The 115,343-nt window shown below is 70.1% G+C and carries 98 protein-coding genes and 1 tRNA gene (2 of these 99 running past the window's edge); 39 read left to right on the top strand and 60 right to left on the bottom strand.

What is annotated here, in order from left to right:
- Positions 1–208, top strand: the 3' end of a protein-coding gene (locus tag AC3DEV_RS06995; RefSeq protein ID WP_163375753.1) for a nitroreductase family deazaflavin-dependent oxidoreductase. Its footprint begins 272 nt before the window's first position; 208 of the gene's 480 nt are visible here — the last part of the coding sequence; its start codon lies beyond the left edge, outside the window; its stop codon occupies positions 206–208.
- A gap of 62 nt (positions 209–270) precedes the next feature.
- Here the strand turns inward: AC3DEV_RS06995 and AC3DEV_RS06990 are convergent, their stop codons facing one another.
- A complete protein-coding gene (locus tag AC3DEV_RS06990) occupies positions 271–765 on the bottom strand; it encodes a MaoC family dehydratase (protein WP_488371662.1) in 495 nt (164 codons plus the stop codon).
- Positions 766–817: 52 nt separating this feature from the next.
- Here AC3DEV_RS06990 and AC3DEV_RS06985 point away from each other — a divergent pair, with 52 nt between their 5' ends.
- Positions 818–1,585: a thioesterase family protein gene (locus AC3DEV_RS06985; RefSeq protein WP_069388886.1), complete on the top strand. Its 768-nt coding sequence runs from the start codon at positions 818–820 to the stop codon at positions 1,583–1,585.
- On the opposite strand, the gene AC3DEV_RS06980 is transcribed toward AC3DEV_RS06985, so the two are convergent.
- The 3 genes from AC3DEV_RS06980 to AC3DEV_RS06970 form a co-directional block, all read right to left on the bottom strand.
- Positions 1,569–2,048, bottom strand: a complete 480-nt coding sequence (locus tag AC3DEV_RS06980) for a GNAT family N-acetyltransferase (RefSeq protein WP_396443820.1) — start codon at positions 2,046–2,048, stop codon at positions 1,569–1,571. The genes AC3DEV_RS06985 and AC3DEV_RS06980 overlap by 17 nt on opposite strands.
- Positions 2,049–2,598: 550 nt before the next feature.
- Entirely contained in the window at positions 2,599–2,952 is a 354-nt protein-coding gene (locus AC3DEV_RS06975) for a cupin domain-containing protein (RefSeq protein WP_067717414.1), read from the bottom strand.
- A 56-nt stretch (positions 2,953–3,008) separates the two neighbouring features.
- Positions 3,009–4,439, bottom strand: a complete 1,431-nt coding sequence (locus tag AC3DEV_RS06970) for an L-lactate permease (RefSeq protein ID WP_488371661.1) — start codon at positions 4,437–4,439, stop codon at positions 3,009–3,011.
- Positions 4,440–4,594: 155 nt separating this feature from the next.
- On the opposite strand from AC3DEV_RS06970, the gene AC3DEV_RS06965 reads away from it, so the two are divergent.
- Positions 4,595–5,338, top strand: coding sequence for an MBL fold metallo-hydrolase (locus AC3DEV_RS06965; RefSeq protein WP_069388883.1), 744 nt, complete (start codon positions 4,595–4,597; stop codon positions 5,336–5,338).
- A gap of 59 nt (positions 5,339–5,397) precedes the next feature.
- Here AC3DEV_RS06965 and AC3DEV_RS06960 read toward each other — a convergent pair whose 3' ends face one another.
- Positions 5,398–5,901, bottom strand: coding sequence for a DUF309 domain-containing protein (locus AC3DEV_RS06960; RefSeq protein ID WP_082923965.1), 504 nt, complete (start codon positions 5,899–5,901; stop codon positions 5,398–5,400).
- A 107-nt stretch (positions 5,902–6,008) separates the two neighbouring features.
- Between AC3DEV_RS06960 and AC3DEV_RS06955 the strand changes: the two genes are divergently transcribed.
- Positions 6,009–6,791, top strand: coding sequence for an alpha/beta fold hydrolase (locus AC3DEV_RS06955; RefSeq protein ID WP_067717374.1), 783 nt, complete (start codon positions 6,009–6,011; stop codon positions 6,789–6,791).
- A 298-nt stretch (positions 6,792–7,089) separates the two neighbouring features.
- Entirely contained in the window at positions 7,090–7,524 is a 435-nt protein-coding gene (locus tag AC3DEV_RS06950; protein ID WP_069388882.1) for an SRPBCC family protein, read from the top strand.
- 494 nt (positions 7,525–8,018) lie between these two features.
- Here AC3DEV_RS06950 and AC3DEV_RS06945 read toward each other — a convergent pair whose 3' ends face one another.
- Together AC3DEV_RS06945 and AC3DEV_RS06940 are read right to left on the bottom strand one after the other, a co-directional pair.
- Complete coding sequence (locus AC3DEV_RS06945) at positions 8,019–9,509, bottom strand: amidase (protein ID WP_488371660.1); 1,491 nt, start codon at positions 9,507–9,509, stop codon at positions 8,019–8,021.
- Between the two features lie 24 nt (positions 9,510–9,533).
- Complete coding sequence (locus AC3DEV_RS06940; RefSeq protein WP_096905505.1) at positions 9,534–10,010, bottom strand: DoxX family protein; 477 nt, start codon at positions 10,008–10,010, stop codon at positions 9,534–9,536.
- A 60-nt stretch (positions 10,011–10,070) separates the two neighbouring features.
- Here AC3DEV_RS06940 and AC3DEV_RS06935 point away from each other — a divergent pair, with 60 nt between their 5' ends.
- Positions 10,071–10,517, top strand: coding sequence for a MarR family winged helix-turn-helix transcriptional regulator (locus tag AC3DEV_RS06935; protein ID WP_067714523.1), 447 nt, complete (start codon positions 10,071–10,073; stop codon positions 10,515–10,517).
- Positions 10,518–10,519: 2 nt separating this feature from the next.
- On the opposite strand, the gene AC3DEV_RS06930 is transcribed toward AC3DEV_RS06935, so the two are convergent.
- The 6 genes from AC3DEV_RS06930 to AC3DEV_RS06905 form a co-directional block, all read right to left on the bottom strand.
- On the bottom strand, positions 10,520–11,146 hold the full coding sequence (locus tag AC3DEV_RS06930) for a GyrI-like domain-containing protein (RefSeq protein ID WP_472982797.1): 627 nt from the start codon (positions 11,144–11,146) through the stop codon (positions 10,520–10,522).
- A gap of 9 nt (positions 11,147–11,155) precedes the next feature.
- Positions 11,156–11,746, bottom strand: a complete 591-nt coding sequence (locus tag AC3DEV_RS06925; protein ID WP_488371659.1) for a pyridoxamine 5'-phosphate oxidase family protein — start codon at positions 11,744–11,746, stop codon at positions 11,156–11,158.
- Positions 11,747–11,949: 203 nt separating this feature from the next.
- Complete coding sequence (locus AC3DEV_RS06920) at positions 11,950–12,393, bottom strand: PaaI family thioesterase (protein WP_488371658.1); 444 nt, start codon at positions 12,391–12,393, stop codon at positions 11,950–11,952.
- Positions 12,390–14,777 carry an ATP-binding cassette domain-containing protein gene (locus AC3DEV_RS06915; RefSeq protein ID WP_472982795.1) on the bottom strand — a complete coding sequence of 796 codons (2,388 nt, stop codon included), beginning with the start codon at positions 14,775–14,777 and terminating at the stop codon, positions 12,390–12,392. The genes AC3DEV_RS06920 and AC3DEV_RS06915 overlap by 4 nt, the downstream gene beginning before the upstream one ends.
- Before the next feature lie 67 nt (positions 14,778–14,844).
- Positions 14,845–16,557 carry an alpha/beta hydrolase gene (locus AC3DEV_RS06910; RefSeq protein ID WP_488371657.1) on the bottom strand — a complete coding sequence of 571 codons (1,713 nt, stop codon included), beginning with the start codon at positions 16,555–16,557 and terminating at the stop codon, positions 14,845–14,847.
- Between the two features lie 32 nt (positions 16,558–16,589).
- On the bottom strand, positions 16,590–16,946 hold the full coding sequence (locus AC3DEV_RS06905; protein ID WP_472982793.1) for a hypothetical protein: 357 nt from the start codon (positions 16,944–16,946) through the stop codon (positions 16,590–16,592).
- Between the two features lie 157 nt (positions 16,947–17,103).
- Between AC3DEV_RS06905 and AC3DEV_RS06900 the strand changes: the two genes are divergently transcribed.
- Positions 17,104–17,448, top strand: coding sequence for an RNA polymerase-binding protein RbpA (locus AC3DEV_RS06900; protein WP_159148527.1), 345 nt, complete (start codon positions 17,104–17,106; stop codon positions 17,446–17,448).
- Positions 17,449–17,566: 118 nt separating this feature from the next.
- Here AC3DEV_RS06900 and AC3DEV_RS06895 read toward each other — a convergent pair whose 3' ends face one another.
- From AC3DEV_RS06895 to AC3DEV_RS06885, 3 genes are read right to left on the bottom strand one after another with little or no spacing between them, the layout of a single operon-like run.
- Entirely contained in the window at positions 17,567–18,346 is a 780-nt protein-coding gene (locus AC3DEV_RS06895; RefSeq protein WP_159148528.1) for a polyprenol monophosphomannose synthase, read from the bottom strand.
- The gene (gene lnt, locus AC3DEV_RS06890; protein ID WP_488371656.1) at positions 18,347–19,942 is read right to left on the bottom strand and encodes an apolipoprotein N-acyltransferase; all 1,596 of its coding nucleotides are present in this window, start codon (positions 19,940–19,942) and stop codon (positions 18,347–18,349) included.
- Positions 19,942–20,847, bottom strand: a complete 906-nt coding sequence (locus tag AC3DEV_RS06885; RefSeq protein ID WP_067714495.1) for an amidohydrolase — start codon at positions 20,845–20,847, stop codon at positions 19,942–19,944. Before AC3DEV_RS06885 ends, lnt begins: the two co-directional genes overlap by 1 nt.
- 69 nt (positions 20,848–20,916) lie before the next feature.
- Between AC3DEV_RS06885 and AC3DEV_RS06880 the strand changes: the two genes are divergently transcribed.
- Complete coding sequence (locus AC3DEV_RS06880) at positions 20,917–21,849, top strand: precorrin-3B synthase (protein ID WP_396467193.1); 933 nt, start codon at positions 20,917–20,919, stop codon at positions 21,847–21,849.
- 24 nt (positions 21,850–21,873) lie between these two features.
- On the opposite strand, the gene AC3DEV_RS06875 is transcribed toward AC3DEV_RS06880, so the two are convergent.
- Both AC3DEV_RS06875 and dprE2 read right to left on the bottom strand, forming a co-directional pair.
- The gene (locus tag AC3DEV_RS06875) at positions 21,874–23,103 is read right to left on the bottom strand and encodes a cobalt-precorrin-6A reductase (protein WP_488371655.1); all 1,230 of its coding nucleotides are present in this window, start codon (positions 23,101–23,103) and stop codon (positions 21,874–21,876) included.
- Positions 23,100–23,879, bottom strand: a complete 780-nt coding sequence (gene dprE2, locus AC3DEV_RS06870) for a decaprenylphospho-beta-D-erythro-pentofuranosid-2-ulose 2-reductase (protein WP_256819263.1) — start codon at positions 23,877–23,879, stop codon at positions 23,100–23,102. Before dprE2 ends, AC3DEV_RS06875 begins: the two co-directional genes overlap by 4 nt.
- A 77-nt stretch (positions 23,880–23,956) precedes the next feature.
- Between dprE2 and AC3DEV_RS06865 the strand changes: the two genes are divergently transcribed.
- Entirely contained in the window at positions 23,957–24,364 is a 408-nt protein-coding gene (locus AC3DEV_RS06865) for a pyridoxamine 5'-phosphate oxidase family protein (protein ID WP_488371654.1), read from the top strand.
- Positions 24,365–24,691: 327 nt separating this feature from the next.
- Here AC3DEV_RS06865 and AC3DEV_RS06860 read toward each other — a convergent pair whose 3' ends face one another.
- Positions 24,692–25,798 (bottom strand): M24 family metallopeptidase, encoded by a 1,107-nt coding sequence (locus tag AC3DEV_RS06860; protein WP_488371653.1) that lies wholly within the window; start codon positions 25,796–25,798, stop codon positions 24,692–24,694.
- 93 nt (positions 25,799–25,891) lie between these two features.
- Between AC3DEV_RS06860 and AC3DEV_RS06855 the strand changes: the two genes are divergently transcribed.
- Positions 25,892–26,821, top strand: coding sequence for a 5'-3' exonuclease (locus tag AC3DEV_RS06855; protein ID WP_488371652.1), 930 nt, complete (start codon positions 25,892–25,894; stop codon positions 26,819–26,821).
- A 51-nt stretch (positions 26,822–26,872) separates the two neighbouring features.
- On the opposite strand, the gene AC3DEV_RS06850 is transcribed toward AC3DEV_RS06855, so the two are convergent.
- The 10 genes from AC3DEV_RS06850 to AC3DEV_RS06805 form a co-directional block, all read right to left on the bottom strand.
- Positions 26,873–29,533 carry a DEAD/DEAH box helicase gene (locus tag AC3DEV_RS06850; RefSeq protein WP_488371651.1) on the bottom strand — a complete coding sequence of 887 codons (2,661 nt, stop codon included), beginning with the start codon at positions 29,531–29,533 and terminating at the stop codon, positions 26,873–26,875.
- Positions 29,517–30,578, bottom strand: a complete 1,062-nt coding sequence (gene tatC, locus AC3DEV_RS06845; protein ID WP_488371650.1) for a twin-arginine translocase subunit TatC — start codon at positions 30,576–30,578, stop codon at positions 29,517–29,519. The genes AC3DEV_RS06850 and tatC overlap by 17 nt, the downstream gene beginning before the upstream one ends.
- Before the next feature lie 12 nt (positions 30,579–30,590).
- Positions 30,591–30,989 (bottom strand): Sec-independent protein translocase subunit TatA, encoded by a 399-nt coding sequence (tatA, locus tag AC3DEV_RS06840; protein ID WP_487940447.1) that lies wholly within the window; start codon positions 30,987–30,989, stop codon positions 30,591–30,593.
- A gap of 108 nt (positions 30,990–31,097) precedes the next feature.
- Positions 31,098–32,066 (bottom strand): helix-turn-helix transcriptional regulator, encoded by a 969-nt coding sequence (locus tag AC3DEV_RS06835; protein WP_488371649.1) that lies wholly within the window; start codon positions 32,064–32,066, stop codon positions 31,098–31,100.
- On the bottom strand, positions 32,063–33,031 hold the full coding sequence (locus AC3DEV_RS06830; protein ID WP_185950537.1) for a helix-turn-helix transcriptional regulator: 969 nt from the start codon (positions 33,029–33,031) through the stop codon (positions 32,063–32,065). The genes AC3DEV_RS06835 and AC3DEV_RS06830 overlap by 4 nt, the downstream gene beginning before the upstream one ends.
- An 11-nt stretch (positions 33,032–33,042) precedes the next feature.
- Positions 33,043–34,449: a Pup--protein ligase gene (gene pafA, locus AC3DEV_RS06825; protein WP_488371648.1), complete on the bottom strand. Its 1,407-nt coding sequence runs from the start codon at positions 34,447–34,449 to the stop codon at positions 33,043–33,045.
- A 6-nt stretch (positions 34,450–34,455) separates the two neighbouring features.
- The gene (locus AC3DEV_RS06820; RefSeq protein WP_488371647.1) at positions 34,456–34,632 is read right to left on the bottom strand and encodes a ubiquitin-like protein Pup; all 177 of its coding nucleotides are present in this window, start codon (positions 34,630–34,632) and stop codon (positions 34,456–34,458) included.
- A 60-nt stretch (positions 34,633–34,692) separates the two neighbouring features.
- On the bottom strand, positions 34,693–36,210 hold the full coding sequence (gene dop, locus AC3DEV_RS06815; RefSeq protein ID WP_488371646.1) for a depupylase/deamidase Dop: 1,518 nt from the start codon (positions 36,208–36,210) through the stop codon (positions 34,693–34,695).
- The gene (arc, locus tag AC3DEV_RS06810) at positions 36,207–37,907 is read right to left on the bottom strand and encodes a proteasome ATPase (protein WP_488371645.1); all 1,701 of its coding nucleotides are present in this window, start codon (positions 37,905–37,907) and stop codon (positions 36,207–36,209) included. Before arc ends, dop begins: the two co-directional genes overlap by 4 nt.
- A 97-nt stretch (positions 37,908–38,004) precedes the next feature.
- On the bottom strand, positions 38,005–38,844 hold the full coding sequence (locus AC3DEV_RS06805) for a tRNA (adenine-N1)-methyltransferase (protein ID WP_069390069.1): 840 nt from the start codon (positions 38,842–38,844) through the stop codon (positions 38,005–38,007).
- A gap of 59 nt (positions 38,845–38,903) precedes the next feature.
- Between AC3DEV_RS06805 and AC3DEV_RS06800 the strand changes: the two genes are divergently transcribed.
- Positions 38,904–39,815 carry a RecB family exonuclease gene (locus tag AC3DEV_RS06800; RefSeq protein ID WP_488371644.1) on the top strand — a complete coding sequence of 304 codons (912 nt, stop codon included), beginning with the start codon at positions 38,904–38,906 and terminating at the stop codon, positions 39,813–39,815.
- The gene (locus tag AC3DEV_RS06795) at positions 39,815–40,582 is read left to right on the top strand and encodes a thioesterase family protein (protein WP_435890816.1); all 768 of its coding nucleotides are present in this window, start codon (positions 39,815–39,817) and stop codon (positions 40,580–40,582) included. The genes AC3DEV_RS06800 and AC3DEV_RS06795 overlap by 1 nt, the downstream gene beginning before the upstream one ends.
- A 101-nt stretch (positions 40,583–40,683) precedes the next feature.
- On the opposite strand, the gene hisG is transcribed toward AC3DEV_RS06795, so the two are convergent.
- From hisG to metH, 6 genes are all read right to left on the bottom strand, one after another.
- Positions 40,684–41,535, bottom strand: coding sequence for an ATP phosphoribosyltransferase (gene hisG / locus AC3DEV_RS06790; RefSeq protein ID WP_067714440.1), 852 nt, complete (start codon positions 41,533–41,535; stop codon positions 40,684–40,686).
- 49 nt (positions 41,536–41,584) lie between these two features.
- Positions 41,585–41,848: a phosphoribosyl-ATP diphosphatase gene (locus AC3DEV_RS06785; RefSeq protein WP_120283215.1), complete on the bottom strand. Its 264-nt coding sequence runs from the start codon at positions 41,846–41,848 to the stop codon at positions 41,585–41,587.
- Entirely contained in the window at positions 41,845–42,561 is a 717-nt protein-coding gene (locus tag AC3DEV_RS06780) for an HAD family hydrolase (RefSeq protein ID WP_488371643.1), read from the bottom strand. The genes AC3DEV_RS06785 and AC3DEV_RS06780 overlap by 4 nt, the downstream gene beginning before the upstream one ends.
- A 74-nt stretch (positions 42,562–42,635) precedes the next feature.
- Positions 42,636–43,160 (bottom strand): hypothetical protein, encoded by a 525-nt coding sequence (locus AC3DEV_RS06775; RefSeq protein ID WP_472981449.1) that lies wholly within the window; start codon positions 43,158–43,160, stop codon positions 42,636–42,638.
- Positions 43,161–43,245: 85 nt separating this feature from the next.
- The gene (locus AC3DEV_RS06770) at positions 43,246–45,132 is read right to left on the bottom strand and encodes a heavy metal translocating P-type ATPase (protein ID WP_488371642.1); all 1,887 of its coding nucleotides are present in this window, start codon (positions 45,130–45,132) and stop codon (positions 43,246–43,248) included.
- Between the two features lie 185 nt (positions 45,133–45,317).
- Positions 45,318–48,878 (bottom strand): methionine synthase, encoded by a 3,561-nt coding sequence (gene metH, locus AC3DEV_RS06765; RefSeq protein ID WP_488371641.1) that lies wholly within the window; start codon positions 48,876–48,878, stop codon positions 45,318–45,320.
- Between the two features lie 49 nt (positions 48,879–48,927).
- Here metH and AC3DEV_RS06760 point away from each other — a divergent pair, with 49 nt between their 5' ends.
- Positions 48,928–49,854: a PAC2 family protein gene (locus tag AC3DEV_RS06760; protein ID WP_067714429.1), complete on the top strand. Its 927-nt coding sequence runs from the start codon at positions 48,928–48,930 to the stop codon at positions 49,852–49,854.
- Between the two features lie 80 nt (positions 49,855–49,934).
- On the opposite strand, the gene mshC is transcribed toward AC3DEV_RS06760, so the two are convergent.
- The 5 genes from mshC to AC3DEV_RS06735 are packed head-to-tail and all read right to left on the bottom strand — an operon-like array spanning position 49,935 to position 54,227.
- Positions 49,935–51,188, bottom strand: a complete 1,254-nt coding sequence (mshC, locus tag AC3DEV_RS06755) for a cysteine--1-D-myo-inosityl 2-amino-2-deoxy-alpha-D-glucopyranoside ligase (RefSeq protein ID WP_488371640.1) — start codon at positions 51,186–51,188, stop codon at positions 49,935–49,937.
- A 25-nt stretch (positions 51,189–51,213) separates the two neighbouring features.
- Entirely contained in the window at positions 51,214–51,996 is a 783-nt protein-coding gene (locus tag AC3DEV_RS06750) for an SCO1664 family protein (RefSeq protein ID WP_096905478.1), read from the bottom strand.
- Positions 51,993–52,580 carry a DUF3090 domain-containing protein gene (locus AC3DEV_RS06745; RefSeq protein ID WP_120283225.1) on the bottom strand — a complete coding sequence of 196 codons (588 nt, stop codon included), beginning with the start codon at positions 52,578–52,580 and terminating at the stop codon, positions 51,993–51,995. Before AC3DEV_RS06745 ends, AC3DEV_RS06750 begins: the two co-directional genes overlap by 4 nt.
- Before the next feature lie 40 nt (positions 52,581–52,620).
- Positions 52,621–53,325 carry a histidine phosphatase family protein gene (locus tag AC3DEV_RS06740; RefSeq protein ID WP_488371639.1) on the bottom strand — a complete coding sequence of 235 codons (705 nt, stop codon included), beginning with the start codon at positions 53,323–53,325 and terminating at the stop codon, positions 52,621–52,623.
- A 56-nt stretch (positions 53,326–53,381) separates the two neighbouring features.
- A complete protein-coding gene (locus AC3DEV_RS06735) occupies positions 53,382–54,227 on the bottom strand; it encodes an undecaprenyl-diphosphate phosphatase (RefSeq protein ID WP_194307203.1) in 846 nt (281 codons plus the stop codon).
- Between the two features lie 206 nt (positions 54,228–54,433).
- Between AC3DEV_RS06735 and AC3DEV_RS06730 the strand changes: the two genes are divergently transcribed.
- Positions 54,434–55,435 (top strand): YncE family protein, encoded by a 1,002-nt coding sequence (locus AC3DEV_RS06730; protein WP_488371638.1) that lies wholly within the window; start codon positions 54,434–54,436, stop codon positions 55,433–55,435.
- A 49-nt stretch (positions 55,436–55,484) separates the two neighbouring features.
- Positions 55,485–56,552: a quinone-dependent dihydroorotate dehydrogenase gene (locus AC3DEV_RS06725; protein WP_488371637.1), complete on the top strand. Its 1,068-nt coding sequence runs from the start codon at positions 55,485–55,487 to the stop codon at positions 56,550–56,552.
- Positions 56,553–56,565: 13 nt separating this feature from the next.
- Here the strand turns inward: AC3DEV_RS06725 and AC3DEV_RS06720 are convergent, their stop codons facing one another.
- A complete protein-coding gene (locus AC3DEV_RS06720; RefSeq protein WP_488371636.1) occupies positions 56,566–57,108 on the bottom strand; it encodes a YbhB/YbcL family Raf kinase inhibitor-like protein in 543 nt (180 codons plus the stop codon).
- A 201-nt stretch (positions 57,109–57,309) separates the two neighbouring features.
- On the opposite strand from AC3DEV_RS06720, the gene AC3DEV_RS06715 reads away from it, so the two are divergent.
- The 6 genes from AC3DEV_RS06715 to AC3DEV_RS06690 all read left to right on the top strand — a co-directional run bounded on the left by AC3DEV_RS06715 (position 57,310) and on the right by AC3DEV_RS06690 (position 61,583).
- Positions 57,310–57,395, top strand: a tRNA-Leu gene (locus AC3DEV_RS06715).
- A gap of 90 nt (positions 57,396–57,485) precedes the next feature.
- On the top strand, positions 57,486–57,854 hold the full coding sequence (locus tag AC3DEV_RS06710; protein WP_475395502.1) for a TfoX/Sxy family protein: 369 nt from the start codon (positions 57,486–57,488) through the stop codon (positions 57,852–57,854).
- The gene (locus AC3DEV_RS06705; RefSeq protein WP_488371635.1) at positions 57,851–58,504 is read left to right on the top strand and encodes a hypothetical protein; all 654 of its coding nucleotides are present in this window, start codon (positions 57,851–57,853) and stop codon (positions 58,502–58,504) included. Before AC3DEV_RS06710 ends, AC3DEV_RS06705 begins: the two co-directional genes overlap by 4 nt.
- Before the next feature lie 42 nt (positions 58,505–58,546).
- Positions 58,547–60,046: an SDR family NAD(P)-dependent oxidoreductase gene (locus tag AC3DEV_RS06700; RefSeq protein WP_488371697.1), complete on the top strand. Its 1,500-nt coding sequence runs from the start codon at positions 58,547–58,549 to the stop codon at positions 60,044–60,046.
- On the top strand, positions 60,040–60,567 hold the full coding sequence (locus AC3DEV_RS06695; protein ID WP_488371634.1) for a mycothiol transferase: 528 nt from the start codon (positions 60,040–60,042) through the stop codon (positions 60,565–60,567). Before AC3DEV_RS06700 ends, AC3DEV_RS06695 begins: the two co-directional genes overlap by 7 nt.
- Positions 60,564–61,583, top strand: coding sequence for a nucleoside hydrolase (locus tag AC3DEV_RS06690; RefSeq protein ID WP_488371633.1), 1,020 nt, complete (start codon positions 60,564–60,566; stop codon positions 61,581–61,583). The genes AC3DEV_RS06695 and AC3DEV_RS06690 overlap by 4 nt, the downstream gene beginning before the upstream one ends.
- On the opposite strand, the gene AC3DEV_RS06685 is transcribed toward AC3DEV_RS06690, so the two are convergent.
- Complete coding sequence (locus tag AC3DEV_RS06685) at positions 61,580–62,626, bottom strand: NAD(P)/FAD-dependent oxidoreductase (protein WP_488371632.1); 1,047 nt, start codon at positions 62,624–62,626, stop codon at positions 61,580–61,582. The genes AC3DEV_RS06690 and AC3DEV_RS06685 overlap by 4 nt on opposite strands.
- 208 nt (positions 62,627–62,834) lie before the next feature.
- Between AC3DEV_RS06685 and AC3DEV_RS06680 the strand changes: the two genes are divergently transcribed.
- The 5 genes from AC3DEV_RS06680 to AC3DEV_RS06660 all read left to right on the top strand — a co-directional run bounded on the left by AC3DEV_RS06680 (position 62,835) and on the right by AC3DEV_RS06660 (position 67,503).
- Entirely contained in the window at positions 62,835–64,259 is a 1,425-nt protein-coding gene (locus tag AC3DEV_RS06680; protein ID WP_475395500.1) for an acyltransferase family protein, read from the top strand.
- A gap of 74 nt (positions 64,260–64,333) precedes the next feature.
- A complete protein-coding gene (locus tag AC3DEV_RS06675; protein ID WP_067714393.1) occupies positions 64,334–64,531 on the top strand; it encodes a hypothetical protein in 198 nt (65 codons plus the stop codon).
- A 351-nt stretch (positions 64,532–64,882) separates the two neighbouring features.
- Positions 64,883–65,248: a YciI family protein gene (locus tag AC3DEV_RS06670; protein ID WP_069390476.1), complete on the top strand. Its 366-nt coding sequence runs from the start codon at positions 64,883–64,885 to the stop codon at positions 65,246–65,248.
- A gap of 106 nt (positions 65,249–65,354) precedes the next feature.
- Positions 65,355–66,593, top strand: coding sequence for an RNA polymerase sigma factor (locus AC3DEV_RS06665; RefSeq protein WP_488371696.1), 1,239 nt, complete (start codon positions 65,355–65,357; stop codon positions 66,591–66,593).
- Between the two features lie 118 nt (positions 66,594–66,711).
- A complete protein-coding gene (locus AC3DEV_RS06660; RefSeq protein ID WP_488371631.1) occupies positions 66,712–67,503 on the top strand; it encodes a class I SAM-dependent methyltransferase in 792 nt (263 codons plus the stop codon).
- A gap of 158 nt (positions 67,504–67,661) precedes the next feature.
- Here AC3DEV_RS06660 and meaB read toward each other — a convergent pair whose 3' ends face one another.
- The 3 genes from meaB to AC3DEV_RS06645 all read right to left on the bottom strand — a co-directional run bounded on the left by meaB (position 67,662) and on the right by AC3DEV_RS06645 (position 72,908).
- Positions 67,662–68,669 carry a methylmalonyl Co-A mutase-associated GTPase MeaB gene (gene meaB, locus AC3DEV_RS06655; RefSeq protein WP_488371630.1) on the bottom strand — a complete coding sequence of 336 codons (1,008 nt, stop codon included), beginning with the start codon at positions 68,667–68,669 and terminating at the stop codon, positions 67,662–67,664.
- A 92-nt stretch (positions 68,670–68,761) separates the two neighbouring features.
- Positions 68,762–71,068, bottom strand: a complete 2,307-nt coding sequence (gene scpA / locus AC3DEV_RS06650; protein WP_472981435.1) for a methylmalonyl-CoA mutase — start codon at positions 71,066–71,068, stop codon at positions 68,762–68,764.
- Between the two features lies 1 nt (position 71,069).
- Positions 71,070–72,908 carry a methylmalonyl-CoA mutase family protein gene (locus AC3DEV_RS06645; RefSeq protein ID WP_488371629.1) on the bottom strand — a complete coding sequence of 613 codons (1,839 nt, stop codon included), beginning with the start codon at positions 72,906–72,908 and terminating at the stop codon, positions 71,070–71,072.
- Positions 72,909–73,046: 138 nt separating this feature from the next.
- On the opposite strand from AC3DEV_RS06645, the gene AC3DEV_RS06640 reads away from it, so the two are divergent.
- Positions 73,047–73,682 carry a TVP38/TMEM64 family protein gene (locus AC3DEV_RS06640; RefSeq protein WP_227022273.1) on the top strand — a complete coding sequence of 212 codons (636 nt, stop codon included), beginning with the start codon at positions 73,047–73,049 and terminating at the stop codon, positions 73,680–73,682.
- On the opposite strand, the gene AC3DEV_RS06635 is transcribed toward AC3DEV_RS06640, so the two are convergent.
- Complete coding sequence (locus tag AC3DEV_RS06635) at positions 73,666–74,478, bottom strand: DUF3097 domain-containing protein (protein WP_488371695.1); 813 nt, start codon at positions 74,476–74,478, stop codon at positions 73,666–73,668. The genes AC3DEV_RS06640 and AC3DEV_RS06635 overlap by 17 nt on opposite strands.
- A gap of 76 nt (positions 74,479–74,554) precedes the next feature.
- Here AC3DEV_RS06635 and AC3DEV_RS06630 point away from each other — a divergent pair, with 76 nt between their 5' ends.
- A complete protein-coding gene (locus AC3DEV_RS06630) occupies positions 74,555–75,367 on the top strand; it encodes a hypothetical protein (RefSeq protein WP_119191692.1) in 813 nt (270 codons plus the stop codon).
- A gap of 35 nt (positions 75,368–75,402) precedes the next feature.
- Here AC3DEV_RS06630 and AC3DEV_RS06625 read toward each other — a convergent pair whose 3' ends face one another.
- The 8 genes from AC3DEV_RS06625 to AC3DEV_RS06590 form a co-directional block, all read right to left on the bottom strand.
- Positions 75,403–76,530 carry a ferrochelatase gene (locus tag AC3DEV_RS06625; RefSeq protein ID WP_132063335.1) on the bottom strand — a complete coding sequence of 376 codons (1,128 nt, stop codon included), beginning with the start codon at positions 76,528–76,530 and terminating at the stop codon, positions 75,403–75,405.
- 1 nt (position 76,531) lies between these two features.
- Positions 76,532–77,374 (bottom strand): NADH-dependent enoyl-ACP reductase InhA, encoded by an 843-nt coding sequence (inhA, locus tag AC3DEV_RS06620; RefSeq protein WP_120283249.1) that lies wholly within the window; start codon positions 77,372–77,374, stop codon positions 76,532–76,534.
- Between the two features lies 1 nt (position 77,375).
- Complete coding sequence (gene fabG1 / locus AC3DEV_RS06615) at positions 77,376–78,107, bottom strand: 3-oxoacyl-ACP reductase FabG1 (RefSeq protein WP_154827434.1); 732 nt, start codon at positions 78,105–78,107, stop codon at positions 77,376–77,378.
- A gap of 66 nt (positions 78,108–78,173) precedes the next feature.
- On the bottom strand, positions 78,174–79,154 hold the full coding sequence (locus tag AC3DEV_RS06610) for a VWA domain-containing protein (RefSeq protein WP_259821881.1): 981 nt from the start codon (positions 79,152–79,154) through the stop codon (positions 78,174–78,176).
- Positions 79,151–80,134 (bottom strand): DUF58 domain-containing protein, encoded by a 984-nt coding sequence (locus tag AC3DEV_RS06605; protein ID WP_256819321.1) that lies wholly within the window; start codon positions 80,132–80,134, stop codon positions 79,151–79,153. The genes AC3DEV_RS06610 and AC3DEV_RS06605 overlap by 4 nt, the downstream gene beginning before the upstream one ends.
- The gene (locus tag AC3DEV_RS06600; RefSeq protein ID WP_067714538.1) at positions 80,131–81,144 is read right to left on the bottom strand and encodes an AAA family ATPase; all 1,014 of its coding nucleotides are present in this window, start codon (positions 81,142–81,144) and stop codon (positions 80,131–80,133) included. The genes AC3DEV_RS06605 and AC3DEV_RS06600 overlap by 4 nt, the downstream gene beginning before the upstream one ends.
- 137 nt (positions 81,145–81,281) lie before the next feature.
- On the bottom strand, positions 81,282–82,829 hold the full coding sequence (locus AC3DEV_RS06595; RefSeq protein WP_488371628.1) for an NlpC/P60 family protein: 1,548 nt from the start codon (positions 82,827–82,829) through the stop codon (positions 81,282–81,284).
- A 284-nt stretch (positions 82,830–83,113) separates the two neighbouring features.
- Positions 83,114–83,653 carry an Rv1476 family membrane protein gene (locus AC3DEV_RS06590; RefSeq protein WP_067714361.1) on the bottom strand — a complete coding sequence of 180 codons (540 nt, stop codon included), beginning with the start codon at positions 83,651–83,653 and terminating at the stop codon, positions 83,114–83,116.
- 245 nt (positions 83,654–83,898) lie between these two features.
- Between AC3DEV_RS06590 and AC3DEV_RS06585 the strand changes: the two genes are divergently transcribed.
- The 5 genes from AC3DEV_RS06585 (at position 83,899) to AC3DEV_RS06565 (ending at position 91,443) form a co-directional block, all read left to right on the top strand.
- On the top strand, positions 83,899–86,712 hold the full coding sequence (locus tag AC3DEV_RS06585) for an aconitate hydratase (protein WP_067714358.1): 2,814 nt from the start codon (positions 83,899–83,901) through the stop codon (positions 86,710–86,712).
- 92 nt (positions 86,713–86,804) lie between these two features.
- Positions 86,805–87,374 carry a TetR/AcrR family transcriptional regulator gene (locus AC3DEV_RS06580; RefSeq protein WP_067714355.1) on the top strand — a complete coding sequence of 190 codons (570 nt, stop codon included), beginning with the start codon at positions 86,805–86,807 and terminating at the stop codon, positions 87,372–87,374.
- A 46-nt stretch (positions 87,375–87,420) separates the two neighbouring features.
- On the top strand, positions 87,421–88,263 hold the full coding sequence (locus tag AC3DEV_RS06575) for an aldo/keto reductase (protein ID WP_119191694.1): 843 nt from the start codon (positions 87,421–87,423) through the stop codon (positions 88,261–88,263).
- A 166-nt stretch (positions 88,264–88,429) separates the two neighbouring features.
- Positions 88,430–89,836, top strand: coding sequence for an MFS transporter (locus AC3DEV_RS06570; RefSeq protein WP_488371627.1), 1,407 nt, complete (start codon positions 88,430–88,432; stop codon positions 89,834–89,836).
- Positions 89,833–91,443, top strand: coding sequence for a pyridoxal phosphate-dependent decarboxylase family protein (locus AC3DEV_RS06565; RefSeq protein WP_488371626.1), 1,611 nt, complete (start codon positions 89,833–89,835; stop codon positions 91,441–91,443). The genes AC3DEV_RS06570 and AC3DEV_RS06565 overlap by 4 nt, the downstream gene beginning before the upstream one ends.
- 1 nt (position 91,444) lies before the next feature.
- Here the strand turns inward: AC3DEV_RS06565 and AC3DEV_RS06560 are convergent, their stop codons facing one another.
- From AC3DEV_RS06560 to AC3DEV_RS06550, 3 genes are all read right to left on the bottom strand, one after another.
- Positions 91,445–92,074, bottom strand: a complete 630-nt coding sequence (locus tag AC3DEV_RS06560; protein ID WP_488371625.1) for an HNH endonuclease — start codon at positions 92,072–92,074, stop codon at positions 91,445–91,447.
- Positions 92,075–92,185: 111 nt separating this feature from the next.
- Complete coding sequence (locus AC3DEV_RS06555) at positions 92,186–92,533, bottom strand: hypothetical protein (RefSeq protein WP_067714532.1); 348 nt, start codon at positions 92,531–92,533, stop codon at positions 92,186–92,188.
- A gap of 113 nt (positions 92,534–92,646) precedes the next feature.
- Positions 92,647–93,087: a universal stress protein gene (locus AC3DEV_RS06550; protein WP_488371624.1), complete on the bottom strand. Its 441-nt coding sequence runs from the start codon at positions 93,085–93,087 to the stop codon at positions 92,647–92,649.
- A 225-nt stretch (positions 93,088–93,312) separates the two neighbouring features.
- Here AC3DEV_RS06550 and AC3DEV_RS06545 point away from each other — a divergent pair, with 225 nt between their 5' ends.
- Positions 93,313–97,362, top strand: coding sequence for a protein kinase domain-containing protein (locus AC3DEV_RS06545; protein ID WP_488371623.1), 4,050 nt, complete (start codon positions 93,313–93,315; stop codon positions 97,360–97,362).
- 8 nt (positions 97,363–97,370) lie between these two features.
- Here the strand turns inward: AC3DEV_RS06545 and AC3DEV_RS06540 are convergent, their stop codons facing one another.
- Positions 97,371–98,036, bottom strand: a complete 666-nt coding sequence (locus AC3DEV_RS06540; RefSeq protein ID WP_488371622.1) for a hypothetical protein — start codon at positions 98,034–98,036, stop codon at positions 97,371–97,373.
- Between the two features lie 101 nt (positions 98,037–98,137).
- On the opposite strand from AC3DEV_RS06540, the gene pglX reads away from it, so the two are divergent.
- From pglX to AC3DEV_RS06515, 5 genes are read left to right on the top strand one after another with little or no spacing between them, the layout of a single operon-like run.
- A complete protein-coding gene (gene pglX, locus AC3DEV_RS06535) occupies positions 98,138–101,818 on the top strand; it encodes a BREX-2 system adenine-specific DNA-methyltransferase PglX (RefSeq protein ID WP_488371621.1) in 3,681 nt (1,226 codons plus the stop codon).
- Between the two features lie 5 nt (positions 101,819–101,823).
- A complete protein-coding gene (locus AC3DEV_RS06530) occupies positions 101,824–105,678 on the top strand; it encodes a DUF6079 family protein (RefSeq protein WP_488371620.1) in 3,855 nt (1,284 codons plus the stop codon).
- Positions 105,675–108,584 carry a BREX-2 system phosphatase PglZ gene (gene pglZ, locus AC3DEV_RS06525; RefSeq protein WP_488371619.1) on the top strand — a complete coding sequence of 970 codons (2,910 nt, stop codon included), beginning with the start codon at positions 105,675–105,677 and terminating at the stop codon, positions 108,582–108,584. The genes AC3DEV_RS06530 and pglZ overlap by 4 nt, the downstream gene beginning before the upstream one ends.
- A complete protein-coding gene (gene brxD, locus AC3DEV_RS06520) occupies positions 108,585–109,889 on the top strand; it encodes a BREX system ATP-binding protein BrxD (RefSeq protein ID WP_488371618.1) in 1,305 nt (434 codons plus the stop codon). It begins immediately after the preceding gene.
- Positions 109,890–112,004 (top strand): DEAD/DEAH box helicase, encoded by a 2,115-nt coding sequence (locus AC3DEV_RS06515; RefSeq protein ID WP_488371617.1) that lies wholly within the window; start codon positions 109,890–109,892, stop codon positions 112,002–112,004. It begins immediately after the preceding gene.
- Positions 112,005–112,018: 14 nt separating this feature from the next.
- Here the strand turns inward: AC3DEV_RS06515 and AC3DEV_RS06510 are convergent, their stop codons facing one another.
- Positions 112,019–113,827: a DUF262 domain-containing protein gene (locus AC3DEV_RS06510; RefSeq protein ID WP_488371616.1), complete on the bottom strand. Its 1,809-nt coding sequence runs from the start codon at positions 113,825–113,827 to the stop codon at positions 112,019–112,021.
- 55 nt (positions 113,828–113,882) lie between these two features.
- Positions 113,883–115,343, bottom strand: partial view of an ABC-F family ATP-binding cassette domain-containing protein gene (locus AC3DEV_RS06505; protein WP_256819338.1) — the 3' portion only. It continues 171 nt past the right edge of the window; the window shows 1,461 of its 1,632 coding nt (coding positions 172–1,632); its start codon lies off the right edge, out of view — the gene reads right to left on this strand; the stop codon is at positions 113,883–113,885.

The raw sequence follows: 115,343 nt of genomic DNA, 5'->3' as shown, positions 1-115,343 counted from the left end.
CTGGGTCCACAATCTCCGGGCCGCCGCCGAGGGCGAGGTCGAGATCTCGGTCTACGGCGCGAGGCTGGTCGTCGACGTCCGCGAACTGACCGGTGACGACCGGGACTCGGCATGGTCGGCGGCGGCCCGTGTCTGGCCGAACTACGAGATCTACGCTCGGCGCACCAGCCGCGAACTACCCGTCTTCCACCTCACCCCCCGTCTGTAGCCGCGGGGGCGGCCCCGGGTGGGGCCGGGGTCTGTAGTCACGTCCGCGCCGGGCGGCCCGGGTCATCCGCGACGGGCGACCATGTTCATCGCGGTGGCGGTGAGGATCGGATCCCCGTCCTGGTTGACCAGCGTGACATCGGTGGTGAGCACGCCGCGGTCCGGCTTGGTCCTGGACGGTCGGACCTCGGTGGTCTCGCAGAGCAGGGTCAGACGGTCGCCCGGCCGCAGCGGGCGCACCCACCTCAGTTCGTCGATGCCGGGGGAGGCCAGGCTCGCCACGCTGGTCAGGTAGTTGTCCGCGAACAGGCGCATCATCAGTGCGGCGGTCTGCCACCCGCTGGCGATGAGTCCGCCGAACGGGCCGGTGGCGGCCGCCTCGGGATCGGTGTGGATGCTCTGCGGGTCGTACCGACGCGCGAACTCGAGGATCTCCTCGGTGTCGACCGATTCCTCACCGAACCGGTACCTCGCCCCCTCGGTGTAGTCCTCGAGGTACCTGTCGTCGATCGGGGCGGTGAACTCGTCGAACGTCTCGTCCTGCATCGTCTCTCCCACGTCGGTGTGTACGCTTTTTAGTTAATCACCACTCACCGACTGGAGGACGGAGATGGCGTACTTCGATCGCCTCGGGCCGGACAGATTCCGCCCGACCGAGCACGTGAGCGGAGCCTGGGACGAGTCGACCCAGCACATCGGACCCGCACTCGGTCTGCTCGTCCACGCCGTCGAGCTCGACCTGGCCGCTCGTCGCGACGATCCCATGGTGGTGTCCCGCCTGTCCTTCGAACTGCTCGGTGTGGTGCCGATGGACGTCATGGACATCCGGGTGGAGGTCGTCCGACCGGGGCGCACCATCGAGTTGGTCGAGGCCACCTGTGGGCACGGCGCGCGCACCGGGATCCGTCTCCGGGCGTGGCTGCAGCAACCCCGTGACACCCGGGCGGTCGCCGGGGACGGATTCGATCCGATCCCGCCGCCCGGGCGGATGGAGCCGTGGGACCCCACCGCGATCTGGCGCGGGGGATACCTCGCGTCGGCCGAGGTCCGGCGGATCAGTGATGGCCCCGGCCGTGCGCGGTACTGGGTGCGCACCGGCGTCCCACTCCTGGCCGGCGAGGTCGTCAGCACACTGGCGCGGATGGCCGGGCTGTTCGACATCGCCAACGGGCTGGCGATCCGGGCCGACCCCGACGACGTCCACTTTCCGAACATCGACCTCACCGCGCACCTCACCCGCCCGCCGGCAGGCGAGTGGCTGGGGTTCGACACCCGTGTGACGTTCGGGCCGGGCGGACTGGGGCTGACGTCCAGCGTGATCCACGATGAGGCCGGACCGTTGGGGACCGTCGCCCAGTCGCTCACAGTCCGTCCGTGAGCTGTCGGAGATAGCACCGCATGCCGGAGCCGGTGTCGGGGTCGCGGTCGGAGAACCCGTGCCGTTCGTAGAACCGACGGGCACCGGCGTCGTCGGTGTCCACGTTGATGAGTATCTCCTCGCTGCCGCGGGACCGCACCTCGTCGACGGCGCGGGCCAGCAGTGCGGTCCCCACCCCGTTCCCGCGGAGGTCATGACGGACGTAGAGTTCCTCGAGCTGTGCCAGCGGACCGTCCCACAGGGGGGTGGGGCGCAGGGTGAGGAACGCGAACCCGATGTCCGCCGTGTTCTCGCCGCCGATATCCGAGCCGACTCGAGCGAGGACCGCCAGGACGTCGTCCCGGCGCAGCAGGTACTCGAATCGGGCGGCGGCGGTGGGGCCGTCCGGGGTCTGTGCGCCGAATTCGGTGTTGAAGTCGAACAGCAGGCGCCCCAGTGACTCCGCGTCCGCGGGCGTGGCCATGCGGATCTCCGCCGGTTCGGCAGGACGCGCCGGGGCCTGCGCAGTGTCCTCTACAGATGGTGCGGCCGTGTCGAGTAACTGGCGCAGGCGGTCGAGATCCTCGGCCACGGCGGCGGCGTCCTTCTCGAACTCGTGGTCGTCGCCGTCGGTCCCGCGCAGGGTGAACACCACCTCGCTCCCGTGCGGGTGGGGGAGGACCCGCAGCGGGTTGAGGGTGACCGTCCCGTCGGGGAGTGTGACCTCGTGGTCCAGGACACCGAACGCGTTGGTGGGCGCGAACCGGACGCGGACCTCGCCCATGGGGGAGTTGACGACGAGAATGTCGCCGTCGGATCGCACCTCACCCGCCGCGAGTCCGGCCGCCCACGACGGCAGGTGGGCGGGGTCGGCGGCGAGGGCGTAGACCTCGTCGGGGGAGCGGCGGATGACCACGCCCAAGTGCCGGGTGCGCATGGGACGAGTATCCGCCGCGTCCGCCGTCCGCGCCAGGGTGCAGCAGAGGCAAAGTGGTCAGACTGTGGCGCGGGTGGTCGGGATGTGGCGCGGGTGGTCAGGGAGTGGCGGGTTCGTCGTAGCTGCCCTGGCCGGCGATGCTGGTGACCGTCGTCAGGAGGAAGACGGAATCGGCGAGCGCGGTGACGGCGTGGCGGTGGTGGGTGAGTGTGTGCAGTTCGCCAGCGGCGATGTCGGTGTCCCCCTCGCCCGTGACGCGGACGGCGCCCTGGAGGAGGTAGAGGCTCGCGGCCGGGGGAGAGTTGTGCTCCTCGAGTTCGGTGCCCTCCGTCAGCGCGAGCAGGGACTGCCGGAGCGGCCCCTCGCGAACGAGGATCTCGGCGTGGCGTCCGTGTGCGGACTCCTTCGCGCGGGCGAGGATGCGGTCGGCGGTCTCGGTCACATGGTTCATGGTGGAACTCACTGCCTCTCGGTGTGAACTGCCTCTTGGGTCGCGTGGTCCGCACCCTACGCCAGGACGGCGACCGCCGCGCAGAGCATGATCGTGGCGGCCACGACGGCGGTGGCCAGCGTCCGGGTGGCGGCGCCGGGGAGCCGGGTGTGTCCGGCCATGACCACGCCGACGGCCAGGGCGACGCGCGGGGGCGAGACGATGATGGCGAACGACCCGCCGACGTTCTGGCCGGCGAGAGTGACGAGGCTGTCGGCTCCCAGCCCGGTCGCGGCGCCGGAGGTGGCGGAGGAGAACATGGCCGCCGCGCCGGTGTTGGTGCCGGTGAGGTAGCCGCCCAGCGCCCCGATGGCCGGGATGCCGGCCAGTGACGCAGGTCCGAACCCGGACGCGAGATCGGCGAGGTGGGCGGCCATCCCGGCGGCGGCCATGACGACGCCGATGGACATGAACACGATGGCGTTGCCCGCTACGGGGACCCACGTCGCCAGCGCCGTCCGGACCAGGTTTGTCACGGGCGGGCCCGGTGTGGTGTAGACGCGGAGCGCGACGAGGGCCGCGACGTTCACCCAGAGGGCGGGGGAGGTGAGCCATCCCGTCCCGGCCGGGGCGCCGGCGAGGGCGAGCACGGCGCTGGCGCCGAGGATCCCCGCGAGCAGGACCGCGAACGGGATGAGTGCGCGCCCGAGCTCGGCGGTGACCGCGGGGAGAACGCCGTGCCGGGCGCGCCCGACCCCCAGGAGGAGGGCGATCACGGCGGTCGAGGCGAGGATGCCCGACGGGGGGACGCCGACCGCCGCGTTGGCCGCGACGAGGGCGGCCCACTGGGTCACGACGACGGCGGCGCCGAGAACCACCTGGCGCGCGGAGGGCCGGGTGGAGACGACGACGAGGACGGTCGTCATGCTCACGAGGAGGACCGGCAGGGTCAGGAGAGCCGACCAGTATCCGAGTTCCGCGACGTCCTGACCGCCGAGCTCCGCGGCCACGAGGGTGCCGGGGCCGAGGGAGCCCCACGGGACCAGGACCAACCCGAGCAACCCCGTGACGACGGCCTTCACCGGCGACAGTCCCATCCGGACGAGAAGCGGGGCGGTGATCACCACGCCGAGTCCGAAGCCGGTGACCGACTCCATGAACGGGGTCAACCCGAAGACCAGCAGCAGGATCGCGGGCACCCGGTCGTCGCCGGAGCCGACTCGTTCGAGCCATCCGGCGATGTGATCCCTGCTCCCGGTCGCCGACAGGGCGGTGGCCAACAGGACGCCGCCGAGGAGGATGAGAGCGACCTCGAGGACCGTCGGCCCGAGTTGCGCCAGTGAGGCGAGGACCTCGTCGTCGTCGGGCCGGAAAACGGTGATCGCACCGACGAGCGCGGCCACCAGGCCGGCGCTTCCCGCCAGGAGAGAGGGGGAGCGGAGCGCCAACAGGGCCAGGACCACCACGACCGGCGCGACGGCGGCGCCGGTCTGCACGAGAGCGCTCACTGCACCCAACCTACCCAGGTGGCCCGGGGCCAGCGGTTGCGAGAGCGCCGGACGGCGAGCAGCCTCGTCACACAACTGCGGGCGCAACCGCGGGCGGGTGAGACGTCGACGCGATCCGCGGTCGACCGCCCGAGACACCGACGGAGAGGAGCACCGTGGACGCCACCGAAGTCGCCGACCGGGTCCACCGCCTGGCGCATGCCCACGTCAACTGTTATCTCGTGGAGGACGATGACGGGGTGACCCTCGTCGACGCCGGCCTGCCGAGCATGTGGGACCTCATGACCGAGACACTCCGTCGGCTGGGCCGTGGTCCCGCCGACGTGCGGGCTCTCGTACTCACCCACGGGCACTTCGACCACGTCGGCTTCGCACGGCGCGCCCGGGTCGAGCTGGAGGTGCCGGTGCTGGTGCACCCCGCGGACGGACACCTGGCCGCGCACCCCTACAGCTACACACCCCAGCGCAACCGCTTCCTGTACCCGTTCACCCATCCCCGGTCGCTTCCCGTGCTCGGAAGGATGGCCATGGCCGGCGCTCTCACGATCAAGGGGGTCGAGGACACCGAGGAGCTACCGGTGGGTCCCGCTCTCGACGTCCCGGGTCGTCCCGTGGCGATGTTCGCCCCCGGGCACACCGGAGGACACTGCATCCTGCACCTACCCGACCGGGACACGGTCATCAGCGGGGACGCCCTGGTCACCCTGGACCCGTACACCGGCGCCACGGGACCGCAGATCGTCGCCTCGGCGGCCACGGCCGACACCGCCCGCGCGATGGAGTCTCTCGGCCCGGTCGCCGCCACCGGGGCCTCGACCGTCCTGCCCGGCCACGGGGACCCCTGGACCCACGGAGTCGACGCCGCGGTCGGACACGCCCGCGCCGTCGGCGAACACTGATCAGAGCGCATCACCGCACGAGAGCAGGGAGACCCGAGGGGAGGAGTGTCTGGCGGAGGTCAGGGGAGAGCTGACGGGACGAGAAGCCGCGGCGTCAGCTGATCCGGAGAGGGTTCGTCGCCCCGCTCGACGGTGGCGATGAGTGCGTCAGCGTGGGAGATCAACCCTGTCGCATCGATCCCGTGAGGCGCGGGGCCGCCGCCGTGGCCGATACGTTCGGCGGCACGGGCGAGCAGCGACAATGCCCCCTTGGTGTTGCCGCGCTGGATGTGCGTGATGCCGACGGCCAACTGGGCCAGGCCCTGCCAGAGCATGCGCTCGTCATCGGGACTGGTCTTCCAGGCACCCTCGAGAACTTCGTGTGCATTGAACGCGAGGCCGCGGTCCAGCAGTTCCTGTGCCCATTCCAGCGATCGGGCGGGGGGCAGATCGAGATCCTCGGGAATGCGCTCGACACCGACGCTGCCGATCGGCAACGGCCGACCGAGTTCATCGCGTGGGCGCGAATTGCGCGCGCGGCCGTCTTCGTCGCGATCGCGGTCCATGCCGGGTGGGGTGCGCATGGCGCCATCGTCCCATCAGTTGACGACGGCCGGCCACCTCGGACCCGGGCCCTGATCGTGACACGTCACGCGCGCCCTTTCATCCGCGCGCTCCGTAGGCTTGTCCCATGACGTTGCATCATGTTCGACGCGGGCAAGGTAGCCCTCTACTTCTCGTGCACGGACTCGGCGCGGGGTGGCGATCGTGGGAACCCATCATCGACGATCTGGCAGCGCGTCGCGAGGTCATCGCGGTCGACCTGCCGGGTTTCGGCGAGTCCCCACCGCTGGAGGGTGAGGTGTCCATAGCGGCGCTGGCTGACGCCGTCGCCCGGTTCATCGAAGAGTCGGGTCTGGACGGGGTGTCCACGGCCGGACAGTCGATGGGTGGGCGGATCGTTCTCGAGCTGGCCCGGCGCGGCGTCGGTGGCGACACCGTGGCGCTGGACCCCGGCGGGTTCTGGAGTGATCGCGAGCTGGCGATCTTCAGCGCCACACTGCGGCCGTCGATCGCCCTGGTCAGCGCTGTGCGCGGAGCGCTCCCGGCACTCCTGGGCAATCCGGTGAGTCGGACCGCCCTGCTGGCGCAACTGTCTGCGCGGCCATGGGCGCTGTCGGCACAGACCGTGCTGCCCGACGTGGCCGGGCTGGCAGACGCACCGGCGACGGGCCCGGCGATGGACGCGCTCACGAAGGGCCCCACACAGCAGGGTGCCCCCGCGGGCACGGTCCCGGGACGGGTCACCATCGGGTGGGGGCGTCGCGATCTGGTGACACTCCCGGCCCAGGCCCGGCGAGCCGCCGGCGCGTTCCCCGACGCGACACTGCACTGGTTCGATCGGTGCGGCCACTTCCCGCAATGGGACGCGCCCCGGGAAGCGACTCGGCTCATCCTGGACCGGACCAGCTGACCCGGCGCATCCGCGGTAGTGGTGTGGTGACCACCATGGGCGGTTGCGCCCGCACGAAGCTCTGCAACCATGGGCTGATGATCCGTCACACGCGCGACCGGGGGAGACCGCCATCGCAGTGGTGGAGTAACCCACCGCGAGGCGAGGGCGGAGAAGCCCGGGAGCCGTACAGCCGGGCCGAACGATGAAACACCTCGCGTCCGCCACTGCACTGAGTTCGGCTGCACTGAGTTCCGCTGCACTGAGTTCCGCTGCGCTGAGTTCGATGCTGAGAATGCGAAGTACCTTCCGCCGAGGGATGTGGACGACCGAACTGCGGATGCACGTGGATGCGGAGACGGTGTGGTCAGTGATCACCGACGTGCAGAGCTGGCCGCGATGGGGGCCCACCGTCTCGGACGCCCGGGTCGACGGTGACTCCGGCCTGACAGCCGGCTCGCGAGGGACGGTCACGACCGCGGTGGGGCTGTCCCTGCCCTTCGAGATCACCGAGTTCGTGGAGGGGCGGCTCTGGGCGTGGAAGGTGGCTGGAGTGAGCGCTACCCGGCACGAGGTGATCGAGGTACCGGGTGGTTGTGTCCTCAGCTTCGGTGCTCCGGTCTGGGCGGCGGGATACCTGCCGGTGCTTGCCATCGCGCTGCCGCGCATCGAACGGATCTCAGTCGAACGAGCGCACCTTGGGGGGTCGGCGTCGGAGGGGGCGTGGATCGCGGACCAGGACGGTGGCATGTGACCATCGCGCGGATGGGGATGGGACAGCCGGATTCTGACTTTACATAATGTAGATTATCGGCACTTTGAAAGTGGCTGGTCCGGCGAGAACTCGTCGGGGTCCGCCACCATCCGCCGTGCACACTGCTACGAATGATCACTGAGGCGACACCGTGTCGCTCGGTAGAGAAAGGTGCGACATCATGCGCGGATCAGTCGAGAACGCTTTCATGCTCATCCACAACCCTCTGGTGGATCTCTACCAGTGGCTCCTGAGTGTCCTCCCGGCGGACATGGCCTGAGTTCTACAACGGCCTGAATTCCCCGGCGGCGATCCGTCGCCGTCGTTCGTTGCGAGGCCCCGGGTCGTGGACATCGTCGGTTTGCCGTCCGAAGTCACCCCGGGGTCTCGCGGCATCTATCCACTGCCGCCTCCGTGGGGTCCCGCCCAGTCGGCCCCGATTCGACACAGTGACGTTTCGGGGGTGGGTGCCCCGACGCTGTGCGCCTGCGGGGTCATCGGCCCAGAGCCGCCGGCTGTCTGTCAGTCCACGGCAGTGCCTGCTCCAGCTGGCCGGCCAGACGCAGCAGCATCGACTCGCCCCCGAGTCCTGCGGTGAAGTGCACCCCCATGGGCACGCCCTCCGGCGTCCAGTGCAGTGGGAGCGACAGCGCCGGCCGGCCGGTCAGGTTGGCCAGCTGGGTGTACGGCACCCAGCTCAGGTTGGCGTCGATGAGCGACTCCACGAATCCCGAGTGCCGCAGGAGCGGAGCTGTGCGCGTCGCGAGCAAAGCGGTCGCTGCGCGACGCGCCAGCGGCGGGGTGTCCAGGGCGCCGATGTGCGGCGGGAGATCTGCGAGCGTCGGCGTCATGAGCAGGTCGTAGCCCTCGAAGAAGGTGGTGAGTTCGCCGACGTACTGATCCCGCCGCATCACGGCATCCAGGTAGTCCACGCTGCTCTGCGCCCGGCCGAGTGCCGCCACGATGCGCGTGTCCGTCTCGAAGTCCCGATCGGCGCACCCCGTCCGGCGTTTGGTGTCCTCGACCGACCACGCGAGGTAGGCGAACCAGCTGGTGAGGAAATCGCGGGCCAATGCCAGGTCGTCGACGGGCTGCGACTCGAGGATGTCGACGCGGTGGCCGAGGTCCTCGAGCGCTCTGGCGGCGGTCTCGACAGCGGCGAGAGCCTGAGGGTGGGGTGACGAGTTGATCGAGGACGCGGTACACACGCCGATCCGCAGACGTCCGGGGTCCGCCCCCACCTGGGACCGGAACGACTCCGACGGGGTGGCCGGTACGTACGGCCCGCCCGGCTCCCCTCCCATCAGGACGTCCAGCATCGCAGCCGAGTCGCGAACCGACCGCGAGATGACGCCATTGGTGGCCGCGCCGTGCATCGCCTCGCCGCGCGCGGGCCCCATCGGGACCAGTCCGCGGCCGGGTTTGAGGCCGACGAGCCCGCAGCACGCGGCCGGGATGCGGATCGAACCGCCGCCGTCGCTCGCCCCGGCGACCGGGACGATGCCGGCCGCGACCGCGGCGGCGGACCCGCCTGAGGAGCCCCCGGGGCTGCGGCTGGTGTCCCATGGGTTCCTGGCGGGGCCGAACAGTTCGGGCTCCGTGATTCCCTTGGCCCCGAACTCCGGGGTGTTGGTCTTGCCGAAGACCACCAGGCCAGCGTCCAACCACCGCCGGACCACGGTCGCGTGCTCGGTGGCCGGTACGTCGGCCAGTGGACGCGACCCGCCACTGGTGGGTGTTCCTCGGAAGTCCTGACCGAGATCCTTGAGAAGGAACGGCACCCCGGCGAACGGGCCCGACAGCTCCTCTGTCGCCCGGGCGCGAGCCGGCCCGTCCAGCCGGCGCACGATCGCGTTGAGCCGCGGGTTGACACCGTCGGCGCGCTGGATCGACGCGTCGAGCAGATCGCCCGGGGTGACCTCGCCTCCCCGTACGAGGGCGGCGAGACCGAGGGCATCGTGACTACGGAACTCGTCAAAGCGCATGGGGCCGGAGTCTACGCAGCGCGATCAGCGATTGTTCCGGTTCCGCCAGGCGCGCCATGCGCCCGTGGACCACAGGGCCCATGCGACGAGGACGGGCTGGAAGAACAACCGCACGAGGCGTGCGCGGTCACTGTCGAGCCCGAACGCGTCCGTGCCCGTCACGTACTGAGAGATGTTGCCGGGGAAGATCGCGACGAAGAACGCCGCTGTCACGCCGCCCACCGCCGGCCGGTATCGCGCCGGTGCGAGGATGAGCGCCGCGCCGAGTCCGAGTTCCACCACGCCGGAGGCGACGACCACGAAGTCCGGGTCGAGTGGGACCCACGTCGGGACCTGTGCCTGGAACTCCTCGCGCATGGTGGTCAGGTGCCCGGTCCCCGCCCCGAGAAGGGCGGCGCCGAGGGCCCATCGTCCGAGATGTCGGACCACCTCCCCCGCACTGCGGCGGCGCACCGGTGTGCGGGATCGCGAGTTCTTCAGGGGCCGGTCGAGTTTGTCCATGGGGGTAGTGTTGCGCACAACTTAATTGAGCGCAACCTAAAAATGGGCGATACTCGTGTGATGGATCCCGATCTCCGACTGGAAGAGCAAGTCTGCTTCGCCCTCTACGCGGCCTCCCGCGCCTCGACGTCGGCCTACCGCCACGCCCTGGCGTCGGTCGGTCTCACCTATCCGCAGTACCTCGCCCTGCTCGTGTTGTGGGAGGAGGACGGGCTGACGGTCCGCCAGTTGGGCGACCGACTACTCCTCGACTCGGGCACCCTCTCCCCTCTGCTCGCACGGTTGGAGCATGCCGGACTCGTCGAGCGGTCCCGCTCCGTCGGCGACGGGAGGAGTGTCCACGTGCACCTCACCGAGGCCGGCGGGCGGCTGCGCGCCGAAGCCGAGACGATCCAGTGTTCCCTGCTGGACAGGGTGGACATGCCGCAGGAGGACCTCGTCCAGCTGCGGACCCTGGCCCAGCGACTCGTGACCTCGCTCGAAGGAGCCGATCGCGGCGATCAGTAGCGTCAGCCGATGGTGATCGGCTGACGCAGGATCGTCTTGAGTCTGGCGGGATCGGACCTGCGGGGGTCCGAGAGGTAGATCTCGTGGTGGTGGCCCGACGGGGTCGCCCCGTGTGAGGGAATGATCTCCTCGTGCATCCGCGCGATGATCGGGCCCTCGTCGTCGTAGGGGCCCACGTGCAGCGTCTGCACCGCCGACCCCTCGGCATACCCGTCGAACCGCACCCGCTCGCGGGCGTCCGGCACCGTCGTCGTCACCTTCTCCATGGCGGCGGACAGGATGTCCGGGGTGACCCAGTCCGGCTGCCAGATCATCATCGTCCAACTCCAGGCGGACTTGTCGCGGGCCGTGAACACCCGCGGGTCGTCGGCGTACCAGAGGCCCTCGAGCGGGCCCACCGTGTGGACCCGTCCCAGCACGGTCCGGGCCGCCGCGCGCACGGCGTAGGACGTGGCGTACAGCGCCTCGACGGCGGCCCCGTACTCGGGCGCGGTATTGGGATCTCCCCGCCCGTCGACCATGAGGAAGGTCATCGCTGGGACCTCGACCAGGTCGAATCGGCCGGCCTTGCCGTCGTAGAGGTCCCTGCGCTCGCGTTTGATGTCGTAGTTGGGTGGGTCGCCGACCATGGCAGCAGGCTACGCCGATCCGCCCTGGAGTTCCTCGATCCGGCGTTTGTACACCGCGGTCAACTCGTCGATGTACCGGCGATTCCACCGCGGGGTGATGTGCTTACTGCAGTTGGCGTCAGCGGCCACGACGTCCACCACGATCGCGCGTTCCACGCGGCCGGAGTACTGCTTCTCCCACATGGCCCGGAGCCGGTCGATCAGCTGGGGGTCGGCGTCCGGCTCGATCGTCCGCGCGTGACCGAAGACCTTCAACCGCCGGCGGGTCGGGTAGTCGACGAAGAGCAGGCAGACGCGTCCGTCGTGATCCACGTTGCCCGTGGAGACGTACTGGTGGTTGCCCGGGAACTCGGCCCAGGCGAGGGTCGTGTCGTCGACGACGTGCACGAATCCCGCCGGGCCGCCGCGGTGCTGCGTGTACGGCCAGCCCGACTCGGTGACGGTCGAGAGGGAGAAGTGGTCGGCGCTCCGGATCAGTGCGACATCGGTGCCCTCGAGGGCGAAGTCGCCGGTGTCGACGGGGAGGGTGACCCCCACGGCGTCCTGCCGGGCCCGCACCGCCGATCCGTACGCGATTCCCGGGTAGTGGTTGACTGCCATGGTCGTCACTGTAGGTTGCGGTGCGGCACGACAGGTTGCAGGGCATGAGCTGGGCGGAGATCGGCATGGTGCTCGGTGTCAGCAAACAGGCGCTGCACAGGAGATTCGGACGGACCGCCTGACCGGGCATGATGCCGACCATCCCGGTGGCATGCGTCTCGGTGACGAGGGCACACGCAGGGCAGCGCAGGTCCGCTGAGTACTCAGCGTCCGGGCGTGGCGACGGTGTCCGGCCTGGGCACGTTCTGCAGCCGGAGCTGGCCCCGCGCGAGCACGGCTCCACCCTCGGCCTGACTGATCACCACATCCCACAGCTGCTGACTGCGGCCCTGGAACAGGGCGTGCGCGGTGACCTCGACCCGCCCGCCGGTGGACGGTCGGAGGAAATCGGTGCCGTTGTGCACGCCGACCGCGATCTGGTCCCGTTCGGCGACCGCGAACCCCGCCCCCGCGCCACCGGCGGACTCCACGATGCTCGCGTAGACGCCACCGTGGACCGTCCCCCACGCCGTGACGTGCTCCTCCCCCAGCACCGCGTGCCCTTTCAGCGATGTGGGGGTCACCTCATCGACGACGAGTCCGGAAGCGCGGACGAAGACGCTGGCGTCGGGAGAGCTGGCATCGGGGAACCCGCCGGAGTCGATCATGGGGTCTTTCTACCCGCTACCGTTTCCGGCTGGGTCGCCGCAGCCACATACCTCGCCAGGTGCTCGCCGGTGAGAGTGGAGGCACCGGCGACGAGTTCGGCCGGCGTGCCCTCGAACACGATCCGGCCACCGTCGTGACCGGCGCCGGGGCCGAGGTCGATGATCCAGTCCGCGTGAGCCATCACGGCTTGGTGGTGCTCGATCACGATCACCGACTTCCCGGCATCGACCAGCCGATCGAGCATCGCCAGGAGGGTCGCGACGTCGGCCAGGTGCAGGCCCGTGGTCGGCTCGTCCAGCACGTAGACCTCGGCCTTGTCGGCCATCTGGGCGGCCAGCTTGAGGCGTTGGCGCTCGCCACCCGACAGCGTGGTCAGCGGCTGGCCGAGCCGGATGTAGCCCAGACCGACGTCGCGGAGCCGGGCGAGGATCTTGTGCGCGGCGGGGATCCGCGCCTCTCCCCCGGCGAAGAACTCCTCGGCCTGTGCGACGGACATCCCCAGCACCTCGCCGATGTTCCGGCCGCCGAACCGGTACTCGAGCACCTCGGCCTGGAAGCGCCTGCCCTCGCAGTCGTCGCACGTCGTGGCGACGCCGGCCATCATCGCCAGGTCGCTGTAGATCACGCCCGCGCCCTTGCAGGTGGGACACGCGCCCTCGGAGTTCGGGCTGAACAGCGCCGGCTTGACGCCGTTGGCCTTGGCGAACGCCTTTCTGATGGGCTCGAGGAGCCCCGTGTATGTGGCCGGATTACTGCGCCGCGACCCGCGGATGGCGGCCTGGTCGATCGCCACCACCCCGTCGCGAGGCGACACCGAGCCGTGGATGAGCGAACTCTTGCCCGATCCGGCCACGCCGGTCACCACGCACAGGACCCCGAGTGGGATGTCCACATCCACGCCTCGCACGTTGTGGGCTGTCGCGCCACGCACCTCGATCCGCCCGGTGGCCGCCCGCACGCTGTCCTTCAGTGCGGCGCGGTCGTCGAGATGCCGGCCGGTGACCGTGTCGCTCGCGCGGAGCCCGCCGACCGATCCCTCGAAGCAGATCTGACCGCCCTCGGAGCCGGCCCCGGGCCCGAGGTCGACGACGTGGTCGGCGATCGCGATGGTCTCCGGCTTGTGCTCGACCACCAGGACCGTGTTGCCCTTGTCGCGCAGCCGCAGGAGCAGCCCGTTCATGCGTTGGATGTCGTGGGGGTGCAGGCCGATCGACGGTTCGTCGAAGACGTAGGTGACGTCGGTCAGCGCGGAACCGAGGTGGCGGATCATCTTCACCCGCTGTGCCTCGCCGCCCGACAGGGTGCCCGCGGGGCGGTCGAGGGACAGATACCCAAGTCCGATCTCGACGAACGAATCGAGCGTGTGCTGCAACGAGTCCAGCAGCGGCGCGACCGACGGCTCCTCGAGGCCGCGCAGCCACTCCGCCAGGTCGGTGATCTGCATGGCCGAGACGTCGGCGATGTTCCTGTCCCCGATGCGGGACGACCGGGCCCCCTCGTTGAGCCGGGTGCCGTCACATTCGGGGCACGTGGTGAACACCACGGCCCGCTCGACGAACGAGCGGATGTGCGGTTGCATCGCCTCGACGTCCTTGGACAGCATCGACTTCTGGATCTTGGGGATCAGGCCCTCGAAGGTGACGTTGATGCCGTCGGCCTTGACCTTGACCGGCTCCTTACGCAGCAGGTCGTGCATCTCCCGATCGGTGAACTCCCCCACCGGTTTGTCCATGTCGAAGAACCCGGAGCCGGAGTAGATGCGGCCGTACCAGCCGTCCATCGAGTATCCGGGGACGGTGATCGCGCCCTCGGACAGGGACTTGGAGCGGTCCACCAGCGCGTCGACGTCGAAATCGGACACCGATCCGCGACCCTCGCAGCGGACGCACATCCCGCCGGTGATGGAGAACTCGGCCTTCTGCCGGGTGCCGTCGGCCTTCTTCAGCGTCCCCACCCCGGACGCCGACGCGACGTTGAAGGAGTACGCCTTGGGACCGCCGATCCTCGGCTGCGCGAGACGGCTGAACAGGATCCGAAGCATCGCCCCGGTGTCGGTGGCTGTGCCGACCGTGGAGCGGGGGTCGGAGCCCATCCGCTCCTGGTCGACGACGATCGCGGTGGTCAGCCCCTCCAGGACGTCGACGTCCGGCCGAGCCAGGGTGGGCATGAAGCCCTGGAGGAACGCGCTGTAGGTCTCGTTGATCATCCGCTGCGACTCCGCCGCGATGGTTGAGAACACCAGCGAACTCTTGCCGGAACCCGAGACCCCCGTGAACGCCGTCAGCCGCCGCTTGGGCAGATCCACGTCGATCGACCGGAGGTTGTTCTCCCGCGCCCCGAGGACGCGGATGGTGTCGTGCGTGTCTGCCGTGTGGGCGCTCATCCCGGGTCTCCTCACCCTGCTCGTTCAGCGGCAACGTTAGACCGCGGGCCCGCGGCGGGAAAGGGCGTCAACCGCGGTCCTGCTGCTCCATCGCGGTGGCGTGCAGTCGGGCGAACCGCTGGAACTCGTCGTCGTCCCATCCCTCGCGTCCCGTGGCGGCCGCCCATCCGTCGAGGATCTGATGGTCGTACAGGTGGCCGTAGCCCTGCGACCCGCCGATCGCGTTGCCGAGATCGGCGGTCACCTGGAAGAGGGTCAGAACGGGCATGTAGAACATGCCGGGGTGTCGGCCCTTGCCCGGCGGCTCGGCCAGCCACGCGGGGCGGTCGAACAGCAGATCCGGGGTCCACCACACCACCGGATCCGTCGCGTGCTGGACGTACAGGACGTGCGGCGGGATCCACGGGGTGTCGTCGCCACGGAACTCCGCGGGATCCTCCGAGAACCTCACCAGCAGGCCGTCCGCGTACACCGGTTCGGTGACGGGGGTGCCGGGGTCGCGCCGCTGTACGAGCGCGTGCCAGATCCGGTTGGAATTGGGCGGGCCGATCCACAGCACCCCGTCCACCGTCGCCCGGATATCGCGGATTCCCGAGAACGCCGCCTCCCCTGCCTGGGTCCCCAGACTCTCGCCGTAGACGTACAGTTCCGGCTGCGGCCGCCCGGGTGGGAGCGAGTCGCGCCAGGTCACCACCGCCTCGATCAGTGACCGGCCCGCAGCCTCGGCCTTCTCGCGGTCGGCGAGGAACGAGATCCAGCTGGGCAGGTAGGAGTACTGGGTGCCGACGATCGCCACGTCCCCGCCGGCGAGCAGTTCGATGGCCTGGGCGGCGTGGGGGTTGATCCACCCGGTACCGGTGGTCGGGGCGATCACCACGGACTCGCGCTCCCACGCCCGGGTCCGGTCCAACTCCTCCACCACCAGCGCTGAACGTTCGTCGTCGGTCGGTGCGGACTCCAGCCCGGCGTACGCTCGGATCGGCTCGGGTGCGTCCTCGCCCAGCAGCTGACCCAGGCGCTGCCCGTCGAGGCCGCCGCTCACGAACCGTCGGCCCTGCAGGCCCAGGTCCTCGAAGTCCACGACGGACCCCGGGGAGCCGGATCGCTCCGGCGCCGTCGGCGGTCGCGCGCCGGGGAGGTCCTCGTTGTTCTGCCCGCTGAAGATCCGGTTGGCGCCGTCGAAGAACAGGCGCGGCACCACGCCCTGCACCACGCCGACCGCGAGGACGGCCACCACCACGACGCCCGCGAGCCGGGCGGAGTACTCCCCCACGCCGAACCTGTGGGCCACCACGCGGGCGAGCCACCGGTATCCCGCCCGGATGCCACGGGCTGCGATGAGGAGACCCAGGAAGATGGCCAGGGCGACCCACGGGATCTTCATGTAGTCGGCCCAGGGCGGGCGGGGCGAGCGCACCAGATCCGAGACCTGGTCCTGCCAGCGGATCGCCGTGGCGGTGGCCGTGACGAGGTAGACGACCAGGAGGTACGGGGCGGCCAGACGGGCGAAGGTCAGGAGACGGTCACCGAACGCGAGGAGGTCGGGGCGGAGTGTGATGCGGGGCGCCACGACCCGCCGCCAGACGGTCCGCAGCGCCACACCGACCCCGTATCCCACCAGCATCGACACGCCGGTGACGAGCCCCTGGTAATACCAGGCCCGCGGCAGCAGGGACGGCATGAGCGAGACCCACGCCGCCAGCGCGGCCACGATGAGGCCGGTGACCGAGGGGCGCCACCGTTCCCACCACGTCCGGAGCGCGGCGACGGGCGTGGTCACCGCTGTCGCTCGGCCGGTCCCGCCGTCCGTGCTCACCGCAGGCGCTCGGCCCGTCTCGCCGCCGCCACCAGGTCCTCGGACATGCGGGCCAGCTCGGCGGGATCCTCGCCCTCGGCGATCGCGGTCCGCAGATCCTCGCAGGCGCAGCGCAGCTGGAACATGCGGTCCATCAGGTCGGTCGATTCGGCCTCCGTGAGTACGACCGTGCCCTCGGGCAGGTCCTGCATCCGAAGCGACCGGCGCTGCTCGTAGGCCCGCTGCCGGCAGGACCTCCGGCAGTAGCGGCGCCGGCGGCCCGTCCCGCCCTCGTCCACGGGACGGCCGCACCACGCGCACGAGTTCTCGCCCCTCCGGGGCGCGGTCGGCTCGGGCCGGGCGTCGGGTTCCACGGGTGTGAGGTTACCCAGCGCCGCCCCCGGGGTGGCCCGTGGCGTCGGGACGTGGGAACATTTGGGGGTTCCCCTGGCGTTGACACAAGCAGGAACCACGCAGCGTCGTGTCGATCCGCATGAATTGACGCAGACGAACACGGCAGAAGGAGTTCGCATGGCAGATCGAGTCCTCAGGGGCAGCCGCCTCGGTGCGGTGAGCTACGAGACCGACCGGGACACCGACCTCGCGCCGCGCCGCATGGCGCGGTACCAGACCCCTAACGGCGAGGTCTACGAGGTCCCGTTCGCCGATGACGCCGAGATCCCCGGCGCCTGGATGTGCAAGAACGGCCAGGAGGGTCAGCTCATCGACGGCCCCGCGGCCGAGGTCAAGAAGGGCAAGCCGCCGCGTACCCACTGGGACATGCTGCTCGAGCGTCGCTCCCTGGACGAGCTCGAGGAGCTGCTCAAGGAGCGGATGGACCTGCTCAAGAAGCGGCGCCGCGCCGGTGCGCGGTAGGTAGTACCGAGCGGCCACCGGATATCGCCCGGTGGCACCGGAACGCCCCGGCCCCCCAGGGCCGGGGCGTTCTCCTGTGTCCGGGGTCGGTGTGCGGCCGGAGCCGGCGCGCACCGGGTCAGCGGCCGACGAGGCCCTTGAGCTGGCGTCGACGCTTCTCCCAGCCCCAGCGGGCCACGTTGACCGCGGCCTCGCGGAAGATCGACTCGCTCATCTTGGACTGACCGACGGTGCGCTCGGTGAAGGTGATGGGCACCTCCGTGACCCGGCGCCCGTTGTTCAGCAGACGCCACGTCATGTCGATCTGGAAGCAGTAGCCCTTGGACTCGATGGCGTCGAGGTCCAGCTCGGCCAGGGCGTCGGCCCGGTAGGCGCGGTAGCCGGCGGTGATGTCCTTGATGCCCACGCCCAGCATGACCCGGGAGTAGACGTTGCCGCCGCGGGAGATGACGTGGCGCTGCCACGGCCAGTTGACCACCGCGCCGCCGGGGACGTAGCGGGAGCCGATCGCCAGGTCGGCGCCGCCGTCGACGGCGGCGAGCATCGCGGGGAGCCGCTCGGGCGGGTGGCTGCCGTCGGCGTCCATTTCCACGAGCACGGTGTATCCGCGCTCGAGACCCCAGCGGAACCCGGCGATGTACGCGGCCCCGAGCCCCTGCTTGCCCTCGCGGTGCATCACGGTGATGCGCCCGCGCGGGTCCTCGGTGGCGAGCCGGTCGGCCACCTCGCCGGTGCCGTCGGGGCTGTTGTCGTCGGCGATGAGGACCGACACCTCGGGGGCCGCGGCCAGCAACCGCTCCACAACGCCGGGCAGGTTGTCCCGCTCGTCGTAGGTCGGGATGATCACCAGGGTGCGCGCGGACGGCGCGTGTTCGCCCGGCGTCGTCGGATCGGTCACTTACTTCTCCTCGGTTCGGGTCGCGGGTCGTTGCCGGGTGCGGACCAGCGCCCATGCCAGTGCGACGAGCCCGATGAGGCAGCTCACCGCCTGCGGGATGCCACCCAGTCGGGTTGCCATCGTACCGGCCCCGCCCACCTCGACCTGCGCCGCCAGCACCGCGGGCTCGAAGATGCCGCTCTCGGCGCGGACGTCGCCGTCGGGGCCGATGACGGCGCTGACCCCGCTGGTCGCGGCGATCAGCACGGGCACGTCGTGCTCCACGGCCCGCAGCCGGGACATCGCGAGTTGTTGGTACGTCATGGGTGAGCGGCCGAAGGTGGCATTGTTGGTGGGGACGGTGAGGATCTGCGCGCCGCGGGAGACGGGCTCGCGGGCGGCGGCGTCGAAGGCGACCTCGAAGCAGATGGCCACGCCCAGGTCCACCCCGCCCGCGGTGACGACGTGGTCGCCGTCGCCGGGGATGAAGTGACCGGCGGTCCGGGCGATCGGGAACAGCGCCTCGAGCGGTTCACGCAGCGGGAGCCACTCGCCGAACGGTTGGATGTACTTCTTGTCGTGGCGGTCGACCACCGGGCCCTCGGCGGGGTCGGAGGAACGGCCGTCCCACACGAGGTAGGAGTTGTGGGCTTCGCGGCCCTCGCCGGTGGGCAGGACGGTGCCCACGAGGATCAGTGCGTCCAGGCGTCGGGACAGGGCGGTGATCTGGGCGGCGGCGAGGCGGTCGGCCAGCGGCGAGATGTCGGAGGCGTTCTCCGGCCACAGCACGAGATCCGGCGGGGCCTCGGTGCCGGCCTCGACATCGTCGGCGTACTCGGCGGTGACGCGCAGGTGGTTCTCGAGCACCGCGCGGCGTTGGGCGTTGAAGTCCAGGCCGAGGCGCGGGACGTTGCCCTGGATCACGGCGACCTCGACGGTGTCGGTGGGCTCGCCGCCGGTCGGGGCGAGGGCCGCGACGGCGACCAGGCCCGCGGTCACCAGGAGCACCGTGAGCAGGCCGGTGGCGGCGCGGACGGGTCGGTCACGGCGCGCGAGGAGCAGGACGGCGACGCCGATCGCCGCCCCCACCGACGCCACCGCGAACCCGACCAGCGGGGTGCCGCCCAGTGACGCCAGCGGCAGCAGCGGCCCGTCGGCCTGGCCGAACGCCAGCCGTCCCCACGGGAAGCCGCCCCAGGGCCAGGACGAGCGGACCCACTCCCACAGCGACCACCAGCCGGCCACCCCGAGCACGGCGCCGACCGCACGCGGGCCGAGGTGCGCGCCAGGGTCCAGGCCGGCCCGCAGGATGACCGCGGCGCCGGCGCCGAACGCGGCGAGGTACAGCGCCTCGACCAGCGAGAGGCCCCACGAGGCGTAGGCGCCCACGTACAGGCCCACCCACGGCACCAGGAGCAGGAAGAAGACCAGGCCGGAGGTGAACCCGAGGAGCGCGCCGGTGCGCGCCCGGATCGTGGTGTCGCCGGACGGGGACAGGACGACGACGAGGAGGGCAATCGCGAGAAGCGCCGTCCACCACAGACCCACCGGGGGGAACGAGGCCGCCAGCAGCGCCCCGGAGGCAGCGGCGAAGGCCAGCCTGGTGAGCAGGGGCATCAGGTCGCGGGGCCGGCGGGCAGGCCGTCCACGACGAGCGCGCGCAGAACGGGGTCGGGTCCGGTGAGATCCGGCATCGGAGGAACTCCGGAGCGCGGGTCCGTGGACCACCGCTGGACGGCGTCGTCCGCGGCGACCACGGCCAGCTCCCCGGTCCGCCACCTCGCGAAGGTGGCCGCCGTGCCCGGGGTGAGGGTGCCCGCCGTGCCGTCGCGCGCGCCGGCCGCCCGGTGTGCGCCCCGGGTGGTCGCGGTGAACGCCGCCCGCGGGGACAGGCCTCGGCCGCCCTCGACGGAGGTCAGGGCCCGAAGGGCGTCCCACGGCCGGACCTCGTCGCCGGCCCGGGTGGATGCGGCCAGCGCCACGCCGGAGGCGGCGATGCGCACGAGATCGGTGCCCGTCAGGTCATCGACGAGCGGGCGCAACAGGGTCACCGTTCCCACGGCGGCCAGGGCGGCGAGCGTGTCGCCGTCCGCGTTCCCGGCCCCGGTCCCGCCGACGAGGACCGGGATGCACCGGGCGACCGCCGGCCCGCCGAGTTCGGTGGCGAGGCGGGTGAGTTCGGTCGCGAGGCGCGCCGGGTCGACGGTGTCGTCGAGCACCACCCGCTCCCCCGCACGCACCCGCTCCTCGACCTCGTCGAGCCCGTGTGCGCCCGGCAGACCGGCGGGCACCACGCCGCCGGCGGCCGCGACCGCCGGGTCCAGGCCCTCGGGGAGGCACTCGACGAACGCCGGGGCCACCCAGTCCCCCTCCAGATCGACCTGCTCGGCACCCGGGAACAGGGCGGGGCCCGGGGCATCCGAGCCGGCCCACACGATGAGCCCGTTCTCGTGTGCCAGGGCGGTTGCGTCTCGTGAGGCGGGCGTGAGCACGCGGCCCCCGGTAGCCAGGAAAGCGGTCATGCGGGCGATTATCCCCGAGCACCGACCGGCGGCCCGGCCGCCCACCCCCCGCGCCTACGCTGGGTGCTCATGAACGACTCCCACCACGCGGCCGGGTCGTCCCGAACCGGGGACACCCTGCGCTTCCCCGGCGGCCGGCTGCGCCCCGAGCACTGGACCGCCCTGGCGGCGCTCGCCGCCGGACACCGCGGCGGCATCCAGCTCACGGCCAGGGGCGGGGCCCGGATCGTGGGCGCGGACCGCGATCCGGTCGAGCTCGCGGTGCGGGACCTCGAGGCCGCGGGCCTGCCCGAGGCTCTCGCCCACCCCAGGGGACGCGACATCATCGCCTCGCCCCTGGCCGGCCGGCTCGGCGGGCATCACGACGTCGGCGACCTGCCGACGGGGCTCGGGGCCGCGCTGCTCGCCCGCGACGCGGCTGACGCCCTGCACGGGCAGGTGCTGTTCGGGATCGACGACGGGTCGGGCGACGTCCTGGCGCACTCCCCCGACCTGGCGGTGGAGGTGGACGGGTCCGACGGCGGCGCGCGGGTCCACGTCGCCGGTCGCCCCGTCCCGCTCCGGGTCGCGGTGGCCGACGCCGCCACCGTGCTGGTCGACGCGGCCGTGGAGCTCACCGGTTCGGCGGGACCGACGCGGGTGCCCGGGTCCGGCGACCTGCACCAGCTCGTCGTCGACGCCCTGGGATCCCACCCCCGGACCATCCCCGCTCCCGTCGCACCGACGAACCCTCCTGCTACGGATGTAGAAGTGCCGAGGGTGGGCTGGATCGACACCGCCGATGGGCTGGTGAGCCTGCTCGCCGTGGTGCCCGACGGCGTCGTTCCCGCCCGACTCGCCGAATTCCTCGGCGCGGTGGAGCGTCCGACCACCGTCTCGGCCGACCCGGTCATCGGCCTGCACGAACTCACCGAACCTATGGCGGAGCAGGTGGTGCGGGTGCTGGCACCGATGGGGATGATCTTCGACGCCGAATCGCCCTGGGTGACGGCTCTCCCGTGAGGTCGGTTCTGTGGTGAGGTCGGTTCAGCGCGCGCCGAACCGCTCGACCAGCCAGCGGGCGGCGTCCTCGACGGAGTGCACGGTCTCCGGGGCCCGAGGGGCCTGCGGGGTCTCGGGCCGGTCCACCATCACCACCGGTATGCGCAGGTCGCGGGCGGCGGCGAGCTTGGCCTCGGAGGTGGCTCCGCCGCTGTTGCGGGTGACCAGCACGTCGATCCGGTGGCGGGACATCAGGGTCCGCTCGGACTCCACGCCGAAGGGGCCCCGGTCCAACACCAGCAGGTAGCGGTGCGGCAGCGCCCCGGGGGGCGGCTCGGAGCACCGGATGAGATACGACCCCCGGGTGTCCCCGGCGAACGCGGACGCGCCCTGCTTGCCGACCGTGAGCATCGGCCGGCGGAAACGCTCCCGCACCACGTGGGCCGCGGTCTGCATGTCCGGGACGCGGATCCACTCGTCGCCCGCCTGCTCGGTCCACGGCGGGCGGTGCAGGCGGAGCAGCGGGGTGGCCGTCTCGCGCGCGGCGTGGACCGCGGACTCCGAGATCTGGTCGGCGAACGGGTCGGTCGCGTCGATGACGGCGCTGACGCCGTTCTCGCGCATCCAGTGCGTTAATCCCTCCGCACCTCCGAAGCCACCGATCCGCACCTCCCCACGGGGGAGTCTCGGCCGCGTGACCTTGCCCGCCAGCGAGGTGACGACGTCCAGCCCGGCGGTGACCATGAGATCGGCGAGTCGGCGGGCCTCGCCCGTGCCCCCCAGCACCAGGATCAGGCCGGGTGAGCCTCCCGGCATCGCGGTCGCGGGCGGGACGACGGGCTGAGACCGCGGTGGCTCCGGGGCGGGCGCGGGCCGCGCGTCCCGGAGGGCCTCGACAGGGGCGCCGGAACGAATGCCGGGCACGAGCTCCCAGCTGATCCCCTCGGCGTCGAGGGCGCCGGTGTGGGCCGGCAGCTCGGGGTGGTCCGTGGGATCGCCCGGATAGAGCCGGACGACCCGGTCGCCGCGGTCGACGGCCTCACGCATCCTCGCGGCGGCGTCCGTCGGCGACAGCTGGGAGGCGTCGATGACCAGGGCCGTCGACGGGCACAGTCCTAGCGCCCCCGGACCGACCGGACCCGGCTCCGCCAGAACGGTGCCGCTCATGGCGATGAGTCGGGAGGCGCGGACGGTGAGGAGATCGACGGGGCCGGGACCGGTGCCGACGAGGTGTACGGCGGCCGGGTCGGCGCCCGACCGGGGTGGAGCGCTCACCGCGGCATCCGCCTCCAGATCGGCTGCGGGACGAGCCGTGCGACGGCGAACATCACGCGCAGCTGCCACGGGATCCACACCACACCCGCCGTGCGCGACTCCACCCGGTCGACCACCGCGTCCGCCACCTGGTCCGGCGTGGACGAGAACGGTGCGGGGTCCATGCCCTCGGTCATCCGGCCGATCACGAAGCCCGGACGCGGGATCACCAGCGTGACGCCCGTGCCGTGTAGGGCGTCGGCCATGCCGGAGGCGAACCCGTCGAGTCCCGCCTTGGCCGAGCCGTACACGTAGTTGGCGCGCCTGACCCGCTGCCCGGCGACCGAGGAGAACGCCACGAGAACCCCGCGGCGACGGGGCTTCATCCGCTCGGCGAGGACCGTGAGAAGCGCGGCCTGCGCCACGAAGTCGGTGTGCAGGATGCGGGCCGCGGCCCGGGAATCGCGCTCGGCCACCTCCTGGTCGCCCAGGATGCCGAACGCCAGGACGGCGATGTCGATCTCCCCGACCCGGGTCTCGATGTCCGCCACGATCGCTGCGTGCGAGTCGAGGTCGTCGGCGTCGAAGTCCACGAGCTCCACCGCTACGGCGCCCGCGGTCCGGAGTGGGGCCGCGAGCGCGGAGACGTCGCCACCGGGGCGGCTCGCGAGGACGACGGTGCGGCCGGGCGCGAGGCGGTGGGCGACGGCCAGACCGATCTCGCTGCGGCCACCGAAGACCACCACGACCTCACCGCCGGACTCGGACCGGGACGACGGGGTTGCGGATGTGGGCATGGGGCCAGTGTCCCACGTACCGCGTCGCGCCCCGCGTCGGCTCACTGCGGTCGGCCCACTGTGGCAGGCTCGGCGTCATGGCCCACTCGATGGCAGAACTCTCCGACGAGGCACACCGGTTCCTGTCCGAATACCACCTCGGCAGCCTGACCACACTCCGGCGCGACGGTTCGCCCCACGTGGTCGCCGTGGGCTTCACGATCGACGTGGAGGGCGGGTTGGCGCGCGTCATCACCCGGCGGGGATCGCAGAAGGCGGCCAACGCCCGGCGTGGCGGCCGCGCGGCGGTCTCGCACGTCGACCGCGGACGGTGGCTCACCTTCGAGGGCGCCATCCGCCTCCTCGAGGATCCCGACTCGGTCCGCGAGGGCGAGCGCCGCTACGCAATGCGGTACCGCGAGCCGAGTCCGAACCCCGAGCGGGTGGTGTTGGCGCTCGAGGTGGATCGCGTCCTGGGCTCCAAGCAGATGTTCACCGGCGACTGACACCGCGGCCGGGCGCTCGGCGGGTGCGCGCTGGGTGCGCGCCGGGTGCGCGCCGGGTGTGCGCCGGGTCGCGGCCTGCCGGACGGAATCAGACGAATCCCCCGGGTCCGCCTGCTCGGTCATAGCCGCCCGCCGCCATGGCGTCTCGCGTGAGCCGAGGCGCAGGCCGGACGACGTGCCCGGGGGCGGCTGTGGCGGACGCGTACAGGGGCGGGAGCGAGGCGCCAGGGGCGGGAGCGAGGCGCCAGGGGCGGGAGCGAGGCGCCAGGGGCGGGAGCGAGGCGCCAGGGGCGGGAGCGGATTCGGGCAGGCTGGCGTCCGCCGACTCTAGAGGACGCGCAGGCCGCGCTCGCCGTCGTTGAGGTCGCGGCGGCCATCGGCGGTGACGGCCACGATGTCCTCCAGCCGAGCGCCCCACGACCCCGCCGTGTAGACGCCGGGCTCGACCGAGAAGGTCATCCCCTCCGCCAGCACGGTGTCGGCTCCGGGTGCGACGAACGGCGGCTCGTGCAGTCCCAGACCGATCCCGTGCCCGGTGCGGTGGATGAACAACTCCCCGAGCCCGGCCGCGGCGAGGTGCTCGCGTGCGGCGGCATCGACCTCGCCGATAGCGATCCCCGGTCGGACGGACTCGCGCGCCAGGCGCTGCGCCTCCTCCAGCACCGCGTAGGCCTCGGCGACCTCGGCGGTGGGCTGCCCCATCGAGTAGGTCCGGGTGCAGTCGGAGTGATAGCCGCTGGGCAACGGCCCGCCGATGTCTACCACCACGATGTCCCCGGTCTCGACCACCCGGTCGGACACCCCGTGGTGCGGGTCGGCGCCGTTGGGCCCCGAGCCGACGATCACGAACTCGGCGTGCGTGAGCCCCTCGGACTCGATGGCGGCGGTGATGAGCTCGCCGACCTGCGCCTCGGTCCGGCCCACCTGGAGGAAGTCGCCCATCCGGGCATGTACTGCATCGATGCGACGGGCGGCCTCGGCGAGCTCGCCCACCTCGTCCGCGGTCTTCACGGCACGGACGTGGTCGATCACCTCCGAGGCGAGGACCACCTCGCCGTCGACCCCGTCCTGGAGCGGAACCAGGTGCAGGGCCGGCAGGGCGGTGGACACCGCCACCCGCCCGGCGACCGACCCGGTGACGAGTGCGATGGCGTCGGTCCCGTCCGACCACGGGTGGATCATCGCCCCCACACGGTCGGCGGCGCGCCGGGTGACGTCGGTGAGTTCGAGCGACGGCAGCACCAGCAGCGGCTCTGCGCCGTCCACGGGTACGACCAGCGCGGTGAGCCGCTCGTGCGAGTCCATGCGCTCACCGGTGAGGTAGGACATGTCCTCGCCGGAGTACACGACCACGTGGTCGATCCCGAGGTCCCGCGCGCGATCGCGGACGGCTGCCAGACGGTGCGAGTGGACCTGCGTGGTGGGGCTGTTCATGTCCTCCACAGTAGGCCGGGGCCGCAGTGGGCCGGAGCCGACTAGCCTGACGGCAGGTACTCACTCCCGACCCGACGACATCAAGGAGGCGCGGTGTCCCAGGGCCCGCTCATGGTTCTCGACAGCGCCGGCTTGTGGTTCCGCGCGTTCCACTCCGTGCCGGAGAAGATCACCGGCCCGGACGGCTTCCCCGCCAACGCCGTGCGCGGCTTCTGCGACATGGTGGCCGTGCTCGTGGACGAGTACTCCCCGACCGGCCTGGTGGCCGGCCTCGACCGCGCGTGGCGTCCGGACTGGCGGGTGGGGTTGTTGCCCTCGTACAAGGCGCACCGCGTGGGTGACGACGGCGAGGAGGACGCCCCCGCGTCACTGGGCCCGCAGGTCGAGTCGATCCGCGGAATCCTCGGGGCGGCGGGCGTCGCCCAGGCGTGGGCGGAGGACGCGGAGGCCGACGACGTGCTGGCCGCGCTGGCCTCCCGGGATCGCGAGGTGCTGGTCGTGACGGGCGACCGTGACCTGTTCCAGCTGGCATCGGCGACCACCACGGTGGTCTACGTGGGGGCAGGGATGAAGAATCGTCAGGCGTACACCCCGGAGGTCGTGGCGCAGCGCTTCGATCTGCCCGCCGGTGACGACGCCCGCGTGTACGCGGACTACGCGGTGCTGGTCGGCGACGCGTCGGACGGGTTGCCCGGCGTGGCGGGGGTCGGTGCGAAGACCGCCGCGACCCTGCTGCGCGAGTACGGCGACCTCGACGGCATCGTCGCCGCCGCCGGCGATCCGGGGTCGGCGCTCACCGCCCGCCAGCGCAAGGCGATCACCGAGGGTGCCGACTACCTCGCTGCCGCGCGCGGGGTCGTCCGCCTGGGCGGCCGCGCGTTCGACGTACGGTTCGAGGGCGACGTCGACGGACGCCGTGGCGCCGTGGATTCCGACCGCATCGAGGCGCTGGGCGAATCGACCGGGCAGGCCCGCGCGATCGGCCGGCTCGTCGAGGCGACCGAGGGGCTCGACGCGGTCTGAGCCGGGCAGGCGCCCGTCGCCCCGTTCCCGTCGCCGCTCGCCCGCGTCGGCTCAGGCCATGTGGTCGAGCACCACACCGCGGCGCAGTGACCCCACGGCGGACCGGGCGGTGCGGGCGAGCTCCGGTTCGGCGACCTGACCGACCTGGGCGAGGACGTCCACCACGAGGCGGGCGGAGCGGACGAAGTCGCCGGCGGTGAGTTCGACGCCCTCCTGCCACGAGGCGGCGAGGATCGAGGCCAGCGCCCCGCCGGAGACCCAGTGGTGCATCACGGGCGCGAGGCCGGCGTCCAGGTCCGGGGTGGTGGGCAGGCGGTGCGCGCGTTCGATCTCGGCGACGTCACCGGCCACCCGCTCCGTCTCGGCGAGGGCGGCGCGCAGGGTGTCGTCGGAGGGTTCGCGGACCGCGGAGTCCGTCCGCGGGTGGGCCACGACCGTGGTGACGACCGCCGCGAGGCCGGCGGCATCGAGCCCGCGCCACACTCCCCGCCGCAGACATTCGGCGACGAACAGGTCCTGCTCGGTGTGTACCCCGGCCAGGAGCCGCCCGGCGTCGGTGGCACGGAGTACGCCGTCAACCTTTTCGAGATAACCGAGGTGCCGGAGCAGGTCGACGATGCGGCGGAAGCGGCGGGCCAGCGAATCGGCGTCGGCGTCGACCTCGGCGGTGAGCGCGGCCACGTCGGCGTCGGCGTGGGCCCAGCGCTCGTGGAGGCGGGCGAGCTTGTCCATCCGGGGGTCCTCGTGCAGCGGGTGCTGCCGGAGTGCCCGGCGCGCCGCGGCGATCCGCGGGTCCTTGCGGACCGGCTTACCGCCGGCGTTCTTCATCCGACCCTTCGCCTTGCCCCGCAGGTGCTCCATCCGCTGGACCAGAGCCCGCTTGGCGCGCCCGTCGAGCTTGCGGCGGCCCTTGGGCAGGTCGACCCGACCCACGGGGATCGGGGGCGAGGCGAAGTCGTTCTGGCGTAACCAGCCGGTCCACCCGGTGTCGGTGAGACAGAGCAGCGCGGGGTCGGACTGGATGTCGGTCCGGACCTGCAGCACGGTCGCCACCATGCCGAATCGTTTGCGGCCCACGGTGATCACGGAGCCGGCGGTCTGCTTGAGCATGGCCGCGCGCACGGACGCCAGCCGGTCGTCCCGGTTCGACTTCTCGGCCTTGCGTTCGAGACGGCTGAGCTCGGCGCGCAACCCCATGTACTCGTCGAGGTCCTCGTTTCCCCCGGCCTCCTCGAGCGACGCCCGCATGCGGTCGCGCTCATCGGACCGGCGCTCGATGGCGCGGGACCGGGACACCAGGGTGCGGTCGGTCTGGAACTGGGCGAACGACCGGCCGATCAGGATGGTGGCCTCCTCGACGCCGAGCTGCTCGACGAGGTTGACCGCCATCGAATAGTCGGGAGCGAAGGCACTGTGCAATGGGAACCGCGGGGTGTCGACGAGCGCGGACAGGGCGTCCAGGTCGAGGTCCGGCTGGTCGAGCACGACTGCCGTGCCCTTGGTGTCGATGCCCCGTCTGCCGGCCCGGCCCGTGATCTGTGAGTACTCCGCGGAGGTGAGCATCGCGTGGGTGTCGCCGTTGAACTTGGTCGTCTTCTCCAGCACCACCGCGCGAGCCGGCATGTGGATGCCCAGCGCCAGGGTCTCGGTCGCGAACACGACCTTGATCAGCCCTGCGGAGAACAGCTCCTCCACGATGGTGCGGAAGAGCGGGAGCATCCCGGCGTGATGGGCGGCGAGCCCGTTGACCAGCCCGGCGCGGAACGAGGTGAAATCGAGGGCGTCGAGGTCGTGTTGTGGGACCTCGGCGCAGGCGGCGTCCACGTGTGAGGCGATACGCCGGGCCTCCTCCCCGGTGGTGAGCCGGAGGCGGGCGCGACGCATCTGGGCGACCGCGCCGTCGCACCCCGCCCGGGAGAACACGAAGTAGATGGCCGGCAGGAGTCGCTCGTCGTCGAGCTTCTCGATGACGTCCTGGCGTCTGGCCCACTGCGTTCGGGGCCGGGCCACGACCCGCTCGTCGTGGTAGCCGCTCCGGGACCGTCTGCGCTGGTCGGCAGCGGCCCGGATGGGGATGAGATCGCCATCGGTGTAGAGCATGTGGGCCAGCGGCACGGGACGGTGCTCGGACAGCACCACCGCGGTGTCGCCACGGATCTCGGTGATCCAGTCGCCCAGCTCGTCGGTGTTGCTCAGGGTGGCGGACAGCCCGACCAGGCGGACGGCCGGATCGAGGGTGAGGATGATCTCCTCCCACACGACGCCCCTCGAGCGGTCCCCGAGGTAGTGGATCTCGTCCATCACCACGCTGTCCAGGTCGTGGAGCGCCGACGAGCCGCTGTAGATCATGTTCCGCAGGACCTCGGTGGTCATCACCACGATGGGCGCGTCCGCGTCGATCGAGTGGTCGCCGGTGAGCAGCCCCACGTTCTCGGGGCCGAAGCGCGTGCGGAACTGCCGGAACTTCTGGTTGCTCAGCGCCTTGATCGGGGTGGTGTAGAAGCAGCGCCCTCCCCCGGCGAGCGCCCGGTGGGCCGCGTATTCGCCGACGAGGGTCTTGCCGGACCCGGTGGGCGCCGAGACGAGCAGGTTGCGCCCGGCGTCCAGGGCGGAGAACGCCTCCAGTTGGAAGGGGTCAGGCGAGAACCCCTCCCCGGTGAGGAAGTCCTCGAGCAGGTGATCGGCCTGGGGACGGTCAGGTGATGTCGTCATAGAGTGAGCCGCCACCGGCCGGGGCCTGGAGCGGTCGGGTGTCGCCGGGCGTTCGGGTGCCGGCGTCCGGGGTCGGGGTGGTCAGAGGGGCGGGCCGCTCGAGGGGGCCGGATCCGCCGAGGTCGTCGGCGGGGCCGAGGGGCGAGGCGGATTCGTCGTCGACCTCGAGCCAGTCGGCGCGGGACTTGTTCTTGCGCTTGTCATGCAGGCGGGCGAACTGGATCGCGCCCTCGACGAGGATGGTCACCGCCAGCGCGAGGGCGAGCATCGAGAACGGGTCCTGGCCGGGCGAGGCCACGGCCGCGAAGACGAAGATGCCCATGATGATCCCGCGGCGCGACTTGGCGAGAACCTCGTAGCTCACGACCCCGGCGACGTTGAGCATCGCGATCAGGAGCGGGATCTCGAAGCTCACGCCGAAGATGAGGATGAGCTGGATGAGGAACGTGAAGTACTGCGTGCCGGACAACGCGGTGGTCTGGACGTTGTCGCCGATCGAGAGCAGGAACTCCAACGCGTGGACGATCACGACGTAGGCGAGCACCGCGCCGCCGATGAACAGCACCGCGGCCAGGATGGTGAACACGACCCCGTAGCGCTTCTCGTTCTTGTGCAGGCCGGGCGTGATGAACGCCCACAGCTGGTACAGCCAGACCGGGCTGGCCAACACGATGCCGGCGGTGGCGGACACCTTGAGCCGGAGCATGAACTGCTCGAACGGTCCGGTGGCGAGCAGGCGACACTCGTCGCCGTTGTCACCGAGCTGCAGGCGCGCCCCCGGGGGGATGTCGCAGTAGGGGCCGGTGAGGATCCCGCCCAACGACGGGATGCCGAAGAAGCCGCTGCCGTACCACCAGAATCCGAAGCCCAACGTCACGATGATCGCCGCCATCGCGATGAGCACGCGGTTGCGGAGCTCGTAGATGTGCTCGATCAACGGCATGGTGCCGTCCGGGTTGCGGGGCCTGCGGCGGCGTCTGGTCAGCAGGCGACCGGCGCCACCCTTGCGGGTGGCGCCGGTGTCCGCGGTGTCGGTCTGCGTCATGGAGGGGTCGGCCTACTGCCCCTGCTGACCCTGACCGCCGTGGTATGGGGCGGTGGGGTCGGTGTACTGCTGCTGCCCCTGTGGCTGGTACGGCTGCTGGGGTGCCTGCGGGTAACCCTGCCCCTGGGCATTCGGCTGCCCCTGCGGCTGGTACTGCTGCGGCTGGGGCTGGGCGGACTGCTGTGCCTGCGGCTGCGCGTACTGGGCGGCGTTCGGCTGCGCCTGGGTGAGAGCCTGCGGCGCGGGGTCCTCGACCGGCTTGTCGTCGTTCTGCATCTCCTTGATCTCGGACTTGAAGATGCGCATCGACCGTCCGAGGCCGCGGGCGGCGTCCGGGAGCTTCTTCGAACCGAACAGCAGGAGCACCACCGCGAGGACGATGAGCCAGTGCCAGATGCTCAACGCACCCATGTCAACCTCCGTTTGTCTGACAACGTGCCCATGCTAGCGCACCCACACCGGGCGGCGTCACCCGAGCGCTCCCCGAAACCGGCTGCTACCTGGTTATTTACCGAGAATTCACGATTCCGTCACGGAGGTCTCCCCCGGCTCCGCCGAGTAGGCCTCCAGCCCCTCGCCGGCGCGGCGCGCCACCTCGGCGGACAGTTCGGGATCGGCGGCCCGCACGACGTCCGCGTGACCGAGCAGGAAGCGCTGGAGCCACGCCCGGTCGTGGTAGGCGATCTCCACGTCCAGGTCGCCGTCCGGGCGGCGGACCACGCTGTGGAATCGGAACTCGTCGAGGAACCAGGCCGCGGCGGCGGGGACACGGGCGGACTCCAGGCGGACGTCGCCCTCGCCGTCGTCCTGGGGTCGGGGTCCCAGCGCGCGGCGCGGCCCCACCTCCTCGACCCCGCTCATCCGGTCGGTGCGGAACGTCCGCCACTGCCCGGACTCACGGTCCACCCCGTGGACGTAGGAATGGCCGTCGGCGACGGACAGGCGTGCGGGGTCCACGACCCGGGTGGTGGAGGTGTCGGAGCTGGCCGAGTGGTAGACGAAGCGCAGCGCCCGACCGTCGTGGACGGCCGTGCGCACGACGTCCGCGTCCGAGTCGGCCGTCTCGCGTCGGGCGTCGAGCCCCCCGGCGTGCACGTCGGCGCCGGTGGCGGTCCGGAGCGTCGACAGCAGGTCGCGCAGCGCGCCCTGGTCGATCACCTCCGGCTGGTCGAGGAACACCGCCAGGCCGGTCTCGAGCGTGACCGCCTCCGCGGCGGTCAGGCGGACCGGGCGGTCGATCCCGGCGGTGAAGGTCACCTCGACGAGATCGGCGTCGTCGAGGTCCTCGGAGGAGAAGGCGAGGTCGATCAGGTCGCCGGGTCCGTACCCGGGCAAGCCGCAGGACCACAGTTGCCACAGGGCGGCCCGGAGTTGCTTCTCGGTCAACCCGAGGTCGCGGGCCGCGTCGGCCACGGGGACGGCGCCCCGGGTGTGGAAGTACGGGACCACGCTGAGCAACGTGGCCAGCGGGACGGCGCGGGCGCTCATCGGGCGGCCTCCTCGGCGGCGGTGAGGATCGTCACGACCCGGACGCGGAGCTCGGCCGGGCGCAGGGCTACGGCGTCGGCACCCTGGGCGGCCACGAGCGCGGACAGTTCACCGAGCGGCGCGGCGACCTCGAGGTCGACCCCGTCCCTGCCGAATCGCCGGGCGGGGCTCTGGGACCGGGCCATGGCGCGCAGCTCGGCGGCTCTGCCGTCGGCGGCCCAGACCGTGGCCTCCACCAGGGGGTTGAGCCGGGAGACGGCGCCGTCCAGCAACGCGAGGACCTGCTCGGTCGGCGGGACGGGGACGGTCCGGGCGGCGCGCCCGAGCCTGACGTCCGAGATGCGGACGAGCCGGAACGTCCGGGGTTCGCCACGGTCGAGATCGTGACCGACGAGGTACCAGTGGCCGTGGCGGGATCCGGTCCACCAGGGCTCGACCCGCCGGGAGGTGGGTTCGGCGGCGCCCGCGGGGGTGTGCGAGAACGTGACCGAGGATCCCTCGGCGATCGCCTCGGCGACCAGGGCGGCGGTCGCCAGCTCGGCCGGGTCGGTCACGGACACGGTCGCGCCGGCGTCGTGCGCGGGCTCGATCCCCGCGGCGGTGAGTTTGGCCAGCGCCCCGTCGGCACGCGCGGCCCGCTCCCCCTCGCGCCACACCTCGGCCGCGACGGCGAGCACGCCGGCCTGCTGGGGCGTGAGGGTGATGTCGGGCAGCTCGTACCCGTGGGCGGGGATGCGGTACCCGGCCGGCGATCCGGGGGCCAGCGAGGCGCCCTGTTCGAGCGGGACCCCGGCGTCGCGTAGCTCCCGCTTGTCCCGTTCGAACATCCGCAGGTAGGCGGCGTCGTTCTCGGCGTCGTCGTACCCCTGGACCATCCTGCGGATCTCCCCCGCCGACAAGAACGCGTTGGTCGACCTCAGACAGATCACGAGGTTGACCAGACGTTGGGACTTCGAGGTGGGCACGCCTGGAGACGCTATCGTCCGAGCGCGGCGACGAGTTCGTCGACACGCGGGTCCTCGTGGGCGAACGGGTCCGTCAGCGCGACGGTGGGCAGGGTGCCGTCGGAGACCTTGAGGTGTACCCAGTCCACGGTGAAGTCGCGCTCGGCGTCCCGGGCGGCCGTGATGAACCTGCCACGCAGCGCGGCGCGGGTGGTCTCGGGCGCGACGGTGCGGGCCCGCTCCACCTCGGCGTCGTCCACGACGCGGGAGACGAGCCCGCGGCGTTCGAGGACCGAGTGGAGCCCGCGTCCGGGCCGCACGTCGTGGTAGGTCAGGTCGATCTGGGACAGCCTCGGGTGGTCGAGGTCGGCGCCGGTCTTCGCCTGCACCTGCCGGATGAGCCGCAGTTTGGCGGCCCAGTCGATGTCGGCGGCGATCGACTCGTGGTCCCCGGACTCGACGGCGTCGAGGACCCGCTCCCACAGGGCCACGCACCGCTCGATGTCGGGGCGGTCGTCGCGCTCCCAGCCGCCGCTCCCGAGGTAACGCTGGACCGCGGCGAGGAACTCCCGCTGGATCTCCAGCGCCGTCATGGTGGTGCCGTCGGTCATCGCGACGGGCCGCGTGCCGGTGAGGTCGCGGCTGATCTCCCGGATCGCCCTCACCGGGTGCGCAACCGCCATCGGGCGCAGCTCGACGCCCGCCTCGAGCATCTCCAGCACGAGCCGGGTGCTGGCGATCTTGAGCAGCGTGGTGGTCTCGATCATGTTGGAGTCGCCCACGATCACGTGCATGCGCCGGAACCGGGTCGAGTCGGCGTGCGGCTCGTCTCGGGTGTTGATGAGCGGTCGCGACCGGGTGGTGGCGGACGAGACGCCGTCCCACATGTGTTCGGCGCGCTGGGAGAAGCAGAACGTGGGCTCCTCCGTCTCGCCGAGCCCCACGCCCGCCGGGGTGCCGGGCAGGATCTTGCCGGCGCCGCAGAGGAGCTGCCGGCTCACGAGGAACGGCAACAGTGTGGTGGCGATGCTGCGGACCTGGGTGGCACGGTCGAGCAGGTAGTTCTCGTGGCACCCGTAGGAGTTGCCCACCGAGTCGGTGTTGTTCTTGAACAGGTAGACCTTGACGTCGATCCCCTCGGCGGCGAGTGCCTGCTCGGCCTGCAGGGCGAGGTCGTCGACGATCCGCTCCCCCGCCCTGTCGTGCGCGACGAGCTGGCGCAGGCCGTCGCATTCGGCGGTCGCGTACTCGGGGTGGGAGCCCACGTCGAGGTAGAGGCGGGAGCCGTTCTCCAGGAAGACGTTGGAGCTGCGCCACCGCTGCACGACGGGCCGGAAGAAGTAGCGGGCGATCTCGTCGGCGCCGAGGGACCGCGCGCCGTCACCGCCGACGCTGGTGATCCCGAACTCCGTCTCGATCCCGACGATGCGACGGATCATGGCGGTCTACTGCCCGCCCTTCTGGACGTAGGACTTCACGAACTCCTCGGCGTTGGTCTCGAGGATGTCGTCGATCTCGTCGAGCAGCGAGTCGGCGGAGGTGGTGTCGGCGGCCTTGGCGATCTGGCCGGCCTCGTCGTCGCCCTCGCCGGGGCCGCTGGCGTTCTTCTGGATCTGGGACATGGACTGCTCCTTAGCGGTGGGAGGTTTGGTGGTCGAGGGTGGTGGTGTGGGTCGGTGCGGTCACCACGGTGACGGTCCGTCGGTGGTGAGGAAGTCCGGGTGCGCCTCGCAGTACTCCCGGGTCCCGGTGTACGGGTCGGTGAGGTCGACGTGGCGCTGGTGGCCGCGTGAGTCGACGACGACGACGAGGTCCCATCCGGCGGAGTGGATGCTGTCGCCGAGTTCCGCGAGGAAGCGTCCCCTGGCCCAGGCCCGCGTCCGGGCGGGCGGGGTCGTGACGGCGGCCTCGACCTCGTCTGGGGTGGTCAGTCGGAGCATCGCGCCCTTCGCCACCAGACGGTTGTAGAGGCCGCGTTCCGGATCGATGTCGTGGTACTGGAAGTCGATGAGCGCGAGCCGCGCGTGGTCCCAGTCCAGCGCGTCGCGGGCGCGGAATCCCTCGAGCAGACGCAGCTTGGCGGGCCAGTCCAGGCGGTCGGCGCACGACATGGGATTCTGCTCGAGGGCCTCGAGGATCTCCCGCCATTCGGCGAGGACCTCGGTGGCCCAGTCCGGTCGGCCGGCTCCGTCGCCGACGAGGTCGGCGACCCGGTCCAGGATCTCGCGTTGGAGACCGATCCCGGTCAGTGCGCGGCCGTCGGGCAGCGGCACCGTGGCGGTCAGCGACGTGTCGTGACTGATGACGTGCACCGCCTCCACGGGGTCGACGGGCAGGAGATCGGAGAAGTCCACGCCCTCCTCGATGGCGTCCAGGACCAGGCACGTGGTGCCGATCTTGAGGTACGTCGCCAGTTCGGACATGTTCGCGTCGCCGATGATCACGTGCAGTCGGCGCCACGTCTCGTCGGACGCGTGCGGCTCGTCGCGGGTGTTGATGATCCCGCGACGCAGGGTCGTCTCGAGCCCGGTGAGCACCTCGATGTAGTCGGCGCGCTGGGAGAGCTGGAAGCCGGCCGTCTCGCCGGACTGCCCGATCCCCACGCGTCCGGCGCCGCAGAACACCTGCCGGGACAGCAGGTGCGGTGCCAGGCTCAGGGTCAGGGCGTCGAAGTCGACGTCGCGGCGGACGAGGTAGTTTTCGTGCGCGCCGTACGAGGCGCCCTTGCCGTCGACGTTGTTCTTGTACAGCTTGAGTTCGGCGTTGCCCTCGGTCGCCGAGGACTCGACCCCGGCGCGGTGCATGACGAGCTCGCCGGCCTTGTCCCAGATCACCGCGTCGCGCGGGGAGTCGACCTCCGGCGCGGAGTACTCGGGGTGCGCGTGGTCGACGTAGAAGCGCGCGCCGTTGGTCAGCACCCGGTTGGTCACCCCGAACTCGCTGGGGTCGTAGGCGCGCACGGCTCCCAGGTCGAAACCGCGGGCGTCGCGCAGGGGCGATTCCGACTCGTAGTCCCAGCGGGTCTCGTCGGCGCCGCCGGCGGACTCCCCGGGGTCGGTGTAGGCCTTGATCACCTGGGTGGAGGTGACCACCGAGCTGAGCAGGGGCTGCCCGACCGCGACGATGCCGAACTCGATCTCGGTGCCGATGATCCGGCCTCGCCCGACCTCACCCGACGCGCTCTGAACGGGAGGGGTCACTGGTCCACGCCCTTGTTGGGGATGGAGACGTCGACGACGCGTTCACCGCGGACTCCGGTCAGCCGCGCCCATTCCTGCGGGTTGGAGGTGTTGGGCAGGTCCGCGCTCTCGGCGAACTCGGCGTCGACAGCGTCGAGGAAGTCGTCTGTGGTCAGGCCCCGCCCGGTGCCGTGGACGATGTCCTTGATCGCCAGCTTCTTGGCCCGGTCCACGATGTTGCGCAGCATCGCCCCGGAGGTGAGGTCGGCCAGGTACAGGGAGGATCGGCGGCCCGAGGCGTACACCAGGTGCACGTAGGTGGTGGACGCGTCGCGCGTGTAGAGCCTGTCGACGATCCGGTCGATGAGGTCCGCCACGTGCGTGTGCTCGTCCGCGTCCCCGACCTCCTCCGGGTCGAAGCGCAGGTCGGGGGTGATGTATTTCGCCAGGATGTCGGTCGCGGCGTCGCGGTCGGGCCGGTCGATGCGGATCTTCAGGTCGAGCCGGCCGGGGCGCAGGATGGCCGGGTCGATCATGTCCTCGCGGTTGGAGGCGCCGATCACGATGACGTTGCGCAGGTCCTCCACGCCGTCGATCTCCGCGAGCAGCTGGGGCACGATCGTGGTCTCCATGTCCGAGGAGACACCGGAACCGCGGGTGCGGAAGATCGAGTCCATCTCGTCGAAGAACACGATGACCGGGTTGCCCTCGGTCGCCTTCTCACGCGCCCGCTCGAAGATGGAGCGGATGTGCCGCTCGGTCTCGCCGACGTACTTGTTGAGCAGTTCCGGGCCCTTGATGGACAGGAAGTACGAGTTGGGATAGCGACCGTCGGAGACGTCGTCGCCCCGGGAGACCGCCGACGCGCGGGCCAACGAGTGCGCGACGGCCTTGGCGATGAGGGTCTTGCCGCAGCCGGGGGGCCCGTAGAGCAGGACGCCCTTGGGTGGGGCCAGGTGGAACTCGCGGTAGAGGTCGTGGTGGATGAAGGGCAGCTCGATGGCGTCGCGGATCTGCTCGATCTGCGGTCCGAGTCCACCGATGTCGGAGTACTCCACCATCGGGATCTCCTCGAGCAGGAGCTCGTCGACCTCGGCCTTGGGCACGACCTCGTACGCCACGCCCGCCTTGGGGTCGACCAGCACCGCGTCGCCCGGACGGACCGGGGCGGGGTGCTCGGCGGTCCGACCGCCGCGCAGCGCGGTGGCCAGCACGACGATGTGCTCCTCGTCGTTGCCCATCACGACGCGGGCGCGGACGCCGTCGGCGAGTACGTCACGGAACACGGCGGTGACGCCCGTGACGGGCAGCTCCCCGGAGACCTCGAGCACGGTCATGGCCTCGTTGAGACGCACCGTCGTACCGGCGGTCAGCTCGGCAGCGTCCACCCCCGGGGCGATCGCGAGGCGCATCCGCCTACCCGCGGCCATGACCTCCACGGAGTCCGGGCCGGATGGTCGGGCCAGGACCACGCCGTAGGTGCTGGGCGGGGTGCCGAGTCGTTCGACCTCACCCTTGAGCGCCTCGAGCTGGTCGCGCGAGTCCTTGAGCAGGTCCGCGAGCCGGACGTTGCGGGCGCCGAGGGCGTCGATCCTGATCGCCTTCTCGCGGTCCGAGCGGGCCCCCTCGTCCACGGCCTTCCGCAGCCGTGCGAGCTCGGCCCGGTCGATGGCGACCCGGTCCTGCCCGTCGCCGGCCGGGGATCGTCCCTCGGTCACGCGATCACCTGCCCTCCTGGTCGTCGACGAGTCACCTCGTCGTCGTCCCCTCCACCCTATCGGCGGACGCGGGCGCAGGTCCCTGCGAGTCCGCCGGTCAGCCCTTTCCGCTGCGCCGCTTGGGCTTGAGGGTGGTCACGCCCTCGGCGAGCCGGCGGGCGGTCACGAGGAACGCCGTGTGGCCCTGCATGCGGTGCTCCGGACGCACGGCCAGGCCGACCACGTGCCAGCCGCGGTTGATCGACTCCCACGCCCGGGGCTCGGTCCAGCACTGCTGACGCCGCAGGGCCTCCACGACGTCCGACAGCTGGGTCGTGGTGGCCACGTAGGCGACCAGCACCCCGCCGGGCACCAACACGTCGCTCACCGTGGGCAGGCACTCCCAGGGCGCGAGCATGTCCAGCACCACGCGGTCGACCTGGCCCCCCAGCGCCTCCACGGAGGTCTCGGCCAGGTCCGCGACGCGCAGGTCCCAGTTCTCGGGGTGCTCGCCGTAGAACGTGCGGACGTTGCGCTCGGCGTGCTCGGCGTGGTCCTCACGGATCTCGTAGGAGAACACCCGCCCCTCGGGGCCCACGGCCCGGAGCAGTGAGCAGGTCAGCGCGCCGGAACCGGCACCGGCCTCCAACACCCGGGCGCCGGGGAACACGTCACCCTCGTGCACGATCTGCGCGGCGTCCTTGGGGTAGATCACCTGGGCGCCGCGCGGCATGGACAGCACGTAGTCGGTGAGGAGCGGCCGGAGCGCGAGGTAGTGGGAGTCCTTGGTCGAGGTGACGATCGACCCCTCCGGCGCACCGATCAGGTCGTCGTGGCGGACGGCCCCGTGGTGGGTGAAGAACTCGGCGCCCTCGACGAGGACGACCGTGTACTTGCGCCCCTTGGTGTCGGTGAGTTGGACGCGGTCGCCCACGACGAACGGACCGGATCGCTGCACGGGACCTCCAGGGGGGACATACGGGCCGGTTGTCCGACCGGTTGTCTACCCTGCCAGGTGTGACGGATCCCCTGGAAATCGGTGGCATCCCGGCAGCGGGCGACGTACCCCTGCCGGAACGCAAGCCCCTCGCCCTGTCGGCATCGCGTGCGGCGGACTTCCGGCAGTGCCCGCTGCTGTACCGCCTGCGCACCATCGACCGGATCCCGGAGCCCAAGACCCGCGCCCAGGTGACGGGCACCGTCGTCCACTCGGTGCTCGAGGAGCTCTACGGCCTCGAGCAGGCCGACCGGGCGCCGCAGCGCGCCGCGGAGCTTGTCCCCGCCGCCGTCGAGCACTTCTACGCGGCGGAGGACGGGGCCGACGTGGTGCCTGTCGCCGAACGCCCCGGGTTCGAGGCCGAGGTCGCGGGCCTGGTCTCGGCCCTCTACGGCGTCGAGGACCCGCAGCGCTTCTCCCCCGCCTCGTGCGAGCAGTACCTGCTCACGGCCACTCAGTCGGGCACCCCGCTCCACGGCTACCTCGACCGGGTCGACGTGGCGCCGACCGGCGAGGTCAGGGTCGTCGACTACAAGACGGGCAAACCCCCGAACCCGCGGTACCAGCACCAGGCGATGTTCCAGATGCGCTTCTACGCCCTGATGTACCACCGCGTCCACGGGGTGCTCCCCGCGCAGCTCAAACTCATCTACCTCAAGAACGGCAGCTGGCTCACCCTCACCCCGGATCATGCATCCCTCGGCGAGACCGAGGCGTCCCTCGACTCGCTCTGGTCGGAGATCGAGCGGGCCGGGGAGACGGGGGACTTCCGCCCCCGTACGTCCCGCCTGTGCGACTGGTGCAATCATCAGGCGCTGTGTCCGGCGTACGGCGGTACCCCGCCGGAGTACCCGGGGTGGCCCGGGACGCGGGTGGTACCAGCCGGGACGGACAGTCTGCTGTCAGGTCAGGGAGAACCGAGGAGAACATGATGACGGAGGCCTACTTCGAGCCGCTGGGTACCGACGACGGCTGGGAGGTCTTCCGAGCGACGCCGCACACCGTGAGCGCCTGGGGCCCCGACCTGCAACACGGGGCCCCGCCCTCTGCCCTCCTCACCCGGGCCATGGATCGGCTGGACCCGTCCGAGGAGACGCGGATCGCGCGGGTGGCGGTCGACCTGCTGGGTCCGGTGCCCCTGGGCGAGTTGCGGACGCGGGCGCGCGTGACCCGACCTGGCCGGCGGATCCAGCTGGTCGAGTCCGAGCTCGAGGCGCGGGGACGGATCGTCGCCCGGGCGAGTGCGTGGCGGATGCTCGTCAGCGACACCGCGGAGGTCGAGCAGACGCTGGATCAGCCCCGCGAGTTGCCGGGAGCTGATCACAACAGTGAGTTCTTCAACCGCTGGACCAGCGGTTACATCGACTCTCTCGAGATCCGGGGTGCCGAGGACGGCACGGTGTGGGCGCGGCCCACCCTGCCGCTGGTGGCAGGTGAGGAGACGACCCCCGCCGAACACGTGATGTGCGTGGCGGACATCGCCAACGGTGTCGGAGCGGTCCTCGAGCCCCACGAGTGGCGATTCCTCAACACCGACGTGGTCACGCACCTGCACCGCCGGCCCGTCGGGCAGTGGATCGGGGTGACAGCGCGGGCCTCGATCGGTCCCGACGGGGTGGGCGCGACCACCGGAACGCTCTTCGACGAGGTCGGCGCGATCGGACACACCCTGCAGGCATTGCTGATTGAGCGGGTCTGATCGGGCGCGGTCCCTGCCCAGGGATCCGCTACTCCGACTTCGGATCCGCTACCCCTTTGCGGATAGCGGATTCGAAGGGAGGGTAGCGGATCTTCTGGGTGTCAGCCCATTCGGCAGGAGCGGATGTCGGTCGCGATGACCGACTTCGCGCCGGACGCGGCGAGTTCGTCCATGATCGAATTGACCCGCTTGCGCGGCACCATCGACCGGACGGCGATCCACGCCGGGTCCGCCATCGGCGAGACCGTGGGCGACTCGATCCCCGGCGTGATCGCCGAGACCTCGTCGAGCAGATCCTTGGGGCAGTTGTAGTCGAGCATCATGTACTGCTGGGCGAACACCACGCCCTGCAGGCGCGCCCTGAGCTGTGCCATCGCCGCGGACACCTCGGCGTCCGCCCGGGAGATCAGCACGCCCGAGGAGTCGCACAGGATGTCGCCGAACGCCTCCAGGCCGTGGACCTTGAGCGTCCGTCCGGACCCCACGACGTCGGCGATGCAGTCGGCCACTCCCAGTTGGATCGAGATCTCCACGGCGCCGTCGAGGCGGATGACCTCCGCCTCGACCCCCCGCTGCTGGAGGTCCCGACGGACGATATTGGGGTACGAAGTCGCGATCCGCGCGCCGGCGAGCCGGTCGGTGGACCATCCCGCCCCGGCGGGACCGGCGTAACGGAAGGTGGAGTGGCCGAAGCCCAGATCGAGGAGCTCATCGACCTCGGCCATGGAATCCGCGGCCAGATCCCGGCCGGTGATGCCCATCTCGAGGCGGCCGGAGCCCACATAGACGGCGATGTCCTTGGGGCGCAGGAAGAAGAACTCGACGTCGTTGTCCGGGTCGATCAGCGTGAGGTCCTTGCTCCCCTCGTGCCGACGGCGGTACCCCGCCTCGGCGAGCATCTCGGAGGCGGACTCGGACAGGGCGCCCTTGTTGGGCAGTGCGACGCGCAGCATGACGGGGGCTCCGGGATCTGTGAGCGTGAGGGTGGACGCGGGGCGGGGTCTAGAGATGTCGGTAGACGTCCTCGAGGCCGAGTCCGCGCCTGAGCATCATGACCTGGGTCCAGTACAGGAGCTGGGAGATCTCCTCCGCCAGTTCCTCGTCGGACTGGTACTCGGCGGCGATCCACACCTCACCGGCTTCTTCGATGACCTTCTTGCCCAGATGATGCACACCCTTGTCGAACGCGGCGACGGTGCCGGACCCCTCGGGGCGCGCGGTGATGCGCTCGGACAGCTCGGTGAACAGCGAGTCGAAGGTCTTCACACGCTCGATTGTCCCACAGCCGCACGCACGGGTGTGCCGGAGGTGAGGGCGTGGAGTCCGGCGGTGTCGACCCCCTCCAGGGTCGCGTGGGTGTGGGCCCCGGCCACATCGGGCTGGCCGTCGGTCGACGGGATGTAGAGAACCCTGCATCCGGCAGTGACCGCAGCCGTGGCGCCGGTGACGGAGTCCTCCACCGCGACCGCCGTACCCGGATTCACCCCGAGCCGCTCACACGCGAGTAGATACGGGTCCGGAGCGGGCTTGCCGTCGGCGACCATGCACCCGGTGACCACCACGTCGAAGCGGGAGCGATCGATGAACTCCAGGGGCACGACCGCGACATCGGCGGTGGTGTTGGTGACCAACGCGACCGGGGTCCCCGTCGAGGCGATGTCGGCGAGAAGATCCTCGGCGCCCGGCCGCCACTTCATATCGGTACGCATCAGCTCGGTGACACGGGAATTGAGACGGTGGGCGAGACGGTCGAACTCCTCGCCCTCGATCCGGCGCCCCGTGTACTCGCCGAGGATCTCGAAGAAGCCGTGGAGGGAATTGCCGAGGGTCCGCTCGCGGGTCCTCTCGTCCAGGGGGCGTCCCAGGTGTTCGGCGAGCTCGTACACCGCGATGTCCCACAGACGTTCGGTATCGACGAGGGTGCCGTCCATGTCGAGACACACGGCGTCCGGAACACGATCAGAAAAATTGCTGGTCACGGCCTACTGTCTACCGGAGCCAGGTGAACCGGGGGTGGCGAGAGGGACCTCCCGGTGATGCGCCCGGGGCTCCCTCAGCAGTCTCGTGGGGGAACGATGAACCGTTCGGTGTGGGTGGCGGAGGCGAACGGGGCGACCGAGCCCGGTGCGAACGTGGGGAGAGCGGACTTACTGGCGGTGATGGTGACCGCCACCGTCCCACGTCCGGTGTGGGTGGCGCCGATGCCTACCTCCGGGCCGGTCGACCGGACCGTCTGCGTCCCCCGGGCGTCGGTGTCGATGTTGTGCCAGGAGACCGTCGCCGAGTTGAACGGGAACATCACGGCCGAGAAGTCGAAGGACCCGATCGGTTGGTCGAGGTCCCGGGCGTTGGCCGCGATCGCCTGGTGGAAGTTCCCGTCGTCGCCCCGCAGGCAGCTACCGAGGACCCCGAACCGGATGGTGTGGTCACCGCCGAGGGGATAGGGCAGACGGACGTCCCACGCGGGCGACTCGCGCCAGACCTGGGCGCCCGCCACCGGCGCAGTCGCCACGGCTGCTCCCCCGGCGAGCAGGGCTGCGGTGCACGTCAAGATGGCTGAGCGTCTGATGATCGCCATGTCCGGCTCCTTTGTCCCCATACGTCGGACGGGGTGCGCTGGTGAATCTGCCCTTATGTAGTCATCGCCAGATGTCGCAAGGGTGTTACCGACGGGCTTCGAGGAGTTGGTCCGCGGCGCGATTGGTCCGCTCTCCGAAGTCGCTGAGTGTGCGCGGAGCCATCACGACGCGCGCCGAGTTGAGGATCGCCAGCACGTCGATGACCTCCTGCGCGATCGCCCCCGCGAGAGGGCTCAGCAGCCCGAACACGGCGAGGAGCATCCCGATCACGGAGGCGGCCATCCCACCCACCGCCGATTGCAGGGCGATCCGACGCATGCGCGCTCCGATATGGAGCAGGTCGTCGAGGCGCTCCAGTGAGGAGTCCAGCACCACGGCGTCGGCCGCCTCGGAGGTGACGTCGGAGCTGGCGCCGAAGGCCACCCCGGCGGTCGCGGCCGTCATCGCCGGGGCGTCATTGATGCCGTCGCCGAGAAACAATGTCGGCCCGGCCGCCGTGCGTTCCCGGACGATGGCGAGCTTTCCTTCGGGGCTGACCCCGCCGTACACCTCTCCGATCCCCACCCGGTCCGCCAGACGGCGGACCTCGGCCTCACGGTCACCCGAGATGATCATCATGTGCTTGACGCCGTGCGAGCGCGGCAGATGTGCGATGAAGTCGCCTGCGGTCGCCCGCGGTTCGTCCCGGAACCGGAGGGTGGCGGCGTACCGGTCGTCCAGGAGGACGATCGATTCCAGACCGGCCTCCGTCCCCGGGAGGAGGTCGACGGCGTCGGGGTCGACCGCGGCGAGTCCACGACGGTTGGTCAGGCGAAGGCTGTGGCCGCCCACCTCACCGACCAGTCCGGCGCCGGGTTTCTCGGCGACCGAGCTGAGTGGTGGTATGGCGAGACCTCGTTCGGTGGCGGCGTCGACGACAGCTCGGGCGAGAGGATGACGGGAGTAGACCTCGACCGCCGCTGCGGTCGCCAGCACGCCATCCGGATCGGTGCCCGGTCGAGGAATGATCTCGGTCAGGACGGGGCGACCGTAGGTCAGTGTGCCCGTCTTGTCGAACATCATCGTCTCGATCCGGCTGACGTTCTCGAGCATTGCCGGGTTCCGGATGATGATCCCACGCTTGGCGGACAGCGAGATGGCGCCGATGATGGCGACCGGTACGCCGATGAGCAGTGGACACGGGGTCGCGACGACCACTACGGCGAGGAAGCGGGTCGGGTCGCCCGAGATGGCCCAGCCGAGGACGCCGAGGGCAAGTGCGACCAGCGTGTACCAGGCGCCGAGACGGTCGGCCAGGCGACGCATCGGGGGCCGGTGTTCCTCCGCCTCCCGCAGGACGCCGACGATCTGCGCGTACCGGGAGTCTGCCGCCCGGCGTTCGGCCCGGACGGTCAACGCCACCTCGCCGTTGACGGCCCCGGAGAGCACCTGGGAGCCGGGTGACTTCGGCACGACGTACGGTTCGCCGGTCAGGAACGACTCGTCCATGGCGCCGTCGCCACCCACGACCTCGCCGTCGACGGGGCACAGTTCATGAGGCAGGACGAGGAGGAGGTCATCCACGCGGACCTCCTCGGCGCGGATGTCGTCCACGCCCGCGGCCGTAGAGTCCCCGCGGAGTCGATGCGCGATCGTGGGACTGCGCCGCGCGAGGGCGTCGAGGGTGGCCGATGCCCTCCGCGACGCCGCGGCCTCGAGCGCCTCGCCGCCGGACAGCATGAGGACGACGATCGCGGCGACCAGCCACTCGTCGAGAGCGACCGCCGTGATGATCGAGATGGCGGCGAGCATGTCCGCCCCACCCGCGCTCCTCACCGCCGAGCGCAGTACCTCGAGGATGAGTGGGACCCCGCCGACCACGACCACCGCGACCAGGGGCGCCCGGATCGACCACTCGACCGTCGTGGAGACGCCGGGACCGGTGACCGCGCGCGACACGAGGTGGATCGCGATGGCCAGGACGGTGGCCATCGCGAGTACCCCCTGGCGAGAGCCGACGAAGGTGCGGAGTGGCCCGTCCGCCCGGCCCCGCGTCGATGCCGACGCGGGGCTGGTGGATTCACCGCCAGATCGGTGCCCGATGGTGTGCATGACTTCATCATCCGCCGTCGGGTATGTCCTCTACCAGCAAGGACAGGCTGTCCTGCGTGCCCGCCTCAGACGTTGAAGTACTTGGCCTCCGGGTGGTACAGCACGAACGCGTCGGTCGACTGCTCGGGATGCAGCTGCAGTTCCTCGGAGAGTTCGACGCCGATGCGCTCGGGCTCGAGCAGATCGACGACCACCTTGCGGGACTCCAGGTCGGGGCAGGCGCCGTAGCCGAAGCTGTACCGGGCACCCCGGTACTTGAGGTTGAAGTACTCCTCGATGCTGTCCGGGTCCTCGTCGGAGACCGTGCCCTCGGGCAGGCGGAGTTCGTCGCGGACCCGTCGGTGCCAGAACTCGGCGAGGGCCTCGGTGAGCTGCACGGACAGGCCGTGTACCTCGAGGTAGTCCCGGTAGTTGTCCGCGGCGAACAGCTCGTTGGCGAAGTTCGCGATGGGCGTGCCCATGGTGACCAGCTGGAACGGCAGCACGTCCACCACTCCCTCGGCCTCGCAGCGCTCCTTGGAGGCCAGGAAGTCGGGGATGGCCAGGAAGCGCGGTCGCTGCTGGCGCGGGAACGCGATCTTGTGGAGCACCTCGGCGTCGGGGCGCGGCTCGGCGAGCACCCAGATCTCCTCGCCCACCGAGTAGGCCGGGAAGTAGCCGTACACCACGGCCGAGTGGGACAGGATGTTCTCGGTGGTCAACCGGTCGATCCACGAACGCAGGCGGGGCCTGCCCTCGGTGGCCACGAGCTCCTCGTAGTCCGGCCCGTCGCCGCTGCGGGTGCCCCGCAGGCCCCACTGGCCGAAGAACAGGGCACGCTCGTCCAGGTGACCGGCGTAGTCCGCCACCGGGATCCCCTTGGCGATCCGGGTCCCCCAGAACGGAGGGGTCGCGATCGGCTGGTCGGCCGCGACGTCCGACCGCTCGGGGACCACGACAGGCTCGGCCTCGGCGGCGCGCTTGGCGGCGATCCGCTCACTGCGAGCGCGGCGCTCGCGGCGTTCTTCGGCCTTGGCCGCGGACTCCGACGACTGCGACATCGGGACCCCGGTCCGTTTGGACGTCATCACCTCGTCCATGAGCCGCAGGCCCTCGAACGCGTCCCGCGCGTAGAACACCTCACCCTGGTACATCCCGGCGAGATCGACCTCGACGTAGGACCGGGTCAGCGCGGCACCGCCGAGTAGGACCGGGAACTCCCCGGCGATCCCCTCCGAGTTGAGCTCGGCGAGGTTGTCCTTCATCACGACGGTCGACTTCACGAGCAGGCCGGACATGCCGATCACGTCGGCCTTGTGCTCGCGGGCCGCGGAGATGATCTCCGAGATCGGCTGCTTGATGCCGATGTTGACCACGTCGTAGCCGTTGTTGGACAGGATGATGTCCACGAGGTTCTTGCCGATGTCGTGCACGTCGCCCTTGACCGTGGCGAGGACGATGCGGCCCTTGCCGTCCTCGTCGCTGGCCTCCATGTGGGGCTCCAGGTGGGCGACCGCGGCCTTCATGGTCTCCGCCGACTGCAGGACGAACGGCAGCTGCATCTGACCGGACCCGAAGAGCTCACCCACGGTCTTCATCCCACCGAGCAGGTGGGTGTTGATGATCTCCAGAGGGGGGATCTCCGCCATCGCGGCGTCGAGGTCCGCCTCGAGTCCCTTGCGCTCGCCGTCGACGATCCTGGCCGACAGCCGCTCCATGAGCGGCATCGCGGCGAGCTCGGCCGCGCGCGCGTCCTTGGCGCCGGCCGCGGACACGCCCTCGAACAGCTCCATGAACACCTGGAGGGGGTCATATCCCTCACCGCGACGGTCGTAGACCAGGTCGAGGGCGACCTCCCGCTGGCGCTCGTCGATCTTGCTCATGGGCAGGATCTTGGAACTGTGCGCGATCGCGGTGTCCAGACCCGCCTGGATGCACTCGTGCAGGAACACCGAGTTGAGCACCTGGCGGGCGGCCGGGTTGAGGCCGAACGAGATGTTCGACAAGCCGAGCGTGGTGTGGATCTTCGGGTGTGACCCGGTGAGTCGGCGGATGGCCTCGATGGTCTCGATGCCGTCGCGGCGGACCTCCTCCTGGCCGGTCGAGATGGGGAAGGTCAGACAGTCGATGATGATGTCCTCCTCCGCCACCCCCCAGTTACCGGTGAGGTCGGCGATGAGCCGCTCGGCGATCTCGACCTTGCGATCCGCGGTCCGGGCCTGGCCCTCCTCGTCGATGGTCAGTCCGACCACAGCCGCGCCGTGGCGGGAGACCAGCTGCATGATCCGCTGGAAACGGGACTCCGGCCCGTCGCCGTCCTCGTAGTTGACCGAGTTGACCGCGCAGCGGCCACCCAGCTTCTCCAGACCGGCCTCGATGACACCGGGCTCGGTCGAGTCGAGCATGATCGGCAGCGTCGAGGAGGTCGCGAGCCGGCCGGCCAACTCCTTCATGTCGTCGGAGCCGTCCCGGCCGACGTAGTCCACGCAGAGGTCGACCATCTGCGCACCGTCGCGCATCTGCTCCTTGGCGATGTCCATGCAGGTGTCCCAGTCGCCGGCGAGCATGGCCTCGCGGAACCGCTTGGAACCGTTGGCGTTGGTGCGCTCGCCGATCATGAGGATGCCGGCGTCGGCGCGCAGGGGGGTCGAGCTGTACAGCGAGGCGACCGCGTTGACGGGCTCCACCCGACGCTCGGCCTTCTCGCGGCCCAGGACCTCGTCGCGCAGGCGGGTGATGTGCTCGGGGGTCGTTCCGCAGCACCCGCCCACCATCGACAGGCCGAACTCGGAGACGAAATCGGCCACCTGCGGCGCGAACGCGTCGGCGCCCAGGGGGTAGACGGCGCCGTGCTCACCGAGCTCCGGCAGTCCCGCGTTGGGCATGACCGACACGGGGATTCCGGCGTGCCGGGACAGGAACCGCAAATGCTCGATCATCTCGGCCGGACCCGTGGCGCAGTTGAGGCCGATCATGTCGATGCCCAGCGGCTCCAACGCGGTCAGGGCCGCGCCGATGTCCGAGCCGAGCAGCATGGTGCCCGTGGTCTCGATGGTGACGTGGGAGATGATCGGCAGCCGCCTGCCGGCGGCGGCCATCCCGTCCTGGCACCCGAGCACCGCGGCCTTGACCTGGAGCAGGTCCTGGCTCGTCTCGATGAGGTAGGCGTCCGCGCCACCGCGTGCCAGCCCCTCGGCGGCCTGGGCGTACGCGTCCCGCATCTCCGCGAAGGTGGTCTGCCCCAGGGAGGGCAGCTTGGTGCCCGGCCCGAGGGAACCCAGCACCATCCGGGGGGTCCCGTCCTCGGACGGACCCATCTCGTCGGCGACCTTGCGGGCGATCGCCGCGCCCTTCTCCGCGAGCTCACCGATCCGGTCGACGATGTCGTAGTCGCCCAGGTTGGACAGGTTGCAGCCGAAGGTGTTGGTCTCCACCAGATCGGCGCCAGCGGTGAAGAACGCCCGGTGGATGTCCTCCACGACGTCCGGACGAGTGGCGTTGAGGATCTCGTTGCAGCCCTCCAGGCCCAGGAAGTCCGCGTCCACGTCGAGGTCGACGGCCTGCAACATCGTGCCCATCGCCCCGTCACCGATCAGTACTCGCCGACGGGCGGCATCCAATAAGGGCGAATCGAAATCGACAGACATGGCCCCAGTGTATGGGTGGGGAACAACCGGACGAACGTAGGCTGTACTAATGACTGTCCAATGGAGTCCCGACGGGCATCTCGATCTGGAGAGCCCGGTGATGATCGTGGCCTTCGAGGGCTGGAACGACGCTGCGGACGTGGCGACCGGCACCATCGAACACCTCGCCCTGAACTGGGAGGCCCGCCAGATCGCCGAGGTCGGCGGTGACGAGTTCTTCGACTACCTGGACCAGCGGCCCGTCGTCCGGATCTCGGGTGGGGTGTCCCGCTCGGTGGAGTGGCCCCGAGTGGTGGTGTCGGCGTGTCGACCGGACGGGTTCGCCGCGGACGTGTTGCTGGTGCGGGGGCCCGAGCCGGCCCTGAAGTGGCGCCGGTTCGCCTCGGAGTTCGTCGACCTGGTCGACACCCTCGGGGTGTCCCAGGTGATCCTGCTGGGGGCCTACCTCGCCGACGTGCCGCACACCCGTCCGGTCCCGCTCACCGGCGCGGCGTTCAGCCGCCAGCGGATGGCGACGATGGGTGTCGAACCGTCGGACTACGAGGGGCCCACCGGGATGTCCGGGGTGCTCCAGCAACTGCTCACCGAGGCGGGGGTGCCCACGCTGAGTGTGTTCGCGGGGGTCCCCCACTACGTGGCCTCGCCGCCGAACCCTCGGGGCACCGAGGCGATGTTGTCCTGGATCGCGGAGAACCTGGGCATGGCGGTACCGATGGACGCGCTGCGCGTGCAGGCGCGGACGTGGGCCGACCGTGTCGACGCCGCCGCGGGCGAGGATGAGGACCTCCGCGATTACATCCAGTCCCTCGAGGACCGGATGGACGAGGACTCCGGAGTGACCCCGGGGGTCGACCCGGAGCCCGACCGCGGCCGCGCGTCGGGTGGGGAGGCGATGCCACTGGTCGACGGCGACGCGATCGCCGCCGAGTTCGAGCGCTTCCTGCGGGGCGAGCGGGACGAGCCCGACGCCGGGTGACCCGCGGCCGGTCGGGACGCGGCACCCGCGTCCCGCAGGCAGGCGGCCCCGCCGGTCAGCAGGTCAGCTGGCCCGGCCGGTCAGGCGGCGGTCGACGGGATGCCGAGAAGAGCGTCCAGGGCGGTCGCGACCGCGACACCGGCGACCGGGTCCGCCTCGTCACCGCCCAGCGTCGCCTCCGCCCACGCGTCGATCACGGCCAACGCCCCCGGTGTGTCCAGGTCGTCCGCGAGGCGCTCGCGCAGAGCCGTGATCGCGGCCGCCGAGTCCGCACCGGCGCCGCGGGCAACTGCCCGGTTCCACGTGTCGTACCGGAGACGGGCGGCCTCGAGGAGTTCCCCGGACCAGGACCGGTCCACGCGGTAGTGCCCGGCGAACAGGCCGAGCCTGATGAGCGCCGGGTCGACGCCCTCCTCCCGCAGCGCCTGCACGCGCACCAGGTTGCCGAGCGACTTGCTCATCTTCACGCCGTCGAGCCCGATCATCGCGGCGTGGACGTAGAAACGGGCGAAGGGCGCCTCCCCCGTGGCCGCCTCGGCGTGGGCGGCGGAGAACTCGTGGTGGGGGAAGGCCAGGTCGCTGCCGCCACCCTGGATGTCGAACTCCATCCCCAGTCGGTTGCGGGCGATCGCCGAGCACTCGATGTGCCACCCGGGTCGGCCCGCCCCCCAGGGGGAGGGCCACGCCGGCTCGCCGGGACGATTGACGCGCCACAGCAACGCATCCAGCGGGTGTTCCTTGCCGGTTCGGTCGGGGTCGCCACCGCGCTCGGCGAAGGCGGCGGCCATCTCGTCGTCGTCGTAGCCCGACTCGTACCCGAACTCCTCGGTCGCGCGGTGGCGGTAGTAGACGTCGGAGTAGCCGTCGACGGCGGGGTCGATGCAGTAGGCGTGACCACGCTCGAGGAGCTCGGCCACCATCTCCACGACCTCGTCGATGGTCTCGGTGGCCGCGACGTAGTCACGCGGCGGGAGGACCCGGAGCGCTTCCATGTCCTCGCGGAACCTGTCGGTCTCGCGGTCCCCCAGCTCCTGCCAGTCGACGCCGTCACGCTCGGCCCGCTCGAACAGCGGGTCGTCGACATCGGTGGTGTTCTGGACGTAGTGGACCTTGTGCCCGGCGTCGAGCAGCTGACGGTAGACGAGGTCGAACGTGAGATAGGTGGCCGCGTGACCGAGATGGGTGGTGTCGTACGGGGTGATCCCGCAGACGTACATGCGTGCGACGGGCCCCGGCGCCACCTCGCGGGCCTCCCCGCCGGCCGTGTCGAACAACCTCAGGGGGACGCCGTCGCCGGGGACCGAGGGGACGACAGGCGTGGACCACGAGTGCATGCGGCCGAGTCTAGAGACCACGCGGTCAGAAGAGCGGCCAGGGTAAGGGGTAGCCGGGGCCGGGAACGGGGAACACCCGGGTCGCGAGGAGGGTGTCGACGCGCTCGGTGAGAGCCTCGACCTCGGCGGAGGAGAGCAGGTCGGACAGGGCCGCGCCGAGTGCGCCGCCCTCTGCCAGGTCGCGCCGGAGACGCTCCAACCCCGCCACGTCGTCGGCGGTGAGGGGTTGACCCGCCCACCCCCACAGGACGGTGCGCACCTTGGGCTCGGTGTGGAAGGACAGGCCGTGGTCGATCGCCCAGACGACCCCCGCGGCGTCGACGAGGACGTGTCCGCCCTTCCGGTCGGCGTTGTTGACCACGTGGTCGAACACCGCGATACGGCGCAGCCGGTCGTCGGTGCCGTGTGCCACCACCACGTCCTCTCCCCGCGCGCCCTCCCCCCGCAGCACGACCGCCCGGCCGCCCGGGACGGCGTCGGCGGGGTGGACGTCGATCGGGTCGTGCCCGGAGCGTTGCTCGCGATCGATCTCCTCGATCCAGCGCTGGGCCATCCCCGGACCGCCCGGGCCGTGCGCGGCCACGGTCTGTGGCACGAGGTCCCAGCCCAACGCCTCGGAGACCGCGTGTGCGGCGATCTCCCGCGCGGCCAGACTGCCGTCGGGGAAGTCCATCAGCGGCCGCTCCCCCGCCGACGGCTTGTAGACCCAGCTGTCCCCGTGGGCGTCCACACAGTGGTAGACCGCGTTGCTGCCGGACGGGATCCGGTACAGCACGGTGAGTTCGGGGCTGACCGGGCGGTCGGTCACGGGTCGATGAGGTCGGTGAGCGCCTCACCGGACCGCGGGAGGTAACCGTTGAGGCGGACGCACAGGTGGCCGGTGGTGTCGATCGGTTCGCCGCACAGCGGGCACGGGGCACGGCCGGCGGAGACGACCTTCTCGCTGCGGAGCACGAACTGCCGGGCCCGCTGGGGGGTGAGGAAGACGCGCAGCGCGTCCGGCGCGTCCTCGGCGTCCGACAGCACCACCGACTCGTCTGTGGCGGACGGGTCCATCGCCAACAACTCCACCACGATCTTGGAGTGCTCCCCGTCCCAGCCGAGCCCCATGGTGCCCACCTGGAACTCGGCGTCGACCGGCATCTCGAGCGGGTCGAGATCATCCACGACGCCGCCGGCCGGCGGGATCGGGACGTCGGACTTGGCAGCGATTTCGTCGAGCAGGTCGCCCATCCTCTCGGACAGGATCTGGGCCTGCTGCTTCTCGCACCGCACCGAGATGGTCCGGCCCGACTCGGTGGCCTGGACGAAGAAGACGCGCTCGCCCGGCTGGCCGACCGTGCCCACCACGAACCGGGTCGGGTCGCGGAACTCGTGCACTGCCCTGCTCATGCGGGTGGTCTCCTCGTGGGGTGGATGGTGGTGCGGATCATCAGGCTACGTTCCCGCCGGGGACGGCGTCCGAGCTGGCGTGCCCCGCCGTGGCGTCGCCGACCCGGCCGGCCGGGTCCCCGCGGAGACCCGCCAGGTCGCCGCCGGTGTCGTTGACCCGGAGCACGAACGGGCGGTGTGGCGTGTACCGGACCACGGACACCGACGCGGGTTCCACCACGATCCGCTGGAACTGGTCCAGGTGCATCCCGTAGGCGTCCGCGATCACCGCCTTGATGACGTCGCCGTGGCTACACGCCACCCACAGCACGTCGCGATCCGCCTCCTCCGCCAGGCGCTGGTCGTGGCGACGGATGGCGGTCACCGCCCGACCGGCCATCCCGGCCAGGGACTCCCCGCCCGGGAAGACCGCCGACGAGGGGTGTTGCTGGACCACCGACCACAGGTGCTCGGAGGCGAGGTCCTTGAGTGGTCGGCCAGTCCAGGAGCCGTAGTCGACCTCCACCAGCCCCTCGTCGACCAGTGGCTCCACGCCCAGCGACCGTGCCAGCGGTTCGACGGTCTGACGGCACCGCATGAGGGGCGACCGGACGACCGCCTCGACGGGCAGTTCCCCGAGCCGACGGCCGAGTTCCGCGGCCTGGGCGTGGCCGGTGTCGTCGAGGCCGACCCCCGGTGTACGGCCTGCCAACGTGAGGGCGGTGTTGGCGGTGGATCGGCCGTGCCGGAGCAGGATGACGGTCATACGGGAAGATTACCGACGGCCCGCCGGGTCGGTCACCGGCCGGGCGGCGGCCCCGGTCAGGTCGCGGGGATCGTGCCGGTGCCGAGCAGGATCATCACCAGGGCGCCGAGGAGGATGCGGTACCCGGCGAACCAGGCGAGCGAGTGGTTCTGCACGAACCTCAGGAGCCAGGCGATGGCCGCGTACCCGATGACGAACGCGATCGCCGACCCCACGAGGAGCTGGAATCCGCTCGCCGACTGCCCCACCGACGGTTCGAACGCGTCGGGGAGGCTGAACAGGCCCGAGGCGAGGACGGCGGGGATGGCCAGCAGGAACGAGAACCGCGCCGCGGCCTCACGCGACATGTTGAGGAACAGGCCGGCGGAGATCGTGCCCCCGGAGCGGCTCACGCCCGGGATGAGCGCCAGACACTGGGCCAGTCCCATGACGATCGCGTCCTTCATCGTCAGACCCTCGAGCGACTTGGCGTCGACGGGGCGGTCCTGCCGGCCGAACCTCTCGGCTAGCAGGAACACGAAGGAGAAGACGATGAGCACGATGGCGGTGATCCAGAGATTCCGCGCGGCGTCACGGATGAAGTCCTTGCCGACGAAACCGATGAGCGCGATCGGGACCGACCCGACGATGACGAACCACCCCAGGCGGTAATCCGGGTCGGCGCGGTGCTCGGAGTCGAACACGCCCCGGAACCAGGCGACGAGGATGCGCACGATGTCCTTGAAGAAGAACACCAGCACCGCGGCCTCGGTGCCCAGCTGGACCACGGCGGTGAAGGACGCGCCCGCGTCCTCGCCGAAGAACCAGGTGGAGAAGATCCGTAGGTGGCCGGACGACGACACCGGCAGGAACTCGGTGAGGCCCTGGAGCACCGAGAGCACGACGACCTGGAGCCAGGACATCCCTTCCGCGGTGGGCGCGGCGAGGACCGATGTGTTCACGTGCGCTGTTTCCTCTCGGGTTTCCGGCGGATCGGACGCGGATCGCGTCACCGCACGCAGCGAGAGTAGTCGCCCGGACCTGGACGGTGCCCGAGCACCCGCGTGGTGGACAATGGCGGGCAGTCGAAAGGAACACCGTGCACCGACGTGTCCTCCACCGTTCCGGCGTGCCCGCCGCCCTCCTCGCCCTGGCGGTCGCACTGACCGCCTGCTCCTCGCCCACCGCGGAGCTCGAGGAGCAGAACAGAATCGCCCAGGGCAACGCCTCCCCCGCGGAGTCGCCGCAGGTCTCCGACCCCGCCGGGGGTGACGTGATCCCGGTTCCCGGCTCGGTCCGCTCCCTCGTCGCGGTGGGTGACCGGGTCGTCGCCCGGGTCGACGACCCGCCGTCGCTGGAGATCGGTCGAATCGACGGCACCCGCTGGGTGGAGGAGGACTCCGTGCCCCTGCCCCCGGGTGCCGGCGATGCCTCGGCCGCGCACGACGGCACGGTGCTGGTCCCCCACTCCGACGGCGTCGTCCTGGTGTCGGCCACCGGGCAGGTCCGTGAGATCACCGGGCTGGGCCCGGTCACCGCGGCCGCGCTGACCACGGACGGTCGACTACTGACCGGCACCCCGGAGGGCGAGATCGTCGTGCGCGACGCCGACGGTGCCGAGCAGCGTCGCATCGGCGGGCTGACCGCCGTGGACCGGATCAGCGTCGCCCGGGACGGCTCGGTGACGGCCCTGAGCCGCCCCGACACCGTCATCGCCAGCATCGACCTCGACTCGGACAACGCCGGGCCGCTCCTGCGTGCCGGCAAGGGGGCGGGTCAGCTCGACGAGTTCGGCGAGCGTTCCGTGGTGGCCAGCGACACGGTCGGCGGGACCCTGCTGGTGTACTCGACCTCGCCCGTCCGGCTGCATCAACAGTTCCCCGTCGCCGCGGCCCCGTGGGCGGTCGCGGAGGACACGTCCAGGGGACTCGTCTGGGTCACCTCCACGGGGACGAACACCGTCCAGGCGTACGATCTCGGCGACGGCGTCGGTATCCAGCGCGCGGACATCCCGACGGTGCGCCAGCCCGACTCGCTGGCGGTCACCGACTCGGGGACGGTGGTGGTCGGTTCCGCGGACGGGGCGGGCCTGCACCTCATCCGACCGACCCTCACCGAGCCGGCGAGCTGATCGCCCAGAAGACCCACGTCCCGCCCGGGGACGTTCACCGAGGAGGACCGTGTACGCACTGCTCAAGAAGGTGCTGTTCCGCTTTCCCGCGGAGCGGATCCACCACCTGGTGTTCGGCCTGCTCAAGCTCCTGACCCTGGTGCCCCCGCTCGGTGCCGTGGCTCGCCGGATCCTGGGTGTCCGGGACCCCGTGCTCGCCCAGGAGGTACTCGGTCGGACCTTCCCTGGCCCGCTCGGGCTGGCGGCCGGGTTCGACAAGAACGCCGCCGCCGTGGACTCGTGGGGCGCGATCGGCTTCGGGTTCAGCGAGGTGGGCACCGTGACCGCCTCTCCCCAACCGGGCAATCCCACCCCACGCCTGTTCCGGCTCGTCGAGGACCGGGCGATCCTCAACCGGATGGGGTTCAACAACCACGGGGCCGGTAACGCGGCCAACAACCTCCGTCGGCGCCGCAGCAGTGACCCGGTGGGGATCAACATCGGCAAGACCAAGGTGATCCCCGCGGAGGACGCGGTCCGCGACTACGTGGCCTCGGCGACGATGCTCACGGGTCTCGCCGACTACCTCGTCGTCAACGTCAGCTCCCCCAACACCCCGGGTCTACGGGATCTGCAGGCCGTCGAGTCGCTCCGGCCCATCCTCGCGGCGGTGCGGGACGTGGCCACGATCCCCGTCCTGGTGAAGATCGCGCCCGACCTGGACGACGCGGACATCGACGCGGTGACGGACCTCGTGCTGGAACTGGGGCTGGCGGGCATCGTCGCCACCAACACCACCATCTCGCGTGACGGACTGCGGACCCCCGCCGCGGCGGTCGAGGCACTGGGCGCCGGGGGCATCTCCGGCGCGCCGGTCGCCGCCCGGTCGCGGGAGGTCCTCTCGCGGATCCACAGACGCGCAGGCGGCCGCATCGTCATCATCTCCGTCGGTGGCATCGAGACGCCCGAGGACGTCTGGGACCGCCTCACCCACGGCGCGAACCTCGTCCAGACCTACACCGGGTTCATCTTCACCGGACCCACGCTCCTGCGCGGCACTAACCGGTTGGTGGCCAAGCGCCTCCGCCAGGGCGGGTTCGGGTCCCTGGCGGAGGCCGTCGGCTCGGCGGTGCGCTGAGCGCTACTGAGCGCTACTGCTCGAAGATCCCCGTCACCGTGCCGCGGGCCAGGCCCTGGCCGAACAGGTTGAACCCGACGAACGCGCACGAGGCGTCGTCACCGAGCTCGATCTCGTCGCCCACCGCGTGGACGGCGAGGATGTAGCGGTGCGGCCCGTGGCCCGCCGGCGGGGCCGCGCCCACGAAGCCCTTGAAGCCGGCGTCGTTGCGGACCACGACCGCGCCCTCGGGGAGGCCCGAGGTGTCGTCGCCCGTGCACGCGCCCTCGGGCAGTGAGGTCACCTCTGCCGGGATGTTGGCCACCGACCAGTGCCAGAAGCCCGACGCGGTGGGGGCGTCCGGGTCGAAGACGGTGACCACGTAGGTCCTCGTACCCTCCGGACCCGCGCTCCAGCTCACCTGTGGCGACCTGTCCTCGCCGCCCTCGACACCCATCTTCCCGCCGAGCTGCGCGGCCGACAGGGTGGCACCCTCGGTGAACGACTCGCTCGTCACCTTGAGGGCCGGTAGATCCGGGAGTGCGGCGTAGGGGTCGGGCACACGGAAGTCGGTCATCGTCATCCTCCTGCGATCGTGGCGGTGTGGAGTGGTCCTCCATCCGGTCACGTCCCTGTCTACCAGCCCTGTCTACCAGCGATGACCCGGCGGTGGGAGCCGCGGCGGGACCCCGATTTGGTCCACGGTTCGGGCATCGGCTAATGTCATTCCTCGCACGACCAAGCCGGACACGAGCCGGTGGAGGTCACCAGTGTGCGAGCGCGAGTGGCGGAATGGCAGACGCGCTAGCTTGAGGTGCTAGTGTCCTATTAACGGACGTGGGGGTTCAAGTCCCCCCTCGCGCACACTGTGTCGAGACAGTAGAAGTGGCCCCGGATCCGTGAGGATCCGGGGCCCACTTGTTTCTGGGTGAGTTCTGCTGGGGAGGTCGCCCGATGGCCCGCACACCCCGCACACCGCCCCCCGCTCAGCAGCAGCTCATCGACCGCCTGCGCGAACTCCTCGTCGATGAGCCGGTGACCCGCGAGGTGTCGATGTTCGGCGGCCACTGCGTCATGGTGTCCGAGAAGATCGCGGTCAGCGCCGGACGGGACGGGTCACTGCTCGTGAGGGTCTCCCCCGACCGGCACGATGAGCTCATGGCCCTGCCCGGCGCGATCCGGGCCGAGATGGGCGCCGGGCGGGACATGGGGCCCGGGTGGATCACCGTGGAGCCGTCGTCGATCGCGACGGACGATCAGGTGGCCGGGTGGCTCGCGCCGGCCCCGGAGTACAACCGTTCGGTCACCGGCGGGACGCCGTGAGGGCGAGCGCCGGCCGACCGGGCGATGCGGCGGGACGGGCCCTGGCAGCTGCCGCCCGCGCCGCAGACCGGGGCCTGGACGCCCTGGGGCTGGCTCCGCCGCCCCTGGACCTGCCGTCGGAGGTCCGAGCCGATCTCGACGGGTTCTTCGCGGGCACGATCGACCCCACGCCGGTCGTGATCCGCCGCGGCCACGTTCCGGGAGTCCCACACCGGCGTGCGTTTGCGCTGCCGGGCCTGATCTATCTCGGCGCCGACCCCGGGATCGTGGTCATGACCGACCCCGGCCCCACGCGGCTACGGGCCACCCCGACCCTGGTGCACGAACTGACCCACATCTGGCAGGGCCGGTACCTCGGCCCGAGCTACGTGGTGCGGGCGTTGAGCGAGCAGATCCGCCTGGGCCGGCGCGCCTACGACTGGCGGGCGGCATTCGCCCGCGGCGTCCACGACGCCCCCGCCGGCCAGGGCCCGGGCGTGCTGCCCGTGGAGGCCCACGCCCAGCTGGTGTCCGAGGCGTACGCCGCGGGGCACGGCTTCTCCCCCGCCGTCGTCCTCTCCGGGCGGGACGGTCACGTGCGGGCGGTGGACGAGGTCCTCACCGGGCTGCGTGCCGGCGACGCGTCCACCCTGCGGGGGCGGACGGTTTAGGGACCGGCCACCTCGTCGTCGTACCGTAACGGGGTGACCGGCATCGACCCAGACAGTTTCGATCCAGGCGGTATCGACCCGAGCAGTATCGACCCGAGCGGTATCGACCCGGGCGACCTCGAGATCTGCCTGCGCGTCCTCGACCAGGCCGCCGCGCTCGGCGAGGACCACCCCGACTCCATCCGGGTGCAGCGGTCGGTGGGCCACATGTTCAAGCTCCTCAAGAAGACGCGCCGCGCCGAGGTGCGTCGCGCCCGCCAGGAGGCGGACAAGGCCGTCATCGAGGCCACCGCGACCGGCTCGCCCACCCGAATCGACGACGAGACCGCCGGCATCCGCCTGGTCTCCAACACCCCGGGCGCCGTCGCCGGCCACCTCCAGCGCGCGATGGCGTGCTACGTCTGCAAGCAGCGCTTCACCCAGGTCGACGCCTTCTACCACCAGTTGTGCCCGAGGTGTGCGGCGCTCAACCGCGCCCGGCGGGATCCCGAGATGGACCTCACCGGCCGGCGGGCCCTGCTCACCGGTGGCCGCGCGAAGATCGGCATGTACATCGCCCTCATGCTGCTGCGGGCCGGCGCCGACGTCACCATCACCACCCGCTTCCCCCGCGATGCCGCCCGCCGGTTCGCCTCGATGGACGACCACTCCGAGTGGGCCGACCGCGTGCACGTGATCGGCGTGGACCTGCGCGACCCCGCCCAGGTGGTGGCGCTGGCTGACGAGGTCGCCGCCGGCGGCCCACTGGACATCCTCATCAACAACGCCGCCCAGACCGTGCGCCGCTCCCCCGGTTCGTACTCCGGGCTCGTCGAGGGCGAGTCGGCCGCACTCACCGGCCGCGCCGCCGACATCCCCGTGGTCACCATGGGCCGCACCTCCGAACTTCACCCGGCCGCACTCATGGGCGGAGAATCCGCGCTGATCGGGTCAGAGGAGGCCGAGCGCGAGGCCGACCACATCGCGACGCTGGCACTGCAGGCCGGCTCGTCGTCGCTGGAGCGGATGGCAGCCGGAACCGCCATCGACGCCGGCGGGTTGCTGCCGGACGTGGTGGACCACAACAGCTGGGTGGCCACGGTCGAGCAGGTCGAGCCGATGGAGATGCTCGAGGTGCAGCTCGCCAACTCGGTGGCGCCGTTCATCCTCGTCTCCCGCCTGCGCCCCGCCATGGCGGCCTCGAAGGCGCGCCGCAAGTACGTCGTCAACGTCTCCGCCATGGAGGGACAGTTCTCGCGGCGCTACAAGGGCGCCGGCCACCCGCACACCAACATGGCCAAGGCGGGCCTCAACATGCTCACGCGCACCTCCGCTGAGGAGATGTTCACCGAACACGGCATCCTCATGACCGCCGTGGACACCGGCTGGATCACCGACGAGCGCCCGCACACCACCAAGGCCCGGCTGCACGAGGAGGGCTTCCACGCGCCCCTCGACCTCGTCGACGGCGCCGCCCGCGTGGTGGACCCGATTGTCCGCGGCGAGGCCGGTGAGGACCTCTACGGCTGCTTCCTCAAGGACTTCGAGCCCAGCCCGTGGTGAACGTCGACGCCGCCGTGAACGTCGACGCCGCCCGCCGGATCCTCGCCGACGAGCTGCTGCCCACGATCCGCGCCGCGGTGGCCGATCTCGGCGGCGACGGGCCCGACACGCTGGTGCACTCGCGGCCCACCGACGAGGGTTCCGAGTGGCCCACCAACTCCGCCGCCGCGCTCGTCCACCACCTGTGCGGGGTGCTCGCCTCCTGGGGTGCGGCCTGCCTGGGTGGTGAGGACATCGTCCGGGATCGTGACGCGGAGTTCGCGTTCACCGGACCGGTGGGGCCGGAGCTCGACCGGCTGGGCGCCCTGATCGACCGACTTCCCGGATGGGTCGCCGCGGCGGTCGAACGGGGCGATCTGGCCACTCCCGCCGGGACCACGGTCGACGTCGACGCCGCGCGCCGGGCGGGGACCTTCACCCCGGAGTGGGTCGTGGGCCACATCCTGCACGAGGTCGCCGCCCACACCGGCCAGGTGCAGGTGACCCGCGACGTCCTGCTGTCCCGGGGCCGCTCGCGGTGAGCCGCACCCCGGTGCTGCTCGACTGCGACCCGGGCATCGACGACGCCCTGGCGATCGCCTACCTCGTGGCCGAGCACCTCGCCGGGCGGATCGACCTGACCGGTGTGGTGTGCACGGCCGGCAACGTCGGTTTGGACGACACGGTCGTCAACGCGTGTGCGTGGCTGGACCTCGCGGGCGCGCCGGGGCTCCCGGTGGCCGCCGGGGCGCCCGGCCCGATCGCCGTGCCCCACGTGCTGACCCCCGAGACGCACGGCCCCCGCGGGGCTGGGTACGCGGAACTGACGACGACGAGGGCGACGACGACGAGGTCGGTCGATCCGCGCGACGGTGCGCGACTCTGGGTGGACGCGGCGCGCGCCCATCCAGGTGAGCTGGTGGGGATCGTGACCGGCCCCTCGTCCACGCTGGCCCATGCCCTGGCACTCGACCCCGCACTCCCCCGGTTGCTGGGCGGGCTGGTGGTGATGGGCGGGACGTTTCGTGGGCATCCGGGCAACACCACGCCGGTCAGCGAATGGAACGTCGACGTGGACCCCGAGGCCGCCGACCGCGTGTGCCGGGCGTGGGAGGACGCGCGCGCCGCCGATCCCGCGGTGCCGACCCCGCTGTGGTGCGGGTTGAACCTCACCGAACGCGCGGTATGGACCCCAGAGCGGTCGGAGTGGCTGCTCGAGGCCTCGGATTCCCCGCTGGCGCAGCGGCTGACCGAGGCCCTGCGGTTCTACTTCGAGTTCCACGACTCCGTCGGGGAGGGATACCTGGCGCAGGTCCACGACCCGTTCGTCGCGTGGTTGGCCCTGCACCCGGAGGCCGTGGTGGCCGCGCCGGCGAACGTGCGGGTCGAGTGCGCTGGCGAGCACACCCGTGGCATGACGGTGGCGGACGTCCGCGGGCACCGGGGCCGGGTGGACAACGCCCGCATCGCGACGGACGTGCGTGTCCCGGGCGGGCCGGACGCGGTCCTGGACGAGATCTGCGCGGCGATCGTCTCGGTGGCGGGCCGGCCCGGCTAGTTGTCCGGCCGCGTGAAGTTCCGGGTCGGCGGTGCCGGGTCGGGAACGCACTCGGCGGTGGCGTGCCCGCGCAGCGAGGTCGCGCACGCCACGCCGGCCGCGGCGCCGGTGCCCACGGCGATCGGCACGAGCTGCAGGCCGGTCACGATGTCGCCGGCGGCGTACACGCCGTCGACGCTGGTCAGCTGCATCGCGTTGACGGTGAGACCGCCCTCGTCGTCCAGCTCGCAGCCCAGGGACGTCGCGAGCTCGTTCGTCGGGTGGTGCGCGTAGGAGAAGAACACCTTCGACCCCGCGATCACCCTCCCGTCCGCGAGCCGGACCCCTTCCAGCTGGCCGGGGTCGCCGACGAGCTCCCGGGCGACCCCGTCGATCACCTCTATGTCGTGCTCGGCGCAGGCGGCCCGCTGATCGTCGTCGAAGGCCGGGTCGGAGTCGCTCTCGGTGACGATGACCACCTCCGACGCCCAGTCCAGCAATTCGGACGCGTAGGCGGGCACATGCGCGCCCACGCCGAGCACGATGATCCGCCGGCCGGCGGCGGTGAGGCCGTCGCAGGCGGGACAGTGGTGCACGTCGACCCCGTAGTGGTCGTCGATCCCCGCGAGTTCGGGTAGCCGGTCGCGCACGCCGGTGGCGAGGATGATCCGCCTGGCGGTGACCGTGACGGGGTTCTCGTCACCACCATCCGTTGTGGCGCCGGGTGCGATTCGGGCGACGAACCGGTCGTCGGATTTCCTGACCAGGTCGGTGACGACTCCACCGAGTCGTCGGACGGTCGGGTACTCGCGAAGACCCTCGTCGACGTCGGCGTAGAACTCGGCGGGTGTGGTGGGGCCGGTGCCGAGCATGCCGTGGATCCGCTGCGCCTCGAGATTGCGCTGGCACCCGGCGTCGACGAGCAGGGTGGAGCGCTGATACCGGCCGACCCAGGTGGCGGCCGACAGGCCCGCCGGGCCCCCGCCGATCACCAGGACGTCCACGGCCTCCGGCGGGTGGTCGTCCACGGCGTCGGACCCGGGGTCGGTGGGGGCGTCGGTCATGGCTCTCCGATCGGGAAACGGGTGTTGCCACCCTACGAAAACCGGTGCCGACCGACCACCGGCCCGCCCCCGGAGTGATCGGACCCGGAGGCGCGGGCGGTCGATGGACGGAACTAGAACCGGTGTTAGGCTCCTCCGGATGTTCCGGGCGGCCTCTGGGCCCTCCCGGACACCGCCGTCATCCCACCTCACCGCCCCGGGAGAGTCCATGAGGTCTGTCGCCACCGCCCTGATCGTCGTCGCGGGCGGGGCGGTCGTCGCCGGGGTCTCCGCACGTCGCGCAGCGGTGGCCTCCGGCGAGGCCGAGCCTGCGGTGGCCACCGTCCGGAACGCCGTGGCCACCGCGCGGGAGACCGTGCGTAGGCGGATCCGGCAACGCGCCGAGGTGACCGTACCGGCGGCAGGCCCCGGTGCGGCGTCCTCCGAGGGTGCGGGCCACGCGACGGCCACCCGTTCGGGATACCCGGCGGGCAGGGACGCGACTTCGGCCGGCTCGGCGCCACGCCGACTCGCCGGGGCCCGGGGATTCGTCCCCGCCCTCGAGGGGATCCGTGGCCTCGCGGCCGTCGGGGTGCTGACCACCCACGTCGCCTTCGTCACCCGCGCGTCCACCGGGTCACCCGTCAAACGGCTGTTCGGGCGACTCGACCTGGCGGTCGCCGTCTTCTTCGCCAAATCCGGGTTCCTGCTGTGGCGAGCCCACGCCGCCCACGCGCGCAGGGACGAGCCGGGAACCGCCCGGCCGACCCGCGAGTACCTCCGCTCGCGTCTCGTGCGGATCCTGCCGTCGTACGCGGTGCTGGTCGCCGCCGCGATGCTGCTGCTCGAGCAGAACCACGTCAACGGCCCGGATTCCTGGATCGCCAACCTGACCCTCACGCAGATCTACACGTCGAACTTCCTCGTCGCCGGGCTGACGCACGCGTGGTCGCTGGCCGTGGAGATGGCGTACTACCTCGCCTTCCCGCTGCTGTGGACCGCGATGAAGGACCTGCGCGGCGACTCCGCCCGGTGGCGTATCCCGGCGATCGCCGCGTTCGGTGCCTCGGGTCTCGTGTTCCCGATGCTCCCGTGGCACGCCCTCGGCATCCTGCCGGCCGACGTCAACGTCCAGATCCTCCCGCCGTCGTTCGCCGCCTGGTTCGCCGCGGGGATGCTGCTGGCCGAGGTCGTCACCGCGCCCCCCGGCACGCTCGCCCGGATGTGTCGCGATCGACTCGCGAGGTGGGGGTGGTGGATCGCCGGCGGCGCTGCCCTGGTCGCCACCACCGTTCCCGGATGGTTCTCCGAGGGATTCGTCCACCCGGGCCCCGTCGAGTTCGCGGCCCGGACCGGTCTGGCGGGCACGATGGCGTTCCTCGTCCTGGCCCCGGTGGTCCTCGCCCCGGAGGGCACGCGGTTCCCGGTCCTGGAGTCCGCGCCGTTGCAGAAGGTCGGCACCTGGTCGTACGGAATCTTCCTGTGGCATCAGCTCGTCCTGCACGCAGCGTTCCCCCTCACCCGCACGCGGCTATGGGACCAGCGGATGGGGGTCATCTGGCCCGTCACCGTGGCCGGCTCGCTGGCCGCGGGCGCAGCGAGCCACCGGTTCATCGAGGAACCGGCACGAAAGCTGCTCTCCCCGCACGCCTGAATTCGGCGCCGTGTTCTCGTAGGGTGAGCGCACAAGCGCGGACACGCGCACGCTCACGACGAAGGAGAACAGCTATGGGTTACATCGGCGGCGGAGTGGTCCTCGTGGTGCTCGGCGCGATACTCATGTACGCGGTCGAGATCAGCATTCCGGGTATCGACTCGAACACCCTCGCGGTGATCCTGATGGTGGCCGGTGTGGTGCTCTTCGTGATCGGTCTGCTGTTCGCGATGCGCTCGCGGAGCCGTCGGGTGCCGGACGAACGGTACTGAACCGGAGCGTCGGCCGGCTCGGAGTCGGCATCTGTCGTCTCCCCCGTCATCTCCTGTCTGACTCCATTCGCGTCCGCGTCGTTCACAGACGAGCTGTCGCGTGTGGGTGAGCATGCCGGCGTGTGCATCCGACCCTGACGGCTGTGAGCCTCGTGTGCCCGCGAGAGTGTAGTCGCGCGGCCTCTGAGACAGCCGCGGGCGACATCTCCTGCGCGGATGCCCCGGGAGCGGAATCCGCGAGCGCGGAGATTCATTCTGCGGACCTGTCGATCTTCGGGTGCCCGTTCGTCATGAAGGTGTCGGCGCACTTCACCGCGGCCGGCATCCACCAGTCACAGTCAGGAGATTGACATGAAGTACGTGCTTCTACTCTTCGGCAACATCGACGACGTCCGGTGCGGGGAGGCCGGGCCGGAGGGGGCCGTCGAGGGGCCCGGACCGGAGGCGTTCATGGCGTTCGATGCCGAACTCGAGGCTGCGGGGGTCCTCGCCGGCGGTTTCGCCCTGCACGACCCGGAGACCGCGGTCAGTCTCGCCGCCCCCGCCGGTGGCGGCGACCCCGTCATCACCTCGGGTCCGTTCGCGGAGAGCCGCGAGTTCGTCGGGGGCACGATCATCATCGACGTGCCCGACATCGACGCGGCGCTCGCGTGGGCGCGGCGATGCCCGGGAGTGCATGGTGGCCGGGTCGAGGTCCGGGCCATCGCAGAGTACTGACGGACGCCGGGCACCGGTGACCGAGGGACCAGGAGACGCCGTGGGCACCGAGCGCGGGGCGCCCGGTGACCGCCGACCCGGGGAGTGCGAGAGCGCGGCCCCGGGTCTGGCGGTTCGCGACGTGCTCGGCGCGCTGCGCCGGGAGGACCGCCCGCGACTGCTCGCGGCTCTCGTGGCGCGGTTCGGCGACCTCGACCTCGCGGAGGACGCGACGCAGGACGCCTTCGCGGCCGCGCTGGAGAAGTGGCCGGTCACCGGTGTGCCGGACAAGCCCCTGGCCTGGCTCATGACCACCGCGGCGCGGAAGGCGATCGACCGACTCCGGCGACAGCGGGCTCTGACGGAGCGGTTGGCCCGGCTGCACGTCGAGCAGGAACACCGGGTGGCCCGTGCGGTGGAGGTCTCGCCCGCGGATCCGGACGAAATCCCGGATGAGCGTCTCGAGCTGTTCTTCGCCTGCTGCCACCCCACCCTGAGGGTCGAGGAGCAGGTCGTGCTTACGCTCCGGTACCTGGCGGGGCTGACCACCGCCGAGATCGCCCAGGCGTTCCTGGTGCCGGTGCCCACGATGCAGCAGCGGCTGGTCAGGGCGAAGAGGCGGATGCGGGTCACCCGGATCCCGGTGCGGGTACCCGGGAGCGCGGAGCTTCCCGACCGGCTCTCGGCCGTTCTCACCGTGATCTACCTCGTCTTCTCCGAGGGGTATGCCGCGACCGAGGGGGCGAGTCACCTGAGGACGGATCTGACGCAGGAGGCGATCCGGCTGGCCCGCATCGTCCACCGGTTGATGCCCACGCAGTCGGAGGTCACCGGTCTGCTGGCGTTGATGGTGCTGATCGAGGCACGGGCGCCCGCACGGACCGGTCGCGACGGGATGCCCGTTCCCCTGCCGGACCAGGACCGCCGCACGTGGGACCGTCTTCTGCTGGAGGAAGGCCTGTCGCTCGCACAGCAGGCTGCCGCGGGCGGCCCGGGCCCGTACTCCGTTCAGGCCGCCATCGCCGCCGTGCACGCCGAGGCCCCGGACTTCGCGTCGACGGACTGGCGGCAGATCGTGGCCCTCTACGATGTGCTCGTGATCCTCGCTCCCGGCCCGGTGGTCCGGATGGCGCGGGCGGTGGCCCTCGGGCGACGAGACGGGCCGGAGGCGGGGATCGCCCACCTGGACGAGTTGTCCGCGGACCCGGCGCTCGCCGAGCACCATCCGTTCCACGAGGCGAGGGCGGTCACCCTGGAGTTGCTCGGGCGTCCGGAGGAGGCGCGTCGGGCGTGGGCCCGCGCCCACGCACTCGCCCGCAACGAGGCCGAGCGTGACTACCTCCTGCAGCGCTGGTGGGACGCCTGAAGCTCGTGCGTCGCGTAGCTCGACTCGCCTTCCCTTCCCCCTCGACCCAAGGCAGGTTAGGCTAACCTCACGCCGCGACCTTCAGGTGTCGGCGCCGCATCCCCGAGGAGGTTCCCACATGACCGCCAGTCCGCTCCCCCAGCACGACCGGGACCCCGAGTCCGTCGCCGGGCACTGGCTCCTGGCGCGTATGGGCAAGAAGGTCCTTCGTCCGGGCGGTAAGGAACTGTCCGGCTGGCTCGTCTCGGCCACCACCGTGACGGGCAAACGCGTAGTGGAGTTCGCTCCCGGACTGGGGTTGACAGCGACACTGCTGCTCGACGAGAGCCCGGCCTCGTATGTGGGCGTGGACTCGGATGCCGACGCCGTCGCCGTCGCGCGCCACGCAATCGGAGGCCGGGGTGAACTGGTGGTGGCGACTGCCCAGGAAACCGGTCTGGAGACCGCGTCCGCCGACATCGTCGTGGGCGAGGCCATGCTCACCATGCAGGGCGACTCGGCCAAGCGGCAGATCGTGGCCGAGGCCAGCCGGGTGCTCGGGACGGACGGGCGGTACCTGGTCCACGAACTGTGCCTGGTCCCCGACACCCTGGACGACGAGATCAAGACGGGTATCCGCAAGGACCTCGCCCGTTCGATCCGGGTGAACGCGCGGCCACTGACCGTAGCGGAGTGGACCCACCTGTTCGACGAGGCCGGCTTCGAGGTCGAGAGCACCCAACTCCGCCCGATGGCGTTGCTTCAGCCCCGCCGTGTCCTCGCCGACGAGGGCATCGTCGGCGTGGCCCGGATCGTCCGAAACCTCCTCCGCGACGCCGACGCCCGCCGACGGGTTCTCGCCATGCGCAGGACCTTCGTCGCGCACGATCAGCACATGAGCGCCGTCGGGTTCGTACTGCGCAAACGCTGACCGCGCCGCGGCACACGAAATCCGCTACTCCCCCTCCGGATCCGCTACCCGATTCCGAGTAGCAGATTGGCAGTGCGAGTAGCGGATTTGGTGTGGGCGGTCGGGGGCGGTGCGAAGCCTGCGCATTGCGCACTGCGCAAGACGGTGCCCGGCGGGGCTCAGGAGTCGAAGGCGTCGATGATGGCCTGCGCCGCGAGGGCCGCGGTGAGCGTGCCCTCGCGGACCTGTTGCTCCACTTCCGGGGCGATCCTGCGCACCTCCGGATCGGCGGCCAGCCGGGCCATCAGCGTGTCGTGGACCATGGACCACGTCCAGTCCACCTGCTGACGCGCCCTCCGCGCCTCCACCTCGCCGATCCCGTTCATCGTGTCCTGATGCGAGCGGACGGCGTCCCAGAAGCGGTCCAGTCCCTCGGCCTCCAGTCCCGACATGGTCAGGACGGGCACCTTCCACACCGCGTCGGCAGGACGCACCAACCGTAGGGCGGCCCCGAGTTCGCGGGCGGCCCGCGAGGCGTCCTTGACGTGCGGGCCGTCAGCCTTGTTCACCGCGACGATGTCCGCCAACTCGAGGACACCCTTCTTGATGCCCTGCAGCTGGTCGCCGGTGCGGGCGAGGGTGAGGAACGTGAAGCAGTCGACCATCCCGGCCACCGTCACCTCGGACTGGCCGACACCGACGGTCTCCACGAGGATCACGTCGAACCCGGCGGCCTCGAGCAGGACCATCGTCTCCCGCGTGGCCTTGGCCACGCCCCCGAGCGTGCCGGACGTGGGCGAGGGCCGGATGTAGGCCCTCGGTTCCGTGGACAGGGTGGCCATGCGGGTCTTGTCACCGAGGATCGAACCCCCGGTGCGGGTGGACGACGGGTCGACGGCGAGGACCGCGACCTTGTGACCCTGCTCCACCAGATACAGGCCGAAGGACTCGATGAACGTCGACTTGCCGACCCCGGGCACCCCGGTGATGCCGATCCGCAGCGCCCCACCGGCGTGCGGCAGCGCGCCCAGCAGGAGCTGTTGGGCCTTCTCCCGGTGTGCCGGGTTCGTGGACTCCAGCAGTGTGATCGCGCGGGCGAGGATCGGCCGGTAGTCCTCGAGCACGCCGGCGAGCAGTGCGTCGACATCGATCTCGCGCCGCGGACGCGGCCCGGTGGCCGAGGGCACCGGGCCACGCACCGAGCCGGTGCCGGCCGTGGTCGACAGACTGCCCGACAGGTTGCCCGAACCGGCCGGGTCGGGTCCGGAGCCGAGGCGGGTCAGGACGTCACCTCCGAGCCGGCCCCCTCACCCGGGGCGGCCGACGAGAGGTCGTGGCCGAGCTCGCCGGCGAGGGCATCGAGCAGCCCGATCGCAGCTTCGGCGATCACGGTGCCCGGCGGGTAGATCGCGGCGGCCCCGGCATCGTAGAGCTCCTGGAAGTCACCCGGCGGGATGACGCCACCGACCGTGACCATGATGTCCTCGCGACCCACCCCGGCGAGCGCCGAACGCAGTGCGGGTACCAGGGTCAGGTGACCCGCGGCCAGGGAGGACACGCCCACGACGTGCACGTCGGCGTCGGCGGCCTGCTGGGCCACCTCCTCCGGCGTCTGGAACAACGGGCCCATGTCGACGTCGAACCCGAGGTCGGCGAACGCGGTGCCCACGACCTTCTGGCCGCGGTCGTGGCCGTCCTGTCCCATCTTGGCCAGCAGGATGCGGGGACGGCGTCCCTCCTGCTCGGCGAACGCGTCGGCCATCCGCATGGCACGGGTGACGTTGTCCACGGCGCCCTCCTTGGTGACCTCCTGCCGGTACACACCGGACAGGGTCTTGATCTCGGCCTTGTGACGACCGTAGACCTTCTCCAGCGCGTCGGAGATCTCCCCGATGCTGGCGTACGCGCGGGCCGCGTCGATCGCGAGGGCGAGGAGGTTGTCGTCCATTTCGCTGCTCGCCCCGCCGGAGGCGGCCTCGGTCAGGCGGGCCAGGGCCGCCTGGCAGGCGTCCTCGTCCCGTTCCGCCCGCAGCTTCTCCAGTTTCGCCAGCTGCTCGGTGCGGACCCGGGAGTTGTCGACCTTGAGGACGTCGATCTCCTGATCCTCGGTCACGACGTACTTGTTCACGCCGATCACGGGCTGACGACCGGAGTCGATGCGCGCCTGGGTCCGGGCGGCGGCCTCTTCGATGCGGAGCTTGGGGATGCCCTCCCCGATCGCCTGGGCCATGCCGCCGGCCTCCTCGATCTCGAGGAGGTGCAGACGGGCCTTGTCGGCGAGCTGGGCGGTGAGCCACTCGATGTAGTACGAACCGGCCCACGGGTCGATCGGCCGCGTGGTCCCGGACTCCTGCTGCAGGAGCAGCTGTGTGTTCCGGGCGATCCGCGCGGAGAAGTCGGTGGGCAGTGCCAGGGCCTCGTCGAGGGCGTTGGTGTGCAGCGACTGCGTGTGGCCCTGGGTGGAGGCCATGGCCTCGATGCAGGTCCGCGCGACGTTGTTGAAGACGTCCTGCGCGGTCAGGGACCACCCCGACGTCTGCGAGTGGGTCCGCAGCGACTTGGACTTGGCGTTCTTCGGCCCGAACTTCTCGACCAGCTCGCTCCACAGCAGACGCCCCGCGCGCAGCTTGGCGATCTCCATGGAGAAGTTCATGCCGATGGCCCAGAAGAACGACAGGCGGGGCGCGAACTTGTCGATGTCCAACCCGGCGTCCAGACCGGCGCGGAGGTACTCCACGCCGTCGGCCAGCGTGTACGCCAGCTCGAGATCGGCCGTCGCACCGGCCTCCTGGATGTGGTAACCGGAGATGGAGATCGAGTTGAAGCGCGGCATCATCTTCGACGTGTAGGCGAAGATGTCCGAGATGATCCGCATGGAGGGCTTGGGCGGATAGATGTAGGTGTTGCGGACCATGAACTCCTTGAGGATGTCGTTCTGGATGGTCCCCGCGAGCTGGTCCGGCGTCACCCCCTGCTCCTCGGCGGCCACCACGTAGAACGCGAGGATCGGCAGGACGGCGCCGTTCATCGTCATCGACACCGACACCGACGACAGGTCGATGCCGTCGAACAACTCGCGCATGTCCAGGATGGAGTCGATCGCCACCCCGGCCATGCCGACGTCGCCGGCGACCCGCGGGTGATCGGAGTCGTACCCGCGGTGCGTGGCCAGGTCGAACGCGACCGACAGGCCCTTCTGGCCGGCTGCGAGGTTGCGCCGGTAGAAGGCGTTGGACTCGGCGGCCGTGGAGAACCCCGCGTACTGGCGGATGGTCCACGGCTGGTTGACGTACATCGACGGGTAGGGCCCGCGGAGGAAGGGTGCCGCACCCGGCACCGTGTCCAACGGGAAGGGGGTGACCTCCTCGCCGTCGTCGGTCGGGGCGGTGCCCGCCTCCACGGCGTCACGGTCGGCCTTGGTGTAGACGCGCTTGACGTCGATACCCTCCGGCGTCTCCCACGTCGGGTCCGCGTCGACGCCGGGACCCACCTCGTGGTCGGCCGTGGTCTCGACACCGTCCGGCAGGGGCGCCCCCTCGGAGGTCTCCCGCAACGGGGTGGTGCTGAAATCGGGGAACGTCGTCATGTCACTGCACTCCCAGCTGGTCGAGGAGGGTGGTCAGGGCGGCGACGGCATCGATGCCGAGGGCCAGGTACCCGTCCGGGCGGTCGGTGGCGTCGGCGGGGAAGCCCTTCTCGGCGCCGGCGAGGTACACCGTCGACACCCCGGCGTCCCGGAGGGCGCGGACGGCGTCGGCGCCCTCGGTCGCGTAGCGCTTGTCCGCGCCGCAGAGCACGGCGATCCGCTCGCCCTCGTGCGCCCCGGCGTACTGCCCGGCCTCGGTGACGACCGGATTGCGTGCCTCGATGCCGCCGGCGGCGAGCAGGTTGGCCACGAACGTCACGCGGGGAGTCGTCTCGGCCTGGGGGCCGAGGCCCGCGATCAGGACGGTCGGGCGGGAGCCGGTGGCCTCCAGGTGCGCGTCGGACCGGTCCCGCAGGTCCTCGAACGCGCGGCCGTAGCGGTAGTCGTCGCCGCCACGGCGGGAGGCGTCGAGGGGCTGCTCGTCGAGATTGGGGAATTCGGACACACCGGTGATCGGGGCCGTGCGGTGGGCGATGTCGGCGTCGCGTGCCTCGCGTACGCGGGCGATGGCGTCGGCGACGGTGCCCGAGGAGATCGCGGCGGTCAGGCCGCCCTCCGCCTCGATCGTCTGCAAGGCCGACCACGCGGCGTCGGCGAGCGCGTCGGTGAGCGACTCGACGTACCAGGAGCCACCGGCCGGGTCCACGACGTGGCCGAGATGGGACTCCTCGAGCAGCAGGAGCTGGGTGTTGCGGGCGATACGCGCGGCGAAGGCTCGGGAGGTGCTCTCGAGGCCCCCCGGCACCGAGGCATCGAACGGGAGGACCGTCACCGAGGTGGCGCCGCCGACCCCGGCACCGAACGCGGCGAGGGTGGTCCGGAGCATGTTCACCCACGGGTCCCGGCGCGACATCATCGCCATGGAGGTCACCGCGTTCTGCGGAGCGCCACCGGCCTCGGGAGCGCCGAGGAGTTCGGCGACGCGGGCCCACATGAGCCGTCCCGCGCGGAACTTGGCGATCGACGCGAACTGGTCATCGGTGGCGGCGAGCCGGAACGAGACCTGGCGCAGCGCGGCGGCGGCGGACAACCCCGCCGTCATCAACGCACGCACGTACTCCAGCCCGGCGGCCACGGCGTAGGCCAACTCCTGGGCGTCGCCGGCGCCGTCGGCGTGGAAGACCGTGCCGTCGGCGACGAAGGTCCGGATGGTCTCCTCGCGCTCCGTGACCCGCGTGGCCAGCTGCACCGCGGAGTCGAGCTCGATCGTTCCGGTCCCCGCGTAGGCGGCGGTCACGGGCGCGGCCCCCAGGTCGGCGATGACGGCGGCGCGGTCGACGACCCCGTCACCTGCGGTGCGGCGCTCGTCGAGCAGGGCGAGGAACGACTCGGCGACCTCGACCAGGCGGGCACCGGAATCGAAGGTGACCGGGGCCAGATCCAGGTAGACGTCCTTGAGGACCGCGCCCAGCTCGGCGGGCTCGGCGGACAGCCACAGTGCCGAGACACCCTGGTTCAACAGGTCCAGGATCTCGGTGTTGACCTCCGAGGCCTCCCCCGTGACCTCGATGCGCGAGCTGACGTGCCAGCCGCTCTCCGGCAGCCCCGACCGGTCCCCGCCGCGGACGAAGGGGAACTGCCCGGGCGCGGGGCGCTCGGCGATCTCGTCCTCCCGCGTGTACAGCGGGTTGACCTCGATGCCGTCGCGTGTGGTGGCGACCAGTGCACGCCAGGCGTCCTCGGGCATGTCGGCGGGATCCTTGCGGGCGGCCTTCGCGAGGACGGCTCCCACAGAGGCGTACCAGGAGTGAAGGTCTGGACCTGTGGTCGAACTGGTCACCGGTACCTCGTTCTCTTGTGGAGTGAAGGGGGTCACCCCCGGACTCTAGTCCAGCCCCACCGGAGCCGGAACACGCCCTCGCGGTGAGGGGGACCTGCGGGGGACGACATCCGGACCACGGCGACTACAGTCGTCCCGGTGCGGAACCGGGTGTTGGCGTGGGTGGCGGCCGTCGCGCTGGTGGTCCTGGTCGCGACCCTCGTGCCGACCCCGGGGCTGGAGCAGTTCCGTGACTGGGCCACGCGACTGGGTCCGTGGTTCCCCGTTGCCTTCTTCGCCGCCTACGCGCTCGTCACTGTCTCGCCCATCCCCCGGTCGACCTTCACCTACACCGCCGCGGTCCTGTTCACCCCGGCCGTGGCCATCCCGTGGTCTCTCGTGGCCACCGGCATCGCGGCGACACTGGCGTTCGCCGGGGTCCGTCGCCTCGGTCACGACCGGACAGCCGCGTTGCGTGCGGATCCGCGGGTGGCCTCGATCGACGCACGACTGCGTCGGCGCGGGTGGCTCTCGGTGGGCAGTTTGCGGCTGGTACCCGCGGTGCCGTTCTCGGTGGTCAACTACGCCGCCGCGCTGACCTCGATCTCCTACCCGCAGTTCCTGCTGGCCACCCTCATCGGCAGTGCGCCCGGGACCGTCGCCGCGGTCCTCCTGGGGCATTCCCTGACCGAGGGTGACGGTACGGCCGCACTGTGGGCCACCGCTGGGTTCGCCCTGATCGGACTGGTGGGGATGGTCCTCGACGCCACGCTGCCGGTCAGGCCGGTTCGGTGACGAAGTCGACCAACCTCTCCACCGCTCCTAGCAACGCGGGTTCGATGTCCCGGTAGGTGCTCACGGAGGCGAGCACGTGGCGGAACCCGTCGGCGGGTTCGCCCCAGCCCAGCCGCCGGCAGATCCCCGTCTTCCAGTCCTCGCCGCGGGGGACCACCGGCCATTCGCGGATCCCCACGGCGGAGGGTTTGACCGCCTGCCAGATGTCCACGTACGGGTGGCCGGTCACGAGGACGTCCTGCCCCAGTCCGGCAACGATCCGCGATTCCTTGCTGCCCTCGACGAGGTGGTCCACCAACACGCCGAGTCTCGCCTGACGGGTGGGGCCGAACTCGGTGACCAGCGCGTGCAGATCGTCGATCCCGTGCAGCGGTTCGACCACCACGCCCTCGACCCGCAGATCGTGGCCCCAGATCTTCTCCACGAGCGCGGCGTCGTGGATGCCCTCGACCCAGATTCGCCCCGCGCGGGCCGTGCGGGCCCGCAGTCCCTCGACCTTCCGCGACCCCGACGCGGTGACCGCGGGCCCCCGCCGCGTTGCCGGGGCCGGCTTCCGCAGGGTGACCGGGGAGCCGTCGATGAGGAACGCCGAGGGGGTCATCGCGAAGAGGCGCACCCGACCGCGCCGGTCCTCCAGTTTGACGAACTCGCCGTCGTAGGACCGGTCGAAACCCACCACGGCGCCGCAGAACCCGGATTCGGCGTCCTCCACCACCAGGTCCCGTTCGGCGTCGACGACGGGGACCTCCGGGCGGTGGCGTCGCGCCGTGCCGGACAGGATGTCGGAGCCGTACATGTCTGCCATGGCCAGACACGGTAGCCGTCGCCGCGCCGGGGGTGCCGGCGGCACACCGCCGGTAGGATTGATCGTCATGTCCCGACCCCTCACCCGCAGTACCGCGCTGTCCCCGGCGTGGCCGCTGCCGCTGTACCTCCTGCGCACCGCGTGGGCGGATCAACCGTTCGACGAGTTGACCTCGTACGTCTCCGGCCTGGCGGAGTCGCACCTGTTGGAGATCGTCGGAGCGCCTGTCCCGATGCTCGCCGAGGTCTCCCCCGCCGCCGGCCCGGCAGGACTCCTGCCCGGGCTCGTCACGACGCTGCGGCGCGCCGGGCGTTCGTATCCGGCGCCGGAGGCGCTGTCCCTGCTCACGACGGCGCCCGGGGACTCCTCGAGCCTGCCGCCGGTCCCGTCGGTTCGCGCGGACGTGGCCGACGCCGGGTGGGGGATCCTCGTCCGCGACCCCGGCTCACGGGACGCCGTGTGCCTGACCTGCGTCCAACCGCATCCCGAGGTGCTGCGGTGGCGGGCGCGCGGGGTCCATGACTGCCCCGTCGCGCCCCAACCGGCCGGCCCCTCGGAGGCGCTCGCCGACCTGGGTGGAGCCGTCGTGGAGGCCGCCGACCTCATCGAACGCACCGCCGTACGCACCAACGACGTGGCCCGGATCGACATCCGTTCCCACGTCACCCGCCTGCCGGCCGGGCTCCCGTCCCGCGTCCTCGAGCTGGTGGACAGGATCGACCGGGTGGAGGCGATCACCTCCGTCGCGCTGGCACAGCCGGAGGTCGGGGTGGATCCCGCCGCGCGCGAGCCGGTTCTCCGGCGACTCGTCGCGGTGAAGGACGCCGCACGCCGGTCCGCGGTGGCCGCGGCCGGCGAGGCGGCGCTGAGAACCTTCTGACGACGCCCGGGGACCGGGACCGTCGGAGCGTCAGGTCACGCTCTCCGCGAGGGTGCCGGGCAACAGTCGACCGCGCACCGGGCGCCGTTCCGGGTACAGCCCAGGGACGGCACGTCACCGAGCCGCTCGATCCGCTCCCCCGTCTCGACCTCGTCGAGCATCTGCAGGATCATCTCGGTGAACTCGTGAGACGGGCCCGGGGTCGCGCACCGGGTGATGCGCACCCCGAGGTCGTCGGTGTCCTCGACGAGTTCGGTGTCGAGGTCCCAGATCACCTCGACGTGGTCGGAGATGAAGCCGACCGGGCACACCACGACGTCACGTATCCCCTGATGCGTCGCGAGGTCCCGGACGTGGTCCACGACGTCCGGTTCGAGCCACGGCACGCTCGGTGGCCCCGACCGGGACTGCCACACGACGTCGTACTCGTCCACCCCGGCCGCCGCGGCGACGAGACGCGCGGCATCGTTGACCTGACGGCTGTAGAGGTGACCGCCGAGTCTCTTGGGGCCGGCGGTGGCGTCGGCAGTGGTCGGGACGGAGTGTGCGGTGAACACCAGTCGGGGTTCTCCCCCCGTACCGACCCCGGCACCGTCGGAGTCGGCGTCGCGGGCCAGTTGCCGGGCGTCCTCGAGGGCACGTGACAGGTCGGCGGCGAAGCGATCGACGAACTTCGGGTGGTCGTGGAACTGTCCCAGGCGCACGAGCGTGGGAGCGTTCTCGACCGCGCCCCGTGCCCGCTCGATGTCCTCGTGGTACTGCCCGCACCCGGAGTATCCACCCCATGCCGAGGTGACGAACACCGCCGCGGTGCGGACGCCATCGTCTCTCATCCGCATGAGGGTGTCCTCGAGGTACGGGGTCCAGTTGCGGTTGCCGAAGTAGACGGGCAGGTCGCGGCCGCGGCGGGCCAGTTCGGCCTCGACATTCGCGATGATCTCGCGGTTGAGGTCGTTGATCGGGCTGCGGCCGCCCAGGTGGCGGTAGTGGGTGGCCACCTCCTCTAGGCGCTCCTGCGGGATCCCCCGGCCCCGGGTGACGTTCTCCAGGAACGGGATCACGTCCTCCTGCCCCTCCGGCCCGCCGAATGAGAGCACGAGCAGGGCGTCGACCTGCCCCACGGTGTCGACCTGCCCCGCGGTGTCGTCCGTCGATCCTGTCATGTCACTTCTCCTGTCCGCTGAACGAGACCGTCCCCGCGCCGCCGTCCGCGTAGATCACCGTGCCGGTCGTGGCGGTCATGAGGTCCGAGAGCAGGGCGACGGCCGTCGTGGCCACCGCGGTGGGGTCGTCGACGTCCCATCCCAACGGGGCCCGCCGGTCCCACTCGTCCTGCATCTGGTCCAGCTCGCCACCGGGTCCGAGTGCCTCCCCCGCGATCGCCTTCGCCGCGAGCGTCTTGACGGGCCCGGCGGCGATGAGGTTCGAGCGGATCCCCTCTGGACCCAGGTCGCGGGCGACATAGCGGTTGACCGCCTCGAGGGCGTTCTTGGCGACCGACATCCAGTTGTAGAACGGCATGGAGAACCGGGGGTCGAAGTCCAGGCCGATGATCGACGCACCGCGGTTCAGCAGGGGATGCACGGCCTTCGCCAGCGACGCGTACGAGTAGGCGGAGACCTCGAGTGCCACGGCCACGTCCTTCCAGGGCGCGTCGAGGAAGGGATCCCCGAGACAGCTGGGCGGCGCGAACCCGATCGAGTGCACGACGCCGTCCAGCGAGTCGGCGTGCTCCCGCACCCGGTCGGCCAGCGCGGCCAGATCGTCCTCACTCTGGACGTCCAACTCGATCACAGGCGGACGCTCGGGCAGGCGTTTGGCGATGGCTTTGACCAACGACGGGCGGCCGAAGGCGGTGAGGATGACCTGCGCACCGTGCAGTTGGCAGTGCTTGGCGATGTGGAACGCGATGGAGGCATCGGTGATGACGCCCGTGACGAGGATCGTCTTACCGGAGAGCAGCCCGGAGCCGGTCTCCACCTTCTCGCCCGTGTCGGTCTGGCTCATGTCAGTGCCCCATTCCCATTCCGCCGTCGACCGGGATCACGGCCCCGGAGATGTAGCCGGCGTCGTCACCGGCGAGAAAACTCACGATCCCGGCCACGTCTCCGGCCGACCCCTTGCGTCCGAGCGGGATCGCCGCGATCGCCTGCTCCTGCGTCTTGTCATCGAGACCGGCGGTCATGTCGGTGTCGATGAAACCCGGCGCCACGACGTTCGCGGTGATGCTGCGGGACCCGAGTTCGCGGGTGAGCGAGCGTGCCATGCCGACCAGACCGGCCTTCGACGAGGCGTAGTTCACCTGCCCCGCGGTGCCCGACTGCCCGACCACCGAACCGATGAAGATCAGGCGACCGAACCGGGCCCGCAACATCCCGCGGGAGGCACGCTTGGCCACCCGGAACGCGCCCGAGAGGTTGGCGTCCACCACGCTGGTGAACTGCTCGTCCTTCATCCGCATGAGCAGGGTGTCCTCGGTGGTCCCCGCGTTGGAGACCACCACCTCCACGGGGCCGTACTCGGCCTCGACGGCGGTGAAGGCGGCGTCGACCGAGTCGGGGTCGGTCACATCGCACTGCACTCCGAAGAGCCCTTCGGGGGCCCCGGACCCGCGGTGGGTGACGGCGACGCGGTGGCCGTCGGCATGGAGCCGCTCGGCCACCGCCCGCCCGATCCCGCGGTTACCTCCGGTCACGAGGACCGTTCGGGGGGTGGTGCCGGGCGTGCTCTCGGAAACCATGTCCCCCACCCTAGCGAGCCGGGGCGGGCGGTCCGGCGCTGGTCCGCACTCGGGTCCCGGTCGGTGTCACGGGATCCGCCGGTGCGCGGTCAGTGACCCGACCGCCGCGAGCATGGCCAGCAGGGTGCCGATGACGAGCCAGGGGCGGGAGGCGTCGGCCTTCTTCCACTCGTAGCCGATCTGTTCCTCGAGGGTGCGGTACACGGAGTCGAGTTCCTCGAGACTGGAGGCGGTGAAAAAGTCGCCCCCCGAGATGTCGGCGATCTGTCGCAGGGACGCGTCGTCGACGGGCACGGGCTGCGGCCTGCCCTGGATGTCGACGGTGCCGTACAGGGTGCCGAACGAGATGGTGGAGACGGGTATGCCGGCCTCCGAGGCCCGTTCGGCGGCGGTGAACGCGCCCCGCTCCTCGGTGGGGTCGGCGGGGACGGTCTCCTTGCCGTCGGAGAGCAGGACGATCCTCGCCGGGGGTGCCTGGTCGGGTCCGCCCAGGCTTTCGGTGAACGTGGTGATCGCCTGGGTGGCGGTGTAGATGGCCTCCCCGGTGGCGGTGCGCTCGTCGAGCCTGAGTCGCTCGACCGCGCGGACCACCGGTCCCCGGTCCGTGGTGGGGGCGACGAGCATCGAGGCGGTGCCCGCGTAGGAGACCAGGCCCAGGTTGACGCCCTGGGTGAGGTTGTTCGCGAAGGTCGTGGCGGCCTGCTGTGCGGCCTCGAGTCGCGACGGGGAGACGTCGGTGGCCTCCATGGACAGGGACACGTCGACGACGAGCATGACGGTCGCCCGGTTCCGTGGAACCTTCTGTTCGCGCTGTGGGCCGGCGAGGGCCACCACAAGGGAGAGCAGTGACAGCACCAGGAGCACGGCCGGGACGTGCGTGAACCAGCGGCGTCCTCGGCGATCGACGGTCCGGAGGACCCCGAAGTTGCCGAACCGCACGGTCCGGCGCTTCTTGGACCGCAGCGCGATGACGTATCCCACGGCGAGTGCCAGTGGAACGACCAGCAGGATCAGCCAGAGCGGATGCTGGAACTCGGACAGGCTCATCGCGTCGCCACCTCCTGCGTCCCGGGCCGGTCGTCGGGGAGGTCGCGGACGAGATTGTCGCCGGTCGGCAGGCCGCCCTGGCGGCGCACACCGACGAAGTCGATGACGTCACGGATCCAGTCACGGTCGGTCCGCAGGGCGAGGACGGGTGCGCCGCACCGCCGGAGCGCGGAGTGGACGCGGTCGCGTTGCTCACCGGCGGTTCGGCGGTAGTCGGCGGCGAGCGCGTCATCGACGTCGAGTTCGAGGACCTCCCCGGTGGCGGGATCCTGCAGCAGGGCGGCGCCCACGGCCGGGAGTGCGATGTCGAGTGGGTCCGCCACGTGGACGGCGAGGAACTCGTGGCGGGTGCCCAGGACGCGCAGCGACCGTTCCCAGTCCACCTCGGACAGGAAGTCGGAGATCACCACCACCAGGCCGTGCCGGCGAGCGGCGTTCCGGACGGCGTGGAGGCAATCGTCGAGCGAGCCCCCCGGCGTGACGCGTGGTGTCGACCGCGCCACCTCCTCCAGTAGGCGTCGGACGTGGTCCCGTCCGCCGGTCGCCCGCAGGACGCGTGGGCGTCCGTCCCCGGTGAGGACCATGCCGACCCGGCTACCACCGCCCGCCGAGAGGAAGCCGACGGTGGCGACGGCGGCCTCGACCAGTCGCCGCTTGGCTCCGTGCCGGCCCTCCACGTCGAGACTCGGCGAGAGGTCGACGACCAGCCACGTCTCGAGCTCGCGGTCGGCGATGGTCTGACGGATGTGCGGGACGGTGGTCCTGGCGGTGACGGACCAGTCCATCGTTCGGACGTCGTCCCCGGGTTCGTAGGCCCGCGCCTCCCCGGGCTCGGTGCCCGGCCCGGGCAGCAGTCCGCGGTGGTCGCCGTTGAGTACCCCGTCGAGACGGCGCGTGACGAGCAGTTCCAGCTGGGCCAGGGCCGCACGGGACGACGCGTCGACGGGGTCGTCGCGTCTGCCCTCGTCCGCGGCGGTCACCGTGACGGCGGCGGGCCGGCCTGGGCGGGAACCGCGCTGATCTGTGGGAGCGGTACGGCTTCGAGCACGCGTCGCACCACGGTGTCGGCGGTGACCTCGTCGGCCAGCGCGTCATAGGTCAGAACGAGACGGTGCCGGAGGACGGCCGGCAGGACGTCGATCACGTCCTGCGGCACCACGTAGTCGCGTCCCCGCACCAGGGCGAGCGCACGGGCTGCGGTGACGGCCCCGAGCGTCGCACGGGGAGAGGCGCCGTAGGAGAGCCACCGCGCGACGTCCTCCAGCCCGTGCCGTGCGGGTTCGCGGGTGGCCACCGTGACGCGGACGACGTAGTCGACCAACGCGTGATGGACGAACACCTCGCGGACGGCCTTCTGCAACCGGATGAGGGCGTCGACGCCGAGGACCCGCGTGGGTTCCGGCGGGGTCGAGCCCATCCGGTAGACGATCTCGCGTTCCTCCTCCGGGGTGGGGTAATCCATGACGAGCTTGAACAGGAAGCGGTCCCGTTGTGCCTCCGGCAGCTGGTAGACACCCTCGCTCTCGATGGGGTTCTGCGTGGCCATGACGAGGAACGGGCTGGGCATGGGGAAGGTCTGACCGCCGATCGAGACGTGCCCCTCGGCCATGACCTCGAGCAGCGCGGACTGGACCTTGGCGGGTGCACGGTTGATCTCGTCCGCGAGCACGAAGTTCGCCAGGATGGGGCCGAGCTCGACATCGAACTCCTCGCGGCCCTGCCGGTAGATGCGGGTGCCGACGATGTCGGCGGGGACGAGGTCCGGGGTGAACTGGAGCCGCCGGAAACTCCCCCCCACCACGGTGGCGAAGGTCTCCACGGTGAGGGTCTTGGCCACGCCCGGGACGCCCTCGAGCAGGATGTGACCCCGCGAGAGGAGGCCGACGAGGATCATCTCGATAAGTCGGTCTTGGCCCACCACGACCTTCTTGACCTCGTAGACCGCTCGCTCGAGGAGACGTGCGTCCTCCGCGGCCGTCGACGCGCTCACGGGGGGCTCGCCGGGACGGCTCGACTGTTCGGGATGGGGATCGCTCACCGCGGAGGGCTCCTTCGCGTGGTCGGGTGTTCCGGGCGCCCTGCCGGGGCCGTCCGAACGGGTTGGGGACGACAGTACCGGTGCCGCGGTCAGACCAACCGGACCACCATCGGCGAGATCCCGGCCATTCGCACCGGCGAGATCTTCACGACGTCACCGGATTGGGGTGCCTCGACCATCTTGCCGTCGCCGAGGTATAGGGCCACGTGGCCGGGCCAGAACAGCATGTCGCCCCGCTGTCGCGTGGCCACCGGGAACTGCGGCCCGGCGGTGTACTGGTAGCCGGTGTAGTGCGGGAGCGCCTTGCCGATCCCGGCGAACGCGTAGATCATCAACCCCGAACAGTCGAAGCCGATCTTGTTGTAGTCACCGTGCCAGTCGGCGACCCCGCCGTCGCGGATGCCACGGGTGGGCCCGTTGGCATCGCCGCCTCCCCACGCGTACGGCATCCCGAGCTGGGAGAGGGCGCGGTTGACGACGGTCTCCACGCGAGCACTGTTCGAGGGGGTCCCGGCATTCCCGCCCTGGCCGGCGCCCGGCCCGGGCGCCGCCGGCCCCTGGGCGATCGAGCCGAAGTCGGCCCGGCTGATCGCGTCGGCGACCTGCTGCACGATCGCCTCGGTGTCACCGTTGATGCCGGCGTCGACGGCCGCGCCCACGCTGCCGGCGTCGATGGTCCCTCCGATGGCGCGGGTCGCCTCGTCCGAAGAGCCCCCGGCGAACTGCCGGACCGCACCCAGGTCGAGATGCGACGGGAGCGCGGAGGCGATGTCGGCCGCCTGCTCCCCGGCCTCCGGCTGGCCCGCGAGGACACTGAGGGCCTCCGCGCGCATCGCCTCTGCGTCGACCGCGTCCGCGGCGTCGACCCGTGGGCCCGCCGGGGTGGCACCCGACTCCGCGAGGGCGGCGCGGTGTTCGTCCAGTTCACGGGTCAGCGCGACGACCCGGTCCTCCAGCGCGGTGACGTCGCCCGCGACCCTGGAGACCTCCGCCTCGGCGGAGGCCCGACGCTCGGCGGCGTCCGAGTAACGCTGCTCGGCGGAGTCGCGGGCGGCCACTGCCTCGGACTCGCGCCGGGTGGCCTCATCGGCGGCCGCCACCATCTCCCCCACCACGGTGCGCTGGTCGGCCGCGGCTCGCTGGAGATACTCCTGGCGCAGCCCGGCATCCGCCGGCCCGCCGGGATCGAGGATCGCCGACGCCGCGCCCGGTGCGGTTCCCTGCCGGTGCAACAGCCGTGAATAGTCGTCGAGGGTGCCGCGCGCGGACTCGACGCCGGACTCCGCCTGCTCGCGTTCGGCGGAGGTGCGGTCTGCCTCGGCGATGGCCCGGTCGAGTTCGATCCGGGCCATCTGGAGGTCGACCAGGCTCTTGTTGACGCCCTCCCGGCTGACCGCGATCTCCTCGCGGGTCTGGTCCAGTCGGGCGCTGGCATCGGCGACGGCACGGATAAGGCCGGAGATGTCGCCGGGCGCGACCGCGGTGACCTGCTGGGCTCCGGCCACCGGCGCCTGCACCGCACCGGCGGATGTTCCCAGGACCAGCACCGCGGCCAGTGCCGCCCGCCCGGGTGCCCTTCCGGGATACCTGCGTGTGCGCGCCCCTCGGGCACGGTTCGACGAATGGTCAGGCTCCACGTTTCACCTTCCGCTGACCGCACCGGGGTGCGGCTGACCGCGCGACCCGCACGGCGGGACGCGAGACCGAGGCGGTGTCGGCGGCCGGTGATGCCTTCCCCTGCGCCACTGGAGCCTCAACACGACTCGGTAGAACCTAGTGTTCCTTTAGCACCGTAGGTCACAGGGAACACATGTGAAACATCGGTCGGCAAAATACACTGCTGTAACTTGCATAACAGCAGGACGGGCGGCGTGTCGCGAATTGGACACCGCTGTCGGAAAAGCGACGTTTCGGCGTCTTCTCAGCGTGAGCGACGTCGCAGGACGATCGCGAAGGCGACGAGCGCGAGCACGGTGACCACGATCGCGGCCGCGGTCAGGGCGCCCCATGGCGGAGCGGGGGCGGTGACCTTGTGAGCGAAGACCGCGGCGGAGGCCACCGGGTCGAACTCCTCCCAGGCGTCGTCCTGTCCGGCCTCGAGTTGGTGGCGCGGGATCGAGTCGCTGGAGCTGCCGATGAACACCGGGGTGCGCACGAGGATCGTGCCGTCGTACTCCTCGCCCAGGAACGCCGCGAGGTCACGGGCGTCCGTGTAGACGGTCGCCGGCGCCTCGGTGTAGACCACTTTCAGGTCCAGACCTCGATCACCGGCCTCGTCCACCACGGTCCGGAGGCCCTCGACGAACGGTGCAGGTGCGGAGACCCCGTCGTCGGCGAGGTCGGCGACCACGGCCTGGTAGTCCAGCCAGGGCGGGACCTCGTCCTCCCGTAACGACATGATCGGCTCGGCCGCATACGCGAGCACCGTCACGGGATCGGAGGGAGTGTCCACGTGCGACATGGTGCCATCTCTCCGTCGTCGCCCACGAACCCACGCGCCGCTCGTCGGCGATAACCGCAGTCGCGTGCCCACGTTCGGGCGTGCCGGGGGCTATACAGGACGGGCGTACTGGTAAATTGGCGGCCGAAGACGGATCACAGGGTCCACAATGGATGCTGTGTCCGCCCCGGCGCCGCCGCCCGAGACAGACGCGGTGACACCGGGAGGGATGACGAACCGACATTCGCACCACGAGTGGAGCTGACGTGACAGCAAGCATTGATAGTTTCGGCGCCAAGGGGACCCTTGAGGTCGGCGACGAGACCTACGACATCTACCGCCTGTCGGCGGTTCCGGGGGCCGAGAAGCTCCCTTACTCGCTCAAGGTCCTCACCGAGAACCTCCTGCGCACCGAGGACGGCAAGAACGTCACCAAGGCGCACATCGAGGCCCTGGCGAGCTGGGACCCCAGTGCCGAGCCCGACACCGAGATCCAGTTCACGCCGGCCCGCGTGATCATGCAGGACTTCACAGGCGTGCCCTGCATCGTCGACCTCGCCACCATGCGTGAGGCCGTCGAGAAGCTCGGTGGAGACCCGGACAAGGTCAACCCCCTCGCCCCCGCCGAGATGGTCATCGACCACTCGGTGATCATCGAGTCCTTCGGTCAGGCCAGCTCGTTCGAGAAGAACGTGGAGATCGAGTACGAGCGCAACGAGGAGCGGTACCAGTTCCTGCGCTGGGGCCAGGGCGCGTTCGACGACTTCAAGGTCGTCCCCCCGGGCACCGGCATCGTCCACCAGGTCAACATCGAGTACCTGGCGCGCACGGTGATGGTCCGCAACGGCCAGGCCTACCCCGACACCTGTGTCGGTACCGACTCGCACACCACCATGGAGAACGGTCTCGGCGTACTCGGCTGGGGCGTCGGCGGCATCGAGGCCGAGGCCGCGATGCTCGGTCAGCCGATCTCCATGCTCATCCCCCGCGTCGTGGGCTTCAAGCTCACCGGTGCGATCAAGCCGGGCGTCACCGCCACCGACGTGGTGCTGACGATCACCGAGATGCTGCGCAAGCACGGCGTCGTCGGCAAGTTCGTCGAGTTCTACGGCGCCGGTGTCGCGGCCGTGCCGCTGGCCAACCGCGCCACTATCGGCAACATGAGCCCGGAGTTCGGCTCCACCTGCGCCATGTTCCCGATCGACGGCGAGACCATCGATTACCTGCGCCTGACCGGCCGCGATGAGGAGCAGCTCGCCCTCGTCGAGGCCTACGCCAAGGAGCAGGGCATGTGGCTCCACCCGGACTCCGAGGAGCCCGTCTTCTCCGAGTACCTGGAGCTGGACCTCGGGGACGTCGTCCCGTCGATCGCCGGCCCGAAGCGTCCCCAGGACCGCATCGAGCTCTCCGATTCCAAGAGCGCGTTCCGCAAGGACATCCACAACTACGTGGACGGCGAGGCCAAGCCGCTCGGTGACACCGAGAAGGGCCGGATGCAGTCCGAGGGCGGTGCCCCGTCGGACAACGCCGGCAAGGTGACCCTCGCCCACGCCGAGGAAGGTGCGGTCCGCGCCGACGCGTCCACGCGTTCCGAGGGCCGCCCGTCGAAGCCGGTCGAGGTCAAGGTCGGCGACACGGAGATGGTGCTGGACCACGGCATCGTGTCCATCGCGTCGATCACCTCGTGTACCAACACCTCCAACCCGTCGGTGATGATCGGCGCCGGGCTCGTCGCCCGTAAGGCGCACGAGAAGGGCCTCACGGCCAAGCCGTGGGTCAAGACCTCCATGGCCCCGGGCTCGCAGGTCGTCACCGAGTACTACGAGCGTGCCGGTCTCTGGCCCGACCTGGAGGCCCTCGGCTTCCACCTCGTCGGCTACGGCTGCACCACCTGCATCGGCAACTCCGGTCCGCTGCCGGAGGAGATCTCCGCCGCGATCCAGGAGAACGACCTCACCGCGACCGCCGTCCTGTCCGGTAACCGCAACTTCGAGGGCCGGATCAACCAGGACGTCAAGATGAACTACCTGGCGTCCCCGCCGCTGGTCATCGCCTACGCGATCGCAGGCTCGATGGACTTCGACTTCGAGAATGACTCGCTGGGCAAGGACAAGGAGGGCAACGACGTCTTCCTGAAGGACATCTGGCCCACCTCCGAGGAGATCGAGGAGACCATCAAGGCCTCCATCTCGTCCAACGAGTACAAGTCCAAGTACGCCGACGTGTTCGCCGGTGACGAGCGCTGGCGCGGTCTCAGCACCCCGGACGGCAAGACCTTCGAGTGGGACCAGAAGTCGACCTACGTCCGCAAGGCCCCGTACTTCGAGGGCATGGAGATGGAGCCGGAGCCGGTCACCGACATCAAGGGCGCCCGCGTCCTGGCCAAGCTCGGCGACTCGGTCACCACCGACCACATCTCGCCGGCGTCGACCATCAAGCCGGGCACCCCGGCGGCGCAGTACCTCGACGCCAATGGTGTGGAGCGCAAGGACTACAACTCCTTCGGCTCCCGCCGCGGCAATCACGAGGTCATGATCCGCGGCACGTTCGCCAACATCCGGCTGCAGAACCAGCTGCTGGACGGCGTGACGGGCGGTTACACCCGGGACTTCACCCAGGAGGGTGCGCCGCAGGCGTTCATCTACGACGCCGCACAGAACTACGCCGAGCAGAACACCCCGCTCGTCGTACTCGGCGGCAAGGAGTACGGCACCGGCTCCTCGCGTGACTGGGCCGCCAAGGGCACTCGCCTGCTCGGCGTCCGCGCCGTGATCACCGAGTCGTTCGAGCGCATCCACCGCTCCAACCTCATCGGCATGGGCGTCATCCCGCTGCAGTTCCCCGAGGGCGAGTCCCACGAGACCCTCGGGCTCGACGGCACGGAGACCTTCGACATCTCCGGCATCGAGGAGCTGAACAACGGCACCACGCCCAAGACGGTCAAGGTCACCGCCACCAAGGAGGACGGCCAGGTCGTCGAGTTCGACGCCAAGGTGCGCATCGACACCCCCGGCGAGGCGGACTACTACCGCAACGGCGGCATCCTGCAGTACGTCCTGCGGAACATGATCAAGGGCTGATCGGCCTCCCACATCAACGGCGGTGCGCGGTTTCCCCTGCTCAGGCACGGTGACTGCGCACCGCCGCGGTGTTTCCGAAGGAAGGTAGCGAGATGCCCAGGGTCAGTCAGGACCACATGGACGCCCGGCGACACCAGATCCTGTCAGGCGCACGTGAGTGCTTCGCCGAGTACGGGTTCGAGGGCGCCACGGTGCGTCGTCTGGAAGAGGCCACCGGACTGAGCCGGGGTGCCATCTTCCACCACTTCGACGACAAGGACGCGCTCTTCCTCGCACTCGCGCACGACGACGCGGCGGCGATGGCCGCCACCGTGGCCGCGCAGGGTCTGGTCCAGGTGATGCGGGAGATCCTCGCCGACCCCCAGGAGTTCTCCTGGCTCGGGACGCGTCTGGAGATCGCCCGGCGGATCCGCACCGACCCGGAGTTCCGGGAACGGTGGACGGACCGACAGGCGGAGGTCGACGCGGCGGTCGTGGCCCGCCTCCGCGAACAGAAGGCGTCCGGAAGGATGCGCACCGACATCCCCGCGGACGTGCTGCGTGTGTACCTCGACATCGTGCTCGATGGCCTCATCACGCACTTGGCGACGGGTCGCGGCACCGAGCACGTCAGCGAGATGCTCGACCTCGTCGAGGCGTCCCTGCGGACCGGGCAGGGGTGAGAATCCTCTCCTGCGCGATCCCCTGAGGCGGGCGTACGTTGGTCGCATGTCCACACCTGACTCGCAGATCCCCCAGCTCAGCCTGAACGACGGCCGCTCGATCCCCCAGGTCGGATTCGGCACCTTCCAGGTCCCGCCCGCCGACACCGAGAAGGTCGTCACCGACGCGATCGAGGCCGGTTACCGCCACCTCGACACCGCTCAGATGTACGGCAACGAGGAGGGCGTGGGCCGGGCCGTCGCGGCGTCCGGGATCCCGCGCGACGAGTTCTGGATCACCACCAAACTCAACAACACCTTCCACGAGCGCACCGCCGCCCGTGAGGCCACCGAGCGCTCGCTCGAGGCTCTGGGCGGGCGCATCGACCTCTACCTCGTGCACTGGCCACTGGCGATGCACAACGACGTCGCCACCGTGTGGGAGACGATGGAGGAGATCCGCTCCGACCTGGCCGTCGACTCGATCGGCGTCTCCAACTTCACCGCGGCGAACCTCGCGCGACTGGCGGAGGCCGGCCTGAGCACCCCGACGGTCGACCAGATCGAGTCCAACCCGTATTTCGTCAACGACGACCTGCGCGCGGCGTGCGTCGAGCGGGGCATCGCCGTGGAGGCGTGGAGTCCGCTGGCCCAGGGCGCGGTCTTCGGTGACCCCCAGTTGCAGGCGCTCGCCGAGCAGGTCGGGCGCACGGTGTCCCAGGTCGTGCTCCGGTGGGTGCTGCAGCGGGGCGACATCGTCTTCCCCAAGTCCTCGAGCCCGGCCCGCATGCGCGAGAACCTCGAGGTGTTCGACTTCGAGCTGTCGGACGAGCAGATGGCTTCCATCACCGCGCTGCACAACGGCACCCGTTCGGGCCCGGACCCGGACACCTTCGACTGGCGCGGCTGACCCCACCGCCTGACCCCACCGCCAGACCCCGGCTCCCGACCCCGGCTCCCGACCCCGGCTCCCGACCCCGTCGAGAAGACAGTTCCGCACACGTTTGCCGAGAGGGAGGTGTGCGGAACGCTCTTTTCGACGGCGCGACGGGCCGCAAGCGCCCTAGAGTCGGTCCATGACCACCACCGCGGACACGGGCGGGGAGCCCGGCGCGGGCGGGGCTCCCCGCGGCGCGCCGGGCCGGACAGTGACCGACCGGTCCACCACGGCTCCGGTCCTCGCCTCGTACGCGGCGGGCAGCCTGGGCACGGGTGCGTTCGGCACCCTGCCCGGGTTGGTGCTGGCGTACTACCTCACCGACTCGATCGGGGTGGCGGCCGCCGTCGCGACGGTGCTCGTTCTGGTGCCCAAGGTCCTCGACGTCCTGGCCTACCCGCTCATCGGCGCGATCTCGGACCGGGCGTCCCACCGCAGCGGCTATCGCACGGGCCTGATGCTGTTCGGGGCGCTGGCCCTGCCGCTGCTGTTCGTGGCGACCTTCTCGGCGCCGACCGGCTGGAGTACGAGCGCGGCCGGGGTGTGGGTGATGGGCTTCTTCCTCCTGGCCTCGATCGCGTATTCGTGCTTCCAGGTGCCGTATCTGGCGCTGCCCGCCGAGCTCACCGATGACGCCGCCGCCCGTGTGACGCTGCTGGCGTGGCGGGTGGCCGTTCTCGCCGCGGCGATCCTGCTCACTGGGGGCGGTGGCCCGGCGCTGCGTGACGCTGCCGGCGGCGGGCCCACCGGATACGTGGTGATGGCCGTCGGGGTCGCCGCGCTGATGCTCGTGGGCATGCTGTGGTCGACGTTCGTGGCGGGCCGCCGCACGATCATGCGGGCCGACGCGCCGGCCGGCGGGTTGGCCCACGAGTATCGCGACGGCCTCGACGCGCTGCGGGTCACGCGGCCGTTCCGGCTGCTCGTCGCGGTGTTCTGCCTGCAGGCTGTCGCGACGGCCGTGATGCTCGCGGGCGGCCAGTACGTGGCGACCTACGTGCTGGGCGACGAGACCGCTCTGACCGGGCTCTTCCTCGCGCTGGTGGGCCCTGCGCTACTCGTGATGCCGCTGTGGACCCGTCTCGCGCACGCCCGCGGGAAGGTGCCGGCGCTGGCCGCGGCCACGGCGCTGTTCACGGCGGCGACCCTGCTGCTCATCCCGGCCGGCTTCTCCCCCGGCGCGTGGGTGCATCTCCCGGTGGCGATGGCGGGTGTCGCGTACGCGGGAATGCAGGCTCTACCGATGTCGATGCTGCCCGACTGCACCGACCTGGACCGCACGTTGGGGGGACGACGACGAAGTGGGGCGATGAGCGGCCTGTGGACGGCGTCGGAGACCGGCTCGATGGCCCTGGGCCCGGTCGTCGTGCTCGCCCTGTTGGCGTTCGGTGGCTTCCGCTCCGGCGGGGTGGCCGATCAGCCCGGGACGGCGCAGTGGGCCATCGTCCTGGCGTTCTCCCTGGTCCCCGCGATACTCGCGGGCGCTAGCCTGCCGCTGATCCGGACTCTCGGCCGGTCCTATCCCCGATGGACGGAGCGAACATGACCCCCGATCCCCTTGCCCTGGAGATCACCGATCGCGGGGAACACGCGCTGGCCCGCCTCGCCGCGATGCGGGCGCAGGACCCGCCGACCACCGGGGGCCGGGTCTTGTCGTACGTCTACGATTCCGGGCTCGCCGAACTCGACGAACTGGCGACCCGCGCGGCTCGTCTCGCCCATGGCGTCAACGGCCTCGACCCCACGGTGTACTCCTCGGTCGCCCGGATCCACGGCGGCATAGTCGACCGTGTGCGCGACATTCTCCGTGGACGGTCCGCGGGCACGGGTGGCGAGGGCCGCGACGGGCTCGGTGGCGACATCTACGGGAACGTCACGTCCGGTGGCACCGAGAGCTGCATGCTCGCCTGCCTCGCCGCCCGCGAGGTCTCCGGTCGACAGCCGGGCGACGGTGGAACGATCGTCGCTCCGGTGACGGTGCACGCGGCGTTCCGCAAGGCCGCGCACCTGCTGGGCCTGAGGTTCGTCGGCGTCGAGGTCGATCCCGGGACGGGGCGGGTGACCGCCACTGAGCTCCTCGCGGCGGTCGATGGGGACACGGTGCTGGTGGTGTGTTCGGCGCCCACCTACCCGAACGGCGTGATCGACCCCGTGGTCGAGGTGGCCGCCGGTCTCGAGGCCGACCACGATCCGCGCATCGGGCTGCACGTCGACGCCTGCCTCGGCGGCCTGGTGCTGCCCTTTTGGCCCGGTCCGGACCCCGCCGGTCCGGACGCCACCGGTCCGGACGCCACCGAGCCGAACCCGATGCCGCTCTGGGACCTCCGTGTCGCGCGGGTCACCAGCATCTCGGCGGACCTACACAAGTACGGTTTCGCACCCAAGGGCACGTCGGTGCTGCTCAGCCGGGGCCGCGAACGCCACCGGGCGGCGTGGTTCGCCACCGTCGACTGGCCCGGTTACCCGGTCGTGAACCCGACGTTGGCGGGTTCCAAACCCCTCGAACCCGCGGCGGCGGCGTGGACGGTGCTCGAGGCGCTCGGCGACGACGGGCAGCGGGAGCTGGTCGCCCGGACCGCCCGGGCGACCGATCGGTTGGTCGACGGGTTGTCCGGCATCGAGGGGCTGCGGGTCCTCGACCGCGATCCCGGCCCACTGCTGGCGGTCGTCGCCGACGAGTCCGCCGGAGACGGCCGGCGCGTTCACCCGCACCTCTGGGCGGATGCCTGCGCCCGGAGGGGCATCGCCGTCCAGGCGCAGCCCGCCTACCGCCAGGAGCGGGGGACCTTGTCGTCGTCGTCCCACCTCACCATCACCCCGGTGACCGAACGGCTCGTCGAGGAGATCCTCCGCGTGGCGCGTGAGGCCGCCGACGAGGTCCGCGGGCAGCCTGATCCAGTTCCTCCGACGGAGTTCGCCGACGTGCTCGACGCGCTGGCGACAGGGGCCCTCTCCCCCGCCGACCTGCTCGCCCTGCCGGAGGACGAGGTCCACGCGCTCGTGGGCGGCGTTCTCTCCGCCGGCGAGGGCGGGGGCGAGGCAGGCCGTGGCGGCGATGCGGGGATGGCGCCGCTCCTCGCGGCGATCGAGCGGCTGCCCGCCGGCGTGGGCGCCCGCCTCGTCCGCGCCTACCTCGCGGCGGTGATGGAGTGATTCAGGAGAATTCCGCCTGGATCTCGACCGACGCCCGGAACCACCGGCCGATGTACGGGACCGCGATAGGAGTGGGATTCGCCCGGAGGTACCGCACGAACCAGTCGGTCAACCCGTCCCACCCCGCGTGATCCCCCGAGGGGTGGAGTCTCCAGCCCAGTTCGGTGAGCGTCCAGTGTGCCTTCGCGGAGTTGCGCAGCATTGACGTCGTCACCCAGTTCGCCTCCGTGTCCTCTCCCCCACGGGACACCGGGTGCAGGTGGTCGATGGTCGGGAACAGCTCCCAGAACGCGAAGTGCGATCGCGACATCGCCCAGTTCGGATCCGCGGGGAAGTCCTCCGGAAGCAGTACGGAGAGCAGCCGTAGGGCTCCGGGGTTGACCAGACGCGTCCCGCTGTAGCGGTCGACGAACCCGTCGCGGTAGAAGAGACGCAATGACCTCCGTTCCGTGTAACTCCGGGACGTCTTCTCCACGGGCACGAACGGGTAGCGGAGGCCGAGTATCCGACTGCCTTCGTCAAGCCCAACGGTCTCGATCGCATCGGCGACATCCGCCAGCACATCCGCCTTGTCCTCGAGCTCCGGCACGGCCACTGGTGCACCAGGGACATCGCGGGTCGCGTCATCCATCTACTCGCCCTCCACTCCGGGTTGCGGTCTTAATCCCAGTGTGAGCGGCCCATACGACAAGCGCCCCCCGACTCGAGATCGGGGGGCGCGGTCCGCATACGGGGCGATGCCTCAGACGAGGACGGCGATCGCGACGTTGACGATGCCGAGCACGCCGGCGACGTGGGTCAGGGTCGCCGTGCTGCCCTGGGCCTTGGCCTCCTTGCGGACGCCGATGATCGCGACGACGAGGATCACGACGGCGACCAGCAGCTTGATGCCGATCTTCATGTGGTTGACATCGGCATCCTGCATCTCGCGCAGTCCCACGAGCAGGAGGCCGGTGACCACCTGGAGGATGGCACCGTGCAGGATGCCCTTCGCCATGTACGGGGCCTTGATGGTGGCCAGCCAGCCGCCGATGATGCCGGCGAGACCGATGAAGTGCAGGATCAGAACGATACTGAAGGCGATGTCCATGCAGGCGATCATCTCAGGTCAACGCGGAATCACCGCAGGTAAGGGTCTCCTGTGTGACGCTCGACTCGGTCGCCCTGGATGCTGCGTGTGACGCACCCCGACGGGCGGCGCCGCTAGTCGGCCTCGTGGCTCGAATGCGGCAGGACGACCACGGGGCAGTGCGCGTGCGCCACGACGTGCTGACTGACCGAGCCGAGCAGCATCCCGGTGAACCCGCCTCGCCCGCGGCTACCGACCACCACGAGCCGGGCGTCCCCGGATGCAGCGATCAACGCTTCGGCCGCGTGGCCCTGCAGGACGGCCGGCTTGTACGAGGCGTCATCCCCCAGGGCGTTGCGCACCGCTTCCGCGAGCATCTCGCGCGCGCTGCTCTCCAACTCGGAGGAGTCTTCCCACCCAGCCATCGCATATGGGCCGTAGACCGCTGGCAATTGGTACGCGGTCAGGGCGATCAGCGGCGCGTCGAGCGCGGCCGCGTACTCGGCTGCCCACTTCAGGGCCCGTAGCGAATCCGGTCCACCGTCGACTCCGACGACTACTGGCCTGGTGTCCATGAGCTGTCCTCCTCCGGCGAGATGCCGACGGCGCTCCGGACTGTCGTGCACCGACGACACCCTCCACCGTAGACCTGCCGAGACACCCCGTCAGCGAAGTTGCCAGTGCAGTGACCGCCAGCCCTCGGTTCAGAGCGGCCCCGTCCGATTGCTGCACTACGATTCGAAGGTGATGTGACCGATGGTGACGTCCGTCCCGATCCGCCCCGAGGAGACCCACTCACCGTGCTTCAGAACTCTGATCGTTGGAACGAGGTCTCCCGCTCGGCCTTCGAGCACGAGAAGCAGGGCCTGGCCCTACTCGCGAACGCCGTGCCGGACTCCGCGCCCTACCGGGTGTGGGCCAACTTCGAGTTCCAGGACAGCCACGGCCAGTGGCACGAGGTCGACGCGCTGGTGGTGGGCCAGTCCCGCATCCACCTGCTCGAGCTCAAGTCGTACCACGGCAGGATCGGCGGCGACGAGCACCGCTGGGTGACTGACCGGGGCGGCCGCGTGGACAGCATGCGCTCGCCGATGGTGGCCACGCGGCGCAAGGCGCAGCGGTTCAAGTCGAAGCTCGAGCAGGAGATCGCCCGGATCGCGCGGGATCCGGACGAGGACCTGAAAATCCGCCAGGTCGCTGCCGCAGTCGGCCGCCTGCCGTGGATTCAGGAGGCGGTGTTCCTCCACGACCCAGGGGTGGTCTCGCACCTCGCGGCGGACAAGGCCCACAACATCTTCGGAGTAGACCCGGCGGACTTTCCCGACCGCGAGGTCGTCACGAACCTCCCGCCGATCGCCGACCGCGTCCAGGAACCGGTGGGACGCGAACGGATCAGCGAGGCACTGAGCATGCTCATTGCGCTGGCCATGCGCAAGATCGCGGGGATCACTGTTCGCGATCACATGGCCGGCTCGTACCTCCTGCACGACCGCGTAGACTCCCCCGACCCGCGCTTCCACGAATGGGACGGCGAACACCGGGAGACCCACGAGCCGATCCGCGCGCGCGTGCTCAACGTGGCGGCGGCCGCCACGGAGGGCGAGCAGATCCGCATGCGCAGGACACTGCGCCGGGAGTACGAGCTGCTCTCCGGCCTGGGCAACGAGCACATCGTGGCCCCCCGTTCGATGGAGACGCTGCGCGGTACCTCGGACGAGGTGGTGATCTACCCGGCGCTGCCTGACCATCGCCCGCTGGACGTTGCGTTGCCGGGGGCCAAGCTCTCGTCCAGGGAGCGGGTGGAGATTGTCCGCCAGGTTGCGGACGCCCTGCTATACGCGCACCGGCACCAGGTGGCGCACCGGGGTCTCGACCCCACCACCGTCCTGCTCGACACCCGGCTGCTCTCCACCCGGCCGGTCGACGCATATGGCCGCATCGAGGTGCAGGTCGACGGCTGGTCCGGCGCGGGGACCTCGGAGGCGTCAGGAACCGTCCTGGGGGCGACCGGGTCCGCCACGTCCATGCCGGGCGACGAGCTGTCCGGCCGTGTCTACCTCGCACCGGAGGCGGCGGGCGTCTACACGCCGGACCGGATGGCGGCGGATCTGTTCTCCCTCGGTGCGCTGGCGTACTACGTCCTCACCGGCGGCCAGGCCCCGGCCACGGACCGCTCCTCGCTGCTCGACCGGCTGGAGCGCGACCGCGGCCTGGACATGTCCGCGGTGACGAGCGAGTTCGATCAGGGACTCCGCGAGCTCGTCATGGACGCCACCGCGGCGACGGTCGACATGCGCAACTCCAAGTTCGGCGTCTCGGATTCCACACAGGGGCTCTCCCCCGTGATCGGCTTCGAGCGGCGCCTGGCAGAGGCCGCACGCCCGGCGACCCCGCAGCCGGCCGCCGAGCAGATGGACGCGCTGCGCCCGATGATCGATGGGGTGCTCGAGGGACGGTTCGTCATCAAGAAGGTCCTGGGCTCGGGATCGACGGCGGTAGGCCTGCAGGTGGAGGATCTCACCGACGAATCCGGTCCGCCCACCAAGGTCCTCAAGGTGGCCCGGGACGAGCGCGCCGCGGAGCGACTGGCCGCGGAGGCGGAGGTCCTGCGCTCGCTCGGCCAGGGGCTGCCGGCCAAGTACTCCTCGCTGTTCGTAGCGCTGCTCGAGGGCCCGATGGTCGTCCACGACCGGCGCACGTGCCTGCTGCTCACGGACTGCGGCGAGGTCTCGCTGGCGAGCATGCTGCAGCTCGGGCGGATCTCCCAGGACCGGTTCTGGAAGTTCGCCATCAACCTGGCGGACATGCTTGTCGCTCTGGAGGCGGCGGGGGTCGCGCACCGGGACATCAAGCCCGCCAACCTCGGGATCGTGGGACGGGGGCGCGGCCAGCACCTGGCCCTGTTCGACTTCTCCGCCTCCCGCGAGTCCCTGCAGCACACCAAGGTGGGCACCGGCGTGTACCGCGATCCGTTCCTGGGCCGGCGGTCGCGGCAGATCGCCGACTCCTCGGCCGAGCGGTACTCGGCCGGCGTGGTGTTGTTCGAGATGGCGACGGGTGAGACTCCGACGTACGGGGACGGGGTGAGCGAGCCCTCGCTCACCGACGGTCACGTGGTGATTCCGGCGGAGGCGATGCCTCCCGAGTGGAACCAGGACGTGGTGGAGCAAATGACGGGGATCTTCACCCGTCTGCTCGACGGGGACAGCGGGGCGCGGTTCGGCTCGGCGCAGGAGTTCCGCGAGGCGCTCGCGGCCGTCGCAGCGTCGGTCACCGCGGGTGACGGGGGGACGACGACGAGGGAGCCGGTCACTCCCCGCGATGCCCCCACCCCTGTGACAGCCGTCGCTCTCCCGACGTTGGCGGAGCTGGCGGAGGAACTCCTGCGGGCTGCGGGCAGTTCGCGCAGCTCCGATTACCGGCTCGTGCGGACGATCCTCGGGCGGGGCGAGGGCGCGCCGGCCGATCCGTTCCAGGCCATGTCCCGGTACGCCGAGCCGCTGCGGCTCAGTGCCGGCAGGATCCCGCAACTCACCGGCAAGTTCCCGGCACTCTGGCAATCCTCCCCGGCGCTCACCGCGGCATTCGAGGAGATCCGCGCCGCCACCCGCCGGGAGATCGTGCGCCGTGGCGGGGTGGCGAGTATCCGGCAGATCGCAGGGGCGGTGGAGCAGAGTTTCCCGGCGGAGCAGGGGCACCGCGATTCCGAGCGCCTGCGGCTGGGCGTCCTGCGCATGTTCGACCTGGGACTGCACCGCGCTGACGCCGCTGGCGGGTCCGAGGTGGAGCTGCTGCGCCGCGGGCGCTCCGCCCGGGTGATCGGGATGAGCGTGCACCCCGAGTGGGCGCGTCCCCTGGTGGCCGAGCTCAATCGGGCGGCGCACGAGCTGCTCGCCGAGCCGGGGGTGCGGCACGTTCCGGCAGACCTCGTCCACGCGGAGCTGAGTCAGGCGGCCAGATCGGCCCTCTCGGACGCCGCGGACGCGGAGTCACGCATCGATCCGCTCACCCTGGCGGAGCTGGCGGTGGCCGGCGACGACGAGTTGGCGCTCACCGCCACGGGCGACCTGTACTCCACCGCGATGGAGCTGCCCGAGTTGTTGGCCCTGACCCTTCCGCGGGCGGCCAGTCAGTTCAACCTGGGCCTGCTCAAGGACCTCATCCGCGCCCGCTTCCCGGAACTGCGCACCCGCGAGCCGAGGCGTGAGGACGTGGAGGCGGTGCTGGCCGAGCACATGCCGGGGATGGCGTGGGATCCGCAGCACCGGGACTTCCGCTACCCGCAGCAGTCGACCGGCCTGAGCATGGTGCACACCCGGACACCGTCCGCGTTGGCCTCCGACCGCTCCGGTACCGAGGATCCTCTGATCGAGCAACTGGCGCGCTCGGCCTCGAACCCGGGGTTCGTCTCCGTCTCGGTGCCCTACGGCCGTGGAGACGAGGTCGCGGGCAAGCTCGCAGAGCGACTCGGCGGCGAGGTGGTGGACCTGTCCGCCGAGGTCCTCGCGAACGTGGATTCCCTGCTCGAGACCAGCGGCCAGTTGGACAAGCGCGGGGATTTCCTGCGGTTGCCGCCCGAGCAGCTGCGCGGCGTCATGGAGGCCAATGTCACGACAGTGCTCGACAATGTCGATGCCACCGACGGCGCGGCGTTGGTCCTCACGGAGGCTTCGCTGCTCGCCGAGTACTCCCAGCTTTCCCAGCTCGGGCGGTGGACGGATCTGACTGCTCCCCCGCGCCGGCCGGTGGTGTTGGTGACGGGCCGCGCCAAGGACGCCCCGGGGCAGCCGGACCAGGTGGACGGACTCCCGCTCCCCATCACCAGCGACTCGCAGTTGGTGAGCGTGTAAGCGAGGGTCTACTTCCGCTTGCCCAGCGAGGGCGCCCCGCCGGACCGCACGTCGAGTACCCCGACCACGTTTTCCGGTCCGCGGCGGATCTGGCGTCTGCGTTCCAGGTAGGCGTCCAGCAGGAAGGCCAGCTCGAGTTCGGACGGCGCGGACTTCCGGCGACGCATCGCAATGGCGCCCTGAAGCTCCTTGAGGCCTTCTTTTCGGAGACGGGCCCTTTTTCTGGCGCGCGCGTCGTAACGCACTCCCTGATTGATGAGGAAGCTGATATCTGCGTCGCATTCGGCGATAGCGTTTCGGACGCCTTTCGCGGTCGGGTCGCTGCAATGCTTCAAGAGCTTCCGGACCTTGATCCTGGCGGCCTCGATGCGGCCGCGTTCTTTCGCGGGGAGCGACTGCAGACGTTTCGTATCGGCTGCGGAGTCGGGAACCACCGAGATGCGCCCGCCGGCCTTCGGAGAGCCCCTTCCCGTCCCGCCGGCCGCCGCGGCCTGGCGATCTCGGGCCTCACGGACCGACCTCTTGATTGCCTTCTTACTCTTCTGAGCGACCGCGCGTTTGGCCACGAGCGCTCGGATTCGCGAACTGTCGGCGGGGACGCCGTCCTCGATGAGAGCCGCGATCCGGGCATCGATCGCGGCGAAGGCGCGCTGGCGCTCCTCGTCGGTGTTCATGCCAGAAACACTATCCGGGTCTCGCCGCTCTCACGTGCTTCGTAGGATGGTCGAGGGACTCGCAACGCGCGGGTCCGCGTGTGTGAAAGGCCAGGTGCCAGGTGGCGGGTAGGCGACGGAAGTCGACGGAACAGCAGACGCTCACGGATGCGTTGCAGCCAATGGTCCGGGATCTCGTCGACGATATGCGTGCTCGACTCGCTGCCGATAAGGACAAGACGGCGGAGTGGAAGGCTACGCACGCGGCGCTCAAAGATTCTCAGCGCACCGGTGCTACGTGGGCTGACTGGCAGGAGGATCAGCTCACCCAGGCGGCGGTGGGGTGGGTGCTCACGAGTGTCTTCGTGCGGTTCTGTGAGGACAACGACCTGCTGGGGGCGCACCAACGCTGGATCAGCGGACCGGATGCGGACGGGCGCCGGCGGGCGGTGGATGAGCAGGACCGATTCTTCTCGGCGAACCTGGACCAGAGCTTCCGTGGCTATCTGCGGCACGCGTTCTCTCAGTTGCAGCGTTCCCCTGCGGCGGCACCCTTGGTGGGCGAGCACGCGGGGATCCACATCGCCGAGCCAAGTGATGACGCAGCGCAGCGGCTGGTGGAGTTCTGGCGGCAGGCCGATGCCGAGAATGCGACTGTCTGGTCCCTGCGCGATCCGGCGCTGGATACCCGGTTCTTGGGCGACATCTACGAGAACCTCTCGGCTTACGCAAGGGAAAAGTACGCGCTACGGCAGACGCCGGAGTTCGTGGAGGAGTTCATCCTCGACCGCACCATGACCCCGGCTCTGAAGGAACGCTCCCCCCGGCTTCCGTCAGTTGACGCGGAGGGTCGGACAGAAGCGGTGGACTTCAAGATCATCGATCCCACCTGCGGATCGGGGCACTTCCTCCTCGGGGCATTCGGACGGATGCTGGATTACTGGCGAGCCGAGGCGCCCGGGGTTGAGGCGACCGAGCAGGCGCGCCTGGCGTTGTCCTCCATCTACGGGGTGGACATTAATCCTTTCGCGGTAGCGATCGCCCAGTTCCGGCTCATGGTGGCGGCGCTACGAGCGATCGGTAGGTCGAGCCTGCTCAACGTGCCCGCGCTGCCGCTACAGGTATTCGCGGGCGACTCGTTGCTGTGGAGCGAAGATTCTGCCGGGCAGTTCGGGTTGGATTACGGCGATCTCTCTGTCGATCCGGACGCTGTCGCGAGTGGAGCCAACCTCTCGACGGAGGACGTAGCGGCGTTGAGACGCACGCTGGCGCGAGACCAGTACGACGTGGTGGTGGGAAATCCCCCCTATATCCAGGTCAAAGATCAGGCGCTCAACGCACGGTACAGAAAGCTCTATAAATATTGTAGTGGCGGATATGCTTTGACCGTGCCATTTATGGAACAATTCCATTCTTTGGCCAAATCGGGAACAACGGAGACTGATCGGGCGGGCTGGATAGGGCAAATCACTGGGCGGAACTTTGTAGCTAGAAAATTCGGTGTCCCTCTGATACGGGATTTTCTCCCTACAGTGGATTTGCTGGAGATTATCGACACGTCTGGTGCTGTTATTCCTGGACACGGAACTCCAACAATCACGCTCATTTCCAGGAATCGGAAACCGAAGACTAACAAAATACGGGCAGTACTTAGCATCCAGGGGGAGGTCGGAACGCCCGAGGATCCCGCATCTGGCCTATTCTGGTCAAGCATCGTCGAGAATGTTGACAATCTGGGGCATGAAGACCGGTGGCTGAGCGTGGTCGACATCGACCGTTCTTCGCTGGCGAAACATCCGTGGTCGCTTAAAGGTGGCGCTGCCCCTGAAGTGACTGCGAGGCTCGATCGGAACAATGAGAAACTGGTAGATGTAATTGACCAAGTAGGCTCATGTGCAATTACAGGGGAAGACGACGCTTATTGCGCAGACGCTGCCACGATGAGAAGGAAGAATGTATCGGCGTATCGCAAGTACTCTGAAGGGGTCGACGTGCGAGACTACTCCTCGCACACCGACACGGTGACCTACTTCCCGTATGACGATCGGCTTGAACATAGGGATTTTGATGGCCGGAAGTTTGCGATGTGGCCGATTCGGCGGATTCTTCAAGAGCGAAAGCGCTTCGGCGTTCCAATGCGAGACCTGGACAAGTATTATTGGTGGGAACTCAGGGAGTTCTATCCGGCGAAATTCAAGAATTCGCTGCGAATTGCTTTTGCATTCGTCTCGACAGAAAATCATTTTGTCCTCGATAGGGACTCAACTGTCTTTAGTCGTTCTGCGCCCGTAATCACTCTAGAAGAGGATGCGCCGGAAGAGCAATTTCTCGAATTGCTAGGGCTCTTGGGTTCGGCAATAGCTAGTTTTTGGATTAAACAGAAGAGTCATAATATGGGCGAAGGTGGCGGTGCGCGGGTAGAGGCCGGTTTTGCATCTCTTGGTGCTGAAGCATGGCGAAACTCGTTTCAAATTAATGGGTCAACACTGGAGAATTTCCCTCTACCCGCCGGATCGGTGTTGGAGCGTGCTCGGAGAATCGATCAGCTGGCACAGGAGTTGGCGGCGGTCGAGCCCGCTGCGCTTCTTGAGGGGTCGTCGCCGTCGGTAGAGTTGTTCGCCCGCGGCGAGGCGGAATGGGAACGGATTCGTGGACTGATGATCGCAGAGCAGGAGGAACTGGACTGGCAGGTGTACCACCTGTACGGGTTCACCGACTCCGACCTGTCCCTCTCGGTGGGTGAAGTGCCCGGGATCGCGCTCGGTGAGCGGGCCTTCGAGATCGCCCTGGCGCGCCGTGTGCAAGCCGGCGAGGTAGAGACGGTGTGGTTCGACCGCCACCGATCGACACCGGTCACCGAGATCCCGGACCATCTGCCCGCCGGGTACCGGGACGCGGTGCAGCGGCGCTTGGATCTCATCGCCGAGGATCGTTCGTTGGAGCTGCTGGAGCGGCCCGAGTACAAGCGGCGCTGGTCGAGCGTTCCCTGGGCCGACCGAGTTCGATCGGCGCTTGAGTCCTGGATCTTGGACAGGCTGGAGAACCCCGAGCTGTGGAAGGACCCCAACGGGTACCCGCAGCCGCAGTCGGTGCGTCAGCTCGCCGCTAAGGTCGACACCGATCCGCAGCTGAGCGGTGTGGCCGAGGCGCTGGAGCTGTGGTCGGCCAAGAGGCAGGCCGGCGTGCTCGCCAACTTGGTGGCGCTGCTGGCGGACGAGGCCGTTCCGCACCTGGCCGCGCTCCGGCTCAAGGACTCGGGCTTGCGCAAGTTCGCCGAATGGCAGGTGACCTGGGACGCCCAGCGCGCCGAGGACCGCGGCGAGATCACCACCGCGCAAGTGCCGGTGCCACCCAAGTACACCTCCGCCGACTTCCGCAAGACCTCGTACTGGCAGGCCAGAGGCAAAGTCGACGTGCCCAAGGAACGGTTCATCTCCTACCCCGGTGCCTCGGGTCCCGACGATCCCACCGCGATGCTGGGCTGGGCCGGCTGGGACCACGCCGAGCAAGGCATCGCCCTGGTGTCGCTGTACGACGATCGCAAAGACGACACCGACCCCGATCGGCTCGTTCCGCTCGTCGCCGGGCTGGCCGAGCTCATGCCGTGGATCCGCCAGTGGCACTCCGGCATGGACGCACACTCCGGAATCGACTGGGCCGACTATCTCGGCGGACAGCTCACCTCGCTCGCAGAACGTTCCGGGGTCGCGATCGCCGACCTGCCCGACTGGCGCCCCGCCCCCGCGACCCGCGGCCGCAAGCGCGTCGCAGCCGCTGCTACTACACCCGGTAAGGAAAGCTAGAAGCCATGGCCTTCACCCCTCCCGGCGCGACGGCGGGGTCGGGCACCAGCCCGACCCTGCGTGACGTCTTCTCGATCCCCGAGCACTCGGGAACCTCGACGTTCGTCCTCCAACTCTCCGACGCCGTCACCAGAGACGAACTCGGCACCACCCTGGCCGAGTACGTGGTGACCCCGTCTATCGGAGACGCCTTTGACGAGGCGCTCGCCCTGGTCGACAGCGCTCTTGCCACTGGGGAGAACAAGGGGGCCTTCCTCAAGGGCTCCTTCGGCTCCGGCAAGTCGCATTTCATGGCGGTGCTGCTCGCCCTGCTCACCGGCGACCCCCGCGCCCGCGCCATTGCCGAACTCCAGCAGCACATCGCCGACCACCCGCGGGCCACGTCCTCGAAGATCCTCGCGCTGCCCTTCCATTTCCTGGGCTCGAACTCCATCGAGGACACCCTCTTCTCGGCGTACCTCGGGCACCTGAACCGGCTCCACCCGGGAGTCACCCCGCCGGTACTCCACATGGCCGACGGCTTGCTCGAGAACGCCGAACAGATGCGGGCCGAGGTCGGCGACGAGCGATTTTTTGCACGCCTGGCCACTGCCACCACCGGACCTGGCGGCGTCACCTCGTCGTCGTCCTCCACCCCCGGCGGCCTCGACCTGGCCGCGCTCGGCGGCGCCACCGCCAACACCTGGGACCGCGACTCCTACGACCGCGCCCGACACCCCGCCGCGTCCCGCGCCGAGCGGGACGCGCTCGTCTCCGCGCTCGGCCAGACGTGGATCACCTCCGCCCACACCAACACCGACTGGCGGCACCTGCCCGAGGGGCTGTCCGCGATCGCCGCGCACGCCAAGACCCTCGGCTACGAGGCCGTGGTCCTGCTGCTCGACGAGCTGATCCTGTGGCTGACCTTCCACTTCTCCAACCGCGAGTTCTTCGGCCGGGAGATCCAGAAGCTCACCGGGTTCGTCGAATCCGACCAGGGCCGCATGGCCGTGCCGATCGTCAGCTTTATCGCCCGCCAGCACGACCTCAAGGCGTGGAAGGACTCGTCGATCGAGGCCGGCGAGGCCACCAAGATCCGCGAGCAGGCCATCGCCCACCAGGAAGGCCGCTTCTCCGGCATCGCGCTCGGCTCGGCCAACTTGCCGCAGATCGCCCACCGCCGGCTCCTCACCCCCAAGAACGCCGCGGCGGTCGAGGCGCTCGAGGCCTCGTTCCAGCGCCTGAACTTGTCCCCGGCCGTCAAGCCGGTCCTGCTGGACAAGGTCAACACCGACGACCAGCATCGTGGTGCCACCGAGGAACAGTTCCGGCTCACCTACCCCTTCAGTCCGGTCCTCATCGACACCCTCGTCCACCTGTCCACCGCCATGCAGCGCGACCGCACTGCGCTCAAGGTGATGGAGTCGATGCTCGTCGACCTCGCCGACACCATGACCGTCGACCAGGTGATCCCCGTGGGCGAGGTGTTCGACTACATCATCGACGGGACGCAGAAGGGCGGTACCGACGAGGCGGTGGCCGCCCGATTCCGCACCGCGCGCTCGCTGTGGCAGGACAAGCTCCGGCCCGCCGTCCTCGCCCAGTTCCCGGACGCTGACCCGAGCGTGCGGGACCTGGACCAGCCCAAGGGGGTGCGGGCCCAGCTCCGACTGGCCAAGACGCTGTTGCTCTCCGCTCTCGCGCCCGAGGTGCCCGGGCTCAAGGCACTCACCGCCAGCCGGCTGGCGCACCTCAATCACGGGGAGCTAGTCTCCATCGTCGCCTCAGACGCGCCCACGCGTGCGCTTGCCTCGGTCCGGGAGTGGAACACCTCGGTTCCCGAGATCACCGTGGGAACAGACAGCCACGATCCGCTGATCTCCATCACGCTGGAGGAACTGCCCTTCGACGAGATCCTCGAGCGCGCCCGCGGCGAGGACACCTACTCGCGGCGCCGCGAACGGCTGCGGTCGATGCTGCAGGAAGAGTTCGGGATCGCCGCCATCGACCCGCAGGCCGACGGCGCGCGCTCCACCCGGATCACCTGGCGCGGAACGAATCGGACCGTCGAGATCGTCTTTGGCAACGTCCGCGACCCCGGCTCCGTGCCAGACACGCTCATCGCCCCCGTCGAACCGGGGGCGCTGCGGGTGATCGTGGACTTGCCCTTCGACGAAGAAGGCCACGGTGTCTCCGAGGACCACGCCCGACTCGACCGCCTACGCACCGACGGCCACGATCACTTCACACTCGCCTGGGTCCCCGCATTCCTCGATCGCAAGCAGATGGACGACCTGGGCAAGCTCGTCACCATGGACTGGGTGCTGCAGTCGGAGAAGTGGCTCGGCTACACCAGCTACCTCGCCGACGGCGACCGTGAGCGGGTGCGCCAGGTCATGGTGACCCAGCGCAACCAGCTCGCCGGGCAGCTGGCCGCAATCCTGCGCAAGATGTACGGCATCGCCGAGGGGGCGGTGTTCCCCGAGGGGCAGCCGCCCGTCCGCTCGTTGAGTTCCTCAGTGGTGGTCCAGCGGCCCGTCGGCGCCTCGCTGCGTGAGGCCGCGCGGAGGCTCTACGACCAGGCCTTCGACCAGCGTTATCCCGATCACCCGCGGTTCGACACCACCAGCGCGCTCACGCAGAAGGACTTCGCGGTCTCGCTCGACGTGCTGCGCCGGTCCGACGCCCGCGAGGACGGCCGCGCTGCGTTTGTGGCCGCCGAGCGCAAGTCCGTCCAGCTCGTACTGAGCGGTCTCCGGGTGGCTGACGTCCACGAGTCGCACCTCGTGTTCCCCAGCGCCACCTTTGCCAGTTTCGCCGGGCAGATCGACCGCGCGCTCGCCGAGGCGGAGAAATCCGGGCAGGCCGACAGCGTGCTCACGGTCGCTCAGGTCGTGGCCGCCGTCGAGAAGCTCATGCCGCAAGCCGGGCTCAACCGCGACTGCACCACGCTCCTCGCGGCGGCCTGGGCGGAGTCACGCGACCGCAGTTGGTTCACCTACGGAACCCCTGTCGCAGCTCCGGCCTTTAAGGACATCCAGCAGTCGCACCAGCTGCGCGAGCCCGTACTGCCCGAGCAGGGCGAGTGGGATCGCGCCGTCCAGGCTGCCCAGCACCTCTTTGGCATTCCCGAGAGAGGTCACCTCTCCCCCACCAACCTCACCCACCTGGCGGGCGAGGTGGCGAGCAAGGCCGACGAGTTCAAGCGGTCCAGCGAGGATCTGGTCGAGCAGCTGTCGAAGCTCGAGCAGCGACTGGGCCGAAGCGCCGACGGGCGGCGACTCCAGCTCGCTCGCCGGCAGACCGAGTTGCTGCAGACGCTGGTGCGCAAGAGGCAGCACCACGGTGAGATCGTGGCCGCACTTGCCGGCGCCGGTGAGGGGACCGGAACCTACCTCGGTGCCACCACCAACGAGGCGAGCCTGTCCATCACGAGTGCCGAGGATGTGGCCGCCGTGGCGCGCAACCTCGGCCCGAACCTCGAGACGTTGATCGGTGGCCGTGCCAAGCAGGGCGCCCTCGGCGGCGAGGCCACGCAGATCGTCATGGACCTCGACAACGGCGTCGATACCCACGAGTTCGTCCAGCATCTGGCCACGTCTGTTCAGAAGTTTGAGAAGCGCGCGCAGGACTGGATCAACAAGGCAATCGTCGGTCCGCCCCCGATCCCGACCCCGACCCCGCCTATTTCGCCGCCCCCGCCACCTATCACGCCACCGACCGGGGTGGTGATCAGGGGGTCCGGTCCACGCCGTACCGTCGAGGCGCGCGGCAGCCAAGTTGAGGCCGCGATCCACAGCGCCCTCGCTGATCTTGGGCGGCACTACGGGGCGGGCACCCGCTTCCGAATTGAGATCACCGCCGAGGAGCCCCAGACGTGACCACGGCCAGTGCAGGGGTTGCGGGGGGAGCCACCTCGTCGTCGTCCCTCGGTACGGCGACCGCCGCCGACCTGATTCCACTCCTCCACGGCCTCTATCGGGACAAGCAACACAAGCGCGGTTTGCTGGTGATGCACGCCCGTCCCGAATGGGACGGCACCGAGCTGCGCGTCGACGACCTCACCGTGCCGGTCCACTGCTGCCGGACTGTGCTGGAGATCCGGGACGTGGTGCGGCACCGCAAGGATTCCGAGGTGCCGTGGCGCGTCGTGCTCACCGACCTCCCCGAGGAGCAGATTCCCCAGGGAGTTAAGGAGCACTTCCAACCGCTCGGGCGCATGCGGGAGCTCGACCCCGTGGGCACCCTGCTCGGGATGTTCTCCGCCGACAAGACCGACGGCCGCATCCCCCGAGGGCGGGACGACGTCCGGGGGCTCACGACCGCGCTGGCCGACCACCGCGACACCCTCGCCCCCACCCCGACTCCGGTCCTCACCGCCGACCACCTCTACGGGTCCATCAGCACGCTCGTGCTGGGTCTGGAACAGGACTACCGGCTCGCGGACCTTCTGGCCTGGAGCGCCACCCCCGACGCCAACGCCGCGTGGGACGAGCTGGCCTCGCGGCTCACATCTAACGTCCGCGCGGGGCTCATCACGTGGCTGTGCCGCACGTTCACGTTGACCGGCCCCGGGATCCGCAGCCTGTGGGCCAAGAACGGGCCACGGGCGCTCCTGCCCGCCGGCCTGGTAGCAGAGACCCTCCGCACGCCCGACTGGCAGGACACACCCACCGAACTCACCGGAGCGCGGGCCCTGTTCAGCCACCACATCGGCGCCACCCTCGGAGACCAGTCCCTGCGCGAATGGGGGTCCGCCGCCGCCAAGGCCGTCCGCACCTCACTCGATAACGGACAGCCGCTCACCGCCGTACTCGGCGAGGCCCATCGGTTGATCAGCGGATTCGAGCAGAACGGCGGCGCCTCGCTCCTCGCCGGATCCACAGTCCTGCCCGGCGCCTTCCAACGACGCCTCGACGTGTACGCCCGCGGCCTGGCCACCGCCCTCGACGGAGGGAGCGAGACCGCGTTGCTGCGGGGGCTCGAGGCGCTGCGGGCGCACGTCGAAGCCGAGCGCTCCCGTCCCGACGACCTCGAGACCGCCGCCGCGCTGGTCCGGCTCCACCGGTGGAACCGGACCGAGGCCACCGCCGTGGCCGACCGGCTGCGTTCCGCCGGTCACGTCGAGGCGATGAGCGCGTACGTCGACGAACTGAGCTGGGTGGACAGGGCCGTCAACTCCGCCTGGCGCGGCTTCACCGCCGACCCCAAGCCCGCGATCGGGCAGTCTGCGGCGGACCCCGACGCGCTCGGTCGCCGCGTCCTCGACCGAACCCTCGCCGTACGACGCGACATCGACCGTTGCTTCGCTGCGCTCGTCGGTGCGCGACTTGCCGACCGGTCCACCGCCGGCGGCGCTCTGCTCGTGGAGGACGTGCTGGACAGGGTCGTCGCGCCCCTGCGTAAGTCCGGGCCGGTCGAGTCCGGTCAACGGAGTGAGCGGGCGCTGCTCGTAGTGGTGATCGATGGCCTTTCCGTGGCCGCCGCGCACGAGCTCCTCGAGGACGTGGCCGCACGTCACGCCACCGTCTGGCAGCGGCTCGACCTGGCCTCCCTCGGACTCGACGTGGCCGCCTCCGCCCTGCCGTCGGTGACCACCGCGTCCCGGACCTCCCTGCTCAGCGGAGAGCTGGCCCTCGGCGGGCAGCAGGAGGAGCGGACCGGGTTCGCCGCCCTGTTCCCCGCCCACCCTTCGGTCAGCGACGGGCCGCTGTTCCACAAGGCAGACCTCGACGCGAGCATCGGCGATACCGTCCGCAGCGCCATCTACGACACCAAGCACGTCCCCGTGGTGGGCGCGGTGCTCAACACCGTCGACGACGCCCTCGACCGGTCCGACCCCATCGCCACCACCTGGACCACCTCGCGCATCACCCACCTGGACAAGCTGCTCGACTACGCCCGCGCCGTCGGACGAGACGTGGTCCTGCTCTCCGACCACGGGCACGTGGTCGAACGCAGCCTGGTGGGCAAGGTTACGGCCGATGGCGCCGTTAGCGCGCGGTGGCGCCCCGCCGCCGGGGGCCCCGCCGGGGAGAACGAGCGGTACGTCTCCGGTGACCGGATCCTCGCGCCAGGTGTCGACGGCACACCCCGGCACGAGGCGATCCTGGCCGTGGACGAGGACCTGCGCTACACCGGCAAAAAGGCCGGCTACCACGGCGGTGCCTCCCCCGCCGAGGTCTGCGCGCCCGTCGCCGTCCTGGTCCAGAGTCTCGACGGGCTCGGAGAGGACTCGCCGTTCCCCGCCGGGCCACCCGTCCAGGATCCGTGGCCCGCGTGGTGGCCGATCGCGACAGCGACCTCGACGGATACTGAGGCCAAGACGGCCGTGGGGCAGCCCGCCGCAGGACGGGCCGAGCAGCCGACCGCGCCGACACCCTCCACGCGCCGCGCCGCGCCGAGAGACGCCAACCAGGTCTCGCTGTTCGAGTCGCTCGACGCCGATGAGCCTCCTGTTTCCCTGACACCCGACCGGTCGAGGAAACCCGCCGATAAGTTTGCGGATCTGAGCCGTAGCCCGTACTTCAAGGACCGGGTCAAAACGCAACAGCTCAAGCCCACTCCAAGCGAGTTGGCGGACGTGCTGCGCGAAGTCGCCGCCAACAACGGCCGCATGCCCGTCGCAGTGCTCGGCAACTTGCTAGGGCTCAATGCGCTTCAAGTCAGCGGCACCATCGCGAGGATCCAGAAGGTGGTCAACGTCGACGGCATGCCGGTCCTCGAGCGTGAGGACAACGATGTGGTGCTGACAACCCAGACCCTTTTTGAACAGTTCGGACTGTAGATGACCGTCTCCCCCGCCCGCCGCACCGCCATCATCGATGCCCTGCGCAAGGGCACTGTGCCGGCAGAAGGCCTCGACCAACTCGCCGTGGGCCTTGACCGGCTCGCGCCGGTCCTGGGAGAAGAACTGGACAAGGTCGCCGGCGGCGCCGCCGTGTTCAAGGCAGTTCGCGGCGAGTACGGCTCCGGCAAGACCTTCTTCGCGCGCTGGCTCCAGCAGCAGGCCCTCGACCGCGGGTTCGCCGTGTCCGAGGTCCAGATCTCCGAACTCGAGACGCCCCTGCATCGGCTCGAGACCGTGTACCGGAGGGCCTGCGAAGAACTCCGCACCCCCGCCGTCTCTCGACAAGCATTCCGGGCCGTCCTGGACGACTGGCTCCTCGGAGTGGAAGACGATGCGGCATCTTCCGGAGCAGACGCCGCCGAGCTGCTTGAGGACAGACTGCGCTCCGTCGCCGATGCTGCGCCCGTGTTCCCGCTCGCCCTGCGCGGGTATCGGGACGCATTGCTTAAGGGTGATATCGAGGTGGCCGACGGGCTTGCCGCCTGGCTCGGCGGTCAACGCAACGTCGCCGCGTCGGCCAAACGAGCAGCCGGGGTGAAGGGCGAACTCGACCACTTCCTGGCGATGGGCTTCTTTCAGGGCCTACTCCAGGTGCTCGCCGGCTCCGGCCACCGCGGGCTCCTGCTGGTCCTGGATGAGGTCGAGACTCTCCAGCGCATGCGCGGCGACGTCCGAGAGAAGGCCCTCAACGCCCTGCGGCAGTGGATCGACGAACTCGACTCCGGCCGCTACCCCGGGATGTACCTACTCATCACCGGGACCAACGCCTTCTTCGAAGGACAACAGGGCATCAAGCGACTGCCTCCGCTCGACCAACGGATCGGCGTGAAATTCGACGCCGACCCCCGCTTCGACAACCCCCGGCAGCCACAAATCCGGCTCCAGGCCTTCGACTTCGACCGACTGGTCGAGGTGGGATCGCGCGTGCGAGACCTCTACGCCACCGGCCTCGACCCCGCGGCAGCTCAGCGGGTCACCACCCTCGTCGACGACGCGTATCTGCGCGTGCTTGCCGAGTCCGTGGCAGGAAAGCTCGGCGGACAAGTAGGGATCGCACCCCGCCAGTACCTGCGGATGCTCGTCGATTGCCTGGATCGCGTCGAGATGTTCCCGGACTTCCTCCCGCGGCAGCACTTCACCCCGACGCTCGACGCGTCCGACCTCAGTCAGAGCGAACGGTCCGCGGGGGCGGCCTCGTCGTCGTCATCCCCCATCGATGACCCCGACGCCATCGAGCTCTAGATGGACCACCACGCCCCGCAGGGCTTCCCCGCGCTGCACCCGCTACTGCAGCACCACGTGGTCAACTCCCTCGGCTGGCCCGGCCTGCGGCCACTGCAGGAGGAGTCCGTCCGGCCGCTCATCGACGGCGAGGACGCCCTACTGCTCGCGCCGACCGCCGGCGGCAAGACCGAGGCCGCCGTCTTCCCCGTCCTCACCCGCATGGCCCACGAGGACTGGGCCGGGCTGACCGTCCTGTACGTCACCCCGCTCAAAGCGCTGCTCAACAACCTCGCCGTGCGACTGGTCGACTACACAGCGTGGATGGGTCGCCGCGTCGAGGTGTGGCACGGGGACGTCGGCGAGAGTGCCCGCAGAGCCATCCGCGCCGAACCCCCGGACATCCTGCTCACCACGCCCGAATCCATCGAGGCGATGCTCGCCTCCACCAAGACCGACCACCGCACGCTGTTCGCGAACCTGCGGACCGTGGTGATCGACGAGGTGCATGCCTTTGCCGGCGACGACCGCGGATGGCATCTGTCCGCTGTGCTCTCGCGTCTCGAGCACCTGGTCGGGCGGCCGCTGCAGCGGATCGGGATGAGCGCGACCGTCGGCAACCCCGAGGAGCTGCTGCGGTGGTTGCAGGGCGGTGTCGACGGGAGGGCCGGGCGAGTGATCGCACCGGGCGTCGCCGTGGGCGAGGCAGTCCGGCCTGTCGCCGGTGACGCCGACATCGTCGTGGACGCCGTCGACACTCTCGACTCCGCTGCTGTGTTGCTGTCCAAGCTGTACCGGGGGCAGAAACGGCTCGTCTTTGTGGACAGCCGACGGCAGGCCGAGGAGCTCGCAGCGATGCTCCGGGGCTTCAACGTGGACGTATACCTCTCGCACTCGTCGCTCTCCGCCGAGGAGCGTAGGCGATCCGAACTGGCCTTTGCCGAAGCGCGCGACTGCGTGATCGTGGCGACCTCGACGCTCGAGCTCGGCATCGACATCGGGGACCTGGACCGCATGATCCAGATCGGGGCGCCTTCTACGGTGTCGAGCTTCCTCCAGCGCCTCGGCCGGACCGGACGCCGCGCTGGCACCGTCCGGAACTGCCTGTTCATCGCCACGGAGCCGCGGCACCTGCTCCGGACGTTGGGTCTCCTGCACGCCTGGGGCACGGGATACGTCGAGCCCGTTGTGCCCCCTCCGGTACCTCTGCACCTGGTAGCGCAGCAGATCATGGCCGCGATGCTGCAGGAGGGCGCGCTGCCGCGGTACGGCTGGCAGGACCGGTGGGCGGCCACCCCGCTCATGCATGTGGACACCCTGGAGCGTCCCGCCGAGCTGATCGTCGACTTCCTGGTGGAGCGGGGCTACCTCAACGTCGACGGCGGCGCCATGTTCCTCGGGCCCGACGCCGAGAGAGTATTCGGCCGCCGCCACTTCATGGACCTGCTCACCACCTTCGCGATGCCTCGGGAGTTCACCGTTCTGGCCGGCCGGCAGGAGGTTGGGACCGTGGAGTGGCGGGCGCTTACTAGCGGCGACGGGCCGATCCATCTACTCCTTGCCGGGCGGTCCTGGAAGGTCACCGACATCAACTGGCCCAGGCACAGGGTGCAGGTGGAGCCCGCCGCGGGCGGCGGCAGAGCACGGTACGGGTTCGGGGGCGCCGACATCGGTCGGCAGGTCGCGCAGGGCATGCGCGCTGTGCTGCTGGGCGAGCTCCCTGAGCAGATTCGGCTCACCGCGCGGGCGCGCGCCGCACTCGCCGACGATGAGGACCGGTTGCGTCACACGGTGAGCGCGCACGGCCCAGTGTGGACGACCACGGACAACGTCCGGAAATGGTGGACCTACGAGGGCAGTGCTGCGAACCGCCGGTACCAGGCGGCGCTCGGGCCGGCATTGGGCGAAGAGCTGGCTCCGCAGGGCGGGATGGTCCAGCCCGACGCGATTACCCTGCACGAGGGCATGCCCACCGGGCCTGCAGCGAAGCGGCTCGAGTTCTGGGCGTCCTTGGCGGGAACGGAGCGGCCGCTTCCTGCGGTTCCTCCGACCCTGATCGACAAGCTCAAGTTCTCGGAGGCGTTGCCGGTCGAGTGGGCCGTCGAAGTTCTCGCGCGGCGGATGGTGGCGGAGTAGGCACCCGCTGGGCTTCAGAAGGCGAACTTCTCCATTGTCATCGAGACGAGCATCTCAGTGCGTTCGTTGATCTTCTGAGCCGTCCAACTGTCAGCTGACACGACGGATTTGTTCAGCCATCGACCATTCTTGAATCCGATGTAGTTGCCCTTCGCGTCTATAGCGTCGCGCTTCCTGGTGAACGCCCAGTTCGTCAAGTTGCTGTTGTATCGGGTGAACGTGAGGTTGCCAATACGGTGAACGAGTTCGGCCTGAACCTCCCGCGCTCGTTCTGCCGCATCATCCCCAGTGCCGCCTAGATCTCGAACCCACTCGCCCGCGAGGTTGTCGGATTGAGGCAGAATGTGTTCGATAGTCCAGTCATACCTGTTGCTGGTCCTCGACCAGAAATTTGCTTCGTTTTCCTTGGTGAAGTGATCTGCTTCCAGAGATGCGAAAATGAATCTCAACATATCTACGTTATCTTCGTATATAGGACCACGCAATGCCGCTGAAAACTCGGCCTCACTGGCGGACTCCGCTACGAGCCTCGACCGAATAAAGCTCTCAATCTGTTCTTCTGAAGCGCTCTTGCTTGATTCTATGATCTCCATAAACATGCGGTCGATACGGTGGGTTGGTGGAGTGTTGGTAATGTTGCGCCGCACGAAAAACGACGTCAGCAATCGAGTCACCCCAGTCAAGGTTCTCGAGGAGACAACGAGGTCATCTTGTCTTGCCATAAGTTGTAACAGGAGCATGTAGGAAGCGGCGCCCTGAGCGCGTCTTAAGGACTCGAGTTCTTTGTCGAGATCAGGCCCGTATGGGGAGTTTTTCGTGTGCCCAAGGATTACGGAATACTTCTCGCCGGCGGCCGTTATCTGATCGATATACCGTCCCACGTTCACGCTGATGAGCTTTTCGTGCAGGTCCACAAGGTTGGACCGGGTGGCGATGCGTGAGGAGTCACTGCCCGCCAAGGTGCTTCGAAACGCGTTGTAATATTGGCGGAAAAAGCGCTCCTGGGTTGAATAGCTATCCCCTAGTGACCCGAGGAGGAGCTGCCACTTCTCGAAGGCTAGGTCAGTTGAATTGCCTGCCCTAGTAGTCTCCGACAGTACGGTGTTCTTTAGGATATCCACCGGAGTGAGCGGCATTCCTCTGTTATTTAATGACTCGAAGAGTCGGAAAGCGTTGGCATGGCTGTGGACAGTAATGTTGACAATAACTGATTGGTTGATCTTCTTAAGAAGGGCGAAAACCTCGTCCAGAATTGCCGGACCAGTGAGGTCCCTCGTTATTGCATCGACGCGCCTGCGAAAATGTCCGAAAGCCAGCGCTATTCTCCTGTTGCCATGATTTACCGGCTTGGGTGCTGCCGGTATCAATCCAATAGAATGAAGAAGATAACGGTAGTCATCATTGTTGGTGTTCTGATCTTGGAGATGTAGCCTTGGGAACCCGTCCTTGGAAGACACGAGTTGCTTCTTGAGTCCTACGAAGTCGGCTAGCTGATCATCGTCGAGGTCGGCCTTGTTGTCTCGAAGGATCGCGTAGAGAGTCGCAAGCAGAACGGATAGGGAGGTTATCCGTTGCTGCCCGTCGATGAGTTCGAAGACGTGCTCATTGACGTCGCCGGATAATCTCGCGAGACTGATGATGGTGCCAAGGAAATGTCCCTGGGTACTTTCAGACTCGTAGATGTCGTCGAACAGCTCATCCCACTGGTTCTTTCCCCATGAGTACTCGCGTTGGTACTTTGGGATCACGTACCTGACTGTGGAATGTGGGCTGAGCAGCTCGATAATCGGCTGGTCATTTGCATTGAACATTCCGGTCGACATGGGAAATGTCTATCAGATGGTCCCGTCGGGCGACGTCGAACCCGCGTGTTCGAACTCACGCGAGTTCGACGATCTCCATGTACTCCTGGCTCCATAGGTCCTCCGTGCCGTCCGGCAGGATGATGACCCGCTCCGGCTCCAACGCCTCCACGGCGCCGGGGTCGTGAGTGACCAGCACGACCGCACCCTCATACGTCCGTAGAGCATCGAGGACCTGCTCGCGCGAGATCGGGTCCAGGTTGTTTGTGGGCTCGTCGAGCAGCAGCACGTTGGCTGCCGAGGACACCAGCCCGGCCAGCGCCAGACGCGTGCGCTCACCACCGGAGAGCGTGCCTGTCGGCTGCTCGAGTTGGGGGCCGGTGAACATGAACGCCCCCAGCAGGCTGCGCAGCTCCTGCTCCCCCGCGTCCGGCGCGGCGTGGCGGATGTTCTCCCACACGCTGGCGTCCATGTCCAGGGTGTCGTGCTCCTGGGCGAAGTAGCCGATCTTGAGCCCGTGCCCGGAGACGACGCCGCCCTCGCCATCGGTGCGTTCCACACCGGCGAGCAGCTTGAGCAGCGTCGTCTTGCCGGCACCGTTGTAGCCCAGCACCACCACGCGGCTGCCCTTGTCGATCGCCAGGTCCACCCCGGCGAACACCTCGAGCGAGCCGTACATCTTGGTCAGGCCCTTGGCGAACAGCGGAGTCTTGCCACAGGCCGCGGGAGTGGGGAACTTGATCCGTGCTGCTTTGTCGGCCACGCGGACCTCGTCGAGATTGTCGATCATGGCGTCGGCACGCCGGATCATCTGCTTGGCGGCGGCCGCCTTGGTGGCCTTGGCGCCCAGCTTGGCGGCCTGCATCTTGAGCTGCGAGGCCTTCTTCTCCGCATTCGCCTTCTCACGTCGGCGCCGGGCCTCGTCGGTGGCGCGGGCGTCGAGATACTTCTTCCACCCCATGTTGTAGGCGTCGATCTCCCCGCGCACGGCGTCGAGGAACCACACCTTGTTCACCACGGCCTCGAGCAGCTCGACATCGTGGGAGATGATGATCAGCCCACCCTCGTGCTTCTCGAGGAACTGGCGCAGCCAGGTGATGGAGTCGGCGTCGAGGTGGTTGGTGGGCTCGTCGAGCAGCAGCATGGTCTGCGACTTGCCGGCACCGTCGGAGGCGGCGAACAGGATCCGCGCCAGCTCCACGCGGCGGCGCTGACCGCCGGACAGGGTGCCCAGATTCTGGGTGAGGATCCGGTCCTCCAGCCCCAGGCTGTTGCAGATGCGTGCGGCCTCGCTCTCGGCCTCGTAACCGCCGCGGGCGGAGAACTCGTCCTCGAGGCGCCCGTACTTACGCACGGCCTTGTCCATGGCCTTGTCGTCCGGTGCGGAGACCATCTGCTCCTGCGCGGCGGTCATGTCGGTCATGATCACGTCCAGCCCGCGGGCGGAGAGGACCCGGCTGCGCGCGAGCTGGTCCATGTTGCCCTCACGCGGGTCCTGCGGCAGATATCCCAGGTCACCGGTCCGGACGACCTTCCC

The sequence above is a fragment of the Dietzia sp. IBK-p2-15D genome (assembly GCF_057773105.1).
This window is presented reverse-complemented; position numbering and strand designations above follow the sequence as displayed.

What these genes read in the sequence shown, in the direction of transcription:
- AC3DEV_RS06985 (WP_069388886.1), top strand. Translation starts at nt 818, where the DNA reads ATGGCGTACTTCGATCGCCTCGGGCCGGACAGATTCCGCCCGACCGAG.
- AC3DEV_RS06980 (WP_396443820.1), bottom strand. Translation starts at nt 2,048, where the DNA reads ATGGCCACGCCCGCGGACGCGGAGTCACTGGGGCGCCTGCTGTTCGAC.
- AC3DEV_RS06975 (WP_067717414.1), bottom strand. Translation starts at nt 2,952, where the DNA reads ATGAACCATGTGACCGAGACCGCCGACCGCATCCTCGCCCGCGCGAAG.
- AC3DEV_RS06960 (WP_082923965.1), bottom strand. Translation starts at nt 5,901, where the DNA reads ATGCGCACCCCACCCGGCATGGACCGCGATCGCGACGAAGACGGCCGC.
- AC3DEV_RS06955 (WP_067717374.1), top strand. Translation starts at nt 6,009, where the DNA reads ATGACGTTGCATCATGTTCGACGCGGGCAAGGTAGCCCTCTACTTCTC.
- AC3DEV_RS06950 (WP_069388882.1), top strand. Translation starts at nt 7,090, where the DNA reads ATGTGGACGACCGAACTGCGGATGCACGTGGATGCGGAGACGGTGTGG.
- AC3DEV_RS06945 (WP_488371660.1), bottom strand. Translation starts at nt 9,509, where the DNA reads ATGCGCTTTGACGAGTTCCGTAGTCACGATGCCCTCGGTCTCGCCGCC.
- AC3DEV_RS06940 (WP_096905505.1), bottom strand. Translation starts at nt 10,010, where the DNA reads ATGGACAAACTCGACCGGCCCCTGAAGAACTCGCGATCCCGCACACCG.
- AC3DEV_RS06935 (WP_067714523.1), top strand. Translation starts at nt 10,071, where the DNA reads ATGGATCCCGATCTCCGACTGGAAGAGCAAGTCTGCTTCGCCCTCTAC.
- AC3DEV_RS06930 (WP_472982797.1), bottom strand. Translation starts at nt 11,146, where the DNA reads ATGGTCGGCGACCCACCCAACTACGACATCAAACGCGAGCGCAGGGAC.
- AC3DEV_RS06925 (WP_488371659.1), bottom strand. Translation starts at nt 11,746, where the DNA reads ATGGCAGTCAACCACTACCCGGGAATCGCGTACGGATCGGCGGTGCGG.
- AC3DEV_RS06920 (WP_488371658.1), bottom strand. Translation starts at nt 12,393, where the DNA reads ATGATCGACTCCGGCGGGTTCCCCGATGCCAGCTCTCCCGACGCCAGC.
- AC3DEV_RS06915 (WP_472982795.1), bottom strand. Translation starts at nt 14,777, where the DNA reads ATGAGCGCCCACACGGCAGACACGCACGACACCATCCGCGTCCTCGGG.
- AC3DEV_RS06900 (WP_159148527.1), top strand. Translation starts at nt 17,104, where the DNA reads ATGGCAGATCGAGTCCTCAGGGGCAGCCGCCTCGGTGCGGTGAGCTAC.
- lnt (WP_488371656.1), bottom strand. Translation starts at nt 19,942, where the DNA reads ATGCCCCTGCTCACCAGGCTGGCCTTCGCCGCTGCCTCCGGGGCGCTG.
- AC3DEV_RS06885 (WP_067714495.1), bottom strand. Translation starts at nt 20,847, where the DNA reads ATGACCGCTTTCCTGGCTACCGGGGGCCGCGTGCTCACGCCCGCCTCA.
- AC3DEV_RS06880 (WP_396467193.1), top strand. Translation starts at nt 20,917, where the DNA reads ATGAACGACTCCCACCACGCGGCCGGGTCGTCCCGAACCGGGGACACC.
- dprE2 (WP_256819263.1), bottom strand. Translation starts at nt 23,879, where the DNA reads ATGCCCACATCCGCAACCCCGTCGTCCCGGTCCGAGTCCGGCGGTGAG.
- AC3DEV_RS06865 (WP_488371654.1), top strand. Translation starts at nt 23,957, where the DNA reads ATGGCCCACTCGATGGCAGAACTCTCCGACGAGGCACACCGGTTCCTG.
- AC3DEV_RS06860 (WP_488371653.1), bottom strand. Translation starts at nt 25,798, where the DNA reads ATGAACAGCCCCACCACGCAGGTCCACTCGCACCGTCTGGCAGCCGTC.
- AC3DEV_RS06850 (WP_488371651.1), bottom strand. Translation starts at nt 29,533, where the DNA reads ATGACGACATCACCTGACCGTCCCCAGGCCGATCACCTGCTCGAGGAC.
- tatC (WP_488371650.1), bottom strand. Translation starts at nt 30,578, where the DNA reads ATGACGCAGACCGACACCGCGGACACCGGCGCCACCCGCAAGGGTGGC.
- tatA (WP_487940447.1), bottom strand. Translation starts at nt 30,989, where the DNA reads ATGGGTGCGTTGAGCATCTGGCACTGGCTCATCGTCCTCGCGGTGGTG.
- AC3DEV_RS06835 (WP_488371649.1), bottom strand. Translation starts at nt 32,066, where the DNA reads ATGAGCGCCCGCGCCGTCCCGCTGGCCACGTTGCTCAGCGTGGTCCCG.
- pafA (WP_488371648.1), bottom strand. Translation starts at nt 34,449, where the DNA reads ATGATCCGTCGCATCGTCGGGATCGAGACGGAGTTCGGGATCACCAGC.
- AC3DEV_RS06820 (WP_488371647.1), bottom strand. Translation starts at nt 34,632, where the DNA reads ATGTCCCAGATCCAGAAGAACGCCAGCGGCCCCGGCGAGGGCGACGAC.
- AC3DEV_RS06795 (WP_435890816.1), top strand. Translation starts at nt 39,815, where the DNA reads ATGACGGAGGCCTACTTCGAGCCGCTGGGTACCGACGACGGCTGGGAG.
- hisG (WP_067714440.1), bottom strand. Translation starts at nt 41,535, where the DNA reads ATGCTGCGCGTCGCACTGCCCAACAAGGGCGCCCTGTCCGAGTCCGCC.
- AC3DEV_RS06775 (WP_472981449.1), bottom strand. Translation starts at nt 43,160, where the DNA reads ATGGCGATCATCAGACGCTCAGCCATCTTGACGTGCACCGCAGCCCTG.
- AC3DEV_RS06770 (WP_488371642.1), bottom strand. Translation starts at nt 45,132, where the DNA reads ATGGCCACCGTCCTGGCCATCGCGATCCACCTCGTGTCGCGCGCGGTC.
- metH (WP_488371641.1), bottom strand. Translation starts at nt 48,878, where the DNA reads ATGTCTGTCGATTTCGATTCGCCCTTATTGGATGCCGCCCGTCGGCGA.
- AC3DEV_RS06760 (WP_067714429.1), top strand. Translation starts at nt 48,928, where the DNA reads ATGACTGTCCAATGGAGTCCCGACGGGCATCTCGATCTGGAGAGCCCG.
- mshC (WP_488371640.1), bottom strand. Translation starts at nt 51,188, where the DNA reads ATGCACTCGTGGTCCACGCCTGTCGTCCCCTCGGTCCCCGGCGACGGC.
- AC3DEV_RS06745 (WP_120283225.1), bottom strand. Translation starts at nt 52,580, where the DNA reads ATGAGCAGGGCAGTGCACGAGTTCCGCGACCCGACCCGGTTCGTGGTG.
- AC3DEV_RS06740 (WP_488371639.1), bottom strand. Translation starts at nt 53,325, where the DNA reads ATGACCGTCATCCTGCTCCGGCACGGCCGATCCACCGCCAACACCGCC.
- AC3DEV_RS06735 (WP_194307203.1), bottom strand. Translation starts at nt 54,227, where the DNA reads ATGTCCTGGCTCCAGGTCGTCGTGCTCTCGGTGCTCCAGGGCCTCACC.
- AC3DEV_RS06720 (WP_488371636.1), bottom strand. Translation starts at nt 57,108, where the DNA reads ATGACCGACTTCCGTGTGCCCGACCCCTACGCCGCACTCCCGGATCTA.
- AC3DEV_RS06710 (WP_475395502.1), top strand. Translation starts at nt 57,486, where the DNA reads ATGGCCCGCACACCCCGCACACCGCCCCCCGCTCAGCAGCAGCTCATC.
- AC3DEV_RS06685 (WP_488371632.1), bottom strand. Translation starts at nt 62,626, where the DNA reads ATGACCGACGCCCCCACCGACCCCGGGTCCGACGCCGTGGACGACCAC.
- AC3DEV_RS06680 (WP_475395500.1), top strand. Translation starts at nt 62,835, where the DNA reads ATGAGGTCTGTCGCCACCGCCCTGATCGTCGTCGCGGGCGGGGCGGTC.
- AC3DEV_RS06675 (WP_067714393.1), top strand. Translation starts at nt 64,334, where the DNA reads ATGGGTTACATCGGCGGCGGAGTGGTCCTCGTGGTGCTCGGCGCGATA.
- AC3DEV_RS06670 (WP_069390476.1), top strand. Translation starts at nt 64,883, where the DNA reads ATGAAGTACGTGCTTCTACTCTTCGGCAACATCGACGACGTCCGGTGC.
- AC3DEV_RS06660 (WP_488371631.1), top strand. Translation starts at nt 66,712, where the DNA reads ATGACCGCCAGTCCGCTCCCCCAGCACGACCGGGACCCCGAGTCCGTC.
- scpA (WP_472981435.1), bottom strand. Translation starts at nt 71,068, where the DNA reads ATGACGACGTTCCCCGATTTCAGCACCACCCCGTTGCGGGAGACCTCC.
- AC3DEV_RS06635 (WP_488371695.1), bottom strand. Translation starts at nt 74,478, where the DNA reads ATGTACGGCTCCGACATCCTGTCCGGCACGGCGCGACGCCACCGCCCG.
- AC3DEV_RS06630 (WP_119191692.1), top strand. Translation starts at nt 74,555, where the DNA reads ATGTCCCGACCCCTCACCCGCAGTACCGCGCTGTCCCCGGCGTGGCCG.
- AC3DEV_RS06625 (WP_132063335.1), bottom strand. Translation starts at nt 76,530, where the DNA reads ATGACAGGATCGACGGACGACACCGCGGGGCAGGTCGACACCGTGGGG.
- inhA (WP_120283249.1), bottom strand. Translation starts at nt 77,374, where the DNA reads ATGAGCCAGACCGACACGGGCGAGAAGGTGGAGACCGGCTCCGGGCTG.
- fabG1 (WP_154827434.1), bottom strand. Translation starts at nt 78,107, where the DNA reads ATGGTTTCCGAGAGCACGCCCGGCACCACCCCCCGAACGGTCCTCGTG.
- AC3DEV_RS06610 (WP_259821881.1), bottom strand. Translation starts at nt 79,154, where the DNA reads ATGAGCCTGTCCGAGTTCCAGCATCCGCTCTGGCTGATCCTGCTGGTC.
- AC3DEV_RS06590 (WP_067714361.1), bottom strand. Translation starts at nt 83,653, where the DNA reads ATGTCGCACGTGGACACTCCCTCCGATCCCGTGACGGTGCTCGCGTAT.
- AC3DEV_RS06580 (WP_067714355.1), top strand. Translation starts at nt 86,805, where the DNA reads ATGCCCAGGGTCAGTCAGGACCACATGGACGCCCGGCGACACCAGATC.
- AC3DEV_RS06575 (WP_119191694.1), top strand. Translation starts at nt 87,421, where the DNA reads ATGTCCACACCTGACTCGCAGATCCCCCAGCTCAGCCTGAACGACGGC.
- AC3DEV_RS06570 (WP_488371627.1), top strand. Translation starts at nt 88,430, where the DNA reads ATGACCACCACCGCGGACACGGGCGGGGAGCCCGGCGCGGGCGGGGCT.
- AC3DEV_RS06565 (WP_488371626.1), top strand. Translation starts at nt 89,833, where the DNA reads ATGACCCCCGATCCCCTTGCCCTGGAGATCACCGATCGCGGGGAACAC.
- AC3DEV_RS06560 (WP_488371625.1), bottom strand. Translation starts at nt 92,074, where the DNA reads ATGGATGACGCGACCCGCGATGTCCCTGGTGCACCAGTGGCCGTGCCG.
- AC3DEV_RS06555 (WP_067714532.1), bottom strand. Translation starts at nt 92,533, where the DNA reads ATGGACATCGCCTTCAGTATCGTTCTGATCCTGCACTTCATCGGTCTC.
- AC3DEV_RS06550 (WP_488371624.1), bottom strand. Translation starts at nt 93,087, where the DNA reads ATGGACACCAGGCCAGTAGTCGTCGGAGTCGACGGTGGACCGGATTCG.
- AC3DEV_RS06540 (WP_488371622.1), bottom strand. Translation starts at nt 98,036, where the DNA reads ATGAACACCGACGAGGAGCGCCAGCGCGCCTTCGCCGCGATCGATGCC.
- AC3DEV_RS06530 (WP_488371620.1), top strand. Translation starts at nt 101,824, where the DNA reads ATGGCCTTCACCCCTCCCGGCGCGACGGCGGGGTCGGGCACCAGCCCG.
- brxD (WP_488371618.1), top strand. Translation starts at nt 108,585, where the DNA reads ATGACCGTCTCCCCCGCCCGCCGCACCGCCATCATCGATGCCCTGCGC.
- AC3DEV_RS06515 (WP_488371617.1), top strand. Translation starts at nt 109,890, where the DNA reads ATGGACCACCACGCCCCGCAGGGCTTCCCCGCGCTGCACCCGCTACTG.
- AC3DEV_RS06510 (WP_488371616.1), bottom strand. Translation starts at nt 113,827, where the DNA reads ATGTCGACCGGAATGTTCAATGCAAATGACCAGCCGATTATCGAGCTG.